Genomic DNA, 112,048 nt, shown 5'->3' on the forward strand with positions numbered 1-112,048 from the left:
ATTTATTTATTTTCATCTTTTTCATTTTTTAGAAGCTTAAATTAACACCTACTGCTATTGTCCTTGCGGGAGGAGTTTCGAGTCCCGTTTCACCGGGAGTAACGTCCCCACCTTGGCTATCCACATCAACTTCCGGATCATGTAATAAGTTATCATCTTTTACCCAAGTAAGTAAGTTATTACCTCTTACAAAGAATCTCATGCTATTGATTCCTATTCTATCCGTGGCACTTCTTGGCAAGTCAAATCCAACAGTCAAAGCCCTTAACCTCATAAAATCTCCTTCATAAAGGTATTTAGAATGTCGTTGCCATGGAGTAGCTCCGGTTGTGAAAGCTCCATATCGAGCTACATCACCGGGTTGCTGCCATCTATCTAATAAGGAAGTATAACCGTTGAACGCCAAAATCGGATATGCATTTGACTGATTCAAATATAGATGCCAACCTTCATAAATTTTGTGTCCACCAGCATAGTAGCCGTTAGCGTTGATGAAGAAATTCTTATACTTGAAATTAAGGTTAAGACCCGCGGTAAAAGTAGGTACCGCATTTCCTCCTTGGAAAACTGCCTCAGCTTCATTGAAATCTGTGGTGGTTTCACCATCAACCCCATTAATATACCATTCTTCAGCTCCTGTATCAGGATTTACCCCGGCCCATGTCGGCATGTACCATTCCCTCACAGGATGGCCTGTTTCAATTCTAGTTGTTGTTGTAGTCACTGTTCTCTCCACACCATTTGGGTCTAATGGCAATTCGGTAACTTCATTCTCAACAGTGGCGAAATTACCACCTAGCGAAAATTGAACATCCTCCGTATCTACAATATTGAAGTTTAAGTCAACCTCTACCCCTTTGTTCGTCAATTCGCCAATGTTTTGATATTGACTAGAGAATCCCGTTGTTTGTGACAAAGGAACATCCAATAACAAGTCTTTGGAAGTTCTATTAAAGTATGCAGCACTACCACTGACAACGTTATTGAATAATGCAAAATCAACACCAACATCCAACGTATGGGAAGTTTCCCATGAAAGGTCTTGATTACCAAAAGTATCCACAAATTGTGCACCTTCTCCACCATAATCCGCATTAAATGCAAACAAAGATTGGTATAAGTTTAAACCAATATTGGCATTTCCAGTAACCCCGTAAGAACCTCTTAATTTTAAATTATTAACAACATTGGAGCCAGCCAAAAAGTCTTCCTTAAAGATATTCCAAGCTGCACCAACGGATCAAAAGTCACCCCATCTATTAGTGCGGGAGAATCTAGAGTTACCCTCTCTACGGTAGGAAAGATCCAATACATATCTACCATCAAAAGCAGAATATTTGGCCAATCCCATGTATGATGCTATGTAGAAGTCTTGAAAACTAGAACTTACAGAATTTGGAGTACCAACGTTATCTAAATAGTACAAACCATCATCAGCAAAATTCTGACGAGAACCACCCAAGAAATAACGGCGGTTAGACTGGTATTCCTGTAAAACCTTAAAATTAAACACGTGATCGTCGCTCAAGTCCAATTTGTAATCAAAGAAATTCTGAAAAACGTAAAACACATTGGTCCTATCATATTGTTCGGCATCACCCGATGTAGGAGCACCATATCCGTAATTTCTATTTGAATAATTTCTGTAATTATAACCTTGGTAATCTACATTGAACACTGTTCCAAAAGAAAAGTTATCAGTCAATTGCCAGTTCAATGAGTTATTGGACAATACCCTTGTTAATCTATTCTCGTAAATATTGTTATCCAAAAGATACAATGGGTTAGGCAATGAACCACCAAATAAATTATAAGAGCCGTCTTCGTTGTAAGGCAAGTTCAAGGGAGACAAGAAAAACTTGGCTGACCTTGGACTTTCAAAGTACGCACTAGTCTCCAAAAAAGCATTCTGTATTGAATGGGAGGCAGAATTGTTAGAACTGAAAGTTAAATTTGGAGTCAAATCTTTGCTGATGTTAACAGCACCGGCGATACGTTCAAATGAAGGCCCAACTACAGTACCTTCTTGATTCATATACCCCAATGACGCAAAAAAAGTATGATCATCACCTCCACGCGAAGCAGAAATACTATGTTGCTGAATTGTAGCACCGTCATTTCTTACGGCCTCATCCCAACGACCTTCCGGTCTACCTGCAGCATCCCAATCAGCAAAGCTACTAGCCAACAATGCATCGATAGCTTCTTGTTTTGTGGCGGTAATACCATCATTATAATATGCCTCCGCAGCGAGCTCCAAACGGTTAGCCGCTGTTAAAGGTACGGGGCCAGTAATTGCGTCCCTTTGAAATCCGTAACTGGAATTGACTTCAAAGACAGTATTACCCTCTCTACCTCTTTTGGTGGTAATCAAAATAACCCCATTAGAACCACGTGCACCATACTGTGCTGTAGCGGAAGCATCCTTTAAAACAGTAATGGATTTAATATTGTTATTATCCAAACCTGCCAAGGAAGATAAAGATGAATAAGCACCACTTGACCCTACATTACTGGTACTGATAGGTACACCATCAATTACGTACAAAGGCTCATTACCAGCAGTAATAGAGCTGATACCTCTAATACGAATGTTAGCGGTAGAACCTGGCGTACCCGATGTAGCTGAAACTGTAAGACCGTGAAACATTACCTTGTAATGCTTGGTCAACACTTGGCGTTATAACCTGAGATAATTGATCAGAGTCGACTTCAACAATAGAACCTGTTATATCCGATCTTCTTTGGGAAGTATAACCCGTAACAACCACCTCTTCTAAGGCTTGGGCGTCTTCATCCATTTGTACATTGATGACACTACCTGCTCCAACTGACCTCGTTTCGGTTTTTTGTCCAATGTAGGAAAATCTTAATTCCCCTCCCTGTTCAACAGTTATAGAATAATTTCCATCAAAATCTGTTTGGGTTCCGTTGGTGGTACCCACCACTACAACGGATACTCCTGGGAGTGGCAAATTGGATTGGTCCGTTACCGTACCGGACACCGTTTTTTCCTGCGCATAGGAAAATGAAATGCTGAAAACCAAAAAAGGCAGTAGCATCCATCTAAACTTCTGTTTCATAGATTTAGTTTTTGAATTAGCAAGCGTCAAAATTGACCAAAAAACCAAACTATTCCAAAAGGCCATCTTAAGGAAAAGCCAAGATTTGTTAAAAAAAGATGGATATTTATGGTTTTATTAATTTTTTTAGATTAATTAACAGGGAATATTCAAATATTTAACTTTTACATAAATCTTAATATCACCCCTTATCAGTTAACAAAATCATAAAAATTGAAGAAATTTTACACTTTTTTTAACGAATGTGGAACAGACGAGGCAGGAAGAGGTTGTTTGGCCGGTCCTGTTACAGCGGCGGCCGTCATATTATCACGTGACTTTGAGAACCCCATTTTGAACGACTCCAAACTGTTATCTAGTAAAAATCGTGACCTATTAAAACCAATTATTGAAGACCGGAGTTTGGCCCATGGAGTGGCCCATATCTACCCCTCCAAAATAGACGAAATCAATATTCTGAACGCCTCTATTTTGGCTATGCATAAGGCCATTGAAAAACTTGAAGAAATTCCGCCACATATTATTGTAGACGGCAACAAGTTTAAACCTTATGCAGACATACCTCATACCTGTATTATAAAAGGGGATTCAAAGTTTATGAATATTGCAGCGGCTTCTATCCTTGCCAAAACCTATCGAGATGCCTATATGGAAAAAATACATGAAGAATTTCCTATGTATAACTGGAAGCAAAATAAGGGTTATCCAACCAAAGAACATAGGGAGGCCATTAAGGAGTTTGGAATTACCAAATATCATAGAAAAAGTTTTAGGCTATTACCTGAACAACTTACACTAAATCTCTAAAAAGTATACATTTGCCAAAAGGCATTTCATGAAGGTAAAGCTACTGCTAACTATTTTTGGTACCATCTTCTTTTTAAATTGTACTTATAAAGGAGATGAAAAGGCCTCTACCTTAGCACTTGTCCCGGAGAATAGCCCAGTAATCATTAAAATTAATGACTTTGATACCTTCACCTCTGAAATAAAAGAGAACGAAATCCTAAAGAGTTTTCAAAATTCTGATAGGATAGCTCAGTTGGCCAACCGACTTAAGCCATTGAAATACGTTAAATCTCAATTGGGAGGTTATTTGGCCATTACGGACCATCCAAAGAAAGACTTCGATTTTGTTTACATCCCTACCGATAGTCTACCACAAATAGTCTTGGACAGTACCACAAATAAAATTGTCGAAAAAATTGTCAAAGGTGATTTGGAGTTTAGTAGATATGAAATTGATGGGAGTATTTTTTATACATCGATAATACAGAATAAGGAAATTGTAGGTTCTTCAGAATCCGCCATTGAGATGGTCTCGGAATCAATACGAAGATCCGTCTCCCGTAAAAAAGCATTTTGTAAAATTTGATGAGATGGGAAGTCTCACCAAATCGGCACAAATATGGCTGGATCTAAAAAACGGTAAAGATCTTTTTGAAAAAATTTTAGAATCCAATAGGAATCAAAGCGAATATCAGTATTCAGATTGGCTTTCACTTGATGTATCCTTAAAAGAGGATGCCCTATTTTTAAATGGTATATCTATCGCCAATGATTCCATCGATGAGTACCTAGGCATATTTTCAAATACCCTACCCATTTCCAACAACACCATTGCACTTGCTCCGGAAAGTTCGGATTCTTTTATCTCTTTTACTTTCACTGATTACAAAAATTTCAGCAAGAACCAGAATAAATTCTTGGATTATTCAGTATCAAGGGATTCCATATTTTCCGCGGTCGAGGAAATAGGTATTAGTGATATTGATAATGAGCAGGTAATTCTTCTTAAAACCTATGGAACAGCAAATATTTCAGATTATCTAAACAGCATACAATCCAACTCATTAGAATATCAGGGTGGTGAAATAAAAGAACTTAGAAGGGATAGTATTCTACAATATAGTTTCTACCCCTTGGTTGAGAACTTTGATCCAAAATACGCCACTGTCTTGGAGAATACATTTGCTTTTTCCAATTCCCAAGAAACTTTAGAAGACTTTATTAATTCAAACAAATCTGGACAGACCCTTGACAAAACTTTGTTGATTGAAAATATAAAGGATCTTACAACGGAAGAATCTACCCAGCTATCAGTCTCCAACAGCAAAGGTCTCAACAACAACCTGAACAAAACGGGGCTAGGAATATTATCTGCTTTATTTCAAAAGGCAAATCTGACAGATTATGTATTTGGCTCACAAATAGTTTCAGATGCCGGTTTTTTTCACACCAATTATTTCATTAAAAAAATTACCGCTTCGGCCGCAGAACAGGAGCATTGGAAATGTTCAAAACACAATTGGATTCGGACATTTATCTAACCCCCCAGTTTTTTACAAACCATAGAACGAATGGCAAGGACATTGTAGTACAGGATCAAGACAATGTGTTGTATTTGATTTCCAATAGAGGAAAAATTATCTCGGAAAAAGGAATTGGAAAGTGCCATTCAAGGAAAAATTCACGAAGTAGATATCTACAGGAATGGAAAATACCAATTGGCTTTTACAACAAACAACAGATTTTATATTATTGATAGAAACGGAAAGGAGGTCGCCCCCTTTACCTTTAAATATGACAGTGGGAATCTGAACCCGTTAGCAGTTTTTGACTATTCCAACAATAAAAACTATCGTTTTGTCGTCACACAGGGCAACAAAGTTTATATGTATAACAACGAAGGAAAAATAGTTTCCGGGTTTAAATACACCAAAGCGGAGGATACCATTATAGGTGCTCCCCAACACTTCGTAATTGGGACTAAAGATTATTTGGTATTTAAATTAACAGACGGCAGTTTAAAAATACTCGACAGGGTTGGAAATGTTAGGGTAAGAGTTTCTGATAAAATTCCCTTTTCTGAAAATAACATAAAAGTGTACCGGAACAAATTCATAGCCACTTCAAAAGATGGTATTTTATATGAAATAGATGGGCAGGGCAAACTTCAAACTTCGGATTTAAAATTGAATATAGACCATGGCATGGATGCCACTTCCGAACTTTGGTGTTGATGAACGACAATGTACTATCCATTAGGGGAAAAGAAGTGACTTTAGATCTTGGTGTCTATACCAAACCTTCAATTTTCTATCTGAATGATAAGATTTATGTTTCGGTTACGGACATACAAAATCTAAAAACCTATCTCTTTGATAGCCAAGCAGAACCTATAATTGGATTTCCCGTATTCGGTGCCTCTGTCATAGATATGACCGATATGGATAATGATAATAGACCGGAACTTGTTATCAAAGACCAAGAAAACTCGATAGTGGTCTATAAAATTCAATAGCACAATTTTCCATTAGGTATATACCTTCTTCTATACCAACCATACAAAGTCAGTTGTGATTTACATCCTTATCTGTTAACTTTAAAAGGATACCCTATTTTGAGGATTTTAATCAATTTTAATTCACACTATTATGAAAACCATCAATTTGTCCCAAAAACTATTTTTGGTGACAGGCGTTTTACTCATCTGTTGCACTTCCTCTAATGCCCAATTTTTAAAAAAGTTAGGAAAAAGGGCGGAAAAGGCGGCAGAAAGAGCCGTAGAAAGAAGAGTTGACAAGGAAGCGACCGAAAAAACAGATCAAGCCCTGGACAGTATTTTGGAACCCGGCTCTAAAAAAAACGGCAAATCTCCAGTCCCAAACACAACGGATTCCGAAGAAAAACCCCAAAACAATAATACATCAGGAAACAAATCTGTGACAGGATCAGAAGGGCCTAAGGGTTTATCCGTCTATAGTAAGTTCGATTTTGTTCCAGGTGACGAACAACTCTTCTTTGATGACTTTGCAAATGATTTTGTGGGTGACTTCCCGGCAAAGTGGAACACCAATGCTGGGGGCGAAGTTGTAATGCTTGGCGAAGATTCTGAAAAATGGTTTAAACTAAAGTCGGGATACAATCTATTCTTTATTCCAAGTGCTCCCAATCTGCCAAATGACTATACCATTGAGTTCGATGTCATTGGCATAGGGGTCGAGAAAGTTTCCTCTGCGTCCCATCTTCGCATTGACCTAAGTGATAACTCAAAATTTGCAGAAGGAGAAAATTTTGTACAGGCAAGTATTCCATTTTGTCAATACACCTCCACAGGTATAACAGTGGAAAACAGGAAAAATAGCAAGCAGGAAATTTATAGCACAATTAAAGCGGATATTCGGAATGCCATTATACAAGGTGCCCATATTTCTGTTGCCGTTAATGATGAACGGTTCCGACTTTGGGTGGATGAGACTAAATATATTGACGTTCCAAAAGCAGTTCCACTTGGTAAATTAACTACCTTAAAATTCCATGCAAATAACTTCAAGGACGATACCGAACAAGTTTTTATCACAAACTTAAAAGTTGCCAAAGGCGGGGAGGATTTAAGAAGAAAGCTATTATCAGAAGGTAAAATATCTACAAATGCCATCCTTTTTAATTCAGGATCTGATGAAATCAAACCAGCCTCTATGGGGGTAATTCGGCAAATATTTCAGGTATTGCAACAAGACTCTTCTATAAAATTGAATATTTTTGGGCATACGGATTCCGACGGTGATGAAAAAAGTAACCTAACACTGTCCAAAAACAGGGCTGAGGCCGTAAAAAATGCACTCGTTTCCGTCTATGGTGTGGATGCAAGCAGACTTTCTACAGGTGGCAAGGGTGAATCTGAACCGGTAGGCGACAATGGCACAAGTGAGGGAAAATCACAAAACAGAAGAGTAGAATTTATCAAAATTTAAAATCAATTAAAAAATGAATATCAAATTTTTATCAAGCATATTATTTCTTTTTGGAACCACAATGCTGTTCGGTCAAAACAGTTGTAGTAAGTATTATCCTATGGAAGAGGGCAGTACTTTTCAGTATACTATGTACGACAAAAAAGATAAGGTTGAGGGCGTAACCGATTATGTAGTTTCTAAAGTAGAAAATTCAGGTGGTAATACCACGGCGACCATGGAACTCAAATTTACGGACGATAAAGGGAAAAATGTCTTGGAATCAGATTATAACATTACGTGTACAGGGGATGGTGTAAAGATCGACTACCGGAGTCTTTTTCCCTCACAAATGAAAAAGCAATATGAGGATATGGGGATGGAGATGGACATTACCGGAACCGATATTCAAATTCCGAACAGTTTGTCAGCCGGTCAAACCTTGGATGATGCCAATGTAAATGTATCCATGGATATGGGAGCCATGAAGATGAATATTAATGTGGAGACCTACGACCGTAAGGTTGAAAAAGAAGAATCCGTCACTACACCTGCAGGTACTTTTAATTGTTATTTAATTACTGAAAAAAGCAAATCAAAAGTAATGATGAGCAATATGGAAACCAGCAATAAAGTCTGGATTTCTGAAGGTGTTGGAATGATAAAACAGGAGACCTATGGAAAAAATGGTAAGCTTATGAGCAGGATGGAACTGACCAAGTTCAGTAAATAATTGCCAACAATCCACTTAAAAAAACCGAGGTCTACACTTCGGTTTTTTCCTTTATTTCCGATTCAAAAAGCTCTGCAAAGTGTTTTAACAGCTTCTCCTTTACTTCATTCATATCTACCTTTTCTTTCCCCAATTCAACGTTCAATGAGGTAACTGCCTTATCCTTTATGCCGCACGGTATCATCATATCAAAATAACCTAAATCGGCATTCACATTTAGGGCGAACCCGTGCATGGTAACCCACCTACTGGCACGTACACCCATGGCGCAAATCTTACGGGCAAAGGCCGTACCCACATCCAACCGAGACACCCGTTTCCCCTTTGGAGCGCTCACCTTTGAGACCATACTCGTCCAAGGTTAAAATAACCATCTCCTCCAAAAGCCTGAGATATTTGTGGATGTCCGTAAAAAAATTATCCAAGTCCAAAATTGGATAGCCTACAATCTGCCCTGATCCATGATAGGTAATATCGCCACCTCTATTAATTTTATAAAATTTTGCTCCCTTAGCACTGAGTTCATTTTCATCCACCAACAGGTTTTGGATGTCCCCACTTTTGCCCAAGGTATACACATGGGGGTGTTCAACAAAAATGAAATAGTTAGGAGTATCCAATGAGGTTTCCTCCCTCCTATTTCGAATTTTCAAATCTAATATTTGCTGAAATAATAGTTCTTGATAATCCCAAGTTTCTTTATAATCTTTGACACCCAAGTCCTCCACAAAAACAGTTTTGTTCATGGTACAAAGATACGAAAAGGACAGGGTTACTTTTCCAACTCCACTTCAATATTGATGGACTCCGGGTCCTTAAGCATATCCAAGAAACTCACTTCATAGATCATGGTCTTCCCGTCCATGGAAAAAGTTGCGTCTTCCACGTTGGTAGATTTTACCCTTTTTGGGAAATGGTATTTAAACGTATATGTGGAACCACTCAAAAACATCTCGGCACTCTGAAGGCTATCCGAGACTATTTTGGAAGATTTCCATATCCTTGATTTTTGTACTTCGATTAAAACGATTGTCTTTAAATGAATAGGATACTTCTGTAGCATCGTTACTTGAATTCTGAGGAACCGGTTGATCACCCGCTGAGGGCCCCATAGTACTGGCATTTTGAAAGGCATTGAAAGCATCGTTCACATCCGAAACATCCTTAAATTCAGAAAACATTTCAAAATTCATAATTCCATTAGGGGCATCCACGACCATGTGCATGCTAAAGGGCTCCAATTTTTTCAACTTTTCCTGTTCTTCCAATGGCAATTGGGCAATACTATCCTTTTTCTCTCTCAAAAAATCCTTAAAAACCAATGTAGAATCTATAACTTCTTCTGTTTCGAGACTATCGGAAGGTGGAATCATGGACATCATTTCGCTACCATCAAAGCCAATACTCATTCTTCCGAGCCATCGTTATTGAAATAAATTTCTTCTGTAAAATTACACGCAACGAAAAGGATCGTAATTAAAATGGCCCACAGTATCCCTTTTACTCCCATTTTTATATTTTTAGTTTGGATTGTTCAAGATAACCAATGCAGCGATAACCCCGGGTACCCAGCCACAAAAAGTTAAAAGCAGTACAATCAGAAAAGATCCACATCCCTTTCCTATGACCGCAAGGGGCGGAAATAAAATTGCCAATAGGACTCTTATTAAACTCATTTTTGATTTGATTTTGATTGATGTACTTATTAGTTGCTAAATTATCGGAATTGTTACAGAATCCTTTATTTTTAAGCATAAAGAAATAAGCTTTGGTTAACAGATTCATCTTAATTTTTTATCTATTTTGTTGCACAGGTGTTTTTGGTCAGTATTCGTTTAGCGGAAACACTTCCGATAGCATTGGGGGAAAGACCGTTTATCTATCCATTATTGAGGATTACAGAAAATTATCCCGAACATATTTAGAGCAAATCCTCAAAAAAACGGTCACAGACTCTACCGGTTACTTTGAATTTACAGGGGATAACCTATTGAACGACAATCGTATTTATAAAATACACATAGACGACTGTACCGAAGAATCCAATGGAAACCATTTTTTCGGCAATTGCACAAATACCAAGAGTGTCTTGTTCATCGCTAAGGCTAACGATACAATTTATTTGCCTGCTACTTTTAATGATGAACTATTTTGTGATTTAAATTCTACCAATGCCTCCTCAATAGATTTATTGAATATTGATGGCCTTTTGGATAATATGGCCTTTGATTATGCCAGTTTTAATAGCGACGCCAACAAACGTTTAACCTCACAAAAATGGTTTAAAAAACTACAGGAATATGGTGAAAGCCTCCATGAACCTTTATCCGAATTATATATTTATCAGTTCCTTTCGGATAGGCGAAATGAGACGTTCGACTTTTTTGTCAAAGACCTGCCGGATAACGAGTACTACCTTGAACTTATGCAAAGGTTAAACGAAAAATATCCCTCTGCGTCTTTTAGCAATCAATATCAATCCGAAATGAAAAGCTTTTTGGCTTTTTATCAATCCGATAAAATGTCAAACAATATTTGGATGCTTCTATTATCGGTTCTTTTATTGCTATCAATTCTGATGAATGCTTATTTGTGGAACTCCCAAAAGCGATTCCGCGTTGCCAAGAATAACCAATTGGCCAATGAACTATCCCAACAAGAAAAAAAGGTGGTGCATCATATTAACAAGGGACTATCCAACAAGGAAATTGCGTCAACATTATTTATATCGGTTAGTACGGTAAAAAGCCATATTAACAACATATACAAAAAACTAGATGTAAAGTCCGAGAGATCAACTTAAGGACTTTTAGAGTCCTTATAAATTTTTTCCACCCCGGGTCTAGTCCCTTTTCCCAACCTTAAATCATTTCATTCATCCCCTATTTTTTTCAGTTTTGGTTTTCATTAAAAAACAAACATTATGAAAACCTTTTTATTATGCACCATTATTTTGGGTACTACATCTATCCTTTTGGCACAATCAAAAAATGCTGAAATAGTTCTTAACAACAACCAAAAAATACTGGTTGGGAAAATTGATAAGACCGACTTAAACGTTTCCCCTTACGCCAATTGGTTTGGAAAAAATTATGAAGACTACGATTTGGAGGAAAACAGAATATCAAAATTTGAGGAGAAACTTACAGAATACCATATAAAAATCTTTATGGGTACATGGTGCGGAGATAGCAAGAGGGAAGTTCCTAGATTGTTCAAGATTTTAGAACATGCAAACTTTCCTGCTGAAAAAATACAGATGGTGGCCTTAGATGTAAGACCAAAACACTACAAGAAAAGCCCCGGTGAAGAAGAATGGGGCCTACAAATCTTAAGGGTGCCTACCATTATATTTTATAAAAATGGCAGAGAGGTAAACAGGATTATTGAAAGCCCCAATAGCTCCCTGGAGAAGGACATTTTTGATATCATTGAAGGAAACTCATACATCGCAAATAAGGCCAAGTCCGAGACATTTCGATTAGTCATTCTATTTTTCCATGATTCCGGGCTTAAATTGGCTACCCAAAACGCATTTCCAATATTGTATTAGTACCTTTTAAAGTTTTACGCATTCTTGGCTATATTTGCCGCTTTAAATAGTACATCATGCAATTATCCGAACAAGAGGTCATACGAAGAGAGAAGTTGGGGAAATTAAGGGAGCTGGGCATCAATCCTTATCCAGCAGAATTATTTCCTGTTGATACCACATCAAAGGGAATCAAAAAAGAATATGAAGAAGGTAAAAAGGTGACTATTGCAGGAAGATTAATGTCTCGTCGGATACAAGGAAAGGCTTCCTTTGCAGAAATTCAAGACAGTGAAGGTCGTATACAGGTATATTTTAATCGGGACGAGATTTGTCCCGGAGAGGACAAGACCCAATACAACGAAGTCTATAAAAAACTACTGGATATAGGGGATATTATAGGTATAGAGGGGGAACTGTTTACCACCCAAGTTGGTGAGAAAACGGTCATGGTGAAGAACTTTAAGATGTTGAGTAAATCATTAAGGCCTTTGCCACTTCCTAAACAAGATGCAGAAGGAAATATTTATGACGAATTCAATGACCCCGAGTTACGCTATCGTCAGCGGTATGTGGATTTGGTGGTAAACCCAAAAGTCAAGGAAACGTTCATTAAAAGAACCAAGATTACGAATAGTATTCGTGAATTTTATAATAGCCGTGGCTATTTGGAAGTTGAGACACCAATTTTGCAACCCATCCCTGGAGGGGCGGCGGCAAGGCCATTTTTAACACATCATAATGCCTTGAACATTCCATTATACCTGCGTATCGCCAACGAATTGTATTTAAAGCGATTGATTGTCGGTGGCTTTGATGGGGTTTACGAGTTTTCCAAGGATTTCAGGAACGAGGGTATGGATCGTACCCATAATCCAGAGTTTACCGTAATGGAATTGTATGTAGCCTACAAGGACTATAATTGGATGATGGATACCACGGAACAATTATTGGAGAAAGTGGCCTTGGATGCCAATGGCTCAACAAAAGTTACTGTTGGTGATAATGAAATTGAATTTAAGGCTCCATATTCCGAGTACCAATTCGGAAGCTATAAAAATCCATACGGGTATCGATGTTTCCCAAATGGAAGAGGACGAACTTAGGGAAACGGCCAAAAGTTTGGGCATTGAGGTAGACGACACTATGGGCGTTGGAAAATTGATAGATGAGATTTTTGGTGAGAAATGTGAACACCACTACATTCAACCGACCTTTATTACCGACTACCCAAAGGAAATGAGCCCGCTGACCAAGGAACATAGAACCAACCCAAGACTTACGGAGCGTTTTGAGCTTATGGTTAACGGAAAAGAACTTGCAAACGCCTATTCCGAGCTAAATGACCCAATTGACCAACGGGAACGTTTTGAAGACCAGTTGAGACTTTCTGAAAAAGGAGATGATGAGGCTATGTTCATTGATCAGGATTTTTTAAGGGCATTGGAATATGGAATGCCCCCTACTTCGGGTATTGGAATCGGCATTGATCGTTTGGTCATGTTGATGACCAACAATTCCTCTATCCAAGAAGTATTATTCTTTCCTCAGATGAGGCCGGAGAAAAAACCTGTTCAACTATCGGATAACGAAAAGGCTATTTTGGACATCCTTAAAAAAGAAAAGAATATGTTCTTGGACACTTTAAAATCCCAATCCGGTTTGAGCAATAAGGCTTGGGATAAGGGAATCAAAGGTTTGACCAAACTTAAATTGGCAAAAGTGCAGAAAGAAAATGATGCACTTATGGTTTCAGTGTTGGAATAAGCATTATAATTCCTGCCGAAATTAGCCCTTGATAATTATTCTTAATTATTAAGGTAAAAAATCATAGTTTAGGATCCTATTGAAAAAACCCATGGCACTAAGCAAAAAATGGGGGCTATTTCTAGGTCCCATTCTTTTTCTGTTACTGATCAATCTACCGAACGTTCTGATTTCAGATCAGGCGGATGCTGTCATAGCGGTCGCCCTTTGGATGATAGTGTGGTGGATCACGGAAGCGGTTTCGATATCGGTAACGGCACTTCTCCCCTTATTGTTATTTCCTCTTTTAAAAATAATTCCCATGGAAGATGTTGGGGCCAATTATGGGAGTCCCATTGTCTTTTTATTTTTTGGAGGTTTTGTGATGGCACTGGCCCTAGAAAAAGTAAATCTCCATAAGCGCATAGCACTTTCAATCATTCGCATTACGGGAACAACACCCAATAAGGTAATTTTGGGTTTTATGATAGCAACGGCCACCTTAAGTATGTGGATAAGTAATACGGCCAGTACGGTTGTAATGTTACCTATTGCAATGTCGGTCATTCAACTACTAATAAACGATGCCGACGGATTCACCAAAAGCGACCGAAATTTTGCTTTAAGTGTTATGCTGGGCATTGCATTTTCAGCCAACGCAGGGGGTATCGCCACGGTAATTGGCACCCCACCAAATTCGGTGCTCATCGGTTTGTTGGAAAATGAGTATAACATCGAAATATCATTTCTAAAATGGATGATTATCGGACTGCCATTTTCATTGATTATGATTACCCTTTGTTATGTCGTTTTGGTAAAATTCATGTTTCCAAATGGCGCTTCAAAATTTAATGCCTCGAAAACAATTATAGACAGTGAATTAAGAAAATTGGGCCCTACCTCCGGGAAGGAAAAAATGGTCCTGGTCATTTTTGGAATCACCGTTTTCCTTTGGATCTTTAGAACTGTAATCAACTCCATTTTTCCATTTTTAGGCCTGTCAGATGCAATGATTAGCATGTTCGCTGCCATCATTCTTTTTGCAGTGCCCTTTAACCTAAAAAAAGGAGACTTTGTTTTGGAATGGAAGGACACCCAAAAGCTGGCCTGGGGCATACTTGTCCTATTCGGTGGCGGGTTAGCCCTAGCGGAAGGGATGTCTGTGACCGGTATTGTAGATTTGGTCGCAGGGGCAATCGCCGAGAGCGATGTCAGTATCTTGTTTACGGCCGCTCTATTGATTTTTCTAATGTTGTTTATGACAGAATTGATGAGCAATGTGGCCCTTGTAGCGGTTTTGGCCCCAGTAGTCGCTGGCATAGCTATAGGTTTGGGGCTTCCCATCGTATATTTGTTGATTCCAATCACCATGGCCAGTAGCTGTGCCTTTATGCTACCAATGGCTACTCCACCAAATGCTATCGTATTTGCCAGTGGGTATATAAAAGTGCATGAAATGGCGAAGGCAGGTATTTTGCTTAATCTAATTGCCGTTATTCTGCTTATTGGATTGTTCCAATTTATCCTTCCCTTGCTCTTCTAAGGACCTGAGCATTTATGATCAGAAATTAGAATAATAAGATAAAAAGATAAAGCCCCAGCTCTTGCTGAGGCTTTATACCTAACTAATTCAGAAACTATAAAATGATATTCCCTACTTAGTAGACGCCAAAAAATACGGAATGTTACATTTTATGCTTATGATTTCCTTAACAATCCTTTAAATTAATTTTTCAGTTCTTTGATAAATTGACCAAATTCCAAAAATTAAATGAGTAAAAAGTTACTGTTTCCGCTACTTACAGCGGTATGTTTGTTTAGCTTCCACACTACGGAGGCCCAAATTTTCAAAAAGAAAAAAAAGAAGACCGAAACAGCCGCGGAAAAGCCCAGTAAGGATAAAATTCAGCCGTACGATAAGGTCATTACCAAAGAGGCCAAAACAGATGAGGGTCTATTCCATGTTCACATTGTGGACGATAAGCACTACTATGAAATTCCTGATTCTCTGTTCAATAGGGAAATGTTGATGGTGAGCCGAATCGCAAAAACGGCCTCACAAATTGGTTTTGGTGGTGGAAAAATAAATACCCAAGTACTTAGATGGGAAAAAAAGGACAAGAAAGTTTTGTTACGTGTGGTTAGCCACGATGTGGTAGCTGCCGACTCACTTCCCGTACATGAGGCCGTTGTTAATTCAAATTTTGAACCGGTATTGTACGCTTTTGATATAAAAGCCTACAAGAAAGATTCTATCAGCCCGGCAACCGTTATCGAGATAGATGACATCTTTACCAAAGACACCAAACCCTTTGGTATGCGAGAATCCTACAGAAAACGATATAAGGTTTCTCGTTTGGATGATAGCAGGAGCTTTATAGAAAGTATCAAAAGTTATCCATTAAATGTGGAGGCCGGACATGTAAAAACCTATTTAGCCGGAGACCCTCCTAGCAATGGAAGTTTAGGGTCTATATCCATAGAAATCAATAATTCCATGGTACTCCTACCCAAGGAACCTATGAAAAGGCGCTATTTTGATAGAAGGGTCGGGTGGTTTGCCGGAGGACAGGTGGATTATGGATTGGACGCACAGCAGAGCAAAACGATCACTTTCTTGGATCGCTGGAGATTAGAAGTGAAAGATGAGGATTTGGAAAAATTCAAGAACGGTGAGCTTGTAGAGCCAAAAAAACAGATTGTCTATTATGTAGACCGAGCGACTCCAAAGCAATGGGTGCCCTACATAAAAAAGGGAATAGAGGACTGGCAAGTGGCCTTTGAGGAAGCTGGTTTTAAAAATGCCATCATTGCCAGGACCCACCTACCCCTGAAGAAGATCCGGAGTAGTCCCCGAAGATGTTCGATATTCAGTAGTACGGTATTTAGCCTCTCCAATCCCCAATGCGAACGGACCGCACGTAAGTGACCCCCGAAGTGGAGAAATATTGGAATCCGATATCAACTGGTACCATAATGTAATGAGCTTATTACGTAATTGGTTTTTTGTACAGACCGCGGCCATAAATCCGTCTGCCCAAGGTGTAGAGTTTGATGAGGAGGTGATGGGTAGGCTGATCAGATTTGTCTCTTCCCATGAAGTTGGACATACGTTAGGTTTACCCCATAATATGGGAAGTAGCGTTGCTTATCCTGTAGATTCCCTGCGTTCTGCAAGCTTTACTAAAAAGTATGGCACCGCACCATCCATAATGGATTATGCCCGTTTTAACTATATAGCACAACCGGGAGATGAGGGAGTCGCGCTGATGCCGGATATTGGTGTTTATGATAAATATGCCATAAAATGGGGTTATAAGCCCATTTTGGACAAGTCGGCGAAAGAGGAGAAACCAGTTTTGGACCAGTGGATTTTAGAACATGCTGGTGATCCCCTTTATAGGTTTGGACATCAACAAGTTGGAGATATAGTGAATCCAAGTTCCCAAACGGAGGATTTGGGGGACAATGCCATTAAAGCCAGTGAATATGGTATTGCCAATCTAAAAAGAATTGTTCCCAAATTAATTGAGTGAACCAAAGAAGACGGTAAAAACTATGACGACCTTGAAACGCTTTACGGTCAGGTGATCGCTCAGTATAACCGCTACATGGGCCATGTGTCCAACAATATTGGAGGGGTCTATGAGTATCATAAAACTTATGACCAAGAGGGTGCCGTCTATACCCATGTTGACGCCGAACATCAGGAAAATTGTATGGAATTCATTCAGAAACAGTTGTTCCAAACACCTGAGTGGCTATTAGATCAGGATATTTTTGGTCGAATACAATATTCCGGTTTTGTGGAACGTATCCGTTCTATACAAGAACGTACGCTGAACAATATGATGAGTCTTGGAAAAATGGCTCGTTTGGTCGAAAACGAAGCTGCCAATGGAACAAATGCATACACCCTAGTAGAAATGATGGACGACCTTAGACAAGGAATCTGGTCAGAATTGCGCTCCGGAAGAAAGATTGATACTTACAGAAGAAACCTTCAGAAAGCGCATATAGACCGTTTAGCCTATTTAATGACCGCTGAGAACCAGGATAAGTTATCAGACTTTGGTGGCTATAGGAAGTCAACAAAAGTAAATACGAGTCAATCCGATATACGTTCGGTAGCTAGGGCGGAATTGAACATCGTAAAAAGGGATGTCAGAAATGCCGTTGGCCGTACTTCGGATAGAATGAGCAGGTATCATTTACAGGATGTAGAGCAGAGAATTGACCACATTTTAAATCCTGAGTAAAATTTGTGATTTTAGCTATTGTCGATGAAATGATAAAAAGATCCGATGAAAATATTCGTTTTACTACATAAAGGGGTTATTTGCCATCAAAAAAAGTCCATTTCACAACAATACGAGTTTTTGTACGTTCATATTTTATAGCTTAGGATCAGAATTAAAAACCCCCACATCATGAATAATAAACTCAAAAGCCTAATTTATTTAAGTTGCTTTGTAATAGCAGCCGTATTTTATCATTTTCAAATGAACGAGCAATCCAATCAATTGCTTCCCAAAAATGAGGAAATGGCCAAAGCGGATATCGTTGTAGAACCCTTTACAGAAAATATGGCTACCGATGCCGTACAATAAGAAACTAACAATATGTTATGAAAGCGCAACCATATCAGTTGCGCTTTTTTTGTGTCCATGCATTTATAAATGACCCTTAAAATACGATTCTTACCGATAAATTCGTTTGATATATTCGGAGCAAAAGATTTTAAGTAATAGAATTTTACAAACATGAGAAAATTATTCTGTCTCGGCGATATTTTTGATTGGCACTTCAATCATAGCACAACGTAACGTAAAAAAGGAAAGCGAGGCATTAGAAACCCCATACACCCAGGAACAAGCTGCTATTTTACATTCTGAGAGTTTGGCAATTGCCCTAGACTTAGGACCTGGGCAAAAAAATAGGATAAAGAATCACCTAATAAAATCCATGTCAAATCCAAAAAATGAATATAAAAACAAAATTCAAAATAGGGGCCATCGTGTTTCATCCACCAAAATTGGTAAGCGAGATGAACTTCGGATAACCATAAAAAGGAGATGAAAAGTATACTGACCGATGAACAATACAGAAAATGGGAGAAGTTGAAAAAGCCGGCTGTAATTTATGGTGACGAAGAAGAATCGACAAAAGAAACTATAGTCAAAAATTAATGTTTCTAAGCTCAAAATGAATCGAAGACCCAATTTAATAAGAGGGTCTTTTTTATTTGGTTTAAACAGAATTACTAAGTTAAAATACTATTAAAAGCCAAATAGACTTTAAACCTTTCCCATTCAAGACGGTCTTATCTACAAAATCCATAAAAAATAAAGCAATGAAAAAAGTAATAATGACGGCCATTTTGTTAATCGGCATTTCCGCCATGGCTCAGGATCATAATAGAAAAGAAGGTAGAGGAAACAGGCACATGAAAGATTTGACCCCTGAACAAATGGCAACACTACAGACCAAAAGAATGACCTTGGCCTTAGACCTTACGGAGGACCAACAATCCAAAATACAAGCTTTATTCACCAAAAATGCGGCCGAAAGAAAGGCTAAAATGGAAGCTCATAAAGCGAGAAAGGAAAGTGGAGAAACCCTAACAGATGATGAAAAGTTCGCGTTGCGGAATGAACGTTTGGACCAACAAATTGCACAAAAGGAGGAGATGAAATCCATTCTAGACGATACTCAATATTCTAAATGGGAAAAAATGCGCCAAAAAAGGGGGAAACACAGAAAAGGAAAAGACCGCAAACCAAAGGCGGAATAAAATAGGTTGTTTAGTTAGTTGATTGTTAGGAAAAGACCTTGCTTTGAAAGCAGGGTCTTTTCTTTTTCATTAATATCAAAAAAATCCAATCTACTGTTCAATGATAAAATTTGATCAAAATGGGTAACAAACCAAGATAAGTTACGACCTATTTTTAAGCATTCATTAATCAACTAATCAAACAAGCATGATATTCAAGGGAAAAAATAAGTTCGGGTAATTATTGGAGTACTACTTTTTACTTCCGTATGTATTCTTTGGGAATACATCAACGGTGGTGTAATAACCCATAATTTACTGGCAAGGGAAGATTTACCCGGTATTACTAACTGGTGGGGTTTATTGACCGTACCAATATTAACTTGGATATGCTTGTCAATAACTTCCAAACGGTTGGAAAAGAGTAAGGAAACCCAGAAAAGTATATTGAACCGGTTTTTGGCGGCATTGATTTTTGGAACTGTAGCTTCCTTGTTATGGGAATTAGATTTTGATGAAATCCTTCGTTTCTATATCCTTTTGCCCTTTTTCATTGCTCTTTTTAAACCTTTGTATTTGCCTGAGCATTTATTGGGTTTCGTAATTGGAATGGTTTTTACCTTTGGAGGCATACTACCTATCTTGGTTGGTACAGTGATACTCATTGGATGCTATTTGGTATATAAAACCGCTATGGGATTTAAATCATTATTTATCCAAAGGAATTGACCTTTACTTCCCTTGATTTAAATTCATTAATATTAAACTATGAAAGCTATAGTCTGCCCTAAATATGAATTTCTGGAGGTATTAAAAATAATAACCTTAAAAAAACCTGAACCGGACAGTAATGATATACTGATAAAAGTAATGGCAACTGCGGTCAATTCGGCGGACGATAGGATTAGAGGTCTTAAGATTAATGGAATAATGAAAATAATAATGCGCTTTGTCCTTGGTTTTACCAAACCTCGAAAACCAATTTTAGGTACGGTTTTTTCTGGTATAGTTGAGACCGTGGGTAATAAAGTCAACACATATAAGGTGGGCGACAAAGTGTTTGGCACAACGGGCTTAAAATTCGGCACCAATGCAGAATACATCGTCGTAAAAGAAAAGGGTACTCTTATCAAAGCGCCAAAAAATGCATCATTTGAGGAGGCCGCTGCCATAATTTTTGGTGGGCAGTCCGCCATTTATTTTTTGGAGAAGGCAAGAATTGAAAACAAACCGAATGCAAAAGTACTTATATACGGAGCAACCGGTTCCGTAGGTACAGCAGCCGTTCAAATTGCCAAATCGTACAATGCCAATATTACAGCGGTTTGCAGTACTCGTGGTAAGGATCTTATGGAGCGTTTGAATGTTTCTGAAATAATTTTCTACGACCAAGGTGATTTTGACCAACATACGACCAAATATGATATAGTTTTCGATGCTGTGGGCAAGGCTTCGAAAAAACATTGTAAATCCTTATTAAAGCAAGGTGGTGTTTTTAAGACCGTTGAAGGTCCGGAAGTTGCTTCAGAATCAAAAGAGCAATTGAAAAAACTGAAGGAACTTTTTGAAGCGGGATGTTTCGACGCCGTCATCGACAAGATTTTCCCGATGGACAAAGTAGTTGAAGCCCATCGCTATGTGGAACAAGGCCAAAAAAAGGGAAATGTCGTACTCAGGATTGCACAAAAAGAGTAAAACTATTATTGATGGTACCCTATAGACCCCATTTACCAAGAATTATTAAATTGGTATGGATTACATTCTAATACCCACCGAACCTTAAAATAACTGAAATTGCTTTCCTATAAGACCAAGCGAAAACTTAGTAAAATTCTCTCTTTTGGTGTTATCTCGGACACTCTTGGGCTGGCTGTTCTTATTTATTGAACAAACTGCCATCCTCGGGGTTGGGGCTTCCCAAAAAGAGGCGATCCGGATAAATTTCCCAGTTTTCATTTTTGCAAGTGTGGCCGTTTTCTTGGTCGGTTCATTTGTGGGGTTTCTAGAAATAACATTATTGAACAGGTTATTTACGCATAAGCCCTTCTACAAAAAAGTCCTCTTCAAACTCATTTTTTACCTAGTTCTCTTTTCCTTGATTATGATGGTATTATATCCCATTGCATCCAGTATTGAACTGCGGGTTCCTTTGTTCTCTTCCCTCATTTGGCAACGCTATTTGGATTTTTTATCCAGCACAGTCCATTTTAGTACTTTGGTACAGCTGGCGGCGTCATTGTTTATTTCTTTAATCTATGCCGAGATAAGTGATAATTTGGGACACGGAGTTTTACTAAACTTTATCGTTGGAAAATACCATCGACCAAAGGAAGAACATCGAATCTTTTTATTTACAGATATGAAGGATTCCACTTCAATTGCAGAAAAATTGGGAACCAAGAAATATTTTTTCTTTTTAAGGGATTACTATAATTCCTTGGAGGATGCCATTATTAAATACGGAGGGGACGTTTATCAATATATAGGCGATGAAATCGTAATCACCTGGGAATACGCTACTGGAATCAAAAAAAACAACTGCCTTCATACTTTTTTCGAAATGAAAAGTGCCTTGGAGGCAAAATCGGATTTCTTCCTAAACACCTATGGATTTGCTCCTCAATTTAAGGGGGGGATGCATTTTGGGGAAGTAACCACTGGAGAGATCGGGGCTCTTAAAAAAGAAATTGTTTTTACGGGCGACATATTGAATACGACTGCAAGAATACAAGGGGCTTGCAAAAAATATAATACTGACTTTCTTGTTTCCTATACAATGAATAAAGGTTTTCAAATGGACAACCGTTTTAAATTTTCGGAAATTGGGGAAGTTGCCCTTAGGGGAAAAGAGGAAACTTTGACCTTGGTAAAAGTAGAACTAACATAACCATAGCTTTTTACTAATGATAAAATTCTTTAGAAAAACAAGACAAAAACTACTTGCTGAAAAAAAATTAGGCCGATATCCGGCGTATGCCATAGGTGAAATCGTTTTGGTAGTTATAGGAATATTGATCGCACTAGCCATCAACAACAAAAACCAAAGAAACATAGATTACCAAAATGAAAAAACTTATTTACTAGGGCTAAAAGAGGAGTTCAATACCAATAAATATAAACTGACAGAACTTATGGCTGTAAATAAAGCCAATATAGAAGCTACTCGAGAAATATTGGAACTTATTAACCTTAAGGACTCCGTGCCTCCGAGAGATGGAATTTTCGAGATTATTATATAATTCAATGGTATCCGATATTGCCTTTGACGCGAACAACTCCTTTTTAAACGAGATTATCAATTACGGCAGTCTTAAAAAAATTTCCAACCCAAAATTAAGGATTATGCTTACCAACTGGGTAGCTACTTTAGAGGACGTAACTAGGCAGGAAAGAGACCTAGGACTACATAGGGAAAATGTGTTGAAAATGTTTAGAACCAATGAATATAGCTTAAAGACAGTTTTTCACCTTACAGGCATTAATACAGAATTGGGACTCTCAGATGTTGAGTCCGGTTTTAAAAGCAACCTTGACTTGTTGTCCTCCATAGAATTTGAGAACAAAATGCTCTTGTTTTTGTCCACAAGCCAAGCCACGGAGGAAGCACATTACGCACCCTTAATGAAATTTATAGATACAATTTTGAATACCATTACTGCTGAATTATAAGAAAACAACAAGAACATATAATGAGCGTGTTTCTTAACGAACGTGATCTTGTGGGTTCATCAAATTTTTACCAATGAAAACAATGACATGCAAACAACTAGGTGGTTCCTGCGAACAAAAGTTTCAGGCAGAAACATTTGACGAAATGTCGGAATTGAGTAAAAAACACGGTACAGAAATGTTTTTAAAAAAAGATGAGGCACATCTAAAAGCCATGGAGAAAATGAAGGCTCTTATGCAATCAAAAGAGGATATGCAAAAATGGTTTGAAACCAAAAGAAAGGAATTTGATTCCTTACCTCATGATTAGTGTGCCTATAATGCTATTTTCCCGACCGCTTCAATAGTTTCATCCAAGTCTTCGTAGGACAAGGCATCATTTAGAAAATAACTTTCAAATGCCGAGGGGGGCAGATAAATTCCTTGGTCTAGCATACCATGAAAATACTTTTTAAAGGTATCATTATTTCCCTTGGCTGAAGTGGCAAAATCTATGACTGGGTGATCCGTAAAATGCACCGAAATCATGCTGCCAAACCGATTTATTTGATACGGAAGCCCCTTTTTATCCAATGCCTTGGACAACCCAACATGCAGATGCGCAGTCTTTTCCTGAAGACTTGTAAAAACTTCCGGATTGTTGTTAAGTTCTGTCAACATCGCCAATCCTGCACTCATTGCCAATGGGTTACCACTTAACGTACCTGCCTGATAAACCGGTCCCTCAGGAGCTAAATGGCCCATAATTTCATTACTCGCGGCAAAGGCTCCTACAGGCAGTCCTCCGCCAATAACCTTACCAAAGCACAAGATATCAGCTTTTATACCCAAGGCTTCCTGAGCACCTCCCCTACCAAGCCTAAACCCTGTCATTACCTCATCGAAAATCAAAAGAATATCGTTTTGTGTACAGAGTTCCCTTAGCCCATGAATAAAACCATCAGTAGGAATAATACATCCCATATTCCCAGCTACTGGCTCAATAATAACGGCTGCAATTTCACCCTGGTTCACTTTAACCAAATTGGCCACACTTTCCAAATCATTATAAGATGCCAATAACGTATCCTTTGCCGTTCCTTGGGTAACCCCAGGACTATTGGGACTACCAAAAGTTACGGCCCCACTGCCTGCCTGGATTAAAAAAGAATCCGAATGGCCATGGTAACATCCCGCAAACTTTATGATTTTATCTTTACCTGTATACCCTCTCGCCAATCTAACGGCGCTCATACAAGCTTCCGTTCCACTATTTACAAACCGAATTTTATCGATATTGGGCACCATAGAAACAGCCAGTTTCGCCAGGTCAGTCTCAATTTCGGTGGGCATACCAAAAGATGTTCCTCTTTTGGCCTTATCGATTATGGCATTTAAAACGGGTTCATAAGCATGTCCTAAAATCAATGAATCCCAAGATGCGATATAATCAATATACCTGTTGTCATCCTCATCACACAAATAGGCACCTTTGGCTTCTTTCACAAAAATCGGGTCGCCACCTACCGCCTTAAAGGCTCTAACAGGGGAGTTTACACCACCAGGAATATATTGTTTTGCCTCGGCAAAGAGCGCACTGCTTCTTTTATAAATCATCCTTTATTTGTTTACGGAAGTGGATTTGACCAAAAGTTTTTGACCTATGGAAAGTCCGGAATCATTAAGATTGTTCATTCGCATCAACTCATCCACAGATACATAATACCTTCTCGGAAAGAGAATAAAGCGTATCCCCCTTTTTTACAATGTGAACGGCATCATTTTCAGTAATAACAACCCTGTCGTCATCATAACCAGTATCCAAAACACCACCATCATAGGTATATAATTGATGCTTTTCAATCAGATAAATCAGTTTTTGAGGATAGCGTTTGTCGGTAGCATAACCGGCCTTTCTAAGGCCGTGGGCCCATTTTCTATAATCTGTAGGCCTATAATCGAAAAGGAAGGCGTAGCGACTCCTAGTAGTTAAGAAAATACTATGATCCCTAAAGGAGTACATGGGATGGTTGTATTTTCTAAAACATTCTCCCTTGGCATCATCATCGTGAAAATCATAATCTCCTTCCCACCCGGTATGACATTTTATTCCGAAGTGATTATTGGTCTTTAGTGCCAATTCGCCCTTTCCATAACCGCTTTCGAGAAGGCCCTGTGCTAGAGTAATACTTGCGGGAATACCGTAGGCCTTCATTTCCAGTTGGGCAATGTCTGAAAATGTTCGAATGTATTCTTCAATGGTCTCTATTCTAAATTTTACAAACTTACCGGAGTCTTCGGGCATTGAAGTATCCCTAGTGGATAAAGGTTCTCCTTTAGTTTTTCTGCTCTCTGCGCGAACATTTTCGGTTCTCAACTTATCAGAGTATGCCTTTTTGGATTTACATCCAACTGCACCAACGATCATCAATAAGAGTACAATGATTTTTATTCTCATATATCCAACAAAGGTAAATTTTTCTTTCGCAATACTTCGTTCATTCCCTGTATACCCTGTAATCCCCCTGTATGTATTGCCAATATTCGTGTTCCAGGGGCAAAATTATCATTCTTGATCATTTCTAACAACCCAAACATCATTTTTCCAGTATAGATGGGATTCAATGGAATACCCGTTTGTAATTTGAATTCATTTATAAATGCTACGAGTTCTGTGCTAATTTTAGCATAACCCCCAAAATGATACTTGGAACAGAGTCTCCAATTTAGTTTGCCTGTAAGATTTTTAATATTGTCCTCCAAAAAATCCCCCTTTAAAACAGGAAACCCTAAAATTTGTTGATTATTGTTGGATGCATTAATCAATCCCGCAATTGTACCTCCCGTGCCCACACAAACTGAGATAATATCAAAGTCCTTATCCGTGCTCTCAAGAATTTCCTCACAGCCCTTTATGGCCAAAGTATTGGTACCCCCTTCGGGACTATGTAAAAATTACCGAATTCATCGTGTAAAGACTCTAAAAAGTCAAGATTCTCCTTTTTTCTGTAGGTTTCCCTACTTACAAATTTGAAACGCATCCCATCTTCATAAGCCCTTAGAAGTGTGGGGTTCTGTCGCCAACTATCGACCAGTTCTTCACCCCTAATGATTCCGACGACATCCAAGTCGTGATTTTTAGCTGCTACGGCTATGGCGGCAATATGATTGGAAAATGCACCACCGAAGGTCAACAATTTAGTATTCCCGGATTGTTTGGCTTCCTTTAAATTGTACTTTAATTTTCGATACTTGTTCCCCGAAACTAACGGATGAATTAAATCCTCACGTTTTATGGCAAGAACAACTTGCTTTTCCTCTAAAAGAGGGAGTTCGGATATTGATTTTCACTCTGCAAATTGCTTATTATTTATGAAAAAGATATTTCATAAAACTAAAGGGCCTTCTATTTATTAAATAATCGGATTTCCGCTCGTTCATGTAGGCTTCTCGCTCGAAACTTAGATTCTGATATGCCCTGTATGTATCCGGATAAAGAACAGACCTCACCAACCACTCTAAAATGTAAAAAATATAAAAAGGTAGAATCAAGAGTTCCTGTTGCTGTCTTAGATGAATTTTTTCGTGGTTAATCAATTCCTTATCGTTCTTAAGTTTATGATTTTTTAGAAATATAAAGGGCCAAAGGGAGAGACCAACATAATTTCTGTAGAAGAAGTGCTTAAAAACCAATATCATAGACAGGAAAATTCTCTTTTACCCAAAGATACTTTTAAAAAAGTAACACCAAAAAAGGACTTGACTTTTATTGCCAACAATTATACCAATATGCCCTGATCATGCTAAAACCCCATTAAACATGGATCTATAATTGTTAACGGCTGTGTGTTATCAACAGAAATATTCTAATTTTATCTCAGGCAAATCCTATGCTATAGCCTATTTAAATGAAAGATTTACTCGGTGAATGAAAAAAATTATTCCTATTGAAGAAGGAGATTATTACTGGTCGGATGAGGGGTATAGGGTGTTTACACCTCAATACCATCTAAAAAGAGGATACTGTTGCGAAAGTGGTTGTAGGCATTGTCCATATGGTTACAACGTTAAAACCAACAAGCAATAGCGGGCCATTCGGCATGATTTTTGAGACTACATCAGTAGAGAATTAACTCCTTAAATAAAAAATTGATTGCTATGAAAAACTTTAAATTCCTATCTCTAATCGCTTTGGTATTAGTGGTACTGAGCTCTTGCTCCTCGGTTAGGGTACTCTCCGATTATGACCAAAAGGCCAATTTTAACGAATATAAATCCTACGCTTTTTACAAAACAGGTATCGACAAGGCACAAATTTCAGACTTGGACAAAAAGAGAATCCTGCACGCCATTGAAGATGAAATGTCTTCTAGAGGATTTGTGAAATCTGAAAACCCCGATTTGTTGATCAGCATCTTCACCAAGGAACAAGAACGTGTAGATGTATACAATAACAACTTCGGCTGGGGCTGGGGAGGAGCTTGGGGCTGGGGACCAGCATGGGCTTGGGGTCCAGGTTGGGGCTGGGGCTGGGGACCTAGCGTGAGTACCCGTACTCAAGGATCTCTTTATATTGACTTAATTGATACCAAAAACAAAGAGTTGGTGTGGCAAGGAAAAGGAGAAGGAACCTTGGCCAATACCAATAACATTGAAAAGAAAGAACAGAGAATTAAGGAGTTTGTTTCGCAGATATTGGAGCAATACCCCCCTAACTCGGTAGCTTCCGAGATAGGAATTATTTCTTTTTTTAACCAAAGCCTTTCCTATCATCAATGCTGGAAAGGCTTTGTTATAGTAATGGGAAATGTTGGCTATTTTTTGCCTCATTTAATACAAAGGCACTCTTTACGGCCCCAATATTAGGAAGGGTAGCTATCCTTGTTTTTGCAAATTCATAATAGGCATCCGGATTTTTTACAGTGATTTTTAATAGAAAATCAAACTCTCCACCTACCACATAACACTCCGTTACTTCATTGAAGAGGGCAACATTTTCCAAAAAATTGTCCATTAGACTACCTTTTTGGGCATCCAATGAAACAAAGCTGAATACCGTAATACTAGGTTCAATTTTTGTAGTGTCTAAAACCGCTTTATAATTCTTGATAAACCCTTCTGTTTCCAAACGTTTAATTCGCTCATAAACGGGTGTCTTGGTCATTCCCAATTGGTCCGCTATAGATTTGGCCACTGCTTTGGCATCATTTTCCAAAATTCTCAAAATCTGCCTGTCTATGCTATCTAATTTTTCCATAATACTTTTTCCTCCGAGTAGCTGTTCAAATTCATTTAAAAACAAATTTTTTCCTAAATATTATTTAAATAAAAGGAATAATATCCTTTAAATATAAATTTAACAGATAAATAAAACTATATTATTTAACTTTAATAGAATCCCAAATTAGAAATCAATATCAGTTAGAAGCTTATGAGTTACGAAAGCAACCCTATCCTTGACAAACTTCCCAAGCATTTAAAGCAGTATATCAAACCACAGCATTATGAGCATTATACGGCCATCAATCAAGCGGTTTGGCGTTATGTAATGCGAAAGAATGTTGATTACTTAAGTAAAGTGGCCCATGATTCCTATACCAATGGGTTGAAAAAAACGGGGATTTCCATAGAAAGTATACCAAATATGTATGGAATGAATCGTATTCTAAAAGATTTGGGTTGGGCTGCCGTTGCAGTTGATGGATTTATTCCTCCCGCCGCTTTTATGGAGTTTCAGGCTTATAACGTTTTGGTTATTGCTTCTGACATCAGACAACTTGAGAACATAGAATATACCCCGGCACCGAGATATAATCCATGAGGGAGCCGGCCACGCGCCAATTATTGCAAACCCTGAATATGCCGCCTACTTGAGAAGATTCGGTGAAATTGGAAGTAAAGCCATCTCAAATGCCAAGGATTTTGAACTCTATCAAGCGGTTAGGCGATTATCCATTATCAAGGAAGCTAAAGGTACGACACAGAAAGAAATTGAGGAGGCCGAAAATTTGGTGGAACATCTTCAAAAGAATATGGGAGAACCCAGTGAAATGGCCCTAATTAGAAACCTACATTGGTGGATCGTAGAATATGGGCTTATTGGAACTCGGAAAATCCAAAAATATATGGTGCAGGGCTTTTATCAAGCATTGGTGAAAGTGCTTGGTGTATGACGGATAAGGTTAAAAAAGTACCCTATTCATTGGAAGCTGCACATACTTCATTTGATATTACGCAACCCCAACCACAACTGTACGTAACGCCGGATTTTGCTTTTTTAAGTCAGGTTTTGGAAGATTTTGCAAACACCATGGCGCTTAGAACAGGTGGGTTAAGCGGACTTCAAAAACTAATTGATTCAAGGGATTTGGGAACGATTGAACTTAGTACTGGATTACAGGTCTCTCGGAAATTTTGAAAGCCTTATTGCCCATGACGGGGAACCCATCTACTTTCAAACCGTTGGAAAGTCGGCCTTGGCATACAGGGAAAAGGAATTGGTTGGCCAGGACACCCATCAACATGAAACCGGATTCGGTTCTCCGGTGGGTAGACTAAAAGGTATCAATATAGCTATCGAGGATATGGGCCCCGGAGATCTTAAAGCATATAATATCTATGAAGGGAATGACGTCTCCTTGGATTTTGAAGGCGGAATCAACGTGAGTGGCACAATTGTAACCGGAACTAGAAATCTACAGGGGCAAATTATTCTGATCACTTTTGAAAACTGCAGAGTCACATATGATGGACGGGTACTGTTTGAGTCGAAAGATTCACTTTACAATATGGCTATCGGGGAGCGGATAGTTTCCGCCTACCACGGATCGGCAGACCTCAAAAGTTTTGATTTGATAGACCATCAATTGAGTAGTTCCCAAGCAGAGCCTCAAGGTAATCAATCTAGTGAACTGGAAAGTCTTTACCAGCAAATAAGGGACTTCAGGAACGGAAAGAACACCACCATATCTAGAAACAAGGTCTTTAATGAACTAAAAAACAGATATCCAAACGATTGGTTACTCCCTGTTGAATTATTTGAATTGGCCGTTGGAAATCAGGATTTGAATTTTGCCAAGGAAATAAAAGAGCATTTACATTCCATAAAACTAGAAAATCCTAAATTGGGCCATTTAATAGATGACGGCGTTGGGTTGGTGGAAAAGCAATTTTCTAATGTGCCACAGTGAAATCGCTGGCTGATTCAATGTTTCTGTCCTGATATACCAACGTCCAACCCATACTACTGGTGAGTACATAAAATTTTTGAAGCTCACTTAACAATCTATTTTGTGCATTTGATTTTAGACTAGAAGCCTCCACTTTTTTTATCAATGAGTTCCGAACATTACGCTTGATGGTATTATAATCCCCAGCATCGAATTGATTTAGATAATCTGCGGTAACATCATAATATTCAAAATCAGGGTTTAGTTTAATTTCCGGTTACGGGATACTTGTAATTCTAAGGGTTTTGTTTGGCTCGTCGAGCTCAAAGGAAACATTACTCAAGTCATAAGAAATACTTACATCGGCGTTCACTACTACCAATGCCTTCTTTTCCGCAGTCAACAAAGGATCAAAAAGCTCTTTTGAATCCTTGTAATTGTACACTTCAGCAAAATGACCCTCAGTTACGATAAGTTTAGACACATTTTCAATTTGCTTTTGAATAAGTAGGGAATTTTCTTCCAAAATGGCCTTGTCCGCTTTGCCATCTCCACAGGACTTAACAATAAATACAACCGTCAAAGTAATTAGAACACCAGCAACAAAACGTCTCATGAAGGATAATTATCAAAAATCATAAAGGGGTATCTCCATTTAATATACGCAATTTTTTGCCAAAGAGATTTTAGGAATTTTTGATGGGCCTCTGATTTTGCATCGAATGGTCTATGTGCCAACCCTTTTTGAATTTCATCTACCTTCGTCATTGTGTCATCAGCTTTTTCCGAAATCCGAGACCTCACTAAACCTTTCCCGGATATAATCTATGGCCAAGGCATTAGGGTGCACCATGTCCTCTTTATAGAAACGGTAATCCCTAAGCTCATCCATCATAATTTCATAACTAGGAAAATACACCACGCCATGTCCTCCGGCACTAGATTCGGAATCAATTACATTGTGAATCGCAGCTATCAAATTGGATTTACTTCGTTGGTTTTCAACAAATCCACCCTTTAAATGCCGAACCGGGGAAATGGTGAAAATGATTTGGGCTTGTGTATTTATGGTACGGATCGCCACTACCATATTATTTATGGAAGTCAAAATCTCACCTTCATTTAACAGTACTTTTTGAAATTCCCGTTGCGGAACCTTATGACAGTTGGCTACAAATAAACCATTTTCTATATGCCTATAGACCCAAGCGGTACCCAGGGTAATTGTAATGTGAGAAGCTTCCTTTAAAAATTGATTGGTTTTCAAAACCGCACTATTCAAACGATGCAACAACTCTTCCTTTTGCCCTGAACTTAATTCCGAATGTGCATCGAAACAATGCCAGCGTCCATTAAGTTCAAAAATATCATCTTCTGAATATTTATATAATTGGGTTGTCCTTTTAACAAGATTTTCGATGGACAAGGGGTGAAAAAGGATTCCAAATGGATTTTGCAAAGTTTGGAACTTATAATATTGCAATTTAGCGCCAATATTCTTGGAAAAACAAGACCCCAATATCAAAACTCTACTGGAATAATCAATTGGCTTATTCGTCTTAGATAAAGGTACCTTTGTCTGAAGTTTCATGAGCCTCTTTTAATCAATTATAGAACTATCCGTTTATTACATGAGCCCGTATCAAGCAAGATATTCCTTTGCTTTTTCAAGTGCCTCCGGAATACCTGCCGGATTTTTCCCTCCAGCCGTGGCAAAGAAAGGTTGTCCGCCCCCACCGCCTTGAATATACTTACCCAGTTCCCGAACAATGGTCCCAGCGTTCAAATTCTTCGCTGCCACCAATTCTTTTGAGATATAGCACGAAAGTAACGCCTTGCCATCTTGCTCCGTAGCGAAAAGCAAAAATAGATCGGTTTGGTTTTGACCCATTTCAAAACTAAGGTCTTTGATGCCAGCGGCATCCAAATCCAGCTTTTTAATTAGATAGCGTATCCCGCTTTTCTCCTGCAGTTCCTTTAGCAGATCTCCCTTTAAGTTTTTTGCTTTGTCCTTCAGTAGGGCAGCAATCTGTTTCTTTAAATCGGCATTTTCCTCCTGCAAGTTGGTTACCGCTTTTAGTGCATCCTGAGGATTTCCTAGAATACCATTAATTTCGTTTAATGATCGATTACTCTCGGCATAAAAATCTTTCACCGCATCACTTGTTATGGCCTCTATTCTTCGGATTCCGGCTGCGACCGCACCTTCCGATTTAATCTTAAAATGCCAAATATCCCCCGTATTTTTTACGTGGGTTCCCCCACACAATTCAATGGACTTCCCAAAACGAATGGTCCTAACGGCATCTCCATATTTTTCACCAAACAGTGCCATTGCCCCATTATCCATCGCTTCCTTTATAGGAACGTTTCGTTGCTCCTCCAAAGGAAGCTGGCCCGCTATTCTCGCATTGACGAATGACTCTACCGCATCCAATTCTTCCCTTGTCATTTTTGAAAAATGTGAGAAGTCAAATCGTAAATATTTGGAATGAACGGCCGATCCTTTCTGTTCCACATGCGTTCCCAAGATTTCGCGCAATGCCTGATGCAACAAATGGGTGGCCGTATGGTTGGCTTCGGTCCGTTGACGTTGCTTGCTGTCCACGACCGCTTTAAAAGTCCCCTCGAGTTTTTTAGGAAGATTTTTTGCGAAATGAACAATTTCATTGTTCTCCCTTTTCGTATCCACAATGTAAACCACATCACCGTCGGGCGATTCCAAGTAACCTTTATCACCTACTTGACCGCCACCTTCCGCATAAAAAGGGGTTAGATTAAAAACCAATTGATACTGTTCTCCCTGCTTTTTTGACTCAATTTTTCTAAACTTTACAATACGCACATCGGCATCCAATCGTTCGTAACCCACAAATTCCTGCTCCATATCGGATTGTAATATTTCCCAATCTCCCTTTGAAGTTTCGGAAGCCTTTTTGGAACGAGTCTTCTGTTCCTGCATGGCAATATTAAATCCATCCTCATCCAAGGAATACCCTTTTTCGCTCAAAATTAAGGCGGTAAGGTCTATGGGGAATCCATATGTATCGTACAGTTCAAAAGCCTTCCTCCCATCTACTATTTTTTCGGTAGACTTCTCAATTATACTATCAAGAAGAACCAAACCTTGATCCAAGGTTTTCAAAAAGCTATGCTCCTCTTCTTTTATGACATTCTCTATTAATTGCTTCTGCTCGGACAATTCGGGAAACGCCTCTCCCATACCTGCGGTAAGTACATTCACCAAACGATACATAAAAGGTTCTTTGGTGTTGAGAAATGTAAATCCATATCTGACCGCGCGGCGCAAAATCCTTCTTATCACATATCCCGCCCCCGTATTGCTCGGTAATTGACCGTCCGCAATAGAAAATGCCACAGCCCTAATATGATCGGCAATTACCCGGATGGCAATATCGGTTTGTTCTTTTTTCCCGTATTTGGCATCGGTAATTATTTCTATTTCCCTTATCAACGGGGTAAAAACGTCCGTATCGTAATTGGATTTGACCCCTTGCAACGCCATGCAAAGACGCTCAAAACCCATTCCGGTATCCACGTGTTTGGCCGGAAGGCTTTCCAAAGAACCATCTGCCTTACGGTTGTATTGCATAAAAACCAAGTTCCATATTTCCACGACCAAAGGATGGTCCTGGTTTACCAAACTTGCACCTGGGATTTCCTTTTTATCGGCATCGGAACGCAAATCCACATGGATCTCTGAACAAGATCACTAGGGCCCTTGGTCGCCCATTTCCCGTAAATTATCCTTCTTGTTTCCCATGATGATTCTATCCGCAGGAACAATTTTGCTCCATATAGCATATGCCTCATCATCCTTTCCTAAGGCATCGGCATCCTGACTTCCCTCAAAAACGGACACATACAGACTGTCCTTATCAATTTTGAATACCTCCGTCAACAATTCCCATGCCCAAGTAATAGCTTCCTCCTTAAAGTAATCCCCAAAGCTCCAATTGCCCAACATTTCAAACATGGTATGGTGGTAGGTATCCTTGCCCACTTCTTCCAAATCGTTGTGCTTACCACTAACGCGTAGGCACTTTTGTGTATCTACTACCCTTGTATTTTTGGGTTCGGTAATACCTAAGAAAAACTCCTTGAATTGGTTCATTCCCGCATTGGTAAAAAGTAAGGTTGGATCATCCTTTATGACCATGGGCGCAGAGGGTACAATTTTATGTTTTTTACCTTCAAAAAATGCTAAGAATTGCTTTCGTATTTCCTTGGAATTCATCTAAAATGCTAAGCTTTTACAAATTTTAACTGTTTGTAGAAAACAATTTTTATATTTGTTTGTTATGTTAAAAATAAACTACAAAAATAGGATAAAATCCCTTCATGTCTAAAGTAAAGTACTATTACGATCCGGATACGCTTTCCTATAGGAAAATTGAACCCGAAAAATCCAAGCGATACAGAAATATCGCCTTTTTCTTTTTGGGCTCTTTCCTTTTCGGGCTCCTTGGATTGATCTTACTTTTGAACACCAATATCATCAATACGCCACGTGAACTTTCCTTACAGAGGGAGGTAAAAAATTATGAACTTCAATTTGAACTCCTAAATAAAAAAATGGAACAAATTGAAGATGTTTTGGCCAATATTGAGGACAGGGACAATAATATCTACCGATTGTATTTTGAAGCTAACCCGATTCCCGAAGAACAAAGACGCGCAGGTTTTGGAGGTATTAACAGATATAAATCCTTGGAGGGTTTCAATAATTCTGAAATGGTCATTGCCACTACACAACGATTGGACATCATCAAAAAGCAAATGGCCATACAGTCCAAATCCTTGGACGAGATTACCAAATTGGCCGAAGAAAAAGAGAAACTTTTGATGTCCATACCTGCCATACAACCTATTAACAATGAAGACCTAACCCGTATGGCCTCCGGATATGGTTGGCGCTCCGACCCATTTACCAAAGCACGTAAAATGCATTATGGAATGGATTTTACCGCGCCTAAGGGCACGCCTATCTATGCCTCCGGGGATGGCCAAGTTACTAGGGCCGATAATAATTCATCCGGCTATGGAAAACATATCCGCATAGACCATGGTTATGGATATTTAAGTCTTTATGGACATTTGAGTCAATATAATGTAAAAAAAGGCCGGAGAGTAAAGAGGGGAGACCTTATCGGTTTCGTTGGTAGCACAGGCCGATCGGAGGCACCTCATTTGCATTATGAGGTTTGGAAGGACAATGACCGAATCAACCCTATTAATTTCTACTATGGTAGCTTATCTCCGAGAGGAATTTGAAAATATGTTGAAATACGCGAACCAAGAAAACCAATCTCTCGGATTAATGCAAGTAGAACTTCCTGAAAAAAGATATTATGGGATTGGCGAAGTGGCTCGGGCATTTGGGGTTAACACCTCCCTTATTCGATTTTGGGAAAAAGAATTCGATGTACTCCAACCCAAAAAAAATGCCAAGGGGAATAGGAAATTTACTCCTCAGGACATTAAAAATCTACAATTGATCTATCATTTGGTTAAGGAAAGGGGATTCACTTTAGATGGTGCCAAAATTCACTTGAAGGAAGAAAAACAAAAGACCCTTTCCAATTTTGAAATCATTCAAAAATTGGAACGCGTAAAGGCTGAGCTCATAAAAATAAAAGAACAGCTATAAAAAACGTAACAAAACTTTCCTTTTGTATACTAATTAAGTAACCATAATAAACACTAAAACTATTGACAATGAAAAAAGGATTAATTGCCATAATTATTCTTGGCGTACTTGCCTTTGGTATTTATCAATGGGCAGTTAGCTTTAACAACACAGCCATAGCCCTAAAAGAAACTTCGACCAAGACATGGGCAAATGTGGAAAGTGCTTACCAAAGAAGAAATGACCTTATCGGAAATTTGGTGAAAACCGTTCAAGGAGCGGCAGATTTTGAACGTGGTACCTTGACGGATGTTATCGAAGCAAGGGCAAAGGCCACCTCCGTAAACATTGACCCCACCAACATTACTCCGGAACAATTAGCAGATTTTAACCAGGCACAGAGCGGTCTGAGCAGCGCTTTGAGCAGGCTTTTGGTTACCGTGGAACGATATCCCGACCTTAAGGCCAATCAAAATTTTCTTGATCTTCAGTCCCAATTAGAAGGTACCGAAAACAGAATAAACGTAGCCAGGACTGTTTTAATGCCACGGTTGAACCATACAACCTTCACATCAAAAAGTTTCCAAACTCCCTGTTGGCAGGTATTTTCAACTTTGATGAACTGGCTTATTTCAAGGCCGAGGCTGGATCGGAACAAGCACCCGATGTGAATTTCGAATTCGAATAAAATAAAGCGATGTCCAAAGTAGAGGATTTTTTAACCCAAGCTGAAGAACAAGAAATTGTGAATGCCATATTGGAGGCGGAAAAGGATACTTCGGAGAAATTCGTGTACATATCGAGGCACATACAAGGGAAAATCACTATGACCGTGCCAAGGATATTTTCCATCTTTTGAAGATGGACAACACCAAAGAAGGTAATGGGGTTTTGATCTATGTTGCCGTACATGACAAGAAATTTGTCATTTGTGGGGACAAAGGCATTAATGAAGTAGTTCCTGAAGGTTTTTGGAACTCCACAAAGGATATTATTGAATCTCATTTTAAACAAGGGCATTTTAAACAAGGGTTGGTTGCTGGTATTATTGAAGCCGAAAAAGAACTCAAATCCCACTTTCCATGGCATCCAAACGACACAAACGAACTTAGCAATGAGATATCTAAAGGCTAGCCTTAGCTTTTTATTACTTTTTAGCTTCCTCCAGTTATGGAGTCAGTTTGAGATACCTCCTAAACCGGATTTACAAACCAGTGTTTACGACTACATAAACCTATTGCCCGCCGGACAAAAAAATGCGTTGGAGCAGAAATTGATCCGCTATTCCGACAGTACTTCCACACAAATAGTAATGGCCATCATTGCCAGTACCGAAGGAGAAAACATCAATTACCTGGGTGCACAATGGGGACAGCAATGGGGTATCGGGCAAAAGGGAAAGGACAATGGAATATTGGTAATTCTAGCAAGGGATGACCGTAAAATCGCCATAAATACTGGGTATGGTGTGGAAGGTTCGCTCACAGATGCAATGTCCCGTCGAATTATTGACAATATCATCATCCCGGAATTCAAAAAAGGGGATTATTATCAAGGTCTTAATTTAGGTGCGGATGCCATTTTTCAGGTTCTGAACGGTGAATTCAATGAAGAAAGGACCTTTGATGAAACGAACGGACCTCCACTTTCCTCCTTTTTACCATTCATCATTTTTCCTGGTCATACTTTTCATTCTATGGAGTCGCAAAGGCGGAAATAATGGTCGTGGGGGCAGAAGGCGTGGATTGAGCCCATGGGACGTAATCATCTTGAGCAATATGGGTAGAAGTGGCTCTTCAGGCGGTGGATTTGGTGGTGGCAGTTTTGGAGGAGGTGGCTTCAGTGGCGGATTCGGCGGTGGTGGATTTGGCGGTGGTGGTGCCTCAGGAGGTTGGTAAAACAATTCATCCATAAAGCAACCTATTAGAAGGTGTAACATCTACCTTATAAAATTGCCATTAAAAAATATCTTCTGCTATTGTTATGCTTTGGATTTGCAACAAGCTGTGAGGAAAGTACTGTTGATTGTAGTGCTGTTACCTGTCTTGGAACACCCATCTTTTTGTTTGAAATCCTCTCTGATGGGGAAAATGTTATTGAAAATGGTACTTACACCCTTGAAACTATCTCTGTTGATGGCACGGACTCCAACAGCTTTATTTTAGACATTGAAACTTGGCAAACTGGTTACGGGAAAAAACAGGTATTCTAATCGAGAATAAAAACTGGGAACCTAAAGTCTATGACCTCAATTTAAATTTAGCTTCGGACAGTACCATTCCCATTCAACTGGACATCGATTTAAGTGAGGCTGAAGGTTGTTGTGGAGGAATTCCTAGGGTAAGCGCTGTATTCATCAATGGGGAAATTCAATCACCTAATAACCGTACCTTTTTCACTATAGAAATAAACTAAAATCACTTCATCCAAATGTATCATGAGCGAAAAAGTTTATAGAAACTATTTCTTTCTCATAAATACGGTAATGGGCACCCCGGTAAAATTAAATTCTTCCCTAATCTTGTTTTCGAGATATCTTTTATAGGGTTCCTTTACATATTGCGGCAAATTGCAGAAGAAAGCAAATTGAGGATACGGGGTTGGGAGTTGCGTACAAAACTTGATTTTTACATACTTCCCTTTATGTGCGGGAGGAGGATAATTTTCAATCAAGGGCAGCATGACATCATTAAAGTCCCGAGTCTTAATTTTCTTGCTCCTATTTTCATACACCTCTACCGCCGTTTCAATCGCCTTGAAAATACGTTGTTTTGTCAATACTGAAATAAACAGAATAGGCACATCCGTGAAAGGCTCAATAGCCTTCTTTATTCTTTTCGTATATTCTTTTATAGTATTTGTCTCCTTGTCCTCCACCAAGTCCCACTTGTTGACCAAAATCACGATTCCCTTGTTATTTCTAGCAGCCAACCAAAAAATATTTTCCACCTGACCATCAAATCCACGAGTAGCATCCAACAGTAACAAACAAACATCGCAGTGCTCAATCGCCCTAACAGAGCGCATCACGGAATAAAACTCCAAATCTTCCTTTACCTTGGATTTTCTTCGAATACCTGCAGTATCTACCAAATTAAATTCAAATCCGAACCTATTGTATTTTGTGTCGATACTATCACGGGTAGTTCCTGCAATATCGGTAACGATATACCTTTCTTCTCCTATTAGGGCGTTGATAAATGAAGATTTGCCTGCATTGGGCCTTCCAACAACTGCAAATCTTGGAAGTTCGCTCTCTTCCTTTTCGGATTCCGGAAGTTTTTCCACCAAGGCATCCAACAGTTCCCCTGTTCCGCTACCATTTATACTGGATAAAGTATAAAAATCACCGAGCCCAAGTGAGTAAAATTCCACCGCATCTTCTTCGCGCATGGCATTATCTACTTTATTGACAGCTAGGAAGACCGGTTTGTTTATTCGCCTTAGAAGTTTGGCCACATCTTCATCCATTCCAGTCACACCCGTTTCCACATCGACCATAAAAATAATGGCATCCGCTTCCTGTATGGCAAGTTCTACCTGTTTATCGATTTCCCGCTCAAAAATATCATCGCTTCCAAGCACATAGCCTCCGGTATCGATTACGGAAAATTCCTTTCCGTTCCAGTCGCTCTTCCCATAATGACGGTCTCGGGTAACACCACTTACCGCATCAACAATAGCCTCCCTGCGTTGAATCAACCGATTAAAAAAAGTTGATTTACCTACATTTGGCCTTCCCACAATGGCAACAATAGCACCCATAGTTTAGATTTGGCGCAAAGGTAAGGTAAACTCTTATAATTGATCCGAGAGGGTCTTAAATTATAAAGGATTTCTAATTATTATAGCCGAAACGCTTTAATTGCCTAGTATCGCTGCGCCAATTTTTGTTCACCTTTACATAAAGCTCAATATGCACCTGCTTGTCAAAAAACTGTTCCAAATCCTTTCTAGCTTCCACACCCACTTTCTTCAAAGCACTGCCCTTATGCCCTATAATAATACCTTCTCGGGAATCCCTTTCCACCATAATTACTGAACGAATCCGAATAATTTCTTCATCCTCCAAAAACTCTTCCGTCTCTACCTCAACGGCGTATGGAATTTCCTTTTTATAATTCAATAATATTTTTTCCCTTATGGTCTCATTTACAAAAAAACGTTCGGGCTTGTCGGTCAACTGGTCTTTTGGGTAGTAGGGAGGTGATACAGGCAACAACTCCAGAATCCTTTCAAATACACCTTGAACATTAAAATTTTGAAGTGCCGAAATAGGGTGGATTTCTACCGAAGGAAGTAATTGCTGCCAATACTGAACTTGCTCCTCCAACAATTCCTGGCTAGCACCATCAATCTTGTTCAATAGCAATAGAACGGGTATTTTGGAATTTTTGATTTTGTTGAAGAACTGCTCGTCTTTTAAGGCTTTTTCACCTATTTCTACCATATATAAAAGTAGATCGGCATCTTCAAAAGCGGATTTCACAAAATCCATCATAGAAGACTGTAGGTCGTACGCAGGCTTAATAATTCCTGGTGTATCAGAAAGAATTACCTGAAAATCATCTCCATTGACAATTCCAAGTATACGATGCCTTGTTGTTTGGGCCTTTGATGTAATTATAGACAGTTTCTCTCCAACAAAAGCGTTCATTAGAGTAGACTTGCCCACATTTGGATTACCAATAATATTTACAAAACCCGCTTTATGCTCTTTCATTCCTTAATTTATCAAAATAGATTTTAGCAGCGGCATTCACCTTTGGTGCCAATAAAAGTACTGCTATCATATTGGGGATGACCATTAAGGCATAGGATAAATCGATGAGATTCTTCACCAATTCCAATGATGCAACCGCAGCAAAAACAATCATCACAACAAAATATACATTGTAAAATCTACCTATTTTGGCATTTGTCAAATACGACAGACATTTTACACCATAATAGGAGTACGTAAAGAGTGTTGATAAGGCAAAGGCAGATACAATAATCATCAACAATTCGTCCCCAAAACCAAACAGAGTCTTTTGAAATGCGTTCAAGGTCATCACTATTCCGCTACCTTCTTCCAAATAAGCCCCGCTGAGTATAATAACTACCGCGGTAAAGGTACATACCAGTATGGTATCTATAAACAGACCTAGCATCGCCACCAATCCTTCACGAATAGGCTCATCGTTTTTGGATTGTCCATGGTACATAGGTGCACTACCTAATCCTGCCTCATTGGAAAACATAGCCCTTCGAACACCTATGATTACAAGACCCCAAAACCCACCCGTAACTAGAGACTTAAAATTCCAGGCTTCCATAATAATCATCTTTAAAGAAGGTAATACCAGGGAAGCGTTCATGACCATAACCACTATTACGGCAACCAAATAAACCATTACCATAAATGGCACTATCGCGGTAGCTACCTTTGCTATTTTTTCTAGGCCTCCAAAAATGACAAAGGAACTTACAATAGCAAGCACAAATCCGATGGTCAACTTCCAATTAAAATCGCTCATTTCGGTTATAGTTTCGGAGGGATTGATTACACTCATAAACGTTTCCGTAAACTGATTTGCAGTAAAAACCCCCAAAAATCCAAAAAGTCCCGCCAAGGCGAAAAATACTGCCAATGGCTTATATTTCTTACCTAAACCTTTTGTAATGTAGAACATGGGACCTCCCTGTAAATGACCTTCCGAGTCCTCTCCCCTAAACATGATGGACAAACTACACGAGTAGAATTTTATACACATACCTATTAATGCTGTCATCCAAATCCAAAAAACAACACCCGGATCACCATCGTGAATGGCTATAGCTACACCTGAAATGTTACCCGGACCCACCGTAGCGGCCACTGCTGCAGATAGTGCCTGAAGCGAGCTTACGTCTCCCTTTGCATTAACATCATCGTACTTTCCTCCTGGTAATAGCAAGGGCATGTCCAAAAAAACGATAGGGAATCATTTTTGAATAGAGCATTAAGAATAATCCACCCCCGATCAAAAGAATGAACATAGGCCATTCCGTTCCTGAAATTGCCTTGACCAAAAAATCGTTTAACTGCTCCATATTTTCGAATGTAGCTATTTATCACGAAAATATCATTTTGAAACATAAAACAGATGAACCATTTCAAATTTAAATTTTCTTTTGACCCGATTCTTAAAATCTAATGTATTCTAATTTGGAATTTACATGAAAACAATTGTATCTTTGTCGTCCACATCGCGGGATAGAGCAGTAGGTAGCTCGTCGGGCTCATAACCCGAAGGTCACTGGTTCGAGTCCAGTTCCCGCTACTAAATAAAAAAGCTTCATCAAATAGATGAGGCTTTTTTCATTTAAATACTTAGTTATTCAGTAGAAGTTTTCTAATTGATTTACCAAAAGAAACATTTCAATAAAGTTTGGAAATTGCCAATACGTTTAAGTTAAAGTCATTTTTGGCATATTGAAGGATAGACTGGAATTACCCTAATATGTTTTGAGTTAGTAATTGGATGTTTTGTAATAGCGAACTATCAAGACCGTTTGTAATTTGCACCTAAACTAAAAACAATTAGTTCTACCCATGAGTAAGACCATACAAAGAATCTATTTGGCCGATGACGACAGTGATGACCGTGCATTTTTTTCGGATGCACTTAGCGAAATTCCAATTTCTACATCTATCGAAGAGTTCAGCAATGGGGTAGATTTAATGTCATTTTTATTAAATAAGGAAAACAAAATACCTGACGTCATATTTTTAGATTTAAAGATGCCAATGATGGATGGTTTTGAATGTTTATCTGACATTCGAGATTTAGATTCACTAAAAAATATTCCAGTGGTCATCTATTCCACATCCTTCCACCAAAAAGATGTGGACAGGCTAAAAGAAATGGGTGCAACCCTATATTTAAAAAAACCTTCTTCATTTAACCAACTTAAGACGTTATTGCATAAATGTCTATCCTACCTTGCTCAAAAATCCCCTGAGAAAGCTATTTTAGAATCACAGTTTTTAATATCCATCTAAAAACATCCTAAAGAAGTATTTTAAGACCATATTTTAGGAATCCTATTATGTGATTTTTAATTTATTCACCACATAGTTTTTTTGGGTCAAAAAAAAGTGACCTAATTAGATAGACCAATATAAAAATAGATTACTTTGGGGACTTCTAAACCCCGGAAATAATGCACGAACTAACGTACACCTCGTTGGCAAATAAAAACATAAGTTCAAAGGACTTAAATGATATACTAAATACGGCCAAAAAATTCAATGAGGCCCATTCTATAACTGGGTGTTTGGTATATCACAACGGCCAGTTCGTGCAGACCTTGCATGGAGAAAAAAAGGGGATTTTTGACCTTTTGGAAAAGATTAAATTGGACAATAGGCATACAAATATAAACTTGGTCCGGGAAGATCCGGCGGAAAAAGAAGTCTTTCATGGTTGGAATATGGCTTATTTCTCACTGAGAGGACTCCAATAATCCATCCGAGGGGCTTATTGATTTTGAAAAGAACCTTATTACACTTTCCTCCTTTTACAAGGCCGATTCTGCTTCGGTAAGAATTTTTTGGTCCATTGTAAAGGACCTATGTCTTAACGAATCAAATCAAGCGATTTAATCTGTCTTTAATGGTATCTATACTGCTCTTTTTAAGTTAAGGACTCTATTTTTTTCCTTTGGCATTCCTAGGTTGGACATGGCGGTTTTTATAGTATTCACTTCCCTTTCTGCATTGTCGTTCAAAGTTTCAACCGAACCTATTATTAAGGAATTCAACTGTCTCCCAGTTTGATTACGAAAATCTGGACTTTCTTCCATAAAAATGACCACCTTTAATTTCTTATTTCACGGAGAGCGCATCCTCTATTTGAGTGATAAGATCTTTTATTTCATCAATAGGATTTTGAGAAAGTACCTCCTCAAAGTCCTCATTTATTTGATTCTTCCAATAATTCAAAAGTTGCAATCGGGATTCAATTTCCATTTTAATACCTAAATAGGCATCCGTCATACTTCTCTGTATTCCTTCTTTCATATTATTTTACTTACAGTTTCTATTAAAGGTAGTTGTTCGTTAAATCCTACATTGACCCAAAAATTTAGATTAGGTGCCGTTATACATTTGAGTTAAAAAAATGAATTCTGAACAACATGACCGTAACCATAAACCAATTAAAAATTATGCGGAAAGCTGCGTACCCCTGGCCTTTGTTAGATAGATTTTTGGTGAGTATTTAAACCTTTTGCTGAATATTTTGGAAAAGTAACTTCTACTAGAAAAGCCAATGGTATATACAATTTCAGAAACATTAAGATCCGTTTCCTGTATCAGCTTTTCGGCCAAATCCAATCGTTGGTTCTTGATGCAACTGGCCACCGTAGAGCCTGTAAGGACCTTAAATCCCGACTGTAGTTTTGCCGCGGACAATCCATATTTCCTAACAAAGTAATCGATGGAATATGGAAATTCCGGTTTTTCCCTGATTTCTTCAATAGCATCTTCCACACGCAACATTTCACGTTTTGTCAACGAAGATTCGTGAAGTGTTTTTTTGGAGCTATCACTTTTATAATGTAAAATCTCAAGTGCCAAAGTAAAGTGTACAATTCCTTCAATTAAAAGTTTTCTTACCACTCCCGTTTGTGAAATAGCCTTTATCTGAAGTAAGTGCTCCTTTATTTTTAGATTGACCGTTCCTACATATTCATACTTTTTGTTCTTCAAGAACTGGGAGAACAACTGATCCTTTAATTTATTCGACTTTAGGTCATAGGTATCCTTGGAATCATCTGAAATTTGGATTATGGAAAAATGTACCTTTTTACCGGATTCTACTGTAATTTTCACATCCTCTTCCATGCCACCAAGGATTACGGTCCTAAGGAATCCACTTCAATAGAAGATCTGCTCATAGGTAGCTTCAACGTTAGACTTCCCTCCAAACAATAAATAAAGAAAAGACTACGACTTGTAGTGTTTTTCAAATTTAGTTTTATTGTCTCCGTGGTCGCCAAATCAAATTGACTATATCCTATTCCGGATTCCAGTTCAACGGATTGGACACGTCCTGTTCCTTTGTGGTTGTCGAACATTAATATTCGTTCTGTATCGAATACCGATATACTTCCTCCTAGAGTATTGTTAAGCTGATTTAATTTTGTGTGTGTAGCATTCATGGTTGACTGTTTTTAGATTGTTCAAACAAATGGTTTTGCAACATTTGCCCTATTGTTTCCAAAGATCTAGGTCAACAAGCCATTTATGTTATAACATTTTCACTTTCTGTTATAACATTTCATTGTTACAATTAAAATTTAAACGTTTTGGGTTACTTTGACAATGAGGGCAAATAAACTGTAAATACGGCCCCTTCACTATTTTTACTTGCCGCTTGGATGGCACCATTGTGGGTCTCCACTATTTTTTTACAAATTGCTAATCCCGGACCTGTCCCGGAATATTCATTTTTACCATGTAGCCGCTGGAAAATCTCAAAAATTCGTTCCCCATACTGGTCATCAAATCCGATCCCATTATCTATAAATTCCAACTTATGATAGTTCCCGTCTACCAATTTATCTATTCGATTGCTGGTATTTATCTTTACCTTTTCATGTTTAATTAGCACCTCCGGAATGACATCTGGATCTATATACTTTAGGGAATTACCTATGAGGTTGGAGAACAATTGTTCCATTTGAAATTGAACTCCATTTATTTCTCGGAAGTTTGTCCGACTTAATCTTAGCATTGGTCTCACTAACTCTTTCACCCAAATCTTCCAAAACATCTGTCAATATTTCATTGAGGTCAATTTTAGCCGGTTTATCCTCAACATCCTCTATTCTGGAATAGGATAATAGATTAGCTATAAGGTTACGCATTCTTTCCGTAGACGAAATTACCTTATCTAAATAGTTTTGGAATCTTGATCCTAATTTCCCTTTTTCTTCATCGTTTAACCTACTGATGAACATTTGTATTTTTCTAAGAGGCTCCTGCAAATCATGACTCGCAATACGGTTAAAGGCTTCCAAATCTGAATTACTTTTCTGAAGTTCCGCATTTTTGGCCTGTAAAATGGATTCTTGTTCGATTTGTTTGGTGACATCCTTGAAAACCCCAACAACGTACCAATTGTTTTCAGATGGGTAGTATTCCCCAATAGTATTTACATACTTTACCTCACCCAAATTGGTGACCACTTTAAAGGTTATATCTATCCTCTCCTTTTTGTTTTTACTGTCGTTTACGATTTTCCTTACCCATTCTATATCCCTATCATGGACGAAACTTAAAATACTTTCGAACGTTGGTTCAAAATCAAATGGTTGATCGTAACCCAATAGTTTATATACATTTTCAGATAGGGTCAGGGTACCTTTCTTAAGATCCCACCGAAAACTTCCAGTGCTTGCAACATTTTCGGCTTCTAGCAGTAACTTGTTCTGTATCTCCAACTGCCTCTCATATTGCTTCTCTTTGCTGATATCCTTTAAAAAAATTACAACGCCATCTTCTAATTTGACCACCCTGGCACTAAACCAAATTACCAATTCGCCAAATATATATTTGGCAACATAGTTGATAGTTTCACCTGTCGTAAAACATCTTTTCGCATTTTCAAAAGCACCATTCTCGATGTTTTGGGAATCATATTCCAACCAGCGCATCCCGATCATTTCTTGGGTATCCAAAGAGGCAACCTCCTGAATCCGGTTATTCACATATTTAATGATGAAATCCTCTATGTTATTGTGATCATCGAAAAAAGGCTCAAGATAGGCAATGACATTATTACTGCTATCCAGTAATTTTTCACTGAACATTTTGGAAATTTCCAATTCTGAGATTCTATTTCTCAATGCTATTCTATCTCGGCATCTGATATGGAATTTAAATCGGGGTGTATCTGCTTGTGCTTCTTGAGCCATTACTAAAGAACGTTTTAAACTTACTAAAGAACCTTTATATTCTCAATAGAAAGTTTTCTTTCTTAAAATCGTCCATGTGATAGGCCCAATTCATTTTAATAACCTGTTTCAAGGATTTTTTAAGGTCCTCAAAGCTCGAGGGTTTCTTTATATAAATATTAGCGCCATTTAAAAATGTCTGCTCAATATCCTTATCAGAGGAAGAAGTAGAATAAATAGCAATGGGCAATTCCTTTAAAAGTGGATTTTTACGAATCTCTGCCAAACATTCAAAACCATTCATAATGGGCATGTTAAGATCCAAGAATATAAGATTGGGCAAGTTCTCTATCTGCTGCAACAAATAATCGAGACAGCTCTTACCATTATCCAATTGTTGTAGCTGTGTATTTAAATCTACTCCGACCAAAGCATCCGCAAAAAACTCTCTATCGTCCTCATCGTCGTCTACCAATAAAATTTTCATTTTAGTCATATGATATTCTTTAATTAATGGTGTTTATAGTGTTGTTTCTAATTTTCAAATATTGGGTAATGGTTAACCCGGTAACTTTTTTGAACTGACTGGACAAATGTGGAACACTGCTAAAGTTCAAACTGTAGGCAATATCGGATAGTGTTCTATCATCGTCCATGAGAAGTTCCTTTACCTTTTCTATGCGTATGAGTACATAAAAGTTCTCTATAGTCGTAAAAGTTTGTGATGTAAAGTGATTTGATAAATATGAATAACTATACCCTGTTTCTTCCGAAAGCATTTTGGAAATGGATACATTTCTGTCATAATCTCCCTTGACATATTTCTTTATTAAAGATTTTATCTGCGCGAGCAAATCCATTCTATCTCCATCTTCAATTTTGATTCCATAAGGTGTTAAGCCTTTAGATAAAATATGTAGGTTTTCCTCGCTTGTCTTACCAGAAAGCTTTAAATGATTTGCTTGTAAACATTCAATTGCCATTCCCAATGAACATACCTCCTTTTCTATTACCTCTAGAAGGAGCTTTTCAATGTCATATGTCAGTTCAAATTTCACTTGTTGGATTCAAATTAGATAAACCTCTAAAATATTCAGATTCCGTGAACACAAATAACGAAATACAGTTTTTCTTTAACATTTTTTGGCCTTCATCTTGCTTGGTGCCGTATTATGAAAAATCTAAAATATATACGCCTCTTTAACAATCGTGGATTTTCAAAAGATCTGATTAACAATTTTTTAGTAATTAACACAAAAAATGATATTTTCACATAAATCATTACAATTCAATAGATTAAATTGAATTTTAGATAGTGAATTTATTTTTTAAATGTATGTGCTGAAGATTCATCCATACAAAGTATTTTAGACACTTTTCAAGTTTATCAAAGCTCAAAAATGACATGATCCAACAACTAAAAGAATATTTAAAGGATAGAAATACCATCGAGGCCTTTAGGCTAATCTCCGATAATCCCGAAATTTTGGATATAGAAGATGAAAATAAAAGTTCAGGATTTATGATGATTGCCTATAGTGGACAAGATGACCTTTTTCAAAAGGCAATAGAGTTAAAGAAATCCTTTTCATTTCATGAGGCTATAATTGCAGATAAAGCCTCTGAAGTTCAGAACTATCTTGAGCAGCACCCGGACAATTTGATTAATGAACATTCTAAAGATGGTTTTTCCCCGTTGGCCTTGGCCGCATTTTTTAACAAAATGGAGATTGCTACCTTATTGTTGCAATACGGTGCCGACCCAAATTTAGCAGCCACCAACGCATCCAAAGTCAATGCCCTTCATGCCGCTGTTGCCAAAGAAAACTATGAGTTATGCCAAACTCTTATTGAAAAAGGGGCCAATGTAAATTTGGCTCAAATGCAAAATGTTACTCCGCTACATTCTGCGGTTCACAGGGGCAATCTTACATTGGTGCAATTGTTAATTGAAAATGGAGCTTCCCCCTCGGTGAAGATGGAAAACGGAGATACCCCTCATGGTATAGCAGAAAGGGAAGGACATCATAGAATCCTGGAATATTTCAATAACAATACTTAGACACCTATAAATACTCGGCCTACCTCAATAAATTTTATATTTTTAAATGAAAAAGAAAAACTAGATACAGTCAAGTATCCGCCAACTAAAAATACTAAGTTATGTCCGAAAGCAATGAACTAGAGAATTACCTGGACAATCATTATATCCACCGCAGCAATTGGTTAAGAGCGGCAGTATTAGGAGCCAATGACGGGATACTTTCCACGGCCAGTATTGCCATAGGAGTTGCTGCGGCAAGTGAGTTTAGGGAACCGATTGTATTGGCCACCTTGGCAGGCCTTGTTGCTGGAGCACTATCCATGGCAGCGGGAGAATATGTCTCGGTAAGTTCTCAAACCGATGTTGAAAAGGCGGACATTGAAAGGGAGAAGGAGGAGCTAAAAGAAACGCCGGAGTTGGAGTTAAAACGATTGGCACAAATCTATGAGGACCGAGGATTAAAGAAGGAGACAGCTATCACCGTCGCCAAGGAACTTACCGCCCATGATGCTTTGGGAGCCCATGTTAGGGACGAATTAGGCATCAATGATATTAGTGCCGCCAATCCTTTACAGGCAGCATTCGCTTCGGGGCCGCGTTCACCATAGGAGGGATATTACCTTTTTTGGTGACCCTTTTTATACCCTTAGAGGCAATGGAATATTATTTGTACGGATTTGCCATTTTCTTCTTGGTGCTATTGGGGGCAATGGCAGCCAAAGCAGGAGGATCCAGCATATTGAAAGCCGTAGCTCGAGTAACCTTTTGGGGTACCGTAGCAATGGGATTGACCGCCTTGGTCGGGCACTTTTTTGGGGTAAGTGTAGCTTAATTATATTTAATTGCTATCGATTAAAAACCGCTTTACAAAACTTTCCTTAAGTAATTTTCTAGCCCTTGACAAAAGGTCATCCACCTCATCCAACGTTACTTCCCTAATACTTGCAATTTCAGCTGTCGAAAATCCCAAATCGGTGTATAATTGATATACGGAACGCATAGGCACTGACATTTTCCCTAAAACCATATGAATATGTCTTTCCACCCTTTCTTTGTCCAGGCTCTTATCCAGTTTTTCGGCAAGGTCCTTTTCCTCTTCGGTAATAAAAACATGGTTTAAGGTATAATTTTCATTTTGGAAGGAACTATCGTCCAACTCCTCCAACAAAACCAAATCCCCATCCCCATCCGTACTGAAATCTTCCTCCATTGCATCCCATTCCGGTTGTGAAAAGCTATCTATATTTTCAAAAAAAACATGGTCGAATTCTTCCTCTGTTAGACTATCGTCCAACAATTCATCAACTTTTTTAAATAGGAAAGGTCGTAAATCACGCTCATCTTTAATAGCTTCCCAATTGTCATAGACCTCAATGAATAATTGATCCGTAAAATCATTGGGACTAAACATCCCTTTATTCAATTTACCCGCCAGTATCGCCGACTTCAGGCGTTTGGCAACATAGTATTGCACTTGCGGCATTAAACGCAATAATTCCTTGTTAAATGCTTCGTGATTACCCTCAATTCTATAATCTTCCGGATTACGATAGGTCTCTTTAATCACTACATGAAATGAACCCAAATTCGATTGCCTTGTTACCGTATTGCTCATGACTTTATTTATTTATGGATTGAATACATCAAACCAAACTTACACTCTAAAAGAAATAAAAAATATGACATATATCATTAAGCATCAAACATTTATAACCTACCTTAAAGAGGTTCAAAGGCATGATAATTATCATAGCTTACGTTTCCTAAACCCTTTAATTTTATCTCGTCAAACTAAGAGTGATGAAAAATATTCTTATTCCTACCGATTTCTCTATTAATGCCGATAATGCCATTGAATTCGCTATGAATCTTTTTAAGTGTGAGCGAACTAATTTTTATCTCATGCATGCGTATGCCGATGAACTCTATAAAATAAGTCACAATAAAGAAGATGGCCTTTTTGAAGAAGAAAAGAAGAATTTAGCGAAGAATTCCGAAGAAAAGCTTTCAACAATAATTTCAAAAATAAAATCGGAAAGACACAATCCAAAACATCGGTTTGAGCAAGTTTCGGTGTTCGAATCGTTGGTGGACGGGGTTAACGATTTTGTCAACAAAATAGAGATTGACCTCGTACTCATGGGTACCAAGGGACAGACAGCAGATAAGAAAATTACCTTTGGAAGCCATACCGTTCAAGTGTTCAAATATGTAAAATGCCCGGTACTTGCTATACCTAGTGATTATATATTTAAACAACCTAAAAAAATTCTTTTTCCATCGGATTATATGATTCCCTACAAACGTAGGGAACTAAAACTGTTGGATACTTTGGCAGCTCGATTTAAATCTGAGATACATTCTCTCTACATCTCAGATTTTGAGGACTTAAGCCACAGACAAACGGATAATCAATTATTCCTAAAAGAATCATTACCACATGCCAATCTAAGCTTTAAGAGGACAGAAGTTAAAAACAGGGGAATCGCCATTATGGAATACGTGAGTGAACAGAATATGGATTTACTGGTCATGGTAAATTCACGTCACTCCTTTTTGGAGGATATGCTCTACCGTTCTACTGTGCACCAAATAGCGCTAAATCCGGTAATTCCTTTTCTAGTTTTACAGAACTTGCCACGTTAACCTAAACAATTGAGAAATGAAAAAAATAATCCTACCCACCGATTTTTCAGAAAATGCTTGGAATGCCATTTTTACGGCCCTAAAGATTTATATGGATGTCGAATGCCATTTTTATATTCTTAACGCCTATGAACCGGGTGTCTTAAAACCATTAGGCACTAAGAGCCACAGAAGGTTGGATGTAATTTACGATTCCCTTTCCCAACATTCTGAAAAAGAATTGGCCGAGATACTTGCATATCTTGAGATTAATCATAAAAACCCCAATCACAGTTTTGAGACGGTCTCCGTCGAGAGTACTTTGGAAGTAGCTCTTCAAAAAACGGCATCCGAAAAGGATGTAGACCTCATCATAATGGGTACACAAGGTGCTACAGGTGCCAAACAAGTATTTCGGGAAGCAATACAGTGAAAATAATCAACAGTTTAAAAGCCGTTCCTATTTTGGCCGTACCGGATTCCTTCAATTTTCAACAATTAAAAACTGTTATTTTCTCCACAGATTTCATGAAGGCATACGACAAGTTTGAGCTGGAAAGTCTCATGGAACTTGTAAATATCTCGGAACGCCGAGGTAGAGATTATTCATGTATCCGAAGAATTTAAACTCAACGATATTCAAGAAACTAACAAAAATGTGTTGGAGCAACGATTATCAGGGTTAGATTTTAAGTTCAACAATATTCCTTTCAAGTCTAGCACAGCTTACACCATTGGGCAATACGTTAGTAATAGAACTTCGGATATTTTAGGGATCATTAGGCACCAACATACCTTCCGGGAAAAATTGATTGGTGAACCCGTAGTAAATAAAATAGCTTTTCATTCTGATATTCCTGTTCTATTCTTGCCTGAAAAATAATCCTGGTAAAGATATTGGGTATATCAGGAATGTTGCCTCACTATCTGGATAATATCGTTTTTTTGAAGTACCCCTGACTGTCTCCATAATTGCTTTCCATTCTTAAAGAGCATCATGGTTGGCACTCCCCGAACATTATATTTTGAGGCCAATTTTTGATTTTTGTCTACATCTATTTTAACGATTTTTAAGCCATTCCCCATATCATCCTTCACCTGCTTAAGAATAGGTGCCAACATTTTACAGGATCCGCACCAATCGGCATAAAAATCAACCAATACCGGAACTTCAGAATCTATAATGTTCTTAAAAGAGCTTTTCATTTTAAACAATTTTAATATTCAAGTTACTAATTTTCAAATGATGGATACCTGACAATTATCATCAATTTAAGACAAAAGATTCCGTAACTTAATTACTTAAATTTCAAGGTTATGACACGAATTCTTTTACCAACGGATTTTTCGGATAATTCATTTAAGGCAATTACCTATGCATTATCCCTCTACAAAAATGTATCCTGTACGTTCTATATTTTAAACACCTATATGCCACCCGTGTATCACACGGAATATATTTTGGGGAGCCCAGGACAAATTGGCCTGGGTGATATGATTAAAGAAGAATCAGAAAAGAGCCTCAAAGAATTAAAAACCAAGCTGGAGGATGAATTTAAAAATCCCTTGCACACTTTCATTACCCATTCTGCATTTAACATGTTGACCAATGAGATTGTCCAAATTACCGAAGCTGAAAAAATAGATTTGGTCATTATGGGAACCAAGGGTGCCACAGGAGCTCAGGAAATACTGCTTGGCACAAATACGGTACACGTACTTAAGAACAGTAAATGCCCCGTTTTGGCCATACCACAAGGTTTTGATTTTGAAAAACCAAAAGTAATTCTATTTCCTTCTGATTTTGAGGTTTCATTGACAAAGGAAAATCCGGCAATTTTGTTACAAATTGTTAAGGAACATAACTCAGAGATTAATGTGATGCATGTTTTCACCGAATTGAAACTTAATCCGACCCAAACCAAAAATCGGAAATCCCTAGAAACATTATTGGGAAACAATGGATTGTTTCACGATGTAGGAAGTGATGAAATTATTACGGCAATCAATAAATTTCAATTAAAGGTAAAAATCGATTTTCTCGGTCATGGTTCAAAATAAGCATACGTTTTTTGAGCGTCTTTTTATTGAACCTACTATAAAGAAAATAGGTTTTCATGTAAACGTTCCTTTTTTGGTAATTCCACAACTATAACGCATGAAGACCTTTAGGGTACTTGTGGCAACAGATTTTTCCAATGAGAGCTATAACGCCTTGTTCTATGTAACTCAGCTTTTAGAGAATCGGCCATGTATTTTCTATATTCTAAATGTATTTGAAAAGCCGTCTAGTTTGCTATCAAGCAATAATCGAAAACTAGACGAAAATGAAAAAGTGGAGGCCCTGGAAAAAGGATCTATGGAAAAACTAAAAGAAACATTCCATAGAATACATTTGGATAATAAAAATGAGCTACATGAATTTCAAACTTTGGCCAAACCAGGAACGCTTTATACGGTAATTTCACAAACCACGGTAAATCTTAAAATAGATTTATTGGTCATGGGCAACAAAGGAAATACTGGAGCCAAGGAAATTTTCATGGGCAGCAATACGATCCATATTATTCACAACTTAAAAAAATGCCCTCTTTTGGCCGTTCCAAAAGAAATAGACTTCAAAAAACCGAAGGAAATTGCCTTTATCACCGACCTGAAGAAAGGTTGTGGCCTAAAAACATTAGAGCCCCTTTTGGAGCTGGCAAAATACCTTGGGGCCACCGTTAAAGTCTTACATATAAGCGAAGAGCAATTTCTATCTACCCTGCAAACATCCAACAAGAAACTACTGGATATTTCCTTGAAGAGAATAAATCATGATTTCGCATCCATTTATGAGTTTTCGGATAAGGCACAGGTGATTGACAGATTTATTAAGACCAGGAAAGTAGATATGTATTCCCTCGTTTACACTAAAAAGAGTTTTATAGAGCGTTTGTTTAAAAAGCCCGTAATCATGGATTTAAGTATTTATGCGGAAGTGCCCTTCCTAATTCTGCCAAATAGGGAGTGATAAATATCATTTTTAAAATACCATTTTAAAACTAAATTATATGCATCCTAATCGACGCTTTTACACCTCTCATAGAACATCCGTAAAAGCCATTAAAACTATTAGACATGAAAAGTATAGGTATTTGGTTGGACAGTAAAAACGCATGGATAGTGAGCCTACATGAAGAAGGTGACACTTTGACTAAAATAGCTTCTGGTATTGAATTTTTCAACAGAACCAGCACGTCCGGTTCAAGGGCAAAATGGGGCGGAACACAGGACATAACCCATGAGCGAAATTATTTGGAAAAAGAAAAAAGGCAATTTAAAAAGTACTTCAAAGAAGTAGCCAATGCAGTGTCAGATGTCGATGCCCTTGCACTTTTTGATCCTGCGGACATCAATGAAAAACTTAGAAAAGAATTAGAGGAAAGCTATCCGTCTATTGGCAAGAAAATAGTTGCCGTTGAAAAAGTGGATAGTATGACCGAAAATCAGACTAGGGCCCTAGTCCGAGATTTTTTCAATAATAGATAAACCGAGAGCCCATGGATGAATTCGTAAAACTTTTTGAGAATCCAGTAGTTCTAAAATTTGTCAAACTTGGAATATCCATTCTGTTTATTATTCTACTTATAGGTTTTCTAAGAAAAATTCTCAAAAAGCGAATCGAGGATACCTCTATTAGGTATAAGGCACAAAAAGGGGTAGAAATCATTGGCTACTTATTGATTGTTCTTATGGTATTCATGGCAATTACCTTGAACGAAATTAAGGACTATACCATTATCATTGGATTATTTACGGCTGGGGTTACCTTTACCCTACAAGAGCTTATTTTAAGCGTGGCTGGTTCCTTTTATATCTTTTTCGTGCGTGTGTATAAACCTGGTGACCGAATAGAAATCAACAATATTAAAGGCGACGTCATCGATATAGACAGTATCTATACTACCTTAATGGAAATGGGGGAATGGGTAAGCAGCGACAATTATTCTGGTAGAATTGTAAAAATCAGTAATGCCTTTGTATTTAAGGGGCCAATAAAAAATTACTCCATGGACTTCCCTTTTGTTTGGGATGAACTGAATATTCTTATCACCTACGACTCCGATATTGAACTAGCCAAAAAGATTATTTTGGAAAAATCAAATGAGCTTTTGTTTGATTATTCGGAAAAATCCAAAGCCAAATGGCAGGAAATGGTAGAACGGTATTATATTGAAAATGCTACCATAAAACCTACCATAGCTGCTCAACTTACAGATAATTGGATTACTTTGAACCTTAGATATATTACCGACTACAAACTAAGAAGGGACACTAAAAACAAATTGTTTTCCATTATAGAAGAGGCCCTAAGAAAAACCAACGGTAAAGTAATCTTGGCCTCCACCACACTACAGCTTCTAAAAATACCGGAACTTGAGGTGCAACTAAAAAACGGCAAATGAAAGAATCTACCATTGAGGTGCTTAAATCCACTGGGGAAAGAATGGAATTCTCCATGGATAAACTGAGAAACTCCTTAAAAAGAAGTGGAGCGGATCATGAATTGGTCGAGGGTATAGTTGCGAAAGTGAAGGATGAAGTCTATGAAGGTATCACCACAAATGAAATATACAATCGGGCATATGCTCTATTAAAAAGGAAAAAATCCGTTTTTGCCTCAAAGTACAAACTCAAAAAGGCCATTTATGAGTTAGGGCCGACAGGGTTCCCTTTTGAGCGATTTGTTGCCGCAATTTTGAAATATTCCGGGTATCAGGTAGAAGTGGGAGTTGTTTTAAAGGGATTATGTGTAACTCACGAAATAGATGTACTTGCTGAGAAAAACAATTCCGTAACAATCATTGAATGTAAATTTCATAATGACAAAAGCCTTAACTGCAATGTAAAAGTGCCGTTGTATATACATTCTAGATACAATGACGTTCACGGACAATGGTTAAACAATAAAAAAGAAAAGAAGAAATTAGAAAAAGGGATGGGTGGTTACCAATACCAGGTTTACGGAAGATGCCATTAAATATGGAACATGTGCCAACCTACACCTTTTAAGCTGGGACTACCCAAAAAATGAAGCGCTAAAGGACAGAATTGACCGATTGGGACTTTATCCAATAACCGTCTCCACACTTTTAAGCAATAGGGAAAAACAGTTCCTTCTTAATAGAGATGTTGTCCTTTGCAGGCAGCTCCTTAAGGACAAATTCTTCCTTGATCACCTAGGTATTTCCGAGAACCGAAAAACAAAAATATTGGATGAAATAGGACAACTCTGTAATCTTTAAGATATGAGGAAGGTTAAAATTCATTTTCCGGGAGCTAGCGGAACCGTTACAGGATCAAAATTTTATTTGGAAACCCCGGAGGTGAATGTCATGGTAGATTGCGGTATGTTTCAAGGGTTAAAAGAGTTAAGGAAAATCAATTGGCATCCTTTACCAATAGAGGCCTCCGAAATCGATTTTGTTTTGCTAACTCATGGACATTTGGACCATACCGGCTACCTTCCTAGATTACGCAAAGAAGGTTTTAATGGGGAAATCTTAGGAACGATCCCAACTCTAGCCATTGCCAAGATTATTCTTATGGATAGTGGAAAAATCCAAGAAGAACAAGCTAAAGCGGCCAATGAGGAGGGGTATAGCAAACATTCACCTGCAGAACCATTTTATACCGTAGAGGATGCCGAGAAAACGTTTACCCTTTTCAAATCCTGTGAAAAAGGACAATGGATCTCGCTTTCGGAAAACTTACGGGTCAGATTTAGATATAATGGCCATATCATAGGTGCAACCTATATTGAATTGGAAATCTTTGAAAAATTATTTGTGTTTTCAGGGGATATAGGAAGAGTAAAAGACCTGCTCTTGTCGCCTCCGAGACCGACCTAAATGGGCGGATTACCTTTTTCTTGAAAGTACCTATGGTAATAAACTCCATCCAGAAGAAGATGTACCTGAAATTTTAAGCTCATTAATTAAAGAAACGATCCAAGAAAGGGGAAATCTTATCATTCCCAGCTTTGCCGTTGAACGTTTACAATCGCTCATGTACACTTTATGGTTACTTTTTAAGAAGAACAAAATCCCAAACATTCCAATTTTTGTGGATAGCCCCATGGGCAATAACGTACTTTCCGTTTTTGAAAGATTCCCGGGTTGGCATAACCTATCCATTGCAGAATACCATGCCATGGTAGGTCATTTTAACCTTATTTCTTCCTACGCGGATACCTGGAAAACAATTGATGACCCCAGGCCCAAGGTAATCATCGCCGGTAGTGGTATGGTCACTGGAGGAAGAGTCTTGACCTATTTGCAGCAGATGCTCAAAAAAGCAACAACCCATATTTTAATAGTTGGTTTCCAAGCTGAAGGAACACGTGGAAGACAGCTTTTGGATGGGGCACATGAACTTAAAATATTTGGAAAGTATTATCCTATAAAGGCTAAGGTCCATCTTTTGGAAAGTCTGTCGGCCCATGCGGACCAAAATGAATTGCTCCATTGGCTAGATTCGATAGAAAATGTACCGGAGAAAATATTTCGGTCCACGGAGAACCAACTGCATTGGATGCATTTAGGGTAAAACTTAAAGATGTGAAAGGTTGGAATTGCCAAATCCCAAAACTATATGAGACTATAGAAGTTATATGTTAATCCAAAATAGTGATATCGTCCATATGATTTTTGTCATTTTTAAGATACCATACAAATTGTAATTTTGACGTAAACGTAAGATACCCGCTGATGAAAAAAACACTGCTCATAATAATCGTTATTCTATTCATGGGATGTTCCTCTACCAGTTTGATTGAAAACTGGAAAGATCCGAGATACTGATCCTGTTCAATGCCAACAAAGTTCTTTTGGTAGGTATGACCCAAGATCAAAATGCGCGGAACACCTTTGAAAAGCAACTTCAAAAGGAATTTGAAAAAAGAGATGTCGAAGCTTGGAAAAGCTTGGATGTTTTTGACATAGCCTTCACGGATTCCAAAAAAAGTGAGCAAGAATTGGACAATGTAGAGCAAAGTTTATTGGATAAAGGATTTGACGCCATTCTATTTACAAAGATTACGGGTTCGGAAAATAGGGAAACCTTCCTAAAATCAGTATCTCGTTGGGAAAATGGACAAACGAGATTCAACGATGATTATCTAACGCATCAAGGCATATATTTTGACGACACCTATTACGAAAACTTCAAAATATACTATGCCGAAACAACCTTATACTGCATTTGTGAGGGCAAGGAAAGGGCTATGATTTGGCGTGGCATCATAGAGATTATGAATCCCAGCAACGTAAACAAAGCCATAAACGATTACGTCAAACTCGTGGTTACCGCACTGGAAGAGCAAGATTTAATTTTTATAGAAGATTTTTAGATCAGCGTATAGTATCATTTAAAGGTTTAATTAGAACAAGGGACTAAAGATTTTTCCTATTCCTTCCTTTAGTTTCTTGATATAAGAACGTTCCTTGTATTCACCATAGGATAGCATTTTACTGGTACTGGAATCCTTTAAAAAATCCTTCTTCAATAACTCGGCGAACTCTTTTTCATATACAATGGCGTTTACCTCATAGTTTTGCTCAAAACTTCGATCATCCAAGTTGGCCGTACCAATGGAAGATATGGCATCGTCACTTACGATGATTTTGCTATGAAGGAATCCATCGGGAAATAAATAAATTTTTATGCCCGATTTTAAGAACGACTCAAAATAGGAATGTACGGCCCAACTCACTAATCGGTTATCGGCATTTTCAGAAACCATAAGTCGCACGTCCACACCACTTAGCGCCGCTGTTTGCAGGGCTTTTATGAGAGCCTGGGTTGGAATTATATAAGGATTAGTAATATACACATATTTTTTGGCCGTATTTACGATGGAAAAATAGGTCTGTTCCAAGGCGGGAAAATCATCATCCGATTCCCCGGAAACAATTTGAACCAAAGAATCGTTTTTTATTTTGGAAATGCCAATAGGATTTTCAAGAGGTTCCAATAAATCTTGGCAAACCAAATACCAATCCATCATAAAAACCTGGTTCAAATGATTGGCGGCAGGCCCTACCACCTTCACATGCATATCATGCCATTTACCCAAAGCCGGATCTCCCTTTAAATATTTATCAGATATATTGATTCCTCCAGTAAAGGCCGTTCGGCCGTCTACCACAATAATTTTTCTGTGGTTTCGATAGTTGAGGGAAGAGAAAAAACGTCCAAATTTAAAAGGTAGAAAGGGATACACCTCCACACCCATTTCCATCAATTTCTTTAGATATGCCTTACTAAGTGAAAAACTACCAATACCATCATAGATCAATCTTATTTTTACCCCCAAGTCCAATTTTCTCTTAAAAAGCAGAAGTAATCTATCTGCCAATTCCCCTTCCTCAAATATGTAGTATTGAATGTGGATTTCCTTTTGGGCTTCTTCCAACGCTTTAAAAATGGCATCAAAAGTAGATTTACCATCTTTCAACAATTGCAAATCGTTATTACCTACTGGAGGAAAGTGAGAGTTATTGTAAAATAAGGTCATTAACTTTCGATATTTTCCTTCAAAAGCATTTATCTGATCACCATTGGGTTTAGGTAGTTTGGCGAAAAGATTCCTTTTTAGCTGTACCAGCTTATTTTTTCTTCTGTTCCTTCCTAACAGTAAATAAAGGATAATACCACCAACGGGAATTGCGAAAATGGCCAGTAGCCAAGCTAAACTTTTGGAGGGTCTTGCTCCATGAAGAACAATGGCAATAACAATGGACACCGTAATCAAAATATAAATACCAAGAAGGATGGATGTCCACATTACCTATCAAATTTTGTGTATCTAAGTATGCACAATAAAGGAAAATAAGTCAAATATATCTCAGAATAAATGACATTAGTCACCTAATTTAAGACAAAAGCTTAAGTAAGCTGGAAGAGACAATAAGAGTGAATAATCCAAGGTATAAAAGAAAGCCCTTGGGATTTTACCCAAGGGCTCTTTTTATTTAATAACAGAAAGGCGATTACCAAGTTTCTATTTCCTTTCTAATTTCCTCTTTCCGTTTTCCTGTTTTTTCTTGAAGTCTACCTAACATTTCGTCAAATTTTCCTTCAGCAAAAGTGGTATCATCATCGGTAACATTGCCATATTTTTGTTTGAACTCGCCTTTTACTTGTTTCCACTTTCCTTCTAATTGTTCTTTATTCATGATATTTAATTTTAATGATTCAACTATCATTAATGTACTTATAAAAAGGAATATGGAATAACTTGATTGATGACTTTATTGATTCGTTTCAACAACTACCTATAATTAGTTAAAGACACATAAGTTGAACCTAAATTTCTAAGAAATAAAACCCAATAAAATCATAATTTTTTTGAGTTCTTTAACAACGTAATTATCTAAAATTCAACTAATTGGTTATAGAATCAATATTGTCATTGATAACGGCAGCGATAGTGCTTTTTAGCTCTTATTTTTGGATTGGAACAATAAAAGGACTCCCAAGAATATTCCTTTTTGTTCCTACTATTTGTATAATTAAAAACACATATTATGAAACTTAAAACAATTATCGCTACCGTGTTATTTGTAGCATCTGCAAACATATTTGCACAAAACGACAAGGATAAAAAAGTGATGGCCGACGCTGAAAAGGCCAAAATGGAACTTAAGGAAATGGACGGAATGGATAGGTTTTTCAACAATTCTTCCGGCTATGTAATTTTCCCAAATGTGGGCAAAGGTGGATTGATTGTAGGAGGAGCTTCCGGAAACGGTGTCCTTTATGAAAACGGCATGGCAAAAGGGATGGCCAGTCTAAAAAAAGTGGACATAGGTTTGCAAGCTGGTGGACAGGCTCTCACAGAAATTATCTTTTTTGAGACCCAAGAGGCCCTAAATGATTTTAAGGACGGTAATTATGAACTATCTGCCAATGCCACAGCAATAGCCATAGATAAAGGTATTGCGGCAAACGCTAATTACAAAGATGGTGTTGCAGTATTTACCAAGCCCAAAAAAGGGTTAATGGCAGACTTATCTATTGGTGGTCAAAAGTTTGAATATGATGAAATGGACGATAAATAGATTGTGGCTACGTGTAAACAAAAGCCGGGAGATTTCCCGGCTTTTTTATGTTCGCAATCCTGCGAAAAATATCTTAGCATGAAATGGTATCCTGAATTAGAAATAATTAAGAACATAGCCAAAAATCCAATAAAGAATCAAGAAGACAAATATGGTTCCTATACAACCACATTTTCCACCACCAATTTTTCTAGCACCATACCAAGCACCGATTATCTGAATAAGTTTTTTCATATTTTAAGGGAGATAGCGTTCAACAAAATAATTATAAATTCCACCTGAAATGTAATGGTTTTTTATCTTCTATCCGAAGGACAGCTTATTTTCCACTTTCAATAAATTATTGACCTGAGCCCACAGCGTTAATTTGGAAGATCCTGGTGATTTTACAATATCCGCCCCATGAAAAATTTGATGGAATAGCATTCGTTTATGCCGTACCTGATCGGATACATCCTTGAAATTATTATTAACCGTAGAAAATTTAGAGAATAAGGGAAAGTTATTTTCCTCTAGGTTCAATAACACAATTTCCTGGTGCCGTCTATCCTTACTTATTCTTCCAAATAATTTGCGAACGAGTTTTTCGTCACCTTCAAGCAAATGGATAAAACTTTCATTGTGGTAGATTAAACAGCCAGTGATGGCATTTTGAGCATTATAATGGCTTGCTTTTTGCATCATTTGCTGAATTTCTTCATCAAGCAATCCATCTGCCGCTTTTGACCGATAAATTATTGAAAACATAGGAAATTAATCTTTCCAACTAAAATTATAGGTTACGAAGACCATAGATTAATCCAAAAAAGAAATATTTTAATAATATCGGCGGCACAAACTATAGGCTATCAAATACTTATTGTTTTTTACTTGGAGGTTTTCAAAACAAAAAATTTGTTAAAAGAGTTAATTTTTTTAACGGTTTGAAAATACATTTGCCCAACAAGCAAATCGAAAATGCAAAAGGAAAAACTAAGTTATAGGATAACTTCAAAGGAGAAACCTAATTCTCCCCTGATCCTGACCATTAAATTTTCTATAGTGGTTGCCGCAATTGGCATTGTATTGTGCATAATTCTATTGTCCAAAAATGGATTTTAAGATCAATTGATAATTTTCCCGTCCTTATTAAATTCCACGTCTTTCTTTTTACCATCAATCTTAAATTCCACATCATAGAACAAACCTTTCTGGTTATGGTCAACTTTTTCAATTTCCACAATTGCATCTTCGTCAAAGTTTGATTTGATGACCTCGATAATGGGTTTGGGAAGATCTTTCTTCTTAATACTACTTTCAGTTTCTATCCATGATCCGTTAGGAGAAAAATCTGCCCTATAGTGTTCCCCATCTTTTTTGAAGTGTGATTCAAAATTTCCATTCTTGTCCCTACGCCAATCTGGGTCATTTTCTCCTGGATATTTTGCCTTAAAAGAAGCTTTAACTTCATCAGGAACCTGACTTTTGGCTTCATTAGAACAGCCCGTAAAGAGTATCAATGAGGCGCTAAAGAGCATCTTATATAATTTCATACCGCTATTATTTTTGCATTTGTGGCAATTCCAAAACCTGTTCAGGTCCATAAAACTTTAATGCAATAGCGAATACGATAACAGATAAAATCATTCCAATCATAAATACGGTATAGATTCATCGTAATAGCCTGTATTTTCTTTCCAAAACAATACCCAAATAGTAAAGGTCCTTGGTCAAGGAAGAATAGATATATTCTTGATCTTTGATTACTTCACTTATGGCCCATTGATATTTCTCCAGCTTCATTTTGTGGAAGTTACCAAAAAACAGAAGATTTACTTTTTTGGTTTTCACATCCTCGTCCGTGAATTCCCCACTGGTTACATTGGGTTTGGTAGCCAAAATGGACATAATCATGGAAATGATACTGAAAAAAATGAAGATAAAGGTTGGATAGAAAAGATAGTCGTTGGTAGGGTTGTCCAATTTCGGAATCAAATTGGCCAAGGATAATGAAATGATAATGGCATTGACGGATAATAAAATATTCGCCTTTGTATCCGCAATATCGCTTAGCTTAATATGATTTCTAAGGGTAACCCTATAAAGTGTCTGCACCCCTCTATCCGGTATCTGACCTTTGAACTTGGCTTTTAGACTTTCCTTCTTCACCAGTTTTTTACTTTTGTTCTTGGCCTTTACAAGTCTCTTGATGTTCTTATCCTTTTTTTCTTGCCAATTTTTCCTTGCATGTTCTGTGTAATACCGGTGTTTGACCCTTAAGAGGTGTATGTTCTCCTCACGCCAGTCATCCACTGTATACTCCTTTAGTTTCAAAAGCTTCAACTCTTCGCGCAGCAACTCAGAGGTCTGTAAAAAGCTCTTTTTGGCAAAATGGGAAGAATCGGCGTCCCTCATGATTTCCTCCAAATCGTTCTTGGGCTCATAGTTCATTTTTGTGGCCAAAATCAATCGGCAAACCTCATCTATAAATTCTTTCTTGCAACCTTCCTTTTCTAAAAATTCACGCGCCATTTTACAGCTCTCTTCTTCATGGGCATCATGAGAATTTAGATATCCAAGATCATGAAACCATGTGGCCACCATTAATTTCTCCTGATCTTTTTCTTCGACCTCTTCACCTTCTATGAGTTCCTTGGCACTTTTGACCACCCTTTCGGTGTGTCTTAGGTTGTGATATAAATAGTTAGCATCAATTTCCTTACCCAACTTTTGGGTCACGAAACTTTCAGCTTTCGATACAATCGTGTCCATATGAAAATTAATTTCTGATTCTTTAAAATGGGGCTATGAATCCAACTTGGATCATGTTTCCCTCATTCGAGTTAAAATACCCTATATTAAAAGTTAATGCTTTTAAACTACTGATCCACAAACCGCCACCTTGGGAAGTATGCCAAGTATCCGAGCTTTCGTTAGAGCTCCATACCCTTCCGTAATCGAACCCTCCAAACATACCTATGGTTACTGGTGAAACGGCTGTTATATAGCGTTTAATTCTCCATTTTAAGTCGGAACTGTGATAAAAAGCAGACCGCCCCGTAAATCGTTCATCCCTAAAGCCCCTAAGACCATTATCGCCCCCAATGGAAGGTGTGTGGTAAAAGAAAATATCATTGGATTTGGAAACCGTACTGTATTCGGCAGTACTACCCAATACTAAAGCGCCAGATGATATTAATTTATGATTAAAACCAAGTTTTAAGGAACCATAGGCAAAATTGTTATCCTTTAAAGTAAAATTGGCCTTATATCCCATACGTAGGCCTATGTAAATGGATTTTGTGGGAAAATCGTCGGCATCCTCATTATCATAATATCCAGATATTTCCGCACCTCCATAACTTTGGTTTTCAAACAAATCTGGACTCAAATTGCCAGGGTTAAATAGTCTCTGGTCATTTTCATTCACTTTAAAAGATTCAAAAAGGCCCCTTATTTTTAAGGTATAATACGAAATTCCGGCACTTGCCTTCAACTGCTTTAATCGTGCCCGGTAGTAATCCCTTCCCAAATTATCCTCGTTATTGAATGTATCATTACCAGTTCCAAAATAGTTTCCGGCATATCTGTCACTGGTATAAAAACCATCCATTATAAAATTCCACTTCGGAAAAATATTTCCAAATTCACCGGAATATTGAAGCTCCGTAGCTTGGAAATTAAAATAATATTTGGCTCTCAAGGTATGCCTTTGTTTAAAATCGTTTCCATTTAAACCATTCACCGTGTAGGTATTCGAGACTCCTAGAAATACCCCGTCGTCCGTTCGGAATCCAATATTGGGCATTATAACATTGGTATTGGGCTTAAAATAACGCCAATGATAGTTATTTGTAGTGTAAATATCACTCAATTGGGTTTTTGGTTCTTCTTCCTCAAAAGTTATTTTCTCATGTTCCCAGTCGTAGATTTTTAGTCTTTTCTTGTTTTCTATATCATAAATATCCTCTCCATATCCGCCTATGATCTTTATTTTTATACTTGTATTTGCATCCCCCTTCACCTTGAAAACATCGTCATCCCCAAGACCATATAACCTGATTTCCTTAGTCTCGTTTTCATCAAAGGTTCGCTGAAAGAAAACCTCGTTTTTTTCATCCGTCAAAAGCCTTTTCAGTGTCACGGACAACTTTCCTTCCGGCAACTTTTCCACTTCAAAGAGGTCGTCCTTTTCCGTACCGGCTACGGCTACCACGGTATTTAAATATTCTGCATATTCCTTTGCTTTTTGCGGCAAGTTTTTCAGCCGTTCCTGCAAACTATTTTTAAGAAACTCCGAGGTGCCGTCCCTTACCTCGACCGGTAATTTTCTAAACGCTTCCTCGATAACCTGAGGCGTCATATTTTCTTGAATATAGGTAGCTTCCTCTACCCAGGCATCCACTCCATATTGGGTCAATAATACCCTGTCTAATTTATTCCCTCCCATATTCTGCCATTTGGCATTATCAATTTCTCCATCAAAGGTTTGCCATCTCTTGGTTGTGGGAACAAAGAGTTTTACAAATTTGACGGCAAAACCATCAAACCGGGGAAAAACATTATCGCGGTCTCTAGGAACGGGCATGAATTCCGTCTCGCCATCAGGAGTTTCATACTCTATCCAGCGCCATTGATCCTGGTGCCTGTCCCAGTCACCTATCAACATATCAAAAACCCGTGCACGGATAAAATTTTTCTCGGTCAATGGCAAAGGACTCGTCTCGCTTTATTCTTTCAAGCATATCGGTGGTACTTTCAAAATCCTTGACCGTACCAGTAACATTATCAATTGTTCTCCTATACCCTTTATAGTTAAATTGCTCGTCGGAGGGGCGACGTTGGATAAAATAAAGTTCATCCCCAAAGTTTTCGTTATACTGCTCCAATTGAGTCTGCTTGGGCACATAATATAAATAGGTGTCCGAATGATTGATATCAACCGACTTGGCCAACGGATTCACCACCAATTGCATAAAGGGATGGGCCGTCGTAAAAAAATCGGATATTACCTCCTCTGTCCACGTATCCCTATAGTCATCTGAATTATATGAAATTCCAGGCAACTTGAATTTTAAAAATTTAAGGGCGCTTTTTCTCAAAGAGCGCATGGCGTATTGCTTGCCGTTATCATCCTCTAGGCGTAAGGAAAAGGATTGGTGTCCCCCACCTTCCTTTACTACATGAAGTCCGCCATAAAGCGTATCCAATTTTACCACTGGTGCCTCAACGGGCTTCCCGAAATAGGAACGGTATCTTTCTCCCCACAAAAATTTATAAAAACCACTTTTTTCATAATCCTTTGGATCATCAAGAATAGGTGCCGTATATGTCTTCCCTAAACTTTCATCAAAATTGCTGAACTGTTTCTCCCTTTCCTTAGGATTTAATACATCAAAGGTTTTGTCCTTCTCAAGAGAATCCTCAGTAATAAAGGTAACCTTGGAGCTACCGTCTTTGTAAAAATCCAATCGTGCAAACCCTCTTTCACCATAAGCATATTTACCCTTATACTTCATGAATCCGCCAATGGCGGTTATATGTTTTTCCTCAATTTTTGTAGGACTTTTGGATCCAAACGATCCACTTATTATTTGATGAATTCCTCCCCGAGACAACAATTGAAGATTTTCCTCATGTCCAGAAACAAGGGTAATTCTATCATTGGCCTGTGCCAAGGCACTCACTGCAATTCGTAAATAATTATATCTTCTAGAGTTCAAATGATCTGGATTGAAGGCTCCAAGATTCATAACTGCGTTGCGCAGTGTTCCCAAAACTGGCAATGGGGTAATGTGTGATTTAAAAGATTCCGTTCCACCATACGTACCATTACTCATAGCCGGATGGTGCATGGCAATTACAATATTCTTTCCCTGACCATCGTTGATGTAACCCTCCAATTCCTCCATGAACCTTCTTCTAGTTACTATGTTGGGGCATTTCCTATTGATGTCCTTCAATCCGGATCAATTCGAAATGAACCATTTGGAGTCTATAAGAATAAGGTCAAGGTCCTCGTTGATAACCTTATATTCCAAAGGACACCCATTTTCCGGAAATACTTCAATCCCATCCTTATCGATGTCCTTAAGGTAATCCTCAACTTTTTCCATTTTATCCAGGTCATAACTTTTCCATTCATTGTTTCCTGGAAGAAAAATGGTATTCCCCTTAAATTCCTTCACCAAATCCATTTGTTCCGTTACGAATGTACTGTCCTTAGTCCAAGAATCTGTTTTAGTAGAGATGTTGTCACCTGTAAAAATTACAGTACTATTCTTTCCGCTTTTATTTATTTCGGATATAAAGCGTTCCAATAATTTTTTGTTCGAATTATCCACAGCATTACCGTAGCCTCCAGCCAAAAAAAATGTATAGCTAATTTCCTGGCTTGGATTTTTGGAAGCCAATGGAATTTCTTGATGCTCTTTGAAGGTAGCACAAGAATCCAATAATATTAGGAAGAACATTCCTAAGAGACCTATAAATAAATGAATGAATTTTGTGCTTAAATTGTGAGGTTTTGTCATATACGTAATTAGGTTTACAATAGGCTAAAAATCCTAATCGAAGGCAATTCCACTGAGGACCACACCTATAATCATAAGTATTAAGAAGCCAATGACAATGGCGGTTCCCAGCTTGGTTTTTGTATCCTTTTGAAAAATGTATCCACGTTTTTCCTTTTCAGGGTCTTTTACAAACTCTGTTTTTTCTTCTCCTTGTTTCATGTTTTTAATTTTTAATGTAAACTGTTTTCTTATTCACGAAAGCCAAGATTCCTTCTCTTGAAAGCTCCCTACCATACCCGGATGCTTTAGTACCCCCAAAGGGCAATCTAGGGTCTGATTTTACCATGTCGTTTATGAAAAATGCTCCATCCGAAATCTTAGGAATCAAATCCAATGCCCCTTCGATATCTTCGGTAAATAACATAGCACCCAATCCGTAATTCGAATTATTGGTCAAGCTAATGGCGTGTTCCCTATTATCAGCTTTTATTATGGATGCCACGGGCCCAAAGGTTTCTTCGTCAAATGCTGGCATTCCGGGCACTACTTCTGTTAGTATTGTTGGTTCAAAAAATGCACCTTCCATTTGATTACCTAAAACTAGTTTAGCACCTTTCTCGATAGATTCATTTACCTGTTTCTTTAAGGTCTTTGCTAAATCCTCCCTGGCCAATACACCGATGTACGTGTCTTTTTCCGAGGGATTCCCCGTTACTAGGTTTTTTGCCGCTTCTGTAAATCTATCTACAAATTCATCATAGATTTCTGAACATACAATAAACCGTTTGGCAGCGATACAACTTTGACCTGTATTTTGCATCCTGGCCTTTACCATAGTGTTCAGGTGCTTATCCAAATCGGCATCCTCAAAAACAATACAGGCATTATTACCTCCAAGCTCCAAAACGGTCTTTTTTAAATTTTTACCTGCTGTTTGTGCAATTCCCCTGCCTGCTTTTTCACTTCCAGTTAATGTAACCGCCTTAATAGTCTCGTGTGCAATTAACTGCTCGATTTCTTCATGACCAGCAAGAACACTTTGAAAGCAACCTTGAGGATAACCTGCGTCCAGAAAAAGTTTTTCCGAGCCTTGGCGCATCCCGGTACATTTTGGGCATGTTTAAGTATGCCCGTATTCCCAGCAGTCAATGTAGGCGCGGCAAAACGAATAACTTGCCGGAAAGGATAGTTCCATGGCATAACTGCCAGTATGCATCCCAATGGATCATAGCTAATAAAGCTTTCTTCCGCATCCGTTTCTATGATTTCATCGGCCAACAAGTCTTCTGCATTATAGGCATAGAAATCACAGGCCCAAGCACATTTCTCTATTTCAGCGATACTCTGTGAAATTGGTTTTCCCATTTCTGCCGTCATAAGTTGGGCGTACTCTTCTTTTCTTTCCAACAATAAACTGGAAACATTGTCCAATAATTTACATCGTTCTTTAATGGTTTTATTCGACCATTCATTTTGAATCGATTGTGTTAATTTGATTTTCTGTTCTATCGTATGTGAAGTGTCCTTAGTATACGCTTCAATATTTTCACCTGTAAATGGGTTTTTTGACCAAATGGTTGACATTTCTATAGTTTTATGACCAACAAAGGTAAATTCAAGGCTGGAATCCCGTTGGTTCTTTCCCTTAAATTGTTAACCCTTTTACGCTTTAAGCATTGCCGTCAATATTTAATTTGTTTGAGCTAAGCTACACCCTCGATTAATTACACCTTTGTACTATAAATGATGAAAGACATCATATATAAACTTAAAATCAATCATTATGAGTAATAATAGTGGAAATACACTTTTAGCGATCATCGCCGGTTCTGCAATCGGTGCCGCTTTGGGTATCTTATATGCACCTGAAAAGGGAGAAATAACTAGGAAAAGAATTGCCGATAAGGCAAATGAAACTAAAGATCAATTAACGGAAAACGCCATTAGTCTAAAGGATAGGGTAGCGAGCAGTATTGCATCGGAAAAACAAACCCTTGACCATAGAGTGGAATCTTTAGTATCCGATGTCAGTTACAAAACCGAGGACGTTATTACTACGTTGGAAAGAAAGTTGGCGGAGCTAAAAGCAAAAAACAAAAAACTTCAAAAAACTTCGTAAATGGGAGTTTTTGAATCACTTAACAATACTTCCAATAAGGCTGTTGACCTAAGTGAACAGTTTTATAGAAAGACACAGGAGTATTATAAACTTAAGGTGTTTCACCAATTGGCATCAACTACCGGAATGTTCTGTAAAATGGCCATCCTCGGTAGTTTGGCCTTTTTAGGAATCTTGTTCCTAACAGTTGGTGGAACGCTTTATTTAGGAAATGTTCTTGGAAGTATGGTGTACTCCTGTCTTCTTGTAGCGGGCCTTTTCTTTATTCTCGTGGCCATCCTCTTCAGATTAAGGAGGAAAATTGATAATGCCATCGTGAAGAAACTATCCCGTAAATTTTTTAATTAATTGACCAATAACCTTTATGTACCGGAATTTTGATGAAATAGAATATGATCTTGAAAGGCTAGACCTAGAAAGACAGATTGCCCTAGAGGAACTAAAAGGGCTCAAGCAAGAGGTAAAGGAAGATTTAAGCCCTTACAACTGGCTTTCTACCTCTATTTCCTTCGTCAAAAAATATGGTATCTTGTATTTGATCAAGAAAATCCTTAAATAGGCATCCCAATCTTATATCACCTCAAGAGACAAGGGCCTTTTCACATTACTGTGAAATTCGCTGGGGCTTATACCATATTTATTCTTGAATATCTTAGAAAAATAACTACGGCTACTAAATCCAATAGAATACACCACTTGTGAAATATTCATGTCCGAATTACTAAGATAATCCCTAGCGGCCTCTAGACGTGCATGCCTAATATATTCGGTTACCGTTCTAGTATACAACAACTTAAAACCTTCCTGTAATTTTGCCTGGGATAAGCCGAGATGTTCTTGAGAGCTGCTCCAAAGTATATTCTTTAGAGACATTTTTAGCAATTTTATTGGCCAATTCCCTAATTATTTTCAATTCACGTCGCAATAGAGATGTTTCAGGCAAGGAACTTTTACTTTCCTTTTCATGTTGTGCTATGTGCATGGCCAAAATCTCATAGACCAGCCCCTCAATCTGCATGATTCTAATCATGCCATTTTTGTTTTTGACTTTTCTTAAAGCCGAAATCTTATTGGCTAGTTTTAAGTTATAGGACCCAAAAAAAGCAAATCTCCTTTCATGATCCGTATCCATAAAAACTTGATATAACTTTTTATTTAACTCCTCTACTCCGTTCAACCGCTTCTTTAAAAACTCTTTACGGGTAATTAAAATCACATTAATAGCCAGTTTTACTCCTTTAGAAAAATATCCCAAACTGGCCGTATCATCTGTATTGGCAATGATTACCGACTGAAACTGTTCCATTTGTTTCAATGCGCTTTCAGGTTGGTTTTCAAACCTATGGCCACAATGCCCTTCCAAACAATAATAAAACCGAATGGGGTTGTATTCGGCATAGTTACTTTCAAAAATTACATCATCATGAAAGGTAATGTCGTACTCAAGTAAAGTGACCCCCCACTCAAAAGGAATAAAGCGAATGTTGCCTGTAGCATTTACGTTATTTACCGATAATGTGTATTCCCCCCATCTCTCGGTAAGCTGGCCCCCGATTTGTTCCTGTATCTGCCTAACATTATCGCTCGTAGAGCTTCCTTCAGTTTTAATTGTAATCATATCTTAATTTCCTTGAAATAAAGCTCAACCTAGATTGACCATGAATGGAATGCAAGGTATGACATTTCTAAATTTTAAAATTCCATTCTAATAGAATATAGATCTTTTTAAGCACCATTCTGAAGGTTATGAGCAAAAAAAAGCTCCTATTAAAGGAGCTTTCGTTGGCCATAAAGTCAAACTTTATAATTGATCCCGTGTATCTTTTAGCCAAGCGTCTAACATCCAACTTACTTTTTCTAAACTGGCGATGTAGCCTCCCATCATATCTATGGTACCCTCATCTCCTGCATCATCGGCTTTTTTGACCACTTTGTTCATTTGTCTTAAAATAAATTCATGGTCGGTTAAAATGTGCTCCACCATTTTCTTATCACTGATCAAAGAGGAAGTTTCCTTTACCTTTGAAAGTTTAAAATACTCAGTAAACATACTTTTTGGGTGGTGTCTAAGGGTAAGTATCCGTTCGGCAATTTCATCAATTTTGACCCTGGCGTCCGTATATAACTCTTCAAATTTTTCATGTAGATCAAAGAAATTCTTACCTAAAACATTCCAGTGGAATCCCCTTAGATTCTGATAATAAATGTTGTATTCGGCCAGTAGTATATTTAACTCCTCCACTACCGGCTCTACCTTTTTGTTATCTATGCTTAAATAGCTCATATCTTAATATTTTGATTAATAGTTTTATTTAAAACTAAGGTACAATCAAGCCTCAAATGCCCTTATCTCAATAGGAACAACCCTTGACGCGAATCAAATTTTAGCTATGATTTAACAGTAAAAGCGGTTATCGTTGTACTAGAGGTTTCAAATTGATATAGTGGTAATGTATTTTGCCTACATGGTCATATTCCGTGTAGTTCTTTTTAAGCTCTCCCCAATCAAATTCTTTATCAAGGTCATGTTCTTTATAGTAGTTGGAGAGTCCTTCGCTAATCAAGATATATTCATCCATTCTAATCTTGTTTTTTAAAAGTCTATGGGCTACTATCAAATCTTCGCCAAACAATTTTATTCGATTGCCCACCTTTGTGGAGGTTACTTCTTCCCCATAATGTAGAATTATTTTTAAACCCAAAACCTCGGGTATTTTTGGGGCGTCCTTCTCTTCTTTAAATTGGTTTTTAAGTGTTTCCAATTGCTCATAAAATTCCAAATAGAAATTCTCACATTGCTCTATAAGCTTCCTTATGGATGGCATTTTCCCCGTTTTAAAAAACAATACGGCATCACCCTCAATCTCGGAAACCTTAAGACCGATTTTATTGGAGTATATTATTTTGTTTAAAAGGGTAGGGATTACCTTGGAACTAAGATCGAAATCAGTTCCGCTCATAAATTCCGTAAAACCACTAATATCCGGTATACACAGTAAGGTAGGGGTTGCTTTCATATAATATGTCCTAATTAGGGATTTGATCCATCAATAACATTTTCCGATGGCTTTCTTCAGTTTTTTCAAATATCCTAAAATAGTTGTTTAGGCTCTTTTAGAGTGACTCAAAAAATAAAAATATTACTGTTTATAAAAGGGGTGATAATACGCAAAACCGCCTATTTTATTAACGTCAAGAATCCTAGGGATACAGCAAAGGGAATAGGTATATGACCTTTAAATTTGTAGTGAATCGAAGTAGAACATAAAATTAAGAGAAATGAAGAAATTAATACTGATTATGGGAGTGGGAGCTCTTATTACAAGTTGTAATATAAAAAAAGAAGAAAAAGGTGAATTGCCGGAGGTGGATGTAGATGTAATGGCCGATGCCGGGGAGTTACCTGAATACGATGTGAATTGGGCAGACATTGATGTGGGAACCACCACCAAAACCGTGAACGTACCTAAAGTGGTCGTTGTCATGGAAGAAGAGGAAGTGGAAGTACCCTATATAGATTTTGACATGCCAGAAGGAGATAGTACACAGGTAGCAGAAAGAACTATTATGGTTGAGGCAGAAGTTACGAATACGGAGCACAAATTGGATATCAAAAAGATATATGCTTCAGGAAACAAGCTTTATGTAGTGTCAGAATTAACTAGTACGGATACCTCCATAGATGATAAAACCATGAGGGTTTCAGATCAGGTGGTACTTAAAGCACCGAATTGGATGTTAAATATTACATCGTTGGTCAAAGACCGAGAAAACATGTTCAACAGTAAGTATGAATATGTAAGCAATATGTCTGAAATTGAGAATGACATGAAGGATACTAAAGTGATTTACGAGAAATAGAATTTTGGTTGATTGGTTGAAAAATGATTCTCGTATGGTAAAACATACTTGAGTCATTTTTTTTCTTTCGCAGTTAGCACATTAATATTAAGAGTACTCTATGACCACCAATGTTTCTTACGATATAGATTTCATAGATAAACTTATGACTCAACCCAGCGAGGCAGCCTCTCACTTGGACTTAAAATATGTACAAAGGGAAAACCTAACCATCCTAAGAATTAGAAGAGGAAAAAAGTTTGCCTACATACTTCATAAAAAACCAATTCGAAAAAAATCCGAGTTGGAGCGAATTGCCCAACTGGTCATTCCTCCTGCATGGGAGGATGTAAAAATTTCTTCCATCTCCAATGCCCATCTCCAGGCCATAGGATATGACCTTAAAAATAGACTACAGTATAAATATCATCCAACCTGGACGAAAGTAAGGAACCGCACCAAATTTTTTAAAATGCGGCATTTTGGGGAGACGCTTCCACAGATTAGGGAAAATATAGAAAGAGACTTACTCTTAGAAGGTTGGCCTAAAAACAAAGTGATGGCCCTAATTCTTAAACTTATGGAAGAGACCCATATTAGAATTGGTAACCAGCAATATGCCAAGAGGAATAAGACCTACGGCCTTTCTACCCTTAGGAGAAGACATATAACGTTTTTCAAAGAGAAACTCCGGTTTGAGTTTACAGGAAAAAAGGGGAAAAAGCACAAAATAACCTTAAGAAACAAAAAGCTACGAAATCTTGTAGGCAAGTGCGAGGAAATACCTGGTTGGGAGCTCTTTCAATTCTTTGAGGAAGATGGAACAAAAACTAACGTGGATAGTGGTATGGTAAACGAGTATATCCATGAGATAAGCGGGCACCACTTCACTGCAAAGGACTTTAGAACATGGGCGGGAACTGTTATATTCTATGAAGCCTTACAGGATATGCCTAGAGCAAATTCTGATAAAGAAATCAAAAAGAACATTCTATCCGCATTTGATAAGACGGCAAAGGAACTAGGCAATACAAGAAATGTTTGCCGCACATTTTATGTGCACCCATTGGTGGTGAAAAAATATGAGCAAGGCAGTCTGCTTTTAGATTTGGGTGATTCGAATAAAAACAATACCACCACGGATCTAACGACCACCGAAAAAGAGGTCTTGAGAATTATTAAGGAATATAAACCATTAAAAAACCTATAAAAAACAAATTATGAGCGAAAAATTTTCTGAAGCATGGTCCAAGATGTTGGAAAAACTGGGCAAGTGGTTCGACACTTTTATTTTGAATTTACCGAACATCATGATTGCCATTATCGTTTTTGCGATAACGGTATTTATATCCAGATATATCAGCAAAGGAGTATCAAGACTTCGGAGAAAACAAAATTGCAGGCATCCATGAGAAGCTTATTGTCAAAAATCGCTTCCATGGCCATTGTACTTTTGGGTCTCTTTTTGGTATTGGGAATTTTAAACTTAAGCAAGGCGTTAAATACCGTACTCGCCGGTGCCGGGGTTGTTGGTCTCGGCCGTTGGTCTAGCTCTTCAGGGCGCTTTGGCCAATACATATTCAGGAATTGTCCTTTCCTACATAAAGCATATAAAGTTTGGGGATTGGATAGAAAGTAATGGTTTTGAAGGTGAAGTAATCGATTTGGACTTAAGATCGGTAACACTAAAACAACCTGATAACAATTTGGTTTTCCTACCCAACAAGTTGGTGGTTGAAAACCCCATTAAAAACTATTCCACCACGGCGCAATCAAGGGTAATCTTGGAATGTGGCATAGGTTATGAATCTGACCTTGATTTCGTGCGCAATTTGGTAAAGAAAACCATCTTGGAAAATTTTGAGTCCATTGAGAACAAGGACGATATTATTTTTCTTTATGAAGAATTTGGCGATAGTTCCATCAATTTCGAGACCCGTTTTTGGATAAAGTCCACATCAGCGCTTGAAGTGGCCGGAGCCAAAACCGATGCTATGATAGCGGTTAAAAAAGCCTTCGATGAAAATGGCATAAACATTCCATTCCCTATCAGGACATTGGATTTTCCGCAAAAACTAAAAATCGTTTCAGAGGAGGAAGCAGCGGAATAAGATTTAAGGGACATTATTAAAGATGCTCCACCTCACTTTCGCTTTTAAGTACATGGTCACCATCCTCCTGCTCAATATACAGGGCCTTGTCGCCCTGTTTTCCTTTCCTGGTCACTTCCGTTCCCTTTATAGTTTTGGTCACCTCATGGTCATAGGTTTCCTTGACTTTTCCTTTGGCAAAGCCATTTCCCCATTTCCATTGTACCTCAGCTCCTTTTTTAATCATGAAATAAAGAATAAAAGATTTAGAACTTGTGCTTCCCATTGTCATTTGAATTTGGAGAACAAGACAATGGGAAGAAGGTTTTGAGTAACCCACAAATTCTAACCAATTTGGAATATTAACTATTGCTGTGAAATTCTGAATTATTCTGGTTGTAGCCCATTTTTATCCACGTCATTTTTAACCCTATTGGTGGTAAAATTAGCTGTATCGGTTAGAGCAAAAACTCGGATGTATAAAGACAAATGAAATTTTGCACCTCAATTAGATTTGTAAAAAAATAGTACGCATGATATCCATAGTAGAACTTATAGGGGGAGTTTCCATCTTAATGGCATCCGGCTTCCTTTTGATTTTCATAAAGGAAAGTGTTTTTGACCAAACCACTGAACCTGAACTGGAGTTCCAAAATACAGACAGCAGTGAATCCTTTATCAATATTGATATAGATTCGTTAGCGGATGATGGGACTACCAAAAATGATACAGAACAAGTAAAGGAAAAAAGACGGCGATTGGAATCGTTTAAACTAAGGAACAAGTTCTATCATTAAAAGTTGAGGATGTTAAATGGCCTACATCCGAGAAAAAGGCCTATCACTTAAACAAAAATAAAATGAGTACATACACAGAAAAAGTGGGCGACAAATTGAACGACATTTTGGAAAAGACCTACGATGCTGAGAAAGGTTTTAAAAAGGCGGCAGACAATACGGATAACGTTGCATTAAAAACCTATTTTGAAAATAAGGCAAAGCAACGCTATGATTTTGGGCACGAACTTAAGGACGAGATTGCGAGCTTTGGCCAAAAAGTAGAAAAAGGGGATAGCTTTACCAGCAAGGCGCACAGGGCCTGGATGGATGTTAAAGCACTATTTTCTTCAGATGATGCCGAATCTATGTTGGAAGAGGCCATTAGGGGAGAAAAAGCCGCCGTAGAGGAATATAATGAGGTGCTACAAGAGACTTCCTTACCAAGTAGTACATCTGCGGTTTTAAAAAGTCAAAAACATGCCATAGAAAATGGGCTTTCCAACATAAAAACCTTGGAAGACTTGGCATAAAGAATATTGATTGCTATGTAAAGAAAAAAAGAAGGCTAAGCGGCCTTCTTTTCTTTTTGTAATGCGATTTTGTTCGCCTTCTTTTTGTAAGTCTTAGGACTACAGTTGTATTTCTTCTTGAATATTTTGCAGAAATAACTTCTGCTCGTAAAACCTATGGAATATACTACTTGAGAAATATTAAGATCTGTGCATCCTTATTAACTCTTCTGCCTTTTCCAGTCTCACAATTCGTATGTACTCCCCTAAAGTGGTGTCATGCATAAACTTGAATCCAAGCTGCAATTTGGATGGGGAGAGTCCGAGACTTTTCAGAGATACTGTTGATACTATGTTCAGCCTCTCGGATAATTATTGATATAATCCGTTAGCTCATTGATCATTTGCAGCTCCTTTTTTAATAATGTCGTAGCCGGCTTTAAGCCTTTTTCCATATCTTCTTGGAACTGTTGTATCTGTTTTGCCAAAATCATATGGCAAACACCATTAAAATAGGTCAGAGAAGCGATGGAATCCGCGTATTTGGCATCCTCCAACTGCTTGATAAGTTCCCCAATTTCCAAATTGAACTTGCCCACATGCAAATGGCCCATGATTTCCTTATCGTAGGAGTTCAATAGGTTTGCCACTGTGTCTAAATCAGATTCCTCTGCCCCTTTTTGATATTCCTTTAGGTTAACCTTTAGGCAATTGAAAATGACATGTTCGTCCCTTTTGAAAATTAATTTAGTGGTGTGCGCGTCATCATCAAAAACGACCCCGGTCTGCAATTCTTCCAATTTGGTCACAATTTCGTGGCCACTGAATTTATGAAAGCAATTTCCTTTAAGACAGTAAAATAAAAATACAATCTCACTGTCCGAATGGTCCATTAAGAGTTCGAAATCCTGTTTTAAGGATAGATCGAATTCCATGGCCAAGAGGCCTTTTTCAAGATTTACTATATTGATTTGTCCTGAGCCCATTGATGAATCCACAACCAACACCGGAACTCCCCTGTCATTTGTGACTTCACCTTTAAACCTCTCACTCAAGAGATTAAGCTCATGTAAAGCATTTTTTCTTCGTGTTTCCATATCGGTATTATTTCTTGTTTTGTAGGATTATAACCTACATTAAAGGTAGGTCGATTTTATGGCGGTCATTGCCGAAATAGCATAAATCTTTAACGAAATACAGTAAATACAAGGCTTTTATAACAGAAATAAGTCACTTATTTCTAATGGGTTACCTTTTTTGGCATTTCAATCAATTGCAATTTTAAGTTTTAATAAACTTGCAAGTATAAAATTGAGGAGGTACATGTATTTTAAACTATCAAATACAGCGGAGAAGGAGACACTGGAAAGAATGACAAAGGCCTCATTTAAATATCCAAATCTTTATAAACCACAAAATATCATCCATGGGTTAAAAGAGGTTTCCATTCCCATCATTACCATGGAAGAGCAAAATGAACTTTCCTTGGCCATTTGGGGACTTCTGCCGAGAAAGCCATACGGCAGACTGGAGCATTTTTCAAAATAACTTTAATACGCTCAATTTTCATGAGGAATCTATGGATTACGGATTATGGTATTCAGATGCCTTAGTGGGCAGAAGATGCTTGATTCCTGTTACCGGTTTTTTTACAACTTTTGTTGAAAACGGCGAGGCCTACCATTTTAGGATAGGGCTCAAAAATGGGAATCCTTTTTATTTGGCAGGAATCTATACCGTTTTGGAAGACGGTTTCATCACCTGTTCCCTATTGGTGGGCAAATCGGACGATTTTATTAAACAGGTTCAGAACACAGTAGATACCATGCCCATTACTATTTCCTTGGATGATCGGGAGGAATGGCTTGACATAAAAACAACACCCATGAGAACCAGGCAATTGCTAAAAAAACCATTTAAACAGGATTTTAGCGCCACTTCGGTTTCAGATAAATACTATAATTATGATAACTTGGATGTAAACCCGTATATGTCCCTGGGGCATCGAATTAACGATTGAGTTAATGGATTCCCCGCATTTGAGGTGTCTGCGATATTCGGTTGGAAGAATACCGTAAGCCTCACTAAAAATTTTAGAAAAGTAACTCCTACTTTTAATACCAATCAGATAAACTATTTCGGAAATGGTCAAATCGGTATTCTTTAGATAATCTCGTGACACTTCCAACTTTAGTTGTCTTACATATTCATTGACCGTTTTGGAATAGAGCAACTTAAATCCCAATTGTAATTTTTTAGGACTTAAGCCCGATTTTCTTGAAAGCACCTCGACGGATATGGAATCGAGAGATATTATCAATGATGTATTCCGTAAGAGCGTGAATCTTTTTTATATCTCTTTTAGAGAGTGATTCCGTTATTCGCTCTGTATTTTCAAAATTATGGTGTTCCAATAATTGCAATGAAAGAATGAGATAAATTCTACCTTCAATGGACAAGGTCCTCATAATGCCACTTTCGTGAACATTGTCCAATTCCTTTACCTCATCGGCAATCTTAAGACTATAACTACCGCCATGGGAATATGGTAAGGTATTTTTATCATCCATGAAGACAGAAAGCAAAAGATCATTTAAATAGGCAACATTGTTGTTTTTCTTTTTTAAATAGTCTTTTTTAAAAATTCTAATGACATTGACCTTTATCTCCTTATCCGATGGAAAAATGAAGTTTTTTTCTTGGAATCTCTCCGGAGAAATAATAATGTTTTGGAACTGTTCCAATTCCAATTTTTCACCCAAGTGTCCTTCCTTATAAGTAAAACCGCCTTTTGAAATATAAATGAACTCTACAGGTGCAATCCCCTTGGACTTTACCGTAACCTTAACATCGTCGAAAAAAGTAAGATCACAATCAAAAAGGGATACGCCCCAATCAAACTCAATGTTCCTTATAACACCCTTCCCAAACTCGTTATCAAAAGTAAGGACCTTCTCTCCCCATCGCTCTTCCGGAGTTCCCTTAAGGTACTCTTTAAAGCCAAGGAGCATGTCCTCATCCTTTACACTATTTATAACTATCTCTTTCATAGTCATTTAAACTAAAAAATAACTAATACAAAGAAATTGGTATTTATTGGTGAGGATTAACAATTATGAAACATTGATTAACACAAATGCGCTATTTATTGAATAAATATTTTGTTAAAACTTTAAACAAAGAATGTAATTAAGAAGTTATCCAACAGGACTAACTGGATTTTACGGTACTATCTTTCTTGTCCTTTAGCCTTTGAAGATATTGGGTGGGGGTCATGGTATATCGCTCCTTGAAAAGTTTTGAAAAATAACTTCGGAGTTGATTCCAATTCTATAGGTAATCTCCGTGATGTTCAGGTCAGATTTCTCCATTAGATTCTTAGCCATTTCCATACGTTCGTTCCTAATATAATTGTTCACGGACATACCGTATAAATGCTGGAAACCATTTTGCAATGTATTCTGGTTTAGACCCACCCTTTTGGCCAACGCAATGATATTGTCTACTTGCTCAAGTTCAGAAGAGATGATTTCCGCTGCTTCCTCTAATTTCTTAACGGTGGCCTGCCTTAAAATTTTTCTATTATCCGGATCGGAAGAGTCGTCTATATACTGTCTTAAATGATGGGCCAAAATTTCATAGCATTTACCTTCTATAAAAACGCTCTTTGGGAAACCTGAATGTTCGCACTCTTTAATTTCTTCGATGCACTTGGCAATATCCAAACTATAATTGGCCTTATAAAAAAAGAGGTTTACACCATTAACGTCCCTGAAGAGGGCTTCCAAGTCTGAATCCATATCCGGAAGAAAATCGCCAATCTTTTCTTCGAATTGCTTTCGGTTTATTTCAATATTGAAAAAGCAAATGGGTTCATCCGCGGGTAAAACTACCATATTTCCATGTTTACCATTGCTTGAGAGCATAGCACTTTCCAAGTGCCTTATATCATGGGCATCTTCCTTGCCATTAAACCTATGGATAAAGGATGACTCCCTATTATAGATAATTTCCAAAGGCTGAACCAATGATTGATTTAGCTCAAAACGAACTTCTCTTTTCAGACGGACGTCTAAATCCATTAGTCCTACACCATGGGAAAAGGACATGGCCATAATGGTGCCCGTACCGGCATCCTCAGGTATATCGATACAAATCTCGTTGTTTTCAGTCTCGTAGTCCACATTCAAACGAGACGCTATGTCTTTTACAACATCGATAATATTTAATTCCTTAAGTTCCTTTTTTTCGGGCATAGGATAATTAATATGGATACAAGATAAAATAATTTGGTGTTATGTTTTATAAGAAATACCAATAGTGTTAAAGAAACATGCGATTTTATCAAATATCCACATAATCAACTTATTATAGTTTGTAGGGGTCCTAGCGATTGAGTTAATGATTGCCCTTATACAACAAAGACTATTGTGCTTTAAACGTGATATTTGAAGTATGGAAAAAGGGAGTGACCTTTTAGTACATTAACCAATAAATACACATATTATGTTAAAATGGACAATCATATTTATAGTACTAGCCATCATAGCCGGAATTTTAGGGTTTGGCGGAATCGCAGCAGGAGCTGCAGGAATAGCAAAGGTGTTATTCTTTGTATTCATAGTTCTTTTCTTGATTTCATTAATTAGAGGAAAAAGAGTAGTATAAAAACAACTTAACTAGATTATTAACCTAAATTAAAAACAATGAGAAAGTCGATATTAATGTTCCTTTTTAGTCTGATGACCGTAGGAATTGCATTGAGCTGTAGGGAGGAAAAATCCGCTGGCGAGAAGATTGAAGATGGTGTTGAAGAAGTTGGGGATGGAATCGAAGAAGGAGCTGAAGAAGTTGAAGAGGCCGCTGAAGATGTGGTCGACGACCATTAAAATAAGAACACTAACTCTGAAAGAGGGCATTTGGCCCTCTTTTTTTGTATCTATTTTTTCTTTCCGCTACCGGTAAGGACATCAATAAGACCATCTTCCAAACCAACCCATAAGTAATTAAAGAATGACTTGTTACGATCCCTTTCTACTGCGATAGTACCGTATCTAAAACCATCCTCATCTGCCCTAGAACCGTCGTTTATGAACAAGTTCCCCGTAAAGGAAATAATCTTCTTCACATGGTCTCGATCCTTGTTAAGTAGCTGCAATTTAAAATCCTCATAGTTCATTTTAATATCCCCTTGGGCAGTATAATCGCCCCCGCTCATAGTAAAGTACATCTGATCAATGATCCCCTCCGCCCTAAGTCCGGCATTGGGCACTAAAAAATCATTTAGTGAGGAAGTTTTAAGATTACTTAACCCGCCTGAAATTATGAATGTTTCCTTGGGATCAAATACGTTAAACTTCCAATCGAGCTCAAGTCCACCATTACCCATGAATTTGGATTTGATTTTGATATCCACTTCTTCACCTTCCGTTTCCACATTTGAAAAATTTCCGATGTCAACACCTAACTCTTCAAAAGTGAGTATTCCCGGTCTTGCATTATTGGGAGCATTCTCCTCATAACTCAGAAAACCATTAGAAATAGTTATATCGCCAATTTGAAGTTTTAAAGGAAGGTTTCTAATAAGCTCCGCATATAACGGCCTTCTGGTATTGTTGTCCAATAGACTTTTATCCCTGTATATATCAAAATAAGGTTCCCTTACCGCAATGGTGTCAAACTCCAACTGAAGTACTTCGTCAATGACATTCAAATCATGCTTCTCAATCTTTATCTCAGGGATTTTTAAAGTGATATGATCTCTTTCATATCTGATTTTTTCGCTTAATTCCTTTCTAGAATATTTGGTATTGAATGTAAGATCTAAAATCTCAATACTGTGGTTGTCCATTTGATAAGAACCTATTTCAAATTCCTCATATTCTCCCGAAGGATCACTGATTTGACCAAAGGTCAGTAGGTATTCCTCGAATTTAATAGGTACATATTCTTTTATTTGAATAGAATCTGTGAGGACATCCTTCATGGAGAAGTCTATGGTTTCCACCTTTAACAAGCGATCCGTTCCCTGAGAGTCCCAAATTTCAACATGTCCTTTTTCGAGAAGGATCTCATTCACGGAAATTGATTTTAAAAGATTAATGGGATTGTGTGTCTTAGACCTATTTGTAGTATCCTTTGGGCAAGTCTTGAAGTTTAAATTAGGCTGGGACAAATGAATTTCCTTGACATGAATCTCATCATTTAGGAAAAATTTCCAATAGCTCAATCCGCTTATTCCAATATTCTCTGATTTTAACGAAATCTCGCATGAAGAGGTTTGCCTTCCGACATTATTTACGACCAGGTTTTCAAAATCCAGGTCGCCATTGAGAAGACTTATCTCAAGTTGGTCATAGGAATATTGGATATGATTAGGAACTTTTCGGTCTAAAAATTCGGATATGGCCTTGCTCATTTGCCATTCGGCTACGAAATAGAGCCCAATCAAAACAAATAAAGAGCCTAGAAGCCGAGACAATCAATTTTCTAATGTTCATAGGCACTAGGCTATAGTTGGGAGTTGAATGTTATTAACTCCTTTCAAGATACATAAAATCAGGATTCGTTTAACCCGGCACTATCAGGCTCCATAAATTTTTTAAAACTGGCGGCACTTTCCAATTCAATGTAGTGATTCCCGTCAATAGCTATTGGGTGTTTAAGAAGGTGCGGTTCTTTTTGCAAGATTTTGATACAGTCATTTTCATCCAAATCCTGACCCTGTTCCCCGTAGGTGTTTAAAAAGTCAGGGTGATCCATTGCGACCAAATCCTTGATTTCCTTATGTAATCCATCCGCCAATTCAGCCCATTGGGTTCCCGTTACATTTGTTTTTGAGATGTCAATGGCCAAATTCTTTTTTTGGGAGGACTCAACGTAGGCATGGATCTGTTTACCGATAGAATTTTCTGAACTATAGTATAAAGTAATCTGTCTTTTATCCATTGCAATAACTCCCATTTTTCTTTAGTTTTTAAAATTAATAACCGTGTGTTCCAAAACTTAACTCATATCAAATTAAAAGTGTCGGTAACACTATACATGCAAGCAAACACCCTCAAAATAGCGTATATTGTTGACTACTTTAAAGATACTAAATGAATACCATACTCTGGATTTCCTATTTGGTCGTTACCCTTTGGAGCATCATCAATATTATCTTTTATGGAATGCGTTCCACAAAGATGATAAGCTGGTCACTGACCGTTATCATCCTACCCTTTCTCGATCCTATTCTTTATTATCTTTTCGGGATTAATAGAAGAAAGTTCAAACTCTTTAAACTAAAACAGACCGAAAAAAGAAAGTTATATTCCGAAACATATAAAGAACTAAAAGGAGGGGAGAAAAGCATACACAATTTTGGTGAGCACAAACATGATAAAATTGCCTCATTAATTCGTAAAAACTGCTATTTCGCTCCCTATGAAGATAATAAGATTGACCTCTTAAATGATGGTGAAGAGGCCTTTGGGGCCATATTCGATGCGATAGAAAAAGCAGAAAAATTTATTCATATTCAATATTATATCCTTGAAAAGGGAGAATTGTTGGACAGATTCTATGAGCTTTTCTCCAAAAAAATCAAGGAAGGGGTTGAAATAAGAATGTTGTATGATTCCTTGGGAAGTCATTCTCTACGAGGCAAGCTGATAAAGAGGTTCAAGGAAATTGGGGTTAAGGCACATTCCTCACTACCCATCCGATTCGGGAATTTATTGTTCACCCTTAACTATAGAAATCATAGAAAAATTGTGATTGTTGATGGTAAAGTAGGATTTACAGGGGGTTTTAATGTTTCGGATAAATATATAAAACCTATCTCAGATCTAGGTCTTTGGCAAGACTTACATTTAAGGTTAGAAGGTCCTATAGTAAATAGTTTACAGCGAGTTTTTGTAAAGGACTATCACTTTGCCAGTAATGAGGACATCTTGCTTGAGGATAAATATTTTCCAAAGATGGAGACTAAGGGCGATTGCATAGCACAAGTGGTTGCCAGCGGCCCGATTCTAAATACCCGGCCATCATGCAACAGTATTTGGCCATGATAAACTCGGCCAAAAAAAGTATTTGTATTGCCAATCCTTATTTTATTCCCGGGATGCCCGTTTTGGAGGCCCTTCAGATTGCGTCCCTCAGCGGGGTGGAAGTAAATTTACTAACTCCGAAAGTGTCGGATTCCCTTTTGGCCAAATACAGTATGTTCTCGGGGTTTGAGGCATTACTTAACGTAGGTGCCAACATCTATCTTAGACCGGATTTTTCACATAGCAAAGTCATTATAATCGATGGGGAAATAGCCTCTGTGGGGTCCGGTAATTTTGATTACCGAAGTTTTGAACATAACTTTGAAACCAATGTCCTTATTTATAATGGGGATATGGCCAAAAGGATAGAAAAATTATTTTTCGGTCATTGCAAGAAAGATATTCAGTTGGAATTGGTCTCCTTTAAAAAACGTTCCATTTATGTAAAGTTTATGGAAGGTCTCGCCAAATTCTTTAGCCCATTGCTATAAATTATCATTGCCTTGATGTTCTTAATCGCATTATTTTTTAGTCTTTTTATGCAAAATACGGAGTCACATATCATACCTGACGAAATTAAAAAGGAAGCTTTGATAGCCTTATCCCACTACCCTGAATTGGCAAATACCCCAATCGAGTTTAAGTTCAAAAAGCATATAGAAAAATCTACCATGCAGGCCCAACCTGCCTTTTGGAGTGTTTTTAAAAGCAAAGAAAACAGAAAGTATAAAATACTGATCAGTGAAAAAATAAAAATTGCGGACAGTGTTTACCTAACCAAGGATATACCTTCCAATATCATGATAGGATGGCTGGGACACGAATTGGGCCATATCATGGATTTTAAGAATCGTAGCGGACTCAATCTTATTGGTTTCGGAATGAAATACGTTTTTTCAAAGAAATATATTAGGAAGGCCGAACGGAGGGCAGACTCCTTCGCTGTTATTCATGGTATGGAAGACTATATTTTGGCAACCAAGGAATTTATCCTCAAAAAAGCCGGACTTACCGAGAAATATGTCAATAGAATCAAACGCCTTTATTTAAGTCCGGAAGAAATCATGCTCCTTGTGGAAGAAAGGGATACCGCCCTTGATTGAACAAAAAAAGTAGTTATGCTTGTTTTTCTACAAACGTTTCCCATTCCTTAAATTTTTCTTCTCCCATAACCCGCTCCATTTTCACCTGACCGCCTTTTTTCTTGTTTTGGTCGTTCCATTCATAAAAAACTTCAGGTTCCACCACAAACACCTTAACTCCATTTAAAGCCTTTGAGCGCGCCACCTTGTAGTTCTTGTTGGCCTCTTTCAAAGAATCGTCCAAGGCATTTGCAGCTTCTTCAGGATTTAATTGGGCATTGGTTCCTAAATACCAGGTATGATAAAAACCCTCCTCATACTTCTTAGCACATAAGGTATATTCAGGGACCTCCACATCAAATTTGTTTTCCAGCTCCTGCAGGGCATCGTCCAATTTGTTTACGGACAATTGAGATCCTACAGTATTTAGAAAAAACTTGGTCCGACCTGTAATCTTAATTTCGGCCCGTTCCACATCCGTGAATTCTATAGTATCCCCAATGAGGTAACGCCATGTTCCACTTACAGTACTTATGATCAGGACATAATTTTGACCTTCTTCAACTTCAGCGAGCGTCAAAGCTTTTGCGTCCTGACTCAGGAATCCGTCCTCTAGAATCAAATCGGGATCGAAAGGCACAAACTCAAAATAAATTCCGTTATCGGTCACCAATTTCATTGCATCTGTCTCCGGCCTTGCCTGAAATGCAATGAACCCTTCGGATGCCGAGATAGGTATCTATAACAGTAATCGGACGCCCCATTAAGGCGTTGAAACTTTTCTCATAGGGTCCAAAAGCAACACCACCGAGAGGTATAAACCTCAAGATTGGGCCAAATTTCATGAATGTTTTTTAGGTTATGGGCTTTTATGACCTCCTTTAGCATCAATTCTATCCAAGAAGGAATTCCACTCAACCCACCAATATCCCAATTGGGTGCCTCTTCAACAATTTTTTCTACACGTTCGTCCCAATCGTCAATCTTGGCGATTTCCTCGCCGGGTTTGTAATAGCCCCGGAACCAAGAGGGAATATTACTGGCACTTATACCGCTAATCTCCCCTTCCAAATGATCCTCTTGCTTTACTAAATCGGTAGAGCTTCCTAACATTAAAATTCCTTTTTCAAAAAAATCTGACGGAAAATCAAAATTACTAAGGGCCAATACCTGTTTAATTCCGGCCCAACGAATGGCTTTGATCATGTCCGCCGTAACGGGAATACGCTTACTGGTCTTGCCGGTGGTTCCCGAGCTTAAGGCAAAATAATCCGGGTTGCCGGGCCAAGTAACGTTTTCTTCCCCATTATGAAGTTTGTTCCACCAATTATCATTTATACTATTGTAATCAAAATATGGGACTTTTTGGGCAAAGCGTTTGGCCTTATTTTTAGCTTCTAAAATATTTTTGAAATCATACGTCTTTCCAAATTGGGTTTCAGATGCATTTTCCAATAAACTGATCAATACTTTTTCCTGTTCCTCAATAGGGTTTTGATCTCCTGAAATGGTTCCTGTAACATCTATAAGACCTTTAATAACACTTCCAATTATGGGCATGATGAATAATTATTGGTTGAATGCTAAATTTACCAATCCCACAGTGTTGTCTTTCCTCAAAAGGACTTTTGTTTAACTGCTTCGAAAGTGTAGTTCGTAACTTATCGGATACATAACAGCGCCATAGCGTCCTCGGTTCTATTCTCTAAGAGCCATTGCTGGGCGAGTCTGTGGATTTTCACCTCATCAATAGTACTTTCCGAAGTTGCTTAATTTCCGGAAGGGCAGCGATTCTATCGATAGATTCTTTTGTTGGAAGGTCCTCCAAATTCCCCAATCTACCTAAATTATTACCCGTTAAAACGGTACTGTTCCGTACTTTTTCGGGGAGTTGATCCACGCCGATTCCTTGGTTTCTGATGGGTTTTGGTATCTCAAAAAGGGAAGCACCACTAGAACGTGTGTACCAATTTCCCCCCATACGACCTACCAAATCCAATTTTTGGGTATCTAACTGCTCATTAGTATCTAAATAATCGGTATTAATGTGCACCAATTCCACCTTTGCAAGGATTAGGTTTCCCGCTCCCGGAGTATCTGCCAGTTCTATCACTTCTGTTACAGAACATTCAATGGCCACGGGCGCCTCCCCTACCCTAGGCGGTTTTACTTTTTCACTGGGAACCTGGGTAAATCCGGCTTTCACAAATTCATTTACACCTTTGTCATACGAAGTACTGGTCAAGGACATTTGCTCCACCATGGGATAGTTGACTATATTAATAACTACCTCTGGAACTTCCAATACGTTCTGATGGGAATGTTTCATGGATCCATCCCGCCCACTTCGATTGGGTGAAAAAATCATAATCGGAGGATTTATGCTGAAAATATTGAAATAGCTATAAGGGCTTAAATTCACGTTTCCATCTTTATCCACCGTACTGGCGAAACAAATGGGCCTAGGAGCTACGGCCGATAGAAGATATCCATGTAACTCTTGTTGCGAAACGCTATTTGGATCGATCGTTTTTGTCATATTTTATTTTTTGGCGGGAAGTATCTTTCCCGAAACTTCACCGAATCCCACTCGAATGGAATCCTTCTCTGCAAACCCTTTCATGGTTATCGTGTCATTATCTTCCAAAAAGGTTCGGGTTTGTCCGTTTTTAAGTTGAATTGTCTTTTTGCCGCCCCAAGAAAGTTCCAAAAGTGACCCTAAGGCCGTTTCGTCCTTCCCGGAAATGGTGCCGGAGGCCATCATATCACCCACTTTCACATTACAGCCGTTTACGGTATGATGCGCCAACTGCTGGGCCATATTCCAATACATATATTTGAAATTGGAGCGGCAGATGGTTTGCGGTTCGGAATTTTCCGGGGTTATGGTCACTTCCAAATCAATATCATAATTATGCTCACCATCACTTTTTAAATACGAAAGCACTTCGGGTCTTGTTTGGGTCCGATACCTTAAAGGGTTCCAAAGCCTCCATAGTTACCACCCAGGGAGAAATCGACGAGGCAAAACTTTTGCCCAAAAAGGGTCCTAGAGGCACATATTCCCATTTCTCGGATGTCTCTCGGCAGACCAGTCATTGAACAACACCATACCAAAAATATAGTCCGAAGCCTTATCCACAGGAATAGATTCTCCTAATTCAGTTTTCTTACCAACAATAAAGGCCATTTCCAATTCAAAATCCAGCCGACCGGAAGCCTTGAAAATTGGAGTTTCTTCTCCTCTTGGCAATACTTGGCCTTTAGGTCGGTGTATTTCGGTACCGCTTACTACAATGGATGATGCCCGACCGTGATAGCCCACCGGAAGATGTTTCCAGTTGGGCAACAGCGCGTTTTCAGGATCCCGAAACATCTTACCTACATTGGTAGCATGTTCCAAACTGCTGTAAAAATCCGTATAATCCCCAATTTGGACAGGGAGGTGCATAGTGGCTTTATTTTGGGGGACAAAGGCATCGGGCAGGCTTTTAAGTGGGGAATCTCCCAACGTCAAAAACCTTTGAACATCAAGTCGGACTTTATTCGTAATTGGTTTACCCAACGCGATAAAATCGCTCAGACTATCTTTCAAAAAATAATGTTCTTCTACCTGCAATAAATCAGCTTTTGCCAAAACGGAAAGGTCCACGATCTGTTCGCCAATGGCTATACCGGCCCTGGGGCTTTTATCATCGGTAGAAAATATCCCATACGGCAAATTATAGATAGAAAAATCAGAATGGTGGGGTACTTGCACCCAAGTGGTCAATGGCTTCATTCTTAAATAAAATTTATGAATTCAACCAAGAACGATAATAGTCACCATCCTCCAATTTCATGGCGTTTTCCGTCACCATTAAGGGCTTAAAGGTATCAATCATCACGGCAAGCTCCTCGGAACCTTTCTGTCCGATGCTTCGCTCTACCGTACCTGGATGCGGATCGTGCGGAATGCCTGCAGGATGTAAGGAAATATTGCCCGGAGCCACGCCATTTCTACTCATAAAATCTCCGTCCACATAATACAAGACCTCATCTGAATCTATGTTGGAATGATTATAAGGGGCCGGGATGGATTTTGGGTGATAATCATACAGCCTTGGCACGAAGGAACAGATGACAAAGGCCGATGTTTCAAAGGTCTGATGCACCGGTGGCGGTTGGTGGATTCTCCCGGTAATTGGTTCAAAATTATGAATTGAAAATCCGTAAGGATAATTGTAGCCATCCCAACCGACTACATCGAAAGGATGTCCTTCATAAATCATTTCATGCAATACCCCTTGCTTTTTCACCTTTATAAGATGCTCCTCCATATCGGTATGGGTTTCCAAACCTTGGGGAAGTTTATAATCACGTTCACAGAATGGCGAATGTTCCAACAACTGACCAAACCAGTTTCTATATCGTTTTGGAGTATATATGGGCGTGAAGGACTCCGCGTAAAAAATACGGTTGTCCTCAGCATCAAAATCAATTTGATAAATAACCCCTCTTGGGATGATCAAATAGTCGCCGTATTCAAAAGAAATATTTCCAAAAATGGTCCTCAACGTACCCGTGCCCTTATGGATGAACAACATTTCATCCGCATCGGCATTTTTATAAAAATAGGATGTCATAGAATTCCTTGGAGCCGCTACCCCAATATGCACATCGCTATTGACCAACAAGGGTTCCCGTGCCTCTAGAAAATCGTCTTTTGGTTCCGTATTAAAACTGATGAGTTTCAACGAACGAATATGTTTCTCCAAGGCGATTTTAGGGGACAAATCCGTGCTCTTCACAATTTCCTTGACCATGGTGGGTCTATTGTGGTGGTAGAGCAGGGAAGACATGCCATCAAAACCTATAGTCCCGAACAATTGCTCGGAATATAGTTCCCCATCCGGCCTACGAAATTGTGTGTGCCGTTTTGGTGGTATTTTTCCTTGTTTATGATATATGGGCATAGAATGTTATTTAATATGGTACTATCCTTTAAAGTTACTCAATTTAGGATATTACAAAGTACCCCTAAGTTCCTGTTCGCGCTCAATAGCTTCAAACAATGCTTTAAAGTTTCCTTTGCCAAAGGAAGTAGCTCCTTTTCTTTGAATAATCTCAAAGAACATTGTTGGTCTTGCCTGTACCGTTTTGGTGAAAATCTGAAGCAAATAACCCTCATCGTCACGATCAACCAAAATACCCAGTTTCCGTAAAGAGTCTATATCCTCATCAATCTTACCTACTCGCTCCGTCAGAACATCATAATAGGTAGTAGGAACTGTTAAAAACTCCACTCCCCTACTTTTAAGGTCGGATACCGTTTTTACAATGTCATCGGTTGCCACAGCAATGTGCTGAACCCCTTCGCCTTCATAAAACTCAAGATATTCGTCCACTTGAGATTTTTTCTTACCAGGTGCAGGTTCGTTGATTGGAAATTTGATACGTCCATTTCCGTTACTCATCACCTTACTCATAAGGGCTGTGTATTCTGTGGAAATATCCTTATCATCAAAAGAAAGAATCTGTTTAAAACCCATAACGTCCTCGTAGAATTTCACCCAATAGTTCATCCGTCCTTCCTCAACATTCCCCACCATGTGGTCTACAAACTTAAGACCAACGGACTCCGGCTTGTAGTCGGACTCCCATTTACGATATCCTGGTAAAAAGACCCCATTGTAATCCTTACGTTCAACGAAGATATGCACCACCTCACCATAGGTATGTATACCTGAACGTATTACTTTTCCATGGTCGTCTTCCTCTAATTGGGGTTTCATAAAGCTTTTGGCACCGCGTTTCACCGCCTCCTCGTAGGCATACGTAGCATCATCTACCCACAAAGCAGTTACTTTAACGCCATCGCCATGTTTATCTATATGCTTACCTACCGCTGTCCCACTTTTGAGGGGCGACGTAAGTACCAATCTAATTTTATCTTGTTGAACCACATAGGATTCAAACTCCCTACTACCGGTCTCCAACCCTTTGTAGGCCAAGGATTCAAAACCAAAAGCGGTTTTATAAAAGTGTGCCGCTTGTTTGGAGTTGCTGACATATAGTTCCAAATAATCCGTGCCTTTTATAGGCATGAAATCGGTTATTTCATCTTTCTTCTTCTCTGCTTCTATGGTTGTTGACATACATTTTTGTTTTTATATTGTTGTTAATGCAACATGGTTGCTAAAAAATTTTATATTGTTACTTCACCTAATTTTACAATGGTCTCCGAGCTTTCAACATGGCGATATTTGCCTCTCGTGTACCAAAAGAAATACGCACCCTCCCCGAAGCGCCAAAATTTCCCACCGGCCGCACCATAATTCCTTTTTGTTCCAGTTTTTTTACAAATTCCAAATCGGGAATTGGAGGTTGAATCATTACAAAATTTCCTTGGGTGGGCCAATACTTAATATTGAGCTCTTTTAACCTTTTCAGTACAAAGGCACGTTCCTCAAATACCAAATCGACCGTCCTTTGTACGAATTCCAAATCCTCAAGTGCAGCAATGGCACCTTCCAACGCAAGGGAGGATAACAAAAACGGTTTACAAATTTTTCGGATATAACTACTGATATGCAATGGTGCATAGCAATAGCCCACCCGAAGTCCGGCCAATCCATAGGTCTTGGAAAAGCTATTAATCGCAATGATATTTTTTTGTTGCTTTACGAAAGGGAGTCCGGTAACGTAATCGGACGCTTCGGCAAAATGACGGTACACCTCGTCCAACACAATTATCACATGTTCCGGTATTCTATTTACAAAATCCACTAACACATGCTTTGGAATATAGGTTCCTGAAGGATTATTGGGCGAGGCCAAAAACACCAGTTTTGTAATGGGGGTAATAGCATTCAAAATTCCTTCGAAATCATATTCATAGTCCTTGGTCATTGGGACGTTTATAGCGGTTGCCCCCATCCACCTAGTGAATGCCGTATAAGGTAGAAAACAGGGCTGACTCACAATTACCTCGTCTCCTTCTCCAAGAAATGCCTTTGAAATAATATCAATAATCTCCGAACCACTGTTTGCAGTGATAAAATGTTCTGCCGAAAGTTCATTGTTGAAATCCCTTGCCAAGGCCTCCCTTAATCGAATATCTGTATTGTCGGGATATTGGCTCAAATCATCCAGGGCTGCCATCAAGGCTTGTCGTACCCTTGGAGAATACCCTAAAGGATTTTCATTAGAGGATAATTTATGCACTTCTATACCATCAGGCATAACAATCTTCTTATTACCCCCCTTGTACGTGCTATCCTCTAAAATATATGTTTTAAAATGTATCGACATGGTACTGAACCGCTTACTAAATGATGGTCTAAAATTACAAAAAATATTCCATTTTGTTGCATTAACAACAATTTTAACGAATTTCTATGTACTTTTGTTCGACGAAAGGCTAATTATAGATCGTACCGAGGGATTTGGAGTATATATTGACCGCACCTTAAAAAAAGTGCAGAGCACTTTTTTACAGGTGTTTGCAGAGAACGATATCGACTTGACCATTGAACAATGGGTCATCCTTCAGCGGGTGCATTTAGAAGGTAACGATGCTCCCCAAGCTGATATCGCTAAATCCAATTTTAGGAACAGGGCCACCACGTCCAGGGTAATTAGCGGGCTTTGCAAAAAGGGTCTCCTTAAAAAATCCCGTTTTAGGGATGATCAAAAACGTTACAAGTTGGTTATGACCAAAGATGGCCAAGAGTTGATGGAAAAGGTCATGCCCTTGATAAAAGACTTAAGACGTGTGAGTACTATAAACATCTCTCAAAAGGAGTTTGATATTTTTTACCAAGTTCTAGATCAATTGTACGACAACTTTGATAAATATGAAGGATACAAACCTTCTTAGTGTATCCTACATTTTACATCCTCCCATCTTTTATTGATTTTGGTTTTACCAATATGGATTTTTTACTAAATTTGCAGCCACATTTAAAAAACCTATCCTTTTAAATGTTTTGGGTCGCGTAGCTCAGCTGGATAGAGCATCTGCCTTCTAAGCAGACGGTCAAAGGTTCGAATCCTTTCGCGATCACGAATAAATAGTTCAACAATAAAAAACGCCGAGCTTGCTTGAGCGTTTTTTTGTTTGGACTATTTTCAGCGCGGAGTGCTGTAAGGATATTCAATCCTTTCGCGATCACGACACTCACAAAACCACGCCAGTTGGCGTGGTTTTTTATTTTTGGGAGAAATGCAAACTTGTTTGCCAATTTGGACAAAAATGAAGTCAGGCAGCGGTAGCTGCTAGGTTTTGTATTTTGCAACTTTTAACGCCATGGTTATGCAATCTTTTCGCGATTATTTATAAATAGTTCAATTACAAGTGCGGTATGCTTATACACTCCCGCAGCCATCACTTTAAATATAATTATAAATCTGATCTAATTTTCCTTACCATAAATATCTTTAAATATGGCCACTACCAAACCTTCTTCATACGTTTTTAAATCATAGCGAATCTTTAGCTTTGTTCCAATCGGCGAGTAATAATAGATTATCCACGCATCTGCTTCCCTCGTGCCAATACATCCATTAGAATAGGGCTTTCCTAAAGTTTCAGGATTCGTAGTCGGATGTATCATTTGTCCATTTCTAATCCCGTTTATTTCTGTTTCGATCCAAGGGATTTGAGGCATGATAGTCGTTTTTCCATCATCACGTTTGGTAACATAAAACTGTTTGCCATTTACCGGATTGTAGAATTCAGGGTGCCTGACATAATCAATTATATTCCACTTCCTGTTTTGGTGCGCAAATCAGTAATACGGTCCCCAAATTTCAAATAACGTTCCCTATTTTGCCCTACGCGAACGGGAAATGTATATAGCAAAACAGAATCTTGAAATATCCTTAATTTGAATTCAGGAATATTCACATCGATTTCGGTTTTCGCAAATTGTCCTAGTATTTGATTGGCTTTAATCGAATCTGGAATAAAAAGTTGACTTCCTTTTGGGAGTACGGTCAATTGTCGCTGGTCATATACAAAGGAATCTCGGGAAATCATCCTGTAATAATCCGTATTAGCCAAAGTGTCAATTATCCATGGATTATTCCTTACAATAATATGTTCTGACAATGGATAAGATAATAAAGAATCGTAACGAATTACCAAAGAATCAATATAATCAAAATACTCCCCGATGGTGACATTTCTATTTATTCGCACCATTTTTGGCAGTTTGATTTCATCTCCACCGGTATATGAAATAATCCTTTCCGTCTGCCCTTCCTCTAAAGCATGAGAGTTTTTTACATTACATGACGTCAAAATCAATAGTAAGTACCATATACCAAAGTAAACTAATCTAACCATATCTGTCGTTTTTCAGTAGAACTGTCTCTTTTCCCTTAAATAATTTTATGGTCAAAAGTAGTTCCAGGGACTACATATAAAAATGATTCTAATCATGTTCTTTTAGATCTGGTCTCCCCAAACCACCACCTGGTTTCCATAGGCTTTTTAACAAGTCCGAATCTCTTAACAGCATATTCATTAAGGTGTTGTGTCATTTCCTCCACAGAATCAGTAAGAAACAATAGGTTCATATCCTCTTGCGAAATACTTTCATTTTTGGCCATGGCCTGAATATGGTGATAGAGTTCCTTATGATATTCCTTTCCAAAAATCACAACGGGGAAATGGTGTATCATTTTAGTTTGAATCAGCGTTAATGCCTCAAAGAGTTCATCCAAAGTGCCTATTCCCCCAGGCATGACAACAAATGCATAAGAATATTTCAATAACAAAAACTTACGCACGAAGAAATAAGGGATATTAATCCATTTATGTAGATAAGGATTAGGTTTCTGCTCAAATGGCAATATAATATTACAACCAATGGAAAAACCATTATTGAGATAGGCACCCTTGTTAGCCGCCTCCATGATTCCCAGTCCGCCACCTGTCATAACTGCAAAACCCATTTCTGATAATGCCTTGCCAACCTCTTCCGCTTGTTTGTAATAGATAGTGTCCTCCTCAAATCTTGCCGATCCAAATACTGTTACACAAGGTCCTATAAAGTGTAATTTACGAAAGGCCCTAATGAATTGATATTGAACCTTTAGTGTAAACCATAATTCTTTGAATCTACTCCTTGGACCATCTAAAAAAGTACGCTCCTCACTTAGATAAAAAGAATTCGAATCATTTTTTGACTCCTGTTTCATGATAAATTTTTGTTTAATAAAAGTAACACCTATCTAAAAAGTAAAAGATGACAATTCTCATTACCAGCATGATATTGGTCATGTTAAAAAAATCCTTTTCAATCTATATTTGAGAATGGCTTACATTGTGAAACCGGTCTTTACTACTTCAAAAATGGTCAGCAGGATAAAGAAATTCTTCATCCAAATAGGAGAACTATCCTATTTTGCAGGTCGATTTTTCAAAGAGACATTTACACTTCCTTTTGAATTCAAGGAACTTTTACGCCAGTGTTATCATATGGGAAATAGGTCATTGGTATTGGTTGTCATGACCAACTTCATTATCGGTTTGGTGTTAACATTGCAATCAAGGCCTACCATGATTCAATTCGGAGCCGTATCAATGATGCCCAATATGGTAGGTATATCCATAGTGAGGGAAATTGGCCCTGTAATAACGGCATTGATCTGTGCTGGACGAATTGCTTCAGGAATTGGTGCCGAATTGGGATCTATGCGGGTAACAGAGCAAATTGATGCTATGGAAGTATCCGGAACCAATCCATTCAAATATTTGGTCGTGACCCGAATTTTGGCTACAACGCTAATGATTCCGTTCCTGGTCATTTTTGGGGATTTGATCGCATTGTATGGTTCCGCCTTGGTTGAGAATTTGAAGGGGCAAGTATCTTTTCAACTATATTTTAATACAGTTTTTGATGCCTTGAGTTTTGGTGATTTGATCCCAGCAACGATAAAATCCTTTTTTTTGGTTTTGTAATCGGTTTAGTAGGCTGCTATAAAGGATATTATTGTAAAAAAGGTACGGCCGGTGTTGGTGTAGCGGCCAACACGGCCGTAGTTACGGCATCACTCTTATTGTTTGTTGTGGATTTTATCGCAGTTTTCGTTTCAGATATCTTTTATGAACTCTAAATAAAAAAAATGCCTTTAATAGCTTCAAAAGACTTAATGGAACCAAAAAATGATAAAGGACGAAAGGTGGTCATCCGAATCGAAGATCTTCGAAAAAGCTTTGGAAGTAACCAGGTATTAAATGGTTTCAATATGGTGCTACATCAAGGTGAAAATTTAGTAGTCATGGGAAAATCGGGCTCGGGCAAGTCTGTAATGATAAAATGCCTCGTTGGATTAATGACACCAGATAGTGGATATATAGAGGTTATGGGTAGGGAGATAGGCGCCCTAGATCGTCAAAACTTGGACGAACTACGTTCAGATATAGGGTTTCTTTTTCAAGGTAGTGCTTTGTATGATTCCATGACGGTGCGAGAGAATTTAGAATTTCCGATGCGTAGACACAAAGAGAAACTAGGTGTTGTCCAAGATACTACCCCTCTGGTAGTAGAAGCATTGGAAAATGTAGGTCCGGGCCATACAATGGATTTGATGCCATCAGAGCTCTCTGGAGGAATGAAAAGACGAGTTGCCTTGGCGCGTACACTTATTCTCAAACCAAAAATCATTCTATACGATGAACCTACTAGTGGATTGGATCCTATTACGGCTAAGGAAATCATTGAATTAATGCGCAGTATCCAAAAAAAATACAATACCTCTTCTTTAATAATTACCCACGACGTAGACTGTGCCCGTGTGATATCCGAGCGAATGATTCTTTTGGTAGACGGTATAAACTACGCAGACGGTACTTTTTCTGAATTATCATCGTCATCCGATCCAAAAGTTGAGGCGTTTTTTAAAAAATAGGAATATGACAAAGACTAAGTTGGAAAATTTAAGATTAGGCGTATTTGTAGTCACAGGGACAATTTTGCTGCTTTTTGCTGCTTTTCTAATTGGCAATAGACAGAATATGTTCGGGAAAACTTTCGGGATAAGTGCTATATTCAAAAATGCCACTGGTCTTCAAAATGGCAATAATGTTCGTTTTTCAGGAATAAACGTTGGTACTGTAAATGGAATTGAAATGATAAACGATACCACTATACGAGTACTTATGAGAATTGAAGATAACATGCGAAAGCATATTAAAAAAAATGCACTTGCAAGTATAGGCTCAAATGGTTTAGTTGGCAGTATGCTCATCAATATAACACCTGGCGAAGGGCCTAGTGAACTAATTGTTCCGGGAGATGAACTGCAGTCTAGAAGCAAAGTTGGCACACAAGATATGATGAGCACCTTGAATATAACAAATGATAATGCCGCATTGTTGACTATCGATCTTTTGAAAGTCTCTAAGGCACTTACCGAAGGTCAAGGTACGTTAGGAAGATTACTCAATGATACTACTTTGGCTGACCACTTGGAGCAAACATTACAAAACTTTAAGCAAACAAGTGAAAATGCAAATACTGCCATGGATGAGTTAAATCGCTTCGTCAGAAACCTTAATTTGGAAGAAAGTGCCGCAGGTGTGTTGCTCAGTGATACCATTTCAGGGGGTAGAATCAAAAAAATTATTCAAAACCTTGATAATTCTAGTTTCCAAATAGAGAAGATTACAATGGACTTAAATACCATTGTAAATGATATCAAAGTTGGTAATGGGGCAATTGGGTATTTATCCAAAGACACCGTTTTGGTGAACCAACTAGACAGAACCATGCGGAATATTGAAGAGGGAACGGGGCGTTTTAACGAAAATATGGAAGCACTAAAACATAATTTTTTGACCCGTGGGTATTTTAGGAAATTAGAAAGACAGAAGAAAAAAGAAGAAAAACGATAGGCCCAAATTGATGACCATATCCAAAACCCTTACTTCTTTATTTTAAACAAAGCAGTCCATTTTCACTTTTGAATTGAAGGAAAGATTAAAGATTAGAACGAGTAATCCCCAATTCTTAGAATAAACGTATTGGAACCGTATTTTAATAAAAAACTATAAATCAATTTGAATACTTTTTCTCCCATATTCTATGATTAAAAAAGCATTGTTTTATTTGTTTCTTATCGTGCTTGCCGCTGTTTTGTTTTTAAACACAAACTTTAAAACCATCGCTGTAGGTATTGCCATATTACTTTTCGGCATGATTATGTTGGAAGAAGGATTTAAAGGATTTGCGAAAGGCCCTTTGCAAATAATCTTAAAAAAAGCAACTGACAAGTTATACAAAAGCATTGCCGCTGGTGCAGTAGTCACCGCATTAATTCAATCAAGTTCATTGGTGTCTGCAGTAACCATTTCTTTTATTAGTGCAGGATTGGTTACTCTCCAAGGTGGAATGGGAATAATTTTTGGGGCCAATATTGGAACAACGGCTACGGCTTGGATTATTGCAGGTTTTGGTCTAAAGATCAATATTGCAGCTATGGCCATGCCAATGCTTGTGTTTGGGATAATTTTTTCGCTACAAAAAAAACCGTATTTGAAGGGAATCGGAAATATTCTCGCGGGATTGGGATTTTTCTTCTTGGGAATACAATATATGAAAGAAGGTTTCGATGTATTTAAAGAATATATCGATCTTACCAATTATGCCCTTCCAGGTTTCTTAGGAGTTATTGTATATGCAGGTATTGGCATCATAGTTACCTCAATTCTTCAATCCAGCAGTGCGTCCTTGGCTTTGATATTAACTGCATTAGCTGCCGGACAAATACAATATGAAAATGCCCTTGCCCTAGCCATAGGAGCAAATATTGGCACGACCATAACAGCAATTTTGGGTTCTTTAAGTTCCAACGTTGCCGGTAAAAGACTGGCAGGAGCCCATTTATTTTTTAACCTATTTACAGGAGTCATAGCCTTGGCTATCATTTTTCCTCTTGCCAATTTTGTGAATTTCCTATCAGATATCGCCGGTGTCTCTAGAGATAATTTCACGCTAAAATTGGCAATGTTCCATACAATCTTCAACATTTTAGGCGTAATCATTATGATACCGCTTACAAAAAGAACCGAAAAATTTCTAATCAAATTTTTCAAAGAGGATGAAGAAAAGGGTATTGAACAACCAAAATATTTAAACGAGAGCATACTCCAGTTCCCAAGCACTGTGGTTTCAGCTTTGACCAAAGAATCCAAATATCTTTTTGAAAATGCGATTTTTGAAATAATAGCACATGCGCTGAATATTCATAGAGGGGACATAAAATCCAACATGAATCTCTAGAGATATTTTAAAGAAAACCAAAGAGGATTTCAAAACAGATGTTCGAAACCTTTATTATAGTAAAGTAAAAACCATATATGGCGAGATCCTAAGATACGCTACTACCGCTCAAAGTACCTTGAAAATAGGCAAAGACCTAAATAATAGGATTACAGAAATCAAAATAGCCAATCGCAAAATGGTGGAAATCATAAAGGGTGTTTTGGAATTGGGATTAAATGTATCCCAATATAGAACCTCAGAAAATATTCATATGGTCGAGGAGTATAACAAGTTTCGTGAAAAAATAATCAGGGTGTTGCGAGTAGTATATTTGTTAAGGACGCAAGTTGATAAGCAAATCTATGATTCCAAACTTTTAATACTTAAAAACAAAGCCAAGGATGGAAAATATCAAACCACCAAATCAATTAATAAGTTAATTAGGGATAATTTAATTACTCCTAAGATGGCATCTTCTTTGGTCAATGATAAAGATAATTTGAACGAAATCATTAAAAACCTCATAGAGGTTGCAGAACTTCTCTATGGAGAAAAAGACTCCCTATTGGAAAATACCGAACAAAAAGATGAGTCCATACGCTTTATAGAAAAAGAATAGTATTTATAGTGTTGGTCTTATCGCCCAAATGACAGCTATTTTAGAAAAAGACTCCAGGCTATCTTTAATCCTTTTCACAAAAAGTGGCACATTCTCTATAAGCGATTCTCCTGTGATGTCATCCACTCCTTCCATGCTATACGAGCCTTCACAAGATGTTGTAAATACAACTATTTTGTCATGATAATTTTTTGTTCGTTCTATGAATGTTTTCACGGATACCACAGCAAAATTCCGCCATTTCCTTGCCTTATTTGAGCAACTTATAGTCTTCTTAAGAATATATGTTCTTTTTTTAGGTTTTTAAGTATTCCTAATTAAATAAACATGTACTCCCATTTTTTTCAAAATGACCAAAGTCATGTGTCCTTCCCTTTGTAAAAACTAGTTTTGGAAAACGAAAAAACCAAGGCTATGAGAAGAAATTTAAAACACACCGAAAACCTTCAAATACTTACGAGCAACTATATAGGAAACTTAGCCTACATATCGGGAGCAAGTCCTTATATAGTGCCAATGACCTATTACTATGATAGAGAAAGTCATACCATTACAAGTTACTCTTCTGAAGGACACAAGATAGCGGCAATGCGCAAAAATAATGCTGTAGCTTTTATAGTTAATCAGATTGAAACAGTGGCAGATTGGCAAACTGTTCAAGTACTTGGCACTTTTGAAGAGTTAAAGGGTATAGACGCAAAACATATGCTTCATAAGTTTTCGGAAGGCATAAAAGATATTTTAAGTCGCACTGAAAGAACAGATGCAAAATATATAAGTGATTTTTCGGCTAAAATTGAATCGGAGGATTCGCCCCTTGTTTTCCGAATAAATATTAGTGAGATAACAGGTAAGAAAAGGGAATCTTAGATAAGTACTCCAATAAATTATGGGACGTCCAATTAAAACATCTAACAAGTTACCTCCATTTAATGCATAAACCCTCTTTGTAATGCTTATAAAAAAATTCAGTCAAATCGGTATCAAGGATATTTCATCCGTGGGAGGCAAAAATGCTTCCCTTGGAGAAATGTATAATCAATTGTTACCACAAGGAGTACATATTCCCAATGGTTTTGCCAGTACCTCTACCGCTTTTTGGAACTTCTTAAAGGAAAACGATATACAGCTTGCTCGGAAAACATAATGTCCGGATTGGACAGGAACCAGTATGCGAATTTAAATCTGATAGGTACACGGGCAAGGAACTTGATTCTTGAAAGCCCATTTTCCAAAGAATTTTCTAAAGCCCTTATACTTGCCTATAAGGACCTTTGTAACAATGGTGACTTGGCCGTGGCCGTTCGGAGTAGTGCAACTGCGGAAGATCTTCCCGATGCCAGTTTTGCTGGTCAACATGATACTTTTTTAAATGTTAAAGGAGAATCGGAGCTTTTGGAGGCTGTCAAGAAATGCTTCTCCTCTCTCTATACTGATAGAGCCATTAAATATAGAGAGGACAAGGGATTTGATCACAAAGATGTTGCCTTATCAGTAGGTGTACAGCTAATGGTGCGTTCAGATAAAGGATGTTCGGGGGTGGGTTTTACCATAGAGCCGGAATCCGGTTTTGAGAACGTTGTCTTACTCTCAGGGGTTTGGGGCTTGGGTGAGAATATTGTACAAGGCATTGTAAACCCGGATGAGTTTTATGTCTTTAAACCTAGCCTTAAAAAAGGCACTTATCCCATTATTCAGAAAAAACTGGGCGATAAAAAACTGACCATGGTCTATGCTTCGGAAAAAGAAAAGGAAACCACCTTGACCATCGATACCTCATTAGAGCTACAAGAACAGTATGTATTAACCGATAATGAAATTATAACCTTGGCCAAGTGGGCCTTACTAATAGAGGAACATTACCATAAACCCATGGATATTGAATGGGCCAAGGATGGAATAACCAAAGAATTGTTCATCACGCAGGCCCGTCCGAGAGACGGTTCATCATACCAAGAATAAAAACATACACGTAGAATATCAGCTATTGAAGGAGGGCAAATTGCTAGTTAAAGGAGATGCCGTTGGATCTAAAATCAAAATTGGTTACCCTGTACTTTTAAATTCTCCCAATGAAGCTGGGCCTTTGACCAAAGAGTGCATTATTGTGACGGACACCATTACCCCGGATTGGGATCCTTTGCTCAAAAAGGTCGGTGGAATTATTACGAATAAAGGGGGCAGAACCAGTCATGCGGCCATAGTTGCCCGTGAATTGGGCGTCCCGGCAATTGTTGGATGTGGCAACGCTACAGAAAAAATAGTCAACGGTGAAATAATTACTATGTCTTGTGCCCAAGGAAAGATTGGGTACATTTATAGAGGGGAACTTCCATTTAAGGAACGTAAAATCGATTTTACAGAAATCCATCTTCCAAAAACGGAAGCCAAAATGATTTTGGCCGATCCTGAAAACGCTTTCCAACTTTCATTTTATCCCAATAATGGAATCGGTTTATTGCGGATGGAATTTATCATTACTCATTCCGTCCGAGATACACCCTATGGCTTTGGTGAAATTTGATAAACTAAAAGACTCCGAAGTAAAAAATAAAATAGACCGATTGACAAAGCAATACGCTAACAAGACCGATTATTTTGTTGATAAACTGGCGGAAGGAATTGCCGTCATAGCAGCGGCCTTTTATCCAAAAGAAGTCATAGTAAGGCTAAGTGATTTTAAGACGAACGAATATGCCAACCTTATTGGAGGAGTGGATTTTGAACCCTATGAGGAAAATCCCATGTTGGGCTTTAGGGGTGCATCACGATACTACAGTGAGCTATATAAAGATGGTTTCGCCTTGGAATGTACAGCTATAAAAAAAGTACGTGAAAAAATGGGGCTAACCAACCTTAAGGTGATGGTTCCTTTTTGTAGAACTGTAGAGGAAGGTAAAAAAGTGCTTACAGTAATGGAAGAAAATGGACTTAAGCGCACCGAAAATGGTCCGGAAGTGTATACCATGATAGAAATACCAAGCAATGTTATATTGGCCGAAGAATTTGCGAAAATCTTCGATGGGTTCTCAATTGGGTCTAATGATCTAACCCAATTGACTTTAGGTATAGATAGAGATTCTGAAATTATGGGAAAACTATTTGATGAAAATGATGAAGCCCCCAAACGTATGATTTCAATGGCAATTAAATCTGCAAAAAAATCAAATATAAAAATCGGATTATGCGGTCAAGCTCCCAGTGACTTTCCGAGTTTGCAAAATTTCTTATTCAAGAAGGTATTGATAGTATTTCCTTTAATCCTGATGCGTTGCTACAGGGTATTGAAAATATTAATTCCGCTGAACAACAAAAAGTCCCTTTTGGATTTGAAGAAAGTACCGGCAAGGGCTAAATTATTGTTATGGAAGCTAATGTTTGAACTATCTTAATTCAGGTTTTGCAAAAGGAAAATTAGCGCTATAGCGCAAATTAAAAAGTTTTCAGCTTCTGTTTTTGAAGACTAAATGGGTTAACACTAAAGAATCCCATAAATTTGTTAGCCACAAACCCCTTTAACTGTGAGCAAAGCCATTTATATTGCCACCACTGAACCAAATAGTGGAAAATCGATAGTTTCTTTAGGTCTAATGCAACTCCTACTGGGAAAAGCAGCAAGAGTTGGCTATTTCCGGCCAATAATAGACGACTTTGAAAAAGGCACCATGGACAGCCATATCCATACTATTATTACCCACTTTGAGTTGGACTTGGAATTTACGGATGCTTATGCTTACACTAGAAGTGAAGTTGTAAAACAAAAAAATCTAGACAGGGACGATGAAATTCTTGGTCACATAATACATAAATACAAGGCAATAGAGGACCAATTTGATTTTATCCTTGTTGAGGGAACAGATTTTTACTGGTGAAGGGGCAATAATCGAATGGGATATCAATGTGCTTGTGGCCAAAAACCTTGGTATTCCTACAGTGATTATTGCAAGCGGAACCGGTAAGACTTTGGAAGAACTCATCGGCAACCTTTTTATGGCATATGATTCCTTTAAAGAAAAGGGTGTAGAAGTGTTAATGACCGTTGCCAATAAAGTTGAGCCTAAAAATATGGATATCGTGAGTGTTGGATTGCAAAAGAAACTTCCCAATAATGTATTGGTGGGTGTCATTCCAATAAATCCGCTGTTAGGGAACCCAACTGTCAAGGAAATCTCAAAAGAACTAGAAGCCAAGATCCTTTTTGGAGAAGAATTTTTGAACAATCAAGCAGGTGGCTTTAGTGTTGGGGCAATGCAATTAAGAAATTATCTCACCCATCTGAAAAATGACAGCTTGGTAATTACTCCTGGCGATAGGGCAGACATAATATTAGGCGCTTTACAGGCAAATATTTCTGCAAATTATCCCAATATTTACGGAATTGTATTAACAGGTGGATTGTTGCCGGAGAAATCAATTGTTAAATTGATCAAAGGACTCTCGGATATTGTACCCATTTTATCCGTTCAGGGAGGTACTTTTTCTGTCACAAACCAAATAGGTAAAATTCGACCCAAAATCTATGCTGAGAACACCATAAAAATCAATACATCCATACAGGAATTTGAGAAATATGTTCCCACTACCCAACTGGCAGAACGTTTAATAACGTTTAAACCCCGTGGTATTACCCCTAGAATGTTCCAGTACAATCTCTTAAAAAGGGCTAAATCGGCAAAAAAACATATTGTACTGCCGGAAGGTACGGATGAGCGCATTCTGTACGCCACTAAAAAGCTAATAGACGCAGATGCTGTGACAATTACACTATTGGGAAACCCTGAAGATATCAAGAGTAAAATCATTGAATTGGATATAGTTTTGGATGCATCGGCCATAAACATTGTAAATCCAGCAGAGTCACCACATTTCTTAGAGTATGCAACGACCCTTTTTGAACTAAGAAAGCATAAGAACGTCAATCCGGCCATGGCAAAAGATTTGATGGAAGATGTTTCCTATTTTGGTACAATGATGGTGTACAAGGGACACGCGGACGGTATGGTATGCGGGGCAGTGCATACCACACAACACACCATAAGGCCAGCCTTACAATTTATCAAGACGAGACCAGGGGTCTCTATTGTGTCCTCTGTATTCTTTATGTGCTTGCCCAACAGGGTAACTATCTTTGGAGATTGTGCCATAAATCCCAATCCAACCGCGGAGCAACTTTCGGAAATAGCCATCTCATCCGCGGCTACCAGTATCGCTTTTGGCATTGAACCCAAAATAGCCATGCTTTCATATTCATCAGGAGCATCGGGCGTTGGTGAAGATGTAGATCGTGTAAGGAAAGCAACCGAAATCATCAAGAAAAAAAGACCTGAACTCAAGGTTGAAGGACCATATTCAATATGATGCAGCCGTTGACAGTAAGGTGGGTCTTGCCAAACTACCTGATTCCCAAGTTGCAGGCCAGGCAAGTGTCTTCATTTTTCCCGATCTAAATACAGGAAACAACACATATAAGGCCGTACAACGGGAAACCGGAGCATTGGCAATTGGTCCAATGCTACAAGGACTTAATAAACCAGTTAACGATCTTAGCCGCGGGTGTACGGTAGAAGACATCTACAATACGGTTATCATTACGGCAATACAGGCCCAAGGTCTTCAATGAAAAACGAATTAATGAAAATACTTGTTCTAAATTACGGAAGCTCCTCTATTAAGTTCAAACTTTTGCAAATGCCTTTAGAAAAGTTGATTTGCTCCGGAATGGTGGAACGCATTGGTTATGAGGATGCTATTCTGAGTTTTATAAAAGATGATATCAACATTCAAGAAACCGTTCCAATAAGGACGCATCGTGAAGGTTTAAGTCTCCTTGCCAATTATTTGACACATCCGGAAAAAGGGGTAATTAAAAATTCGAAAGATATCTATGCCGTAGGTCACCGTGTCGTACATGGTGGCGATTCCTTCTCGGAAACGACCCTTATCAACGGAGCTGTAAAGAATGAAATAAATTACTATTCCGCATTGGCCCCTTTACACAATCCACCTAACCTGGAAGGTATTGAAATTGCAGAAAAATTATTTCCAACGGCAAAACAGGTGGCTGTATTCGATACGGCCTTCTATCAAACCATGCCCATTAAGGCTAGAAAGTATGCTATACCCAATACATTTTATACGGAGGATAACATAAAAGTTTATGGATTTCACGGTACCAGTCATAAATATGTGTCCGAAAAAGCCATAAAATATCTTGGCAAGGAAGCCTCAAAAATAATTTCCATTCATTTAGGAAACGGATGTAGTATGACGGCTATAGTTAACGGTACAAGTGTGAATATAGTTTGGGTTTCGCCCCTTCCAACGGACTGATTATGGGATCAAGAAGTGGAGATATAGACCATTCCGTTATATTTCACTTGGCGGAAAGTTTAGGATACTCCCTAAAAGAGATAAAACAATTATTGAATAAAAAAAGTGGAATGCTCGGACTAACAGGGTCTAGTGATTTACGGGATATACAAGCAAAAGCTGAAGAAGGGGACAAAAACTGTCAATTGGCAATTGACATGAACGCCTACCGAATTAAAAAATATATTGGAGGGTATGCCGCGGCAATGAATGGGCTCGATGCTCTTATATTTACTGCAGGTATTGGGGAGAATTCCAGTTTAATCCGAAGACTAGCCTGTTTGGACATGGATTATCTAGGAATCCAATTGGATCGAGTCAAAAATGAAAAACATTCAAATGAATTACGAGAAATTAATACCGATTCCTCCCAAGTCAAGATTTTAGTCATTCCTACCAATGAAGAATTGGAGATTGCAAAACAAGTATTAGAATTACTTTCTTAGTCATTCATTATTTCTTCTAACAGTTCTATTGCTCCTTCCCCTATTTGTATTGTTTTCTTCATGATATCTTCTAATATTGTCGTCGCTATAATTTTGAATTCTTTCATAACGCGAATGCATTAAATTTGCATTATTGTATCTTGGTGGCAACTCATTCCTACGTACCCAAATACCTCCCTCTAAAAAAATATAAGCTCTTGCGTATAAATCATAATATATAGTAAACTCAGGAAAATAGACATATCGAACCACTTCTAGCCTATTTGGATAGAACCACGGTGGCGGCGGATTATTCCCTCTTGAAGTTATTACGACCGGATCCACAACTGACAATAAGTAAAAACACAATCGTTTTTAGTATCGATTTACTTAATTTTCTCTGTTTCATAAACTCGAATTAAAACGTAAATAAAAGAAAAGTTGAAAGCTATAAACATGACCTAGATCATTCTTATATGATTTTTATATAAATGCAGTGAACACATTATTGCAATACATAGAATGTCCTAATTGTCTATAGAATGGAAATTCAAATTTTAGATTAAGAGCACCCTCTTAGATATTGCTGTAATAGGCCAACCTGAAAATCACCAACTACATATAGTTTAACATCGGCATTCATAAGGACTAGCCCATAGGCCAAATGTGAAAGTTTGCAGGCACTAATAATTTCTTGGTTTAATCCAATGAATACGGGCTTGAAGTGTGGCCCAATTTTCATTCGAGATGATTTCCCAACATTTATTGCACGCACTAATGCGTCAGAAATCTAGTCCACAAATCAAGCAGAATGCATTCTTTATTTTATTGTTGATATGGTCTTCTATAAAAATCCCTTTTGATCAAAAGCTATATCCTCCTCATAGGAAGCTTCCCAAAACGATAGAAATTAAGTGAATTACATTGGCTATCGTTTACAACTTTAGGTCTTTTAATATCACATCGCAATCATCTAATTCAAGAAGCATGACCAAAGTCATTTCACGTACATTATTTCCTCCATATTTTTAGTTAGAAAATTTAATGAACAAAGTAATTTTAAAACCAAGATTATGACAAACGATAGCGGAAATGTTTTACTGGCACTATTAACAGGGGCCGCCATAGGTGCGGGAATAGGAATTCTTTATGCTCCCGATAAGGGCGTTGAGACTCGCCATAAAATTAAAAGGAAGGTTGATGATACCGCTCACGATTTTGCAGAGCGTATCTCTCACGCAAAAGATGAACTTACAAAATCGGCAAACGAAAAAAAGGACGCTTTTGATAGGAAATTGGATGAAGCCATCTCAACCATGAGCTACAAGGCAGATGATATTATTGAAAATCTAGAGCGGAAACTCGAAGAGCTTAAAAAGAAGAACGCCCAACTACAAAAATAGCGGCTATGGCTTTTGACGAAATCAAAGAAGACCTCATTGGTGCCGAAGCCGAAATGAGGTCTTATATGGAAACTAGCGACGAGTATCTGAGACTTAGGATATTTAAGGTTCTCATGCTCTTTGTTACCTCTATCGCTCAATCGCTGCTCATTGGTATTGGTTCCGTTTTTGCTTTACTCTTTTTATCATTCGCCGCCTGTTTGGCAATTTCTGAATCGTTGGACAGTTACTATGGCGGTTTTATCATAATTGGTGCTTTTTATGTACTCGTAGGAATTATGCTCTATATTTTTAGAAAGAAACTAAACGCTCCTATACTAAGGAAGTTCTCCAATTATTATTTCGAACAACGATGAAAAGGGAGTACAGTTCATTTGAGGAAGTGGATACCCGCTTAAAGATTTTAAAATTGCAACGGGAAATAAGTCAAGAAAGCCTTAAACTTCATTATCAACGAGCTAAAACAGATTTAGCTCCTTTGAATTTAATTAAAAGCTTAGGTTCGAATATTGGAACCAGCTGTGGATGGAAAAATTTAATCGTGGCATATCTTGCCAAGAAAGTAATGGATTTTCTTTTCAATAGGAGCCAATCATAAATTCAGTCTTGTCTTTTATCCGGAATCCGCAACAGATTCTAGTTCCTTTTTATTCAAAATAACAATTCTTCTGCTACGATCTGTGGTGATTAAGCCTTCATCCTTAAAATCAGAAAGAGTACGAATGGCCGTTTCCGTTGCCGTACCTATCATGCCGGCAAAATCCTCACGGGGTATAGATTTTCCATCTTCTGGTTTATCTTTGATTAATCCTTTGTCATATAGCTCCATAAGAGCCTTTGCAGCACGTTGTCTCACTGAAGCAAATGCCATGTCTACCAACTGTGTTTGAACATCAATTAGATTATTTGAAATGATATTGATAAATTTTTGGGAGACCAAAGGGTTTCCGTATAACAGCTTTAGGAAGTCCTTTTTGGGTATCGAACCAATTTCAGCGTCTTCCAAAACGGTGGCATTCTCTACATATGTCCCGGCCACGTTAAGCAATGACAATTGTCCTATAAAATCACCTGGGCCATATATTCCAGTGACAAGTTCCTTACCAGATTCCGTGCCTTTATATGTTTTTATAGATCCAGCTACAATGAAATAAAGCGACTGGGCATTGTCGCCTTCCCAAAAAACCATTTCCTTTTTCTCGAAAAGCCTTGTGGTGCGGTTTTTAGAAAGTCCTTCCAAATCAACATATTCTGAAGCCTCCACCAAAAATGAATGGATTCCCTCTAGCTTTTTTGCAATTTCCTTTTCTAGATTGTTATGCTTTTTCAAGCGACAAGAAATCGCATCCAATAATTCTTCCTCTTCGAAAGGTTTGGTCAAATAATCATCGGCTCCAAGGTTCATCCCCGTTCGTCTATCAGACCTATCTGTTTTTGCCGTTAGAAAAATAAACGGTGTACTTGCCGTTCCACTATTATTGGCTAAAGACTTTAGCACCTCGTATCCATCCATTTGTGGCATCATGATATCACAGATAACTAAGTCAGGTAAAAATTCCTTTGCCTTTTCCAATCCAATTTTTCCGTTCTCTGCGGTTATTACATTATAATTGGCCAAAGTCATTATTTCTGCTGTATTCTCCCTTACCGTTTCATTATCCTCTATCAATAGAATTGTTTTCATTTTCTTATAGCTTTTAAGGAAACTATTTGATTAAGAGGTATACCTATATCGCTTTTAATGGTTTAATAGATGCTTGCTTTGGTTAATACCCCATGCATTTGACCCCTTTAAACCCAATCCCTGTCATTGTCATTGCACTGATTAGGAATATAACTTAGCGAAGAACTTACTGTAAATTGTTAAATAAATTTAGTACAGATATTTAGGGAAAGAAATGATTTCGGTCATACCAGTGCCATTGATATGAAATATGATGATTGTCATTTTAACCCAGGAGCTAGCTAAGTATTTTTGCGCGAGCTTCAATTAAAATCTATATGAATGTTGGTTTGGTACTGTCAGGAGGAGGCGTTAGGGGTGTAGCACATATTGGTGCGATAAAGGCACTTGAGGAATTTGGCATAAACCCATCCCATATTGCCGGGATCAGTGCAGGAGCCATAGTTGGAGCACTATATGCCGGCGGTCGAAATTGGGAAGAAATATTGGAATTTTTTAAATCAACACAAATTTTCAGTATTAAAAAATATGCACGAAGCAAACCCGGGTTTGTGGATACTGAAAAATTCTATGACC

120 protein-coding genes, 2 tRNA genes and 20 pseudogenes (1 of these 142 only partly in view) are annotated in these 112,048 nt (G+C 38.0%); 80 read left to right on the forward strand and 62 right to left on the reverse strand.

From position 1 onward, the window contains the following. Positions 1-28: 28 nt before the first annotated feature. From NYZ99_RS15670 to NYZ99_RS15680, 3 genes are read right to left on the reverse strand one after another with little or no spacing between them, the layout of a single operon-like run. Positions 29-1,201, reverse strand: a complete 1,173-nt coding sequence (locus tag NYZ99_RS15670; RefSeq protein WP_260572223.1) for a TonB-dependent receptor — start codon at positions 1,199-1,201, stop codon at positions 29-31. A gap of 39 nt (positions 1,202-1,240) precedes the next feature. Continuing rightward, the gene (locus tag NYZ99_RS15675; RefSeq protein ID WP_260572224.1) at positions 1,241-2,671 is read right to left on the reverse strand and encodes a TonB-dependent receptor plug domain-containing protein; all 1,431 of its coding nucleotides are present in this window, start codon (positions 2,669-2,671) and stop codon (positions 1,241-1,243) included. Further along, the gene (locus tag NYZ99_RS15680; RefSeq protein ID WP_260572225.1) at positions 2,595-3,083 is read right to left on the reverse strand and encodes a carboxypeptidase-like regulatory domain-containing protein; all 489 of its coding nucleotides are present in this window, start codon (positions 3,081-3,083) and stop codon (positions 2,595-2,597) included. The genes NYZ99_RS15675 and NYZ99_RS15680 overlap by 77 nt, the downstream gene beginning before the upstream one ends. Before the next feature lie 213 nt (positions 3,084-3,296). On the opposite strand from NYZ99_RS15680, the gene NYZ99_RS15685 reads away from it, so the two are divergent. From NYZ99_RS15685 to NYZ99_RS15715, 7 genes are all read left to right on the forward strand, one after another. After that, entirely contained in the window at positions 3,297-3,890 is a 594-nt protein-coding gene (locus tag NYZ99_RS15685) for a ribonuclease HII (RefSeq protein ID WP_260572226.1), read from the forward strand. Between the two features lie 28 nt (positions 3,891-3,918). After that, positions 3,919-4,458, forward strand: a complete 540-nt coding sequence (locus NYZ99_RS15690) for a hypothetical protein (protein WP_260572227.1) — start codon at positions 3,919-3,921, stop codon at positions 4,456-4,458. A gap of 4 nt (positions 4,459-4,462) precedes the next feature. Continuing rightward, complete coding sequence (locus NYZ99_RS15695) at positions 4,463-5,413, forward strand: hypothetical protein (protein WP_260572228.1); 951 nt, start codon at positions 4,463-4,465, stop codon at positions 5,411-5,413. Positions 5,414-5,527: 114 nt separating this feature from the next. After that, the gene (locus NYZ99_RS15700) at positions 5,528-6,106 is read left to right on the forward strand and encodes a hypothetical protein (protein ID WP_260572229.1); all 579 of its coding nucleotides are present in this window, start codon (positions 5,528-5,530) and stop codon (positions 6,104-6,106) included. Further along, on the forward strand, positions 6,106-6,387 hold the full coding sequence (locus tag NYZ99_RS15705; RefSeq protein ID WP_260572230.1) for a hypothetical protein: 282 nt from the start codon (positions 6,106-6,108) through the stop codon (positions 6,385-6,387). The genes NYZ99_RS15700 and NYZ99_RS15705 overlap by 1 nt, the downstream gene beginning before the upstream one ends. A 133-nt stretch (positions 6,388-6,520) precedes the next feature. After that, positions 6,521-7,840 (forward strand): OmpA family protein, encoded by a 1,320-nt coding sequence (locus NYZ99_RS15710; RefSeq protein WP_260572231.1) that lies wholly within the window; start codon positions 6,521-6,523, stop codon positions 7,838-7,840. A gap of 13 nt (positions 7,841-7,853) precedes the next feature. Next, a complete protein-coding gene (locus NYZ99_RS15715) occupies positions 7,854-8,552 on the forward strand; it encodes a TapB family protein (protein ID WP_260572232.1) in 699 nt (232 codons plus the stop codon). Positions 8,553-8,583: 31 nt separating this feature from the next. On the opposite strand, the pseudogene lipB reads toward NYZ99_RS15715, so the two are convergent. From lipB to NYZ99_RS15730, 3 genes and pseudogenes are all read right to left on the reverse strand, one after another. After that, positions 8,584-9,298, reverse strand: a pseudogene (gene lipB / locus NYZ99_RS15720) (lipoyl(octanoyl) transferase LipB). A 222-nt stretch (positions 9,299-9,520) separates the two neighbouring features. Beyond that, positions 9,521-9,961, reverse strand: a complete 441-nt coding sequence (locus NYZ99_RS15725) for a hypothetical protein (RefSeq protein WP_260572233.1) — start codon at positions 9,959-9,961, stop codon at positions 9,521-9,523. A 111-nt stretch (positions 9,962-10,072) separates the two neighbouring features. Continuing rightward, complete coding sequence (locus NYZ99_RS15730) at positions 10,073-10,228, reverse strand: YqaE/Pmp3 family membrane protein (protein ID WP_010518549.1); 156 nt, start codon at positions 10,226-10,228, stop codon at positions 10,073-10,075. A gap of 92 nt (positions 10,229-10,320) precedes the next feature. Here NYZ99_RS15730 and NYZ99_RS15735 point away from each other — a divergent pair, with 92 nt between their 5' ends. From NYZ99_RS15735 to NYZ99_RS15795, 13 genes and pseudogenes are all read left to right on the forward strand, one after another. After that, on the forward strand, positions 10,321-11,355 hold the full coding sequence (locus tag NYZ99_RS15735; RefSeq protein WP_260572234.1) for a response regulator transcription factor: 1,035 nt from the start codon (positions 10,321-10,323) through the stop codon (positions 11,353-11,355). 120 nt (positions 11,356-11,475) lie between these two features. Then, positions 11,476-12,105 carry a TlpA family protein disulfide reductase gene (locus NYZ99_RS15740; protein ID WP_260572235.1) on the forward strand — a complete coding sequence of 210 codons (630 nt, stop codon included), beginning with the start codon at positions 11,476-11,478 and terminating at the stop codon, positions 12,103-12,105. A 56-nt stretch (positions 12,106-12,161) separates the two neighbouring features. Further along, a pseudogene (gene lysS, locus NYZ99_RS15745) lies at positions 12,162-13,851 on the forward strand (lysine--tRNA ligase). A 91-nt stretch (positions 13,852-13,942) separates the two neighbouring features. Next, complete coding sequence (locus NYZ99_RS15750) at positions 13,943-15,373, forward strand: SLC13 family permease (RefSeq protein WP_260572236.1); 1,431 nt, start codon at positions 13,943-13,945, stop codon at positions 15,371-15,373. Between the two features lie 228 nt (positions 15,374-15,601). Then, positions 15,602-18,089 (forward strand): annotated as a pseudogene (locus NYZ99_RS15755) (zinc-dependent metalloprotease). A gap of 171 nt (positions 18,090-18,260) precedes the next feature. Then, complete coding sequence (locus tag NYZ99_RS15760; protein WP_260572237.1) at positions 18,261-18,440, forward strand: hypothetical protein; 180 nt, start codon at positions 18,261-18,263, stop codon at positions 18,438-18,440. 743 nt (positions 18,441-19,183) lie between these two features. After that, entirely contained in the window at positions 19,184-19,624 is a 441-nt protein-coding gene (locus NYZ99_RS15765; protein ID WP_260572238.1) for a hypothetical protein, read from the forward strand. A 426-nt stretch (positions 19,625-20,050) separates the two neighbouring features. After that, the gene (locus NYZ99_RS15770) at positions 20,051-20,332 is read left to right on the forward strand and encodes a hypothetical protein (RefSeq protein WP_260572239.1); all 282 of its coding nucleotides are present in this window, start codon (positions 20,051-20,053) and stop codon (positions 20,330-20,332) included. A 39-nt stretch (positions 20,333-20,371) separates the two neighbouring features. Further along, positions 20,372-21,298 (forward strand): NAD(P)-dependent alcohol dehydrogenase, encoded by a 927-nt coding sequence (locus NYZ99_RS15775; protein WP_260572240.1) that lies wholly within the window; start codon positions 20,372-20,374, stop codon positions 21,296-21,298. Positions 21,299-21,704: 406 nt separating this feature from the next. Then, positions 21,705-22,490, forward strand: a complete 786-nt coding sequence (locus NYZ99_RS15780) for an adenylate/guanylate cyclase domain-containing protein (protein ID WP_260572241.1) — start codon at positions 21,705-21,707, stop codon at positions 22,488-22,490. A 16-nt stretch (positions 22,491-22,506) separates the two neighbouring features. Beyond that, entirely contained in the window at positions 22,507-22,842 is a 336-nt protein-coding gene (locus tag NYZ99_RS15785) for a DUF6090 family protein (RefSeq protein ID WP_260572242.1), read from the forward strand. A gap of 4 nt (positions 22,843-22,846) precedes the next feature. Beyond that, positions 22,847-23,272 (forward strand): hypothetical protein, encoded by a 426-nt coding sequence (locus tag NYZ99_RS15790; protein ID WP_260572243.1) that lies wholly within the window; start codon positions 22,847-22,849, stop codon positions 23,270-23,272. A gap of 73 nt (positions 23,273-23,345) precedes the next feature. Further along, positions 23,346-23,582 carry a DUF1059 domain-containing protein gene (locus tag NYZ99_RS15795; protein WP_260572244.1) on the forward strand — a complete coding sequence of 79 codons (237 nt, stop codon included), beginning with the start codon at positions 23,346-23,348 and terminating at the stop codon, positions 23,580-23,582. A gap of 5 nt (positions 23,583-23,587) precedes the next feature. Here the strand turns inward: NYZ99_RS15795 and hemL are convergent, their stop codons facing one another. The 4 genes from hemL to NYZ99_RS22170 all read right to left on the reverse strand — a co-directional run bounded on the left by hemL (position 23,588) and on the right by NYZ99_RS22170 (position 26,445). Then, a complete protein-coding gene (gene hemL, locus NYZ99_RS15800; protein WP_260572245.1) occupies positions 23,588-24,868 on the reverse strand; it encodes a glutamate-1-semialdehyde 2,1-aminomutase in 1,281 nt (426 codons plus the stop codon). A gap of 88 nt (positions 24,869-24,956) precedes the next feature. Next, complete coding sequence (locus tag NYZ99_RS15805; RefSeq protein WP_338039053.1) at positions 24,957-25,709, reverse strand: glycoside hydrolase family 73 protein; 753 nt, start codon at positions 25,707-25,709, stop codon at positions 24,957-24,959. Then, positions 25,706-26,173 (reverse strand): 1-aminocyclopropane-1-carboxylate deaminase/D-cysteine desulfhydrase, encoded by a 468-nt coding sequence (locus tag NYZ99_RS22165; protein WP_338039054.1) that lies wholly within the window; start codon positions 26,171-26,173, stop codon positions 25,706-25,708. The genes NYZ99_RS15805 and NYZ99_RS22165 overlap by 4 nt, the downstream gene beginning before the upstream one ends. After that, a complete protein-coding gene (locus tag NYZ99_RS22170; RefSeq protein WP_338039055.1) occupies positions 26,164-26,445 on the reverse strand; it encodes a hypothetical protein in 282 nt (93 codons plus the stop codon). Before NYZ99_RS22170 ends, NYZ99_RS22165 begins: the two co-directional genes overlap by 10 nt. Positions 26,446-27,179: 734 nt before the next feature. On the opposite strand from NYZ99_RS22170, the gene NYZ99_RS15820 reads away from it, so the two are divergent. Then, on the forward strand, positions 27,180-27,338 hold the full coding sequence (locus tag NYZ99_RS15820) for a C1orf53 family protein (protein WP_260572247.1): 159 nt from the start codon (positions 27,180-27,182) through the stop codon (positions 27,336-27,338). Between the two features lie 71 nt (positions 27,339-27,409). After that, positions 27,410-27,970, forward strand: a pseudogene (locus tag NYZ99_RS15825) (DUF4136 domain-containing protein); the annotation flags it as partial. 73 nt (positions 27,971-28,043) lie between these two features. On the opposite strand, the gene NYZ99_RS15830 reads toward NYZ99_RS15825, so the two are convergent. Beyond that, entirely contained in the window at positions 28,044-28,508 is a 465-nt protein-coding gene (locus NYZ99_RS15830) for an Lrp/AsnC family transcriptional regulator (RefSeq protein ID WP_260572248.1), read from the reverse strand. 174 nt (positions 28,509-28,682) lie between these two features. Between NYZ99_RS15830 and NYZ99_RS15835 the strand changes: the two are divergent. Beyond that, positions 28,683-30,441 (forward strand): annotated as a pseudogene (locus NYZ99_RS15835) (aromatic amino acid hydroxylase). Here the strand turns inward: NYZ99_RS15835 and NYZ99_RS23235 are convergent. The 3 genes and pseudogenes from NYZ99_RS23235 to alaS form a co-directional block, all read right to left on the reverse strand. Further along, positions 30,425-31,036, reverse strand: a pseudogene (locus NYZ99_RS23235) (DUF4230 domain-containing protein). The pseudogenes NYZ99_RS15835 and NYZ99_RS23235 overlap by 17 nt on opposite strands. Before the next feature lie 159 nt (positions 31,037-31,195). Further along, complete coding sequence (locus tag NYZ99_RS15845; RefSeq protein ID WP_338039056.1) at positions 31,196-32,011, reverse strand: GSCFA domain-containing protein; 816 nt, start codon at positions 32,009-32,011, stop codon at positions 31,196-31,198. A gap of 51 nt (positions 32,012-32,062) precedes the next feature. Continuing rightward, a pseudogene (alaS, locus tag NYZ99_RS15850) lies at positions 32,063-34,678 on the reverse strand (alanine--tRNA ligase). A gap of 104 nt (positions 34,679-34,782) precedes the next feature. Between alaS and NYZ99_RS15855 the strand changes: the two are divergent. The 7 genes and pseudogenes from NYZ99_RS15855 to NYZ99_RS15885 form a co-directional block, all read left to right on the forward strand. Continuing rightward, positions 34,783-35,755: pseudogene (locus NYZ99_RS15855) on the forward strand (M23 family metallopeptidase); the annotation flags it as partial. A 6-nt stretch (positions 35,756-35,761) separates the two neighbouring features. Continuing rightward, positions 35,762-36,091, forward strand: a complete 330-nt coding sequence (locus NYZ99_RS15860) for a MerR family transcriptional regulator (RefSeq protein ID WP_125222500.1) — start codon at positions 35,762-35,764, stop codon at positions 36,089-36,091. A gap of 68 nt (positions 36,092-36,159) precedes the next feature. Continuing rightward, positions 36,160-36,758 (forward strand): annotated as a pseudogene (locus NYZ99_RS15865) (LemA family protein). A gap of 9 nt (positions 36,759-36,767) precedes the next feature. Then, positions 36,768-37,204: pseudogene (locus NYZ99_RS15870) on the forward strand (TPM domain-containing protein). After that, positions 37,185-37,968 (forward strand): annotated as a pseudogene (locus tag NYZ99_RS15875) (TPM domain-containing protein). Before NYZ99_RS15870 ends, NYZ99_RS15875 begins: the two co-directional pseudogenes overlap by 20 nt. An 80-nt stretch (positions 37,969-38,048) precedes the next feature. Then, positions 38,049-38,282 (forward strand): hypothetical protein, encoded by a 234-nt coding sequence (locus tag NYZ99_RS15880; protein ID WP_260572249.1) that lies wholly within the window; start codon positions 38,049-38,051, stop codon positions 38,280-38,282. Beyond that, positions 38,246-38,485 (forward strand): hypothetical protein, encoded by a 240-nt coding sequence (locus NYZ99_RS15885; RefSeq protein ID WP_260572250.1) that lies wholly within the window; start codon positions 38,246-38,248, stop codon positions 38,483-38,485. Before NYZ99_RS15880 ends, NYZ99_RS15885 begins: the two co-directional genes overlap by 37 nt. A 45-nt stretch (positions 38,486-38,530) precedes the next feature. On the opposite strand, the gene der is transcribed toward NYZ99_RS15885, so the two are convergent. The 3 genes and pseudogenes from der to NYZ99_RS15900 all read right to left on the reverse strand — a co-directional run bounded on the left by der (position 38,531) and on the right by NYZ99_RS15900 (position 42,145). Continuing rightward, on the reverse strand, positions 38,531-39,835 hold the full coding sequence (gene der / locus NYZ99_RS15890) for a ribosome biogenesis GTPase Der (protein ID WP_260572251.1): 1,305 nt from the start codon (positions 39,833-39,835) through the stop codon (positions 38,531-38,533). Positions 39,836-39,908: 73 nt separating this feature from the next. After that, entirely contained in the window at positions 39,909-40,793 is an 885-nt protein-coding gene (era, locus tag NYZ99_RS15895; RefSeq protein ID WP_260572252.1) for a GTPase Era, read from the reverse strand. Next, positions 40,780-42,145: pseudogene (locus tag NYZ99_RS15900) on the reverse strand (alanine/glycine:cation symporter family protein). The gene era and the pseudogene NYZ99_RS15900 overlap by 14 nt, the downstream one beginning before the upstream one ends. A 157-nt stretch (positions 42,146-42,302) precedes the next feature. Between NYZ99_RS15900 and NYZ99_RS15905 the strand changes: the two are divergent. From NYZ99_RS15905 to NYZ99_RS15915, 3 genes are all read left to right on the forward strand, one after another. Beyond that, positions 42,303-42,375, forward strand: a tRNA-Met gene (locus NYZ99_RS15905). Between the two features lie 299 nt (positions 42,376-42,674). Continuing rightward, the gene (locus NYZ99_RS15910; RefSeq protein WP_260572253.1) at positions 42,675-43,097 is read left to right on the forward strand and encodes a response regulator; all 423 of its coding nucleotides are present in this window, start codon (positions 42,675-42,677) and stop codon (positions 43,095-43,097) included. 161 nt (positions 43,098-43,258) lie between these two features. Then, entirely contained in the window at positions 43,259-43,561 is a 303-nt protein-coding gene (locus NYZ99_RS15915) for a BLUF domain-containing protein (protein WP_260572254.1), read from the forward strand. A gap of 156 nt (positions 43,562-43,717) precedes the next feature. Here the strand turns inward: NYZ99_RS15915 and NYZ99_RS15920 are convergent, their stop codons facing one another. The 8 genes from NYZ99_RS15920 to NYZ99_RS15955 all read right to left on the reverse strand — a co-directional run bounded on the left by NYZ99_RS15920 (position 43,718) and on the right by NYZ99_RS15955 (position 48,054). Further along, positions 43,718-43,858, reverse strand: a complete 141-nt coding sequence (locus tag NYZ99_RS15920) for a hypothetical protein (protein WP_260572255.1) — start codon at positions 43,856-43,858, stop codon at positions 43,718-43,720. 64 nt (positions 43,859-43,922) lie between these two features. Then, positions 43,923-44,117, reverse strand: coding sequence for a hypothetical protein (locus NYZ99_RS15925; RefSeq protein WP_260572256.1), 195 nt, complete (start codon positions 44,115-44,117; stop codon positions 43,923-43,925). A gap of 144 nt (positions 44,118-44,261) precedes the next feature. Continuing rightward, a complete protein-coding gene (locus NYZ99_RS15930) occupies positions 44,262-44,942 on the reverse strand; it encodes a helix-turn-helix domain-containing protein (protein ID WP_260572257.1) in 681 nt (226 codons plus the stop codon). Positions 44,943-44,953: 11 nt separating this feature from the next. Continuing rightward, on the reverse strand, positions 44,954-45,259 hold the full coding sequence (locus NYZ99_RS15935; protein ID WP_260572258.1) for a hypothetical protein: 306 nt from the start codon (positions 45,257-45,259) through the stop codon (positions 44,954-44,956). Between the two features lie 152 nt (positions 45,260-45,411). Further along, a complete protein-coding gene (locus NYZ99_RS15940; RefSeq protein ID WP_260572259.1) occupies positions 45,412-45,780 on the reverse strand; it encodes a sensor histidine kinase in 369 nt (122 codons plus the stop codon). Continuing rightward, positions 45,749-47,017, reverse strand: a complete 1,269-nt coding sequence (locus tag NYZ99_RS15945; protein ID WP_260572260.1) for a sensor histidine kinase — start codon at positions 47,015-47,017, stop codon at positions 45,749-45,751. The genes NYZ99_RS15940 and NYZ99_RS15945 overlap by 32 nt, the downstream gene beginning before the upstream one ends. 34 nt (positions 47,018-47,051) lie before the next feature. After that, positions 47,052-47,483: a response regulator gene (locus tag NYZ99_RS15950; protein WP_260572261.1), complete on the reverse strand. Its 432-nt coding sequence runs from the start codon at positions 47,481-47,483 to the stop codon at positions 47,052-47,054. 19 nt (positions 47,484-47,502) lie between these two features. Then, positions 47,503-48,054, reverse strand: coding sequence for a helix-turn-helix domain-containing protein (locus tag NYZ99_RS15955; protein ID WP_260572262.1), 552 nt, complete (start codon positions 48,052-48,054; stop codon positions 47,503-47,505). A 347-nt stretch (positions 48,055-48,401) separates the two neighbouring features. Between NYZ99_RS15955 and NYZ99_RS15960 the strand changes: the two genes are divergently transcribed. Both NYZ99_RS15960 and NYZ99_RS15965 read left to right on the forward strand, forming a co-directional pair. Next, the gene (locus tag NYZ99_RS15960; RefSeq protein ID WP_260572263.1) at positions 48,402-49,058 is read left to right on the forward strand and encodes an ankyrin repeat domain-containing protein; all 657 of its coding nucleotides are present in this window, start codon (positions 48,402-48,404) and stop codon (positions 49,056-49,058) included. Between the two features lie 101 nt (positions 49,059-49,159). Further along, positions 49,160-49,872 (forward strand): annotated as a pseudogene (locus NYZ99_RS15965) (VIT1/CCC1 transporter family protein). 6 nt (positions 49,873-49,878) lie between these two features. On the opposite strand, the gene NYZ99_RS15970 reads toward NYZ99_RS15965, so the two are convergent. After that, positions 49,879-50,655, reverse strand: coding sequence for an RNA polymerase sigma factor (locus NYZ99_RS15970; RefSeq protein ID WP_260572264.1), 777 nt, complete (start codon positions 50,653-50,655; stop codon positions 49,879-49,881). A 185-nt stretch (positions 50,656-50,840) separates the two neighbouring features. Here NYZ99_RS15970 and NYZ99_RS15975 point away from each other — a divergent pair, with 185 nt between their 5' ends. From NYZ99_RS15975 to NYZ99_RS15985, 3 genes are read left to right on the forward strand one after another with little or no spacing between them, the layout of a single operon-like run. Beyond that, positions 50,841-51,686 carry a universal stress protein gene (locus NYZ99_RS15975; protein WP_260572265.1) on the forward strand — a complete coding sequence of 282 codons (846 nt, stop codon included), beginning with the start codon at positions 50,841-50,843 and terminating at the stop codon, positions 51,684-51,686. A 16-nt stretch (positions 51,687-51,702) separates the two neighbouring features. Then, positions 51,703-52,098 carry a universal stress protein gene (locus tag NYZ99_RS15980; protein WP_260572266.1) on the forward strand — a complete coding sequence of 132 codons (396 nt, stop codon included), beginning with the start codon at positions 51,703-51,705 and terminating at the stop codon, positions 52,096-52,098. Next, positions 52,095-52,292 (forward strand): hypothetical protein, encoded by a 198-nt coding sequence (locus tag NYZ99_RS15985; RefSeq protein ID WP_260572267.1) that lies wholly within the window; start codon positions 52,095-52,097, stop codon positions 52,290-52,292. Before NYZ99_RS15980 ends, NYZ99_RS15985 begins: the two co-directional genes overlap by 4 nt. 279 nt (positions 52,293-52,571) lie before the next feature. Here NYZ99_RS15985 and trxA read toward each other — a convergent pair whose 3' ends face one another. Continuing rightward, positions 52,572-52,871, reverse strand: coding sequence for a thioredoxin (trxA, locus tag NYZ99_RS15990; protein WP_260572268.1), 300 nt, complete (start codon positions 52,869-52,871; stop codon positions 52,572-52,574). Positions 52,872-52,982: 111 nt separating this feature from the next. Between trxA and NYZ99_RS15995 the strand changes: the two genes are divergently transcribed. The 6 genes and pseudogenes from NYZ99_RS15995 to NYZ99_RS16020 all read left to right on the forward strand — a co-directional run bounded on the left by NYZ99_RS15995 (position 52,983) and on the right by NYZ99_RS16020 (position 58,327). Continuing rightward, positions 52,983-53,726 (forward strand): universal stress protein, encoded by a 744-nt coding sequence (locus NYZ99_RS15995; protein WP_260572269.1) that lies wholly within the window; start codon positions 52,983-52,985, stop codon positions 53,724-53,726. Between the two features lie 97 nt (positions 53,727-53,823). Next, positions 53,824-54,678, forward strand: a complete 855-nt coding sequence (locus NYZ99_RS16000) for a universal stress protein (protein WP_260572270.1) — start codon at positions 53,824-53,826, stop codon at positions 54,676-54,678. 107 nt (positions 54,679-54,785) lie between these two features. Beyond that, complete coding sequence (locus NYZ99_RS16005) at positions 54,786-55,196, forward strand: hypothetical protein (protein WP_260572271.1); 411 nt, start codon at positions 54,786-54,788, stop codon at positions 55,194-55,196. 11 nt (positions 55,197-55,207) lie between these two features. Next, positions 55,208-56,113: a mechanosensitive ion channel family protein gene (locus tag NYZ99_RS16010; RefSeq protein WP_260572272.1), complete on the forward strand. Its 906-nt coding sequence runs from the start codon at positions 55,208-55,210 to the stop codon at positions 56,111-56,113. Then, a pseudogene (locus NYZ99_RS16015) lies at positions 56,110-56,953 on the forward strand (ATP cone domain-containing protein). Before NYZ99_RS16010 ends, NYZ99_RS16015 begins: the two are co-directional and overlap by 4 nt. 3 nt (positions 56,954-56,956) lie before the next feature. Beyond that, a pseudogene (locus NYZ99_RS16020) lies at positions 56,957-58,327 on the forward strand (MBL fold metallo-hydrolase RNA specificity domain-containing protein). Here the strand turns inward: NYZ99_RS16020 and NYZ99_RS16025 are convergent. After that, positions 58,324-58,554: a hypothetical protein gene (locus NYZ99_RS16025; protein ID WP_260572273.1), complete on the reverse strand. Its 231-nt coding sequence runs from the start codon at positions 58,552-58,554 to the stop codon at positions 58,324-58,326. The pseudogene NYZ99_RS16020 and the gene NYZ99_RS16025 overlap by 4 nt on opposite strands. On the opposite strand from NYZ99_RS16025, the gene NYZ99_RS16030 reads away from it, so the two are divergent. After that, the gene (locus NYZ99_RS16030; RefSeq protein WP_260572274.1) at positions 58,546-59,058 is read left to right on the forward strand and encodes a hypothetical protein; all 513 of its coding nucleotides are present in this window, start codon (positions 58,546-58,548) and stop codon (positions 59,056-59,058) included. The genes NYZ99_RS16025 and NYZ99_RS16030 overlap by 9 nt on opposite strands. A 30-nt stretch (positions 59,059-59,088) precedes the next feature. On the opposite strand, the gene cls is transcribed toward NYZ99_RS16030, so the two are convergent. Continuing rightward, positions 59,089-60,495 carry a cardiolipin synthase gene (gene cls / locus NYZ99_RS16035; protein ID WP_260572275.1) on the reverse strand — a complete coding sequence of 469 codons (1,407 nt, stop codon included), beginning with the start codon at positions 60,493-60,495 and terminating at the stop codon, positions 59,089-59,091. Between the two features lie 205 nt (positions 60,496-60,700). Then, complete coding sequence (locus NYZ99_RS16040) at positions 60,701-60,886, reverse strand: CsbD family protein (protein WP_260572276.1); 186 nt, start codon at positions 60,884-60,886, stop codon at positions 60,701-60,703. 351 nt (positions 60,887-61,237) lie between these two features. On the opposite strand from NYZ99_RS16040, the gene NYZ99_RS16045 reads away from it, so the two are divergent. Beyond that, positions 61,238-61,771, forward strand: coding sequence for a lipid-binding SYLF domain-containing protein (locus tag NYZ99_RS16045; protein ID WP_260572277.1), 534 nt, complete (start codon positions 61,238-61,240; stop codon positions 61,769-61,771). 303 nt (positions 61,772-62,074) lie between these two features. Here the strand turns inward: NYZ99_RS16045 and NYZ99_RS16050 are convergent, their stop codons facing one another. The 9 genes from NYZ99_RS16050 to NYZ99_RS22185 form a co-directional block, all read right to left on the reverse strand. Further along, on the reverse strand, positions 62,075-62,518 hold the full coding sequence (locus NYZ99_RS16050; RefSeq protein WP_260572278.1) for a BLUF domain-containing protein: 444 nt from the start codon (positions 62,516-62,518) through the stop codon (positions 62,075-62,077). 356 nt (positions 62,519-62,874) lie between these two features. Further along, positions 62,875-63,303: a PepSY-like domain-containing protein gene (locus NYZ99_RS16055; protein WP_260572279.1), complete on the reverse strand. Its 429-nt coding sequence runs from the start codon at positions 63,301-63,303 to the stop codon at positions 62,875-62,877. Between the two features lie 118 nt (positions 63,304-63,421). Further along, positions 63,422-64,522: a Pycsar system effector family protein gene (locus tag NYZ99_RS16060; RefSeq protein WP_338039059.1), complete on the reverse strand. Its 1,101-nt coding sequence runs from the start codon at positions 64,520-64,522 to the stop codon at positions 63,422-63,424. A gap of 22 nt (positions 64,523-64,544) precedes the next feature. Beyond that, positions 64,545-66,458, reverse strand: coding sequence for a ShlB/FhaC/HecB family hemolysin secretion/activation protein (locus tag NYZ99_RS16065; protein WP_260572280.1), 1,914 nt, complete (start codon positions 66,456-66,458; stop codon positions 64,545-64,547). Beyond that, complete coding sequence (locus NYZ99_RS16070) at positions 66,421-67,662, reverse strand: hypothetical protein (protein WP_260572281.1); 1,242 nt, start codon at positions 67,660-67,662, stop codon at positions 66,421-66,423. The genes NYZ99_RS16065 and NYZ99_RS16070 overlap by 38 nt, the downstream gene beginning before the upstream one ends. Positions 67,663-67,719: 57 nt before the next feature. Further along, positions 67,720-68,283, reverse strand: coding sequence for a metallophosphoesterase (locus tag NYZ99_RS16075; protein ID WP_260572282.1), 564 nt, complete (start codon positions 68,281-68,283; stop codon positions 67,720-67,722). A gap of 33 nt (positions 68,284-68,316) precedes the next feature. Beyond that, positions 68,317-68,484, reverse strand: coding sequence for a hypothetical protein (locus NYZ99_RS16080; RefSeq protein ID WP_260572283.1), 168 nt, complete (start codon positions 68,482-68,484; stop codon positions 68,317-68,319). Between the two features lie 4 nt (positions 68,485-68,488). Continuing rightward, on the reverse strand, positions 68,489-69,364 hold the full coding sequence (locus tag NYZ99_RS22180) for an aldehyde dehydrogenase family protein (protein WP_338039060.1): 876 nt from the start codon (positions 69,362-69,364) through the stop codon (positions 68,489-68,491). Further along, positions 69,268-69,849 carry an aldehyde dehydrogenase family protein gene (locus tag NYZ99_RS22185; RefSeq protein WP_338039061.1) on the reverse strand — a complete coding sequence of 194 codons (582 nt, stop codon included), beginning with the start codon at positions 69,847-69,849 and terminating at the stop codon, positions 69,268-69,270. Before NYZ99_RS22185 ends, NYZ99_RS22180 begins: the two co-directional genes overlap by 97 nt. Before the next feature lie 199 nt (positions 69,850-70,048). Here NYZ99_RS22185 and NYZ99_RS16090 point away from each other — a divergent pair, with 199 nt between their 5' ends. Genes NYZ99_RS16090 through NYZ99_RS16100 form a run of 3 tightly spaced genes read left to right on the forward strand, consistent with a single transcriptional unit; the run spans position 70,049 to position 70,943 of the window. Further along, positions 70,049-70,384: a YtxH domain-containing protein gene (locus tag NYZ99_RS16090; RefSeq protein ID WP_260572284.1), complete on the forward strand. Its 336-nt coding sequence runs from the start codon at positions 70,049-70,051 to the stop codon at positions 70,382-70,384. After that, a complete protein-coding gene (locus tag NYZ99_RS16095) occupies positions 70,385-70,732 on the forward strand; it encodes a hypothetical protein (protein WP_260572285.1) in 348 nt (115 codons plus the stop codon). Between the two features lie 16 nt (positions 70,733-70,748). Next, entirely contained in the window at positions 70,749-70,943 is a 195-nt protein-coding gene (locus NYZ99_RS16100; protein WP_260572286.1) for a hypothetical protein, read from the forward strand. A gap of 11 nt (positions 70,944-70,954) precedes the next feature. On the opposite strand, the gene NYZ99_RS16105 is transcribed toward NYZ99_RS16100, so the two are convergent. The 4 genes from NYZ99_RS16105 to NYZ99_RS16120 all read right to left on the reverse strand — a co-directional run bounded on the left by NYZ99_RS16105 (position 70,955) and on the right by NYZ99_RS16120 (position 73,401). Next, the gene (locus NYZ99_RS16105; protein WP_260572287.1) at positions 70,955-71,257 is read right to left on the reverse strand and encodes a helix-turn-helix transcriptional regulator; all 303 of its coding nucleotides are present in this window, start codon (positions 71,255-71,257) and stop codon (positions 70,955-70,957) included. Continuing rightward, positions 71,178-72,002, reverse strand: coding sequence for an AraC family transcriptional regulator (locus tag NYZ99_RS16110; protein WP_260572288.1), 825 nt, complete (start codon positions 72,000-72,002; stop codon positions 71,178-71,180). The genes NYZ99_RS16105 and NYZ99_RS16110 overlap by 80 nt, the downstream gene beginning before the upstream one ends. A gap of 183 nt (positions 72,003-72,185) precedes the next feature. Then, positions 72,186-72,668: a Dps family protein gene (locus NYZ99_RS16115; RefSeq protein ID WP_260572289.1), complete on the reverse strand. Its 483-nt coding sequence runs from the start codon at positions 72,666-72,668 to the stop codon at positions 72,186-72,188. Positions 72,669-72,795: 127 nt separating this feature from the next. Then, the gene (locus NYZ99_RS16120) at positions 72,796-73,401 is read right to left on the reverse strand and encodes a DUF2652 domain-containing protein (protein ID WP_260572290.1); all 606 of its coding nucleotides are present in this window, start codon (positions 73,399-73,401) and stop codon (positions 72,796-72,798) included. A gap of 262 nt (positions 73,402-73,663) precedes the next feature. Here NYZ99_RS16120 and NYZ99_RS16125 point away from each other — a divergent pair, with 262 nt between their 5' ends. The 4 genes from NYZ99_RS16125 to NYZ99_RS16140 all read left to right on the forward strand — a co-directional run bounded on the left by NYZ99_RS16125 (position 73,664) and on the right by NYZ99_RS16140 (position 76,335). Beyond that, positions 73,664-74,245, forward strand: coding sequence for a hypothetical protein (locus NYZ99_RS16125; protein WP_260572291.1), 582 nt, complete (start codon positions 73,664-73,666; stop codon positions 74,243-74,245). Positions 74,246-74,345: 100 nt separating this feature from the next. Next, complete coding sequence (locus NYZ99_RS16130) at positions 74,346-75,434, forward strand: DNA topoisomerase IB (protein WP_260572292.1); 1,089 nt, start codon at positions 74,346-74,348, stop codon at positions 75,432-75,434. A 10-nt stretch (positions 75,435-75,444) separates the two neighbouring features. Beyond that, positions 75,445-75,636, forward strand: coding sequence for a mechanosensitive ion channel family protein (locus tag NYZ99_RS16135; RefSeq protein ID WP_260572293.1), 192 nt, complete (start codon positions 75,445-75,447; stop codon positions 75,634-75,636). Between the two features lie 105 nt (positions 75,637-75,741). Next, positions 75,742-76,335, forward strand: a complete 594-nt coding sequence (locus NYZ99_RS16140) for a mechanosensitive ion channel family protein (protein ID WP_260572294.1) — start codon at positions 75,742-75,744, stop codon at positions 76,333-76,335. A 16-nt stretch (positions 76,336-76,351) separates the two neighbouring features. Here NYZ99_RS16140 and NYZ99_RS16145 read toward each other — a convergent pair whose 3' ends face one another. Continuing rightward, positions 76,352-76,561, reverse strand: a complete 210-nt coding sequence (locus NYZ99_RS16145) for a hypervirulence associated TUDOR domain-containing protein (protein WP_260575257.1) — start codon at positions 76,559-76,561, stop codon at positions 76,352-76,354. A 286-nt stretch (positions 76,562-76,847) separates the two neighbouring features. Between NYZ99_RS16145 and NYZ99_RS16150 the strand changes: the two genes are divergently transcribed. Both NYZ99_RS16150 and NYZ99_RS16155 read left to right on the forward strand, forming a co-directional pair. After that, a complete protein-coding gene (locus NYZ99_RS16150; RefSeq protein WP_260572295.1) occupies positions 76,848-77,111 on the forward strand; it encodes a hypothetical protein in 264 nt (87 codons plus the stop codon). Positions 77,112-77,173: 62 nt separating this feature from the next. Continuing rightward, positions 77,174-77,623, forward strand: coding sequence for a ferritin-like domain-containing protein (locus NYZ99_RS16155; protein WP_260572296.1), 450 nt, complete (start codon positions 77,174-77,176; stop codon positions 77,621-77,623). 35 nt (positions 77,624-77,658) lie between these two features. Here NYZ99_RS16155 and NYZ99_RS23010 read toward each other — a convergent pair whose 3' ends face one another. Continuing rightward, on the reverse strand, positions 77,659-77,802 hold the full coding sequence (locus tag NYZ99_RS23010; RefSeq protein WP_420845231.1) for a helix-turn-helix domain-containing protein: 144 nt from the start codon (positions 77,800-77,802) through the stop codon (positions 77,659-77,661). Between the two features lie 156 nt (positions 77,803-77,958). Next, entirely contained in the window at positions 77,959-78,699 is a 741-nt protein-coding gene (locus NYZ99_RS16160; protein WP_260572297.1) for a hypothetical protein, read from the reverse strand. A 226-nt stretch (positions 78,700-78,925) separates the two neighbouring features. Between NYZ99_RS16160 and NYZ99_RS16165 the strand changes: the two genes are divergently transcribed. Continuing rightward, the gene (locus tag NYZ99_RS16165; protein ID WP_260572298.1) at positions 78,926-79,150 is read left to right on the forward strand and encodes an SOS response-associated peptidase family protein; all 225 of its coding nucleotides are present in this window, start codon (positions 78,926-78,928) and stop codon (positions 79,148-79,150) included. A gap of 31 nt (positions 79,151-79,181) precedes the next feature. Next, the gene (locus tag NYZ99_RS16170; RefSeq protein ID WP_260572299.1) at positions 79,182-79,622 is read left to right on the forward strand and encodes an SOS response-associated peptidase family protein; all 441 of its coding nucleotides are present in this window, start codon (positions 79,182-79,184) and stop codon (positions 79,620-79,622) included. Here the strand turns inward: NYZ99_RS16170 and NYZ99_RS16175 are convergent. From NYZ99_RS16175 to NYZ99_RS16185, 3 genes are all read right to left on the reverse strand, one after another. Further along, a complete protein-coding gene (locus NYZ99_RS16175; RefSeq protein ID WP_260572300.1) occupies positions 79,548-79,889 on the reverse strand; it encodes a helix-turn-helix domain-containing protein in 342 nt (113 codons plus the stop codon). The genes NYZ99_RS16170 and NYZ99_RS16175 overlap by 75 nt on opposite strands. Next, positions 79,858-80,652 (reverse strand): AraC family transcriptional regulator, encoded by a 795-nt coding sequence (locus NYZ99_RS16180; protein ID WP_260572301.1) that lies wholly within the window; start codon positions 80,650-80,652, stop codon positions 79,858-79,860. The genes NYZ99_RS16175 and NYZ99_RS16180 overlap by 32 nt, the downstream gene beginning before the upstream one ends. 222 nt (positions 80,653-80,874) lie before the next feature. Beyond that, positions 80,875-81,858: a helix-turn-helix domain-containing protein gene (locus NYZ99_RS16185; protein ID WP_260572302.1), complete on the reverse strand. Its 984-nt coding sequence runs from the start codon at positions 81,856-81,858 to the stop codon at positions 80,875-80,877. A 250-nt stretch (positions 81,859-82,108) separates the two neighbouring features. Between NYZ99_RS16185 and NYZ99_RS16190 the strand changes: the two genes are divergently transcribed. Further along, a complete protein-coding gene (locus tag NYZ99_RS16190; protein ID WP_260572303.1) occupies positions 82,109-82,270 on the forward strand; it encodes a DUF1328 domain-containing protein in 162 nt (53 codons plus the stop codon). Between the two features lie 38 nt (positions 82,271-82,308). Then, complete coding sequence (locus NYZ99_RS16195) at positions 82,309-82,491, forward strand: hypothetical protein (protein WP_260572304.1); 183 nt, start codon at positions 82,309-82,311, stop codon at positions 82,489-82,491. Positions 82,492-82,541: 50 nt separating this feature from the next. Here NYZ99_RS16195 and NYZ99_RS16200 read toward each other — a convergent pair whose 3' ends face one another. Together NYZ99_RS16200 and NYZ99_RS16205 are read right to left on the reverse strand one after the other, a co-directional pair. Then, on the reverse strand, positions 82,542-84,020 hold the full coding sequence (locus NYZ99_RS16200; protein WP_260572305.1) for a hypothetical protein: 1,479 nt from the start codon (positions 84,018-84,020) through the stop codon (positions 82,542-82,544). A 140-nt stretch (positions 84,021-84,160) separates the two neighbouring features. Beyond that, positions 84,161-84,565 carry an arsenate reductase family protein gene (locus NYZ99_RS16205; protein ID WP_260572306.1) on the reverse strand — a complete coding sequence of 135 codons (405 nt, stop codon included), beginning with the start codon at positions 84,563-84,565 and terminating at the stop codon, positions 84,161-84,163. A gap of 137 nt (positions 84,566-84,702) precedes the next feature. Here NYZ99_RS16205 and NYZ99_RS16210 point away from each other — a divergent pair, with 137 nt between their 5' ends. From NYZ99_RS16210 to NYZ99_RS16220, 3 genes are read left to right on the forward strand one after another with little or no spacing between them, the layout of a single operon-like run. Next, positions 84,703-85,656 carry a phospholipase D-like domain-containing protein gene (locus NYZ99_RS16210; protein WP_260572307.1) on the forward strand — a complete coding sequence of 318 codons (954 nt, stop codon included), beginning with the start codon at positions 84,703-84,705 and terminating at the stop codon, positions 85,654-85,656. Then, positions 85,635-86,126, forward strand: coding sequence for a phospholipase D-like domain-containing protein (locus NYZ99_RS16215; RefSeq protein ID WP_260572308.1), 492 nt, complete (start codon positions 85,635-85,637; stop codon positions 86,124-86,126). Before NYZ99_RS16210 ends, NYZ99_RS16215 begins: the two co-directional genes overlap by 22 nt. 15 nt (positions 86,127-86,141) lie before the next feature. Beyond that, positions 86,142-86,738, forward strand: a complete 597-nt coding sequence (locus tag NYZ99_RS16220) for a hypothetical protein (protein ID WP_260575258.1) — start codon at positions 86,142-86,144, stop codon at positions 86,736-86,738. 13 nt (positions 86,739-86,751) lie between these two features. Here NYZ99_RS16220 and NYZ99_RS16225 read toward each other — a convergent pair. From NYZ99_RS16225 to NYZ99_RS16250, 6 genes and pseudogenes are all read right to left on the reverse strand, one after another. Next, a pseudogene (locus NYZ99_RS16225) lies at positions 86,752-88,277 on the reverse strand (GH3 family acyl-acid amido synthetase). Positions 88,278-88,455: 178 nt separating this feature from the next. After that, complete coding sequence (locus NYZ99_RS16230) at positions 88,456-89,256, reverse strand: flavin reductase family protein (RefSeq protein WP_260572309.1); 801 nt, start codon at positions 89,254-89,256, stop codon at positions 88,456-88,458. Between the two features lie 3 nt (positions 89,257-89,259). Next, positions 89,260-90,489, reverse strand: a pseudogene (gene fahA, locus NYZ99_RS16235) (fumarylacetoacetase). A gap of 22 nt (positions 90,490-90,511) precedes the next feature. After that, positions 90,512-91,672, reverse strand: coding sequence for a homogentisate 1,2-dioxygenase (locus tag NYZ99_RS16240; RefSeq protein WP_260572310.1), 1,161 nt, complete (start codon positions 91,670-91,672; stop codon positions 90,512-90,514). Between the two features lie 51 nt (positions 91,673-91,723). Further along, on the reverse strand, positions 91,724-92,854 hold the full coding sequence (gene hppD / locus NYZ99_RS16245; RefSeq protein ID WP_260572311.1) for a 4-hydroxyphenylpyruvate dioxygenase: 1,131 nt from the start codon (positions 92,852-92,854) through the stop codon (positions 91,724-91,726). Positions 92,855-92,927: 73 nt separating this feature from the next. Further along, positions 92,928-93,941 carry a pyridoxal phosphate-dependent aminotransferase gene (locus NYZ99_RS16250; protein ID WP_260572312.1) on the reverse strand — a complete coding sequence of 338 codons (1,014 nt, stop codon included), beginning with the start codon at positions 93,939-93,941 and terminating at the stop codon, positions 92,928-92,930. 67 nt (positions 93,942-94,008) lie between these two features. Here NYZ99_RS16250 and NYZ99_RS16255 point away from each other — a divergent pair, with 67 nt between their 5' ends. Both NYZ99_RS16255 and NYZ99_RS16260 read left to right on the forward strand, forming a co-directional pair. Beyond that, positions 94,009-94,578: a MarR family winged helix-turn-helix transcriptional regulator gene (locus NYZ99_RS16255; protein WP_260572313.1), complete on the forward strand. Its 570-nt coding sequence runs from the start codon at positions 94,009-94,011 to the stop codon at positions 94,576-94,578. A gap of 112 nt (positions 94,579-94,690) precedes the next feature. Then, positions 94,691-94,764: transfer RNA gene (locus tag NYZ99_RS16260), tRNA-Arg, on the forward strand. A 349-nt stretch (positions 94,765-95,113) separates the two neighbouring features. Here the strand turns inward: NYZ99_RS16260 and NYZ99_RS16265 are convergent. The 3 genes from NYZ99_RS16265 to NYZ99_RS16275 all read right to left on the reverse strand — a co-directional run bounded on the left by NYZ99_RS16265 (position 95,114) and on the right by NYZ99_RS16275 (position 96,905). Beyond that, entirely contained in the window at positions 95,114-95,368 is a 255-nt protein-coding gene (locus tag NYZ99_RS16265) for a L,D-transpeptidase family protein (protein WP_338039062.1), read from the reverse strand. Between the two features lie 89 nt (positions 95,369-95,457). Next, on the reverse strand, positions 95,458-96,048 hold the full coding sequence (locus tag NYZ99_RS16270; protein WP_260572314.1) for a L,D-transpeptidase: 591 nt from the start codon (positions 96,046-96,048) through the stop codon (positions 95,458-95,460). 92 nt (positions 96,049-96,140) lie between these two features. Then, the gene (locus tag NYZ99_RS16275) at positions 96,141-96,905 is read right to left on the reverse strand and encodes an LOG family protein (protein WP_260572315.1); all 765 of its coding nucleotides are present in this window, start codon (positions 96,903-96,905) and stop codon (positions 96,141-96,143) included. A 154-nt stretch (positions 96,906-97,059) separates the two neighbouring features. Between NYZ99_RS16275 and NYZ99_RS16280 the strand changes: the two are divergent. The 12 genes and pseudogenes from NYZ99_RS16280 to NYZ99_RS16320 all read left to right on the forward strand — a co-directional run bounded on the left by NYZ99_RS16280 (position 97,060) and on the right by NYZ99_RS16320 (position 108,406). Then, a pseudogene (locus tag NYZ99_RS16280) lies at positions 97,060-97,823 on the forward strand (MlaE family ABC transporter permease). A 36-nt stretch (positions 97,824-97,859) separates the two neighbouring features. Continuing rightward, complete coding sequence (locus NYZ99_RS16285; protein WP_420845232.1) at positions 97,860-98,618, forward strand: ABC transporter ATP-binding protein; 759 nt, start codon at positions 97,860-97,862, stop codon at positions 98,616-98,618. 4 nt (positions 98,619-98,622) lie between these two features. After that, positions 98,623-99,603: an MlaD family protein gene (locus tag NYZ99_RS16290; RefSeq protein WP_260572317.1), complete on the forward strand. Its 981-nt coding sequence runs from the start codon at positions 98,623-98,625 to the stop codon at positions 99,601-99,603. Positions 99,604-99,793: 190 nt separating this feature from the next. Continuing rightward, positions 99,794-100,990, forward strand: coding sequence for a Na/Pi cotransporter family protein (locus tag NYZ99_RS16295; protein WP_260572318.1), 1,197 nt, complete (start codon positions 99,794-99,796; stop codon positions 100,988-100,990). Positions 100,991-101,108: 118 nt separating this feature from the next. Beyond that, positions 101,109-101,591 carry a hypothetical protein gene (locus NYZ99_RS16300; RefSeq protein ID WP_260572319.1) on the forward strand — a complete coding sequence of 161 codons (483 nt, stop codon included), beginning with the start codon at positions 101,109-101,111 and terminating at the stop codon, positions 101,589-101,591. A 390-nt stretch (positions 101,592-101,981) separates the two neighbouring features. Continuing rightward, positions 101,982-102,461, forward strand: coding sequence for a pyridoxamine 5'-phosphate oxidase family protein (locus tag NYZ99_RS16305; protein WP_260572320.1), 480 nt, complete (start codon positions 101,982-101,984; stop codon positions 102,459-102,461). 82 nt (positions 102,462-102,543) lie between these two features. Next, entirely contained in the window at positions 102,544-102,738 is a 195-nt protein-coding gene (locus tag NYZ99_RS22190; protein ID WP_338039063.1) for a PEP/pyruvate-binding domain-containing protein, read from the forward strand. Further along, positions 102,738-103,553 carry a PEP/pyruvate-binding domain-containing protein gene (locus NYZ99_RS22195; protein ID WP_338039064.1) on the forward strand — a complete coding sequence of 272 codons (816 nt, stop codon included), beginning with the start codon at positions 102,738-102,740 and terminating at the stop codon, positions 103,551-103,553. The genes NYZ99_RS22190 and NYZ99_RS22195 overlap by 1 nt, the downstream gene beginning before the upstream one ends. Before the next feature lie 25 nt (positions 103,554-103,578). Next, positions 103,579-104,115, forward strand: a complete 537-nt coding sequence (locus tag NYZ99_RS22200) for a PEP-utilizing enzyme (RefSeq protein ID WP_338039065.1) — start codon at positions 103,579-103,581, stop codon at positions 104,113-104,115. Next, entirely contained in the window at positions 104,096-104,983 is an 888-nt protein-coding gene (locus NYZ99_RS22205) for a putative PEP-binding protein (RefSeq protein WP_338039066.1), read from the forward strand. Before NYZ99_RS22200 ends, NYZ99_RS22205 begins: the two co-directional genes overlap by 20 nt. Before the next feature lie 129 nt (positions 104,984-105,112). Beyond that, positions 105,113-107,211, forward strand: a pseudogene (gene pta, locus NYZ99_RS16315) (phosphate acetyltransferase). Between the two features lie 11 nt (positions 107,212-107,222). Continuing rightward, positions 107,223-108,406, forward strand: a pseudogene (locus tag NYZ99_RS16320) (acetate/propionate family kinase). On the opposite strand, the gene NYZ99_RS16325 reads toward NYZ99_RS16320, so the two are convergent. Next, on the reverse strand, positions 108,407-108,658 hold the full coding sequence (locus tag NYZ99_RS16325) for a hypothetical protein (RefSeq protein ID WP_260572321.1): 252 nt from the start codon (positions 108,656-108,658) through the stop codon (positions 108,407-108,409). A gap of 800 nt (positions 108,659-109,458) precedes the next feature. On the opposite strand from NYZ99_RS16325, the gene NYZ99_RS16330 reads away from it, so the two are divergent. The 3 genes from NYZ99_RS16330 to NYZ99_RS16340 are packed head-to-tail and all read left to right on the forward strand — an operon-like array spanning position 109,459 to position 110,386. Next, positions 109,459-109,788, forward strand: a complete 330-nt coding sequence (locus NYZ99_RS16330) for a YtxH domain-containing protein (RefSeq protein ID WP_260572322.1) — start codon at positions 109,459-109,461, stop codon at positions 109,786-109,788. A gap of 5 nt (positions 109,789-109,793) precedes the next feature. Beyond that, positions 109,794-110,144 (forward strand): hypothetical protein, encoded by a 351-nt coding sequence (locus NYZ99_RS16335; protein ID WP_260572323.1) that lies wholly within the window; start codon positions 109,794-109,796, stop codon positions 110,142-110,144. Continuing rightward, positions 110,141-110,386 carry a DUF6327 family protein gene (locus NYZ99_RS16340; RefSeq protein ID WP_260572324.1) on the forward strand — a complete coding sequence of 82 codons (246 nt, stop codon included), beginning with the start codon at positions 110,141-110,143 and terminating at the stop codon, positions 110,384-110,386. The genes NYZ99_RS16335 and NYZ99_RS16340 overlap by 4 nt, the downstream gene beginning before the upstream one ends. A gap of 15 nt (positions 110,387-110,401) precedes the next feature. Here the strand turns inward: NYZ99_RS16340 and NYZ99_RS16345 are convergent, their stop codons facing one another. Beyond that, entirely contained in the window at positions 110,402-111,472 is a 1,071-nt protein-coding gene (locus NYZ99_RS16345) for a response regulator (protein ID WP_260572325.1), read from the reverse strand. 317 nt (positions 111,473-111,789) lie between these two features. Between NYZ99_RS16345 and NYZ99_RS16350 the strand changes: the two genes are divergently transcribed. Continuing rightward, positions 111,790-112,048: the start of a patatin-like phospholipase family protein gene (locus NYZ99_RS16350; RefSeq protein WP_260572326.1), read on the forward strand. The gene runs 515 nt beyond the window's last position; only the first 259 of its 774 coding nucleotides appear in the window; the start codon lies at positions 111,790-111,792; its stop codon lies beyond the right edge, outside the window.

It is taken from the genome of Maribacter litopenaei (assembly GCF_025244665.1).
In the GTDB taxonomy this organism is placed as follows: domain Bacteria; phylum Bacteroidota; class Bacteroidia; order Flavobacteriales; family Flavobacteriaceae; genus Maribacter; species Maribacter litopenaei.

What these genes read in the sequence shown, in the direction of transcription:
- NYZ99_RS15680 (WP_260572225.1), bottom strand. Translation starts at nt 3,083, where the DNA reads ATGAAACAGAAGTTTAGATGGATGCTACTGCCTTTTTTGGTTTTCAGC.
- NYZ99_RS15690 (WP_260572227.1), top strand. Translation starts at nt 3,919, where the DNA reads ATGAAGGTAAAGCTACTGCTAACTATTTTTGGTACCATCTTCTTTTTA.
- NYZ99_RS15695 (WP_260572228.1), top strand. Translation starts at nt 4,463, where the DNA reads ATGGGAAGTCTCACCAAATCGGCACAAATATGGCTGGATCTAAAAAAC.
- NYZ99_RS15705 (WP_260572230.1), top strand. Translation starts at nt 6,106, where the DNA reads ATGAACGACAATGTACTATCCATTAGGGGAAAAGAAGTGACTTTAGAT.
- NYZ99_RS15710 (WP_260572231.1), top strand. Translation starts at nt 6,521, where the DNA reads ATGAAAACCATCAATTTGTCCCAAAAACTATTTTTGGTGACAGGCGTT.
- NYZ99_RS15715 (WP_260572232.1), top strand. Translation starts at nt 7,854, where the DNA reads ATGAATATCAAATTTTTATCAAGCATATTATTTCTTTTTGGAACCACA.
- NYZ99_RS15725 (WP_260572233.1), bottom strand. Translation starts at nt 9,961, where the DNA reads ATGAGTATTGGCTTTGATGGTAGCGAAATGATGTCCATGATTCCACCT.
- NYZ99_RS15730 (WP_010518549.1), bottom strand. Translation starts at nt 10,228, where the DNA reads ATGAGTTTAATAAGAGTCCTATTGGCAATTTTATTTCCGCCCCTTGCG.
- NYZ99_RS15740 (WP_260572235.1), top strand. Translation starts at nt 11,476, where the DNA reads ATGAAAACCTTTTTATTATGCACCATTATTTTGGGTACTACATCTATC.
- NYZ99_RS15750 (WP_260572236.1), top strand. Translation starts at nt 13,943, where the DNA reads ATGGCACTAAGCAAAAAATGGGGGCTATTTCTAGGTCCCATTCTTTTT.
- NYZ99_RS15760 (WP_260572237.1), top strand. Translation starts at nt 18,261, where the DNA reads ATGAATAATAAACTCAAAAGCCTAATTTATTTAAGTTGCTTTGTAATA.
- NYZ99_RS15765 (WP_260572238.1), top strand. Translation starts at nt 19,184, where the DNA reads ATGAAAAAAGTAATAATGACGGCCATTTTGTTAATCGGCATTTCCGCC.
- NYZ99_RS15775 (WP_260572240.1), top strand. Translation starts at nt 20,372, where the DNA reads ATGAAAGCTATAGTCTGCCCTAAATATGAATTTCTGGAGGTATTAAAA.
- NYZ99_RS15780 (WP_260572241.1), top strand. Translation starts at nt 21,705, where the DNA reads ATGATGGTATTATATCCCATTGCATCCAGTATTGAACTGCGGGTTCCT.
- NYZ99_RS15785 (WP_260572242.1), top strand. Translation starts at nt 22,507, where the DNA reads ATGATAAAATTCTTTAGAAAAACAAGACAAAAACTACTTGCTGAAAAA.
- NYZ99_RS15790 (WP_260572243.1), top strand. Translation starts at nt 22,847, where the DNA reads ATGGTATCCGATATTGCCTTTGACGCGAACAACTCCTTTTTAAACGAG.
- NYZ99_RS15795 (WP_260572244.1), top strand. Translation starts at nt 23,346, where the DNA reads ATGAAAACAATGACATGCAAACAACTAGGTGGTTCCTGCGAACAAAAG.
- hemL (WP_260572245.1), bottom strand. Translation starts at nt 24,868, where the DNA reads ATGATTTATAAAAGAAGCAGTGCGCTCTTTGCCGAGGCAAAACAATAT.
- NYZ99_RS15805 (WP_338039053.1), bottom strand. Translation starts at nt 25,709, where the DNA reads ATGAGAATAAAAATCATTGTACTCTTATTGATGATCGTTGGTGCAGTT.
- NYZ99_RS15820 (WP_260572247.1), top strand. Translation starts at nt 27,180, where the DNA reads ATGAAAAAAATTATTCCTATTGAAGAAGGAGATTATTACTGGTCGGAT.
- NYZ99_RS15830 (WP_260572248.1), bottom strand. Translation starts at nt 28,508, where the DNA reads ATGGAAAAATTAGATAGCATAGACAGGCAGATTTTGAGAATTTTGGAA.
- NYZ99_RS15845 (WP_338039056.1), bottom strand. Translation starts at nt 32,011, where the DNA reads ATGAAACTTCAGACAAAGGTACCTTTATCTAAGACGAATAAGCCAATT.
- NYZ99_RS15860 (WP_125222500.1), top strand. Translation starts at nt 35,762, where the DNA reads ATGCAAGTAGAACTTCCTGAAAAAAGATATTATGGGATTGGCGAAGTG.
- der (WP_260572251.1), bottom strand. Translation starts at nt 39,835, where the DNA reads ATGGGTGCTATTGTTGCCATTGTGGGAAGGCCAAATGTAGGTAAATCA.
- era (WP_260572252.1), bottom strand. Translation starts at nt 40,793, where the DNA reads ATGAAAGAGCATAAAGCGGGTTTTGTAAATATTATTGGTAATCCAAAT.
- NYZ99_RS15915 (WP_260572254.1), top strand. Translation starts at nt 43,259, where the DNA reads ATGCACGAACTAACGTACACCTCGTTGGCAAATAAAAACATAAGTTCA.
- NYZ99_RS15925 (WP_260572256.1), bottom strand. Translation starts at nt 44,117, where the DNA reads ATGAAAGAAGGAATACAGAGAAGTATGACGGATGCCTATTTAGGTATT.
- NYZ99_RS15930 (WP_260572257.1), bottom strand. Translation starts at nt 44,942, where the DNA reads ATGGAAGAGGATGTGAAAATTACAGTAGAATCCGGTAAAAAGGTACAT.
- NYZ99_RS15935 (WP_260572258.1), bottom strand. Translation starts at nt 45,259, where the DNA reads ATGAATGCTACACACACAAAATTAAATCAGCTTAACAATACTCTAGGA.
- NYZ99_RS15940 (WP_260572259.1), bottom strand. Translation starts at nt 45,780, where the DNA reads ATGGAACAATTGTTCTCCAACCTCATAGGTAATTCCCTAAAGTATATA.
- NYZ99_RS15945 (WP_260572260.1), bottom strand. Translation starts at nt 47,017, where the DNA reads ATGGCTCAAGAAGCACAAGCAGATACACCCCGATTTAAATTCCATATC.
- NYZ99_RS15950 (WP_260572261.1), bottom strand. Translation starts at nt 47,483, where the DNA reads ATGAAAATTTTATTGGTAGACGACGATGAGGACGATAGAGAGTTTTTT.
- NYZ99_RS15960 (WP_260572263.1), top strand. Translation starts at nt 48,402, where the DNA reads ATGATCCAACAACTAAAAGAATATTTAAAGGATAGAAATACCATCGAG.
- NYZ99_RS15970 (WP_260572264.1), bottom strand. Translation starts at nt 50,655, where the DNA reads ATGAGCAATACGGTAACAAGGCAATCGAATTTGGGTTCATTTCATGTA.
- NYZ99_RS15975 (WP_260572265.1), top strand. Translation starts at nt 50,841, where the DNA reads ATGAAAAATATTCTTATTCCTACCGATTTCTCTATTAATGCCGATAAT.
- NYZ99_RS15980 (WP_260572266.1), top strand. Translation starts at nt 51,703, where the DNA reads ATGAAAAAAATAATCCTACCCACCGATTTTTCAGAAAATGCTTGGAAT.
- trxA (WP_260572268.1), bottom strand. Translation starts at nt 52,871, where the DNA reads ATGAAAAGCTCTTTTAAGAACATTATAGATTCTGAAGTTCCGGTATTG.
- NYZ99_RS15995 (WP_260572269.1), top strand. Translation starts at nt 52,983, where the DNA reads ATGACACGAATTCTTTTACCAACGGATTTTTCGGATAATTCATTTAAG.
- NYZ99_RS16000 (WP_260572270.1), top strand. Translation starts at nt 53,824, where the DNA reads ATGAAGACCTTTAGGGTACTTGTGGCAACAGATTTTTCCAATGAGAGC.
- NYZ99_RS16005 (WP_260572271.1), top strand. Translation starts at nt 54,786, where the DNA reads ATGAAAAGTATAGGTATTTGGTTGGACAGTAAAAACGCATGGATAGTG.
- NYZ99_RS16010 (WP_260572272.1), top strand. Translation starts at nt 55,208, where the DNA reads ATGGATGAATTCGTAAAACTTTTTGAGAATCCAGTAGTTCTAAAATTT.
- NYZ99_RS16030 (WP_260572274.1), top strand. Translation starts at nt 58,546, where the DNA reads ATGACCCAAGATCAAAATGCGCGGAACACCTTTGAAAAGCAACTTCAA.
- cls (WP_260572275.1), bottom strand. Translation starts at nt 60,495, where the DNA reads ATGTGGACATCCATCCTTCTTGGTATTTATATTTTGATTACGGTGTCC.
- NYZ99_RS16040 (WP_260572276.1), bottom strand. Translation starts at nt 60,886, where the DNA reads ATGAATAAAGAACAATTAGAAGGAAAGTGGAAACAAGTAAAAGGCGAG.
- NYZ99_RS16045 (WP_260572277.1), top strand. Translation starts at nt 61,238, where the DNA reads ATGAAACTTAAAACAATTATCGCTACCGTGTTATTTGTAGCATCTGCA.
- NYZ99_RS16050 (WP_260572278.1), bottom strand. Translation starts at nt 62,518, where the DNA reads ATGTTTTCAATAATTTATCGGTCAAAAGCGGCAGATGGATTGCTTGAT.
- NYZ99_RS16055 (WP_260572279.1), bottom strand. Translation starts at nt 63,303, where the DNA reads ATGAAATTATATAAGATGCTCTTTAGCGCCTCATTGATACTCTTTACG.
- NYZ99_RS16060 (WP_338039059.1), bottom strand. Translation starts at nt 64,522, where the DNA reads ATGGACACGATTGTATCGAAAGCTGAAAGTTTCGTGACCCAAAAGTTG.
- NYZ99_RS16070 (WP_260572281.1), bottom strand. Translation starts at nt 67,662, where the DNA reads ATGGAGGAATTGGAGGGTTACATCAACGATGGTCAGGGAAAGAATATT.
- NYZ99_RS16075 (WP_260572282.1), bottom strand. Translation starts at nt 68,283, where the DNA reads ATGACAAAACCTCACAATTTAAGCACAAAATTCATTCATTTATTTATA.
- NYZ99_RS16080 (WP_260572283.1), bottom strand. Translation starts at nt 68,484, where the DNA reads ATGAAACAAGGAGAAGAAAAAACAGAGTTTGTAAAAGACCCTGAAAAG.
- NYZ99_RS22180 (WP_338039060.1), bottom strand. Translation starts at nt 69,364, where the DNA reads ATGCGCCAAGGCTCGGAAAAACTTTTTCTGGACGCAGGTTATCCTCAA.
- NYZ99_RS22185 (WP_338039061.1), bottom strand. Translation starts at nt 69,849, where the DNA reads ATGTCAACCATTTGGTCAAAAAACCCATTTACAGGTGAAAATATTGAA.
- NYZ99_RS16090 (WP_260572284.1), top strand. Translation starts at nt 70,049, where the DNA reads ATGAGTAATAATAGTGGAAATACACTTTTAGCGATCATCGCCGGTTCT.
- NYZ99_RS16095 (WP_260572285.1), top strand. Translation starts at nt 70,385, where the DNA reads ATGGGAGTTTTTGAATCACTTAACAATACTTCCAATAAGGCTGTTGAC.
- NYZ99_RS16100 (WP_260572286.1), top strand. Translation starts at nt 70,749, where the DNA reads ATGTACCGGAATTTTGATGAAATAGAATATGATCTTGAAAGGCTAGAC.
- NYZ99_RS16105 (WP_260572287.1), bottom strand. Translation starts at nt 71,257, where the DNA reads ATGTCTCTAAAGAATATACTTTGGAGCAGCTCTCAAGAACATCTCGGC.
- NYZ99_RS16110 (WP_260572288.1), bottom strand. Translation starts at nt 72,002, where the DNA reads ATGATTACAATTAAAACTGAAGGAAGCTCTACGAGCGATAATGTTAGG.
- NYZ99_RS16115 (WP_260572289.1), bottom strand. Translation starts at nt 72,668, where the DNA reads ATGAGCTATTTAAGCATAGATAACAAAAAGGTAGAGCCGGTAGTGGAG.
- NYZ99_RS16120 (WP_260572290.1), bottom strand. Translation starts at nt 73,401, where the DNA reads ATGAAAGCAACCCCTACCTTACTGTGTATACCGGATATTAGTGGTTTT.
- NYZ99_RS16125 (WP_260572291.1), top strand. Translation starts at nt 73,664, where the DNA reads ATGAAGAAATTAATACTGATTATGGGAGTGGGAGCTCTTATTACAAGT.
- NYZ99_RS16130 (WP_260572292.1), top strand. Translation starts at nt 74,346, where the DNA reads ATGACCACCAATGTTTCTTACGATATAGATTTCATAGATAAACTTATG.
- NYZ99_RS16135 (WP_260572293.1), top strand. Translation starts at nt 75,445, where the DNA reads ATGAGCGAAAAATTTTCTGAAGCATGGTCCAAGATGTTGGAAAAACTG.
- NYZ99_RS16145 (WP_260575257.1), bottom strand. Translation starts at nt 76,561, where the DNA reads ATGATTAAAAAAGGAGCTGAGGTACAATGGAAATGGGGAAATGGCTTT.
- NYZ99_RS16150 (WP_260572295.1), top strand. Translation starts at nt 76,848, where the DNA reads ATGATATCCATAGTAGAACTTATAGGGGGAGTTTCCATCTTAATGGCA.
- NYZ99_RS16155 (WP_260572296.1), top strand. Translation starts at nt 77,174, where the DNA reads ATGAGTACATACACAGAAAAAGTGGGCGACAAATTGAACGACATTTTG.
- NYZ99_RS16160 (WP_260572297.1), bottom strand. Translation starts at nt 78,699, where the DNA reads ATGGAAACACGAAGAAAAAATGCTTTACATGAGCTTAATCTCTTGAGT.
- NYZ99_RS16165 (WP_260572298.1), top strand. Translation starts at nt 78,926, where the DNA reads ATGTATTTTAAACTATCAAATACAGCGGAGAAGGAGACACTGGAAAGA.
- NYZ99_RS16170 (WP_260572299.1), top strand. Translation starts at nt 79,182, where the DNA reads ATGGATTACGGATTATGGTATTCAGATGCCTTAGTGGGCAGAAGATGC.
- NYZ99_RS16180 (WP_260572301.1), bottom strand. Translation starts at nt 80,652, where the DNA reads ATGAAAGAGATAGTTATAAATAGTGTAAAGGATGAGGACATGCTCCTT.
- NYZ99_RS16185 (WP_260572302.1), bottom strand. Translation starts at nt 81,858, where the DNA reads ATGCCCGAAAAAAAGGAACTTAAGGAATTAAATATTATCGATGTTGTA.
- NYZ99_RS16190 (WP_260572303.1), top strand. Translation starts at nt 82,109, where the DNA reads ATGTTAAAATGGACAATCATATTTATAGTACTAGCCATCATAGCCGGA.
- NYZ99_RS16195 (WP_260572304.1), top strand. Translation starts at nt 82,309, where the DNA reads ATGAGAAAGTCGATATTAATGTTCCTTTTTAGTCTGATGACCGTAGGA.
- NYZ99_RS16200 (WP_260572305.1), bottom strand. Translation starts at nt 84,020, where the DNA reads ATGAGCAAGGCCATATCCGAATTTTTAGACCGAAAAGTTCCTAATCAT.
- NYZ99_RS16205 (WP_260572306.1), bottom strand. Translation starts at nt 84,565, where the DNA reads ATGGGAGTTATTGCAATGGATAAAAGACAGATTACTTTATACTATAGT.
- NYZ99_RS16210 (WP_260572307.1), top strand. Translation starts at nt 84,703, where the DNA reads ATGAATACCATACTCTGGATTTCCTATTTGGTCGTTACCCTTTGGAGC.
- NYZ99_RS16215 (WP_260572308.1), top strand. Translation starts at nt 85,635, where the DNA reads ATGCAACAGTATTTGGCCATGATAAACTCGGCCAAAAAAAGTATTTGT.
- NYZ99_RS16220 (WP_260575258.1), top strand. Translation starts at nt 86,142, where the DNA reads ATGTTCTTAATCGCATTATTTTTTAGTCTTTTTATGCAAAATACGGAG.
- NYZ99_RS16230 (WP_260572309.1), bottom strand. Translation starts at nt 89,256, where the DNA reads ATGACAAAAACGATCGATCCAAATAGCGTTTCGCAACAAGAGTTACAT.
- NYZ99_RS16240 (WP_260572310.1), bottom strand. Translation starts at nt 91,672, where the DNA reads ATGCCCATATATCATAAACAAGGAAAAATACCACCAAAACGGCACACA.
- hppD (WP_260572311.1), bottom strand. Translation starts at nt 92,854, where the DNA reads ATGTCAACAACCATAGAAGCAGAGAAGAAGAAAGATGAAATAACCGAT.
- NYZ99_RS16250 (WP_260572312.1), bottom strand. Translation starts at nt 93,941, where the DNA reads ATGCCTGATGGTATAGAAGTGCATAAATTATCCTCTAATGAAAATCCT.
- NYZ99_RS16255 (WP_260572313.1), top strand. Translation starts at nt 94,009, where the DNA reads ATGGTACTGAACCGCTTACTAAATGATGGTCTAAAATTACAAAAAATA.
- NYZ99_RS16265 (WP_338039062.1), bottom strand. Translation starts at nt 95,368, where the DNA reads ATGCCTCAAATCCCTTGGATCGAAACAGAAATAAACGGGATTAGAAAT.
- NYZ99_RS16270 (WP_260572314.1), bottom strand. Translation starts at nt 96,048, where the DNA reads ATGGTTAGATTAGTTTACTTTGGTATATGGTACTTACTATTGATTTTG.
- NYZ99_RS16275 (WP_260572315.1), bottom strand. Translation starts at nt 96,905, where the DNA reads ATGAAACAGGAGTCAAAAAATGATTCGAATTCTTTTTATCTAAGTGAG.
- NYZ99_RS16285 (WP_420845232.1), top strand. Translation starts at nt 97,860, where the DNA reads ATGGAACCAAAAAATGATAAAGGACGAAAGGTGGTCATCCGAATCGAA.
- NYZ99_RS16290 (WP_260572317.1), top strand. Translation starts at nt 98,623, where the DNA reads ATGACAAAGACTAAGTTGGAAAATTTAAGATTAGGCGTATTTGTAGTC.
- NYZ99_RS16295 (WP_260572318.1), top strand. Translation starts at nt 99,794, where the DNA reads ATGATTAAAAAAGCATTGTTTTATTTGTTTCTTATCGTGCTTGCCGCT.
- NYZ99_RS22190 (WP_338039063.1), top strand. Translation starts at nt 102,544, where the DNA reads ATGCTTATAAAAAAATTCAGTCAAATCGGTATCAAGGATATTTCATCC.
- NYZ99_RS22195 (WP_338039064.1), top strand. Translation starts at nt 102,738, where the DNA reads ATGTCCGGATTGGACAGGAACCAGTATGCGAATTTAAATCTGATAGGT.
- NYZ99_RS22205 (WP_338039066.1), top strand. Translation starts at nt 104,096, where the DNA reads ATGGCTTTGGTGAAATTTGATAAACTAAAAGACTCCGAAGTAAAAAAT.
- NYZ99_RS16330 (WP_260572322.1), top strand. Translation starts at nt 109,459, where the DNA reads ATGACAAACGATAGCGGAAATGTTTTACTGGCACTATTAACAGGGGCC.
- NYZ99_RS16335 (WP_260572323.1), top strand. Translation starts at nt 109,794, where the DNA reads ATGGCTTTTGACGAAATCAAAGAAGACCTCATTGGTGCCGAAGCCGAA.
- NYZ99_RS16340 (WP_260572324.1), top strand. Translation starts at nt 110,141, where the DNA reads ATGAAAAGGGAGTACAGTTCATTTGAGGAAGTGGATACCCGCTTAAAG.
- NYZ99_RS16345 (WP_260572325.1), bottom strand. Translation starts at nt 111,472, where the DNA reads ATGAAAACAATTCTATTGATAGAGGATAATGAAACGGTAAGGGAGAAT.